Raw genomic sequence first — 115,343 nt, forward strand, 5'->3', positions numbered from 1 at the left:
CGCTGCACCTGGCGGTGAACGCGCTCCAGCGGGGCGACTGTTCGATGGCCGTGGCCGGCGGGGTGATGGTGATGGCCACCCCCGAGGTGTTCGTCGAGTTCAGCCGCCAGCAGGGCCTGTCGCGCGACGGCCGGTGCCGGGCCTTCGCGGGCGGCGCCGACGGCACCGGTCTCGCCGAGGGCGTCGGTGTCCTGCTGGTGGAGCGGCTGTCCGACGCGGTGCGCAACGGCCACCAGGTGCTGGCCGTGGTGCGCGGCTCGGCGGTCAACCAGGACGGCGCGTCCAACGGGCTCACCGCGCCCAACGGGCCCTCGCAGCAGCGGGTCATCCGGCAGGCCCTGGCCGACGCCGAACTGTCCCCGGTGCAGGTCGACGTCGTGGAGGCGCACGGCACGGGCACCACGCTTGGCGACCCGATCGAGGCGGACGCGCTGCTGGCGACGTACGGTCAGGACCGGCCCGCCGACCGCCCGCTGCTGCTCGGCTCGCTCAAGTCGAACCTCGGCCACACCCAGGCCGCGGCGGGCGTGGGCGGAATCATCAAGATGGTGATGGCGATGCGGCACGGCACCGTGCCCGCGACGCTGCACATCGACGAGCCGACCCCGCATGTGGACTGGGAGTCCGGCGCGGTGCGGCTGGTGACCGAGAACACCGACTGGCCCTCGACCGGGCAGCCGCGGCGCGCCGCCGTGTCCTCGTTCGGGGTGAGCGGCACCAACGCGCATGTGATCATCGAGCAGCCGCCGGCCGTCACGGCACCCGAGGCCGAGGAGGTCTCCGACGCGCCCGCCCCCTTCGCCCCCGCGGCGGCGGACGGTGCGCTGCCGTGGGCGGTGTCGGGCCGTTCCGCCGAGGGACTGCGCGCACAGGCCGCCCGGCTGCGCACCTTCGCCGCCGACTCCGGCGAGGCGGACCGGCGCCTGGGGTGGTCGCTGGCGTCGTCGCGCGCCGCGCTGGAGCACCGCGCGGTGGTGGTCGCCGGGGACCGGGACGCCTTCCTGACCGGTCTCGACGCCGTCGCCGCCGGGGAGCCCGCCGCCCACGTGGTGAGCGGTGCCGTCGGGGCACAGGCCCCCGACGGCGTGGTGTTCGTCTTCCCGGGCCAGGGCTCGCAGTGGGTGGGCATGGCCACCGAACTGCTCGAGTCCTCGCCCGCGTTCGCCGAGTCGGTCCAGCGGTGTGCCGAGGCCCTCGCGCCGCACATCGACTGGGATCTGCTCGAGGTGCTGCGGGGCGGCGGCTCGCTGGAGCGGGTGGACGTGGTGCAGCCCGTGCTGTGGGCGGTCATGGTGTCACTGGCCGCGCTGTGGCGTTCGATGGGCGTGGTGCCGTCGGCGGTGGTCGGACACTCCCAGGGCGAGATCGCGGCGGCGTGCGCGGCCGGGGTCCTCTCGCTGGAGGACGGGGCCCGGCTGGTGGCGCTGCGCAGCCGGGTGATCGCCGAGGACCTGGCCGGCCAGGGCGGGATGGTGTCCGTCGCCGCCTCCGCCGAGCGGGTGACGGAGCTGCTGGCCGACCGCGACGGGGTGTGGATCGCGGCCGTGAACGGCCCCGCCGCCACGGTGCTCGGCGGCACCCCGGACGTACTGGCCGAGGTGATGGCGGCGGCCGAGGCCGAGGGGCTGCGGGCGCGGTCGATCGCGGTGGACTACGCCTCGCACACACCGCATGTCGAACAGGTCCGCGACGCCCTGCTGGAGCTGGCCGCCCCGATCACCCCACGGGCCGGGGACATCCCCATGTACTCCACCGTCACGGCCGCGCTCGCCGACGGCGAGGCGCTGGACGCGGAGTACTGGTACCGGAATCTGCGCGGACAGGTCCGCTTCCACGAGACCGTACGGACCCTCATCGGCGATGACAGCACGGTGTTCCTCGAGGTCAGCCCCCATCCGGTGCTGGCGGGCGCGATCGAGGAGGCCGGGCATGCCGCGGACACCGATGTGACGGCGGTGGCGACGCTGCGGCGCGGCGAGGGCGGTCCGGGGCGCGTGCTGACCTCCCTGGCAGAGCTGTGGGTGCGTGGCGTCGGGCCCGACTGGCGGGCCGTGTTCGGCGGCGACACCGAGCGGGTGGACCTGCCCACGTACGCGTTCGAGCACCGCCGCTACTGGCTGTCGGGGACCGGCTCCGGAGTGGGCGACCTGGCGGGCGCCGGTCTCTCGCCGCTGGGCCATCCGCTGCTGGCGGCCGGGATCGGCGTGGCCGAGGGCGGCGGGGCCCTGTTCACCGGCCGGCTGTCCACCGGCTCGCACCCCTGGCTCGCCGACCACACGGTGGCGGGCCGGGCCCTGGTGCCGGGCGCGGCCGTGCTGGAGCTGGTGCTGCGCGCCGGGGAGTACGCCGGCTGCGACCGGCTGGAGGAACTGGTCCTGCGGGCCCCGCTGCTGGTGCCGGACGACAGCACCGCGGTCGAGGTGCAGGTCGGCGTCGACCCGGCCGACGAGCAGGGGCGGCGCGCGGTACGGCTGCACTCCCGGCCGCACCGCCCCGGGCCGGACGAGGACGGCGCGGAGTGGGTCTGCCACGCGACGGGCACGGTGGCCGCCGGTGGCGCAGAGCAGCCCGCGGCGGCCCCGGAGACGGTGTGGCCGCCCGAGGGCGCGGCGCCGGTGCCGACCGAGGGGGTCTACGAGCGCCTCGCGGAGGCGGGCTACGCCTACGGGCCGGTGTTCCAGGGGCTGCGCGCGGTGTGGCGGCGCGGCGAGGAGGTGTTCGCCGAGGTCGCGCTGGACGAGCCCGCAGCGGGCGAGGCCGGGCGGTTCGGGGTGCATCCGGCCCTGGTGGACGCGGGGTTGCAGAGCAGCCTGGTGGTGCTGTTGGAGGACGGCGGGGAGCGCAAGCTGCCGTTCTCCTTCTCCGGCGCCCGGATCCACGCCACGGGCGCCACCTCGGCGCGGGTCCGGGTGGCCCCGGCCGGCCCCGACGCGGTCTCGGTGCTGATGACCGACCACGCCGGGCTCCCGGTCCTCACCGTCGACGCGCTCACCTCCCGACCGCTCACCGCGGCCGCGGTGGCGGGCCCGGCGGTGGACTCGATGTACGAGGTGGTCTGGGCGCCGCTGCCGGTGGCCTCCGACGAGGCGGCGGAGCGGGTCGCGGTCCTGGGCGAGGATGCCGTACCGGGCCTTGACGCCCCGTCGTACCCCGATGTCGCCTCGGTGGCCGCGGCGGCGCGCGGTGACGAGTCGCTGCCCGTGACGGTGCTGCTGCCCTGCCCCGCCGCAGCCCCGGGCGCGGACGCCCCGGCCGCGAGCCGGGCGCTCCTGGCCCAGGTGCTCGGCGTGGTACGGGAGTGGCTCGGCCACCCCGAACTGGAGGACACCCGGCTGGTCCTGGTGACCCGTGGGGGCATCGCGGCGGAGCCGGGCGAGCGGGTCGATGTCGTCCAGGCCGCCGTGCGGGGCCTGGTGCGCTCGGCGAGCTCCGAGCACCCCGGCCGGATTCTCCAGGTGGACATCGACGGTGCCGCGGAGTCGGCGGCGGCGCTGGCCGCCGTGGTGGCGGCCGCGGCCGCGGCCGGCGAGTCGGAGGCCGTGCTGCGCTCGGGCGTGGCCTCGGTGCCACGGCTCGGCCGGGTCTCCCCGACGGACGCGGGAGCCCTGGCGGTGCCCGACGGCGCGGAGGCGTGGAGCCTGGATCTGGACACCGGCGGCACCCTGGACGGGCTGCGCCTGGTGCCGTGCCCGGAGGCCGAGGCGCCGCTGGGCGCGGGCCGGGTGCGGGTGGCGGTGCGCGCGACCGGCGTCAACTTCCGGGACGTCCTGGTCGCGCTGGGCGTCGTTCCGCTGTCCGGCGCGGTGTTCGGGTGCGAGGGCGCCGGTGTGGTGGTCGAGGTCGGCCCGGAGGTGACCGGTCTCGCGGTGGGGGACCGGGTGATGGGGCTGCTGTCGGGCGCGTACGCGGGTCCGCTGGCGGTGGCGGACGCGCGGATGGTCGTGCGTATGCCGGGTGGCTGGTCGTTCGCCGAGGCGGCTTCGGTGCCCGCCGTGTTCCTGACCGCCTACTACGCGCTGGGGGACCTGGCCGGGGTGCGGGCGGGCGAGTCGCTGCTGGTGCACGCCGCCGCGGGTGGGGTGGGCATGGCGGCCGTCCAGTTGGCCCGCCACCTCGGTGTCGAGGTGTACGCGACGGCGAGCGAGCCGAAGTGGCCGGTGGTGCGCGGCATGGGTGTTCCGGCCGAGCGGCTGGCGTCCTCGCGCACCCTGGAGTTCGCCGACCGGTTCCGCGCCGTGGACGTGGTGCTGAACTCGCTGGCCCGGGAGTTCGTGGACGCTTCGCTCGGCCTGCTGGGGCCGGGGGGCCGGTTCCTCGAGATGGGCAAGACCGATATCCGTGACGCCGACGAGGTCGGCGCCGCGCGGCCCGGCGTGTCGTACCGGGCGTTCGACCTGGGGGAGGCCGGCCCCGACCGCGTGCAGGAGATGCTGGCGCACCTGGTGGAGCTGTTCGAGCAGGGGGTGCTCTCGCCGCTGCCGGTGACCGCGTGGGACACCCGGCAGGCGCCGGACGCCTTCCGCTACGTCAGCCAGGCCCGTCACACCGGCAAGGTGGTGCTGACCACCCCGCCGTCCGGCCCGCTCGACGGGACCGTGCTGATCACGGGGGGTACGGGGGTCATCGGGTCGGCCGTGGCCCGCCACCTGGCCACCGAACATCGCCTCACTGACCTGGTGTTGACCAGCCGTCGTGGTGCGGAGGCGCCGGGTGCCGCGGAGCTTGTCGCGGACCTCGCGGAGCTGGGGGCCATGGCGCGGGTGGTGGCGTGTGACGTCGCGGATCGTGAGGCGTTGGCGGGGCTGTTGGGTGAGTTGCCCGGGTTGTGTGGTGTGGTGCATGCGGCCGGGGCGCTGGACGACGGGGTGGTGTCGGCGCTGACCCCGGAGCGGTTGGATGTGGTGTTGCGGCCGAAGGTGGACGCGGCGTGGCATCTGCACGAGCTGACCCGGGACCGCGATCTGTCGCTGTTCGCGCTGTTCTCCTCCGCCGCGGGCGTGTTCGGCGCGCCCGGGCAGGGCAACTACGCGGCGGCCAACGCCTTCCTGGACGCGCTGGCGCAGGCCCGCCGCCGGGCCGGGCTCCCGGGGCAGTCGCTGGCCTGGGGCCTGTGGGCCGACCGCAGCGCGATGACGGGGCAGCTGGACCAGGTCGACCTGGACCGGATGGGCCGCACGGGTGTTCAGGCGCTCGCCACCGACGAGGGGCTCGCGCTGTTCGACGCGGCCGCCCGGATGCCGCGCCCGCAGGTGGTGCCGATCCGGCTCGACCTCTCCGCGCTGCGCAAGCAGGAGGCCGTGGCTCCGCTGTTCCGCGGTCTGGTCCGCGCCTCGGCGAAGCGCGTGGCCGCGAACGCCGCTGCCGGGCAGGGCGGTCTGCGCGAGCGTCTGGCCCTGTTGCCGGTGGCCGAGCGGGATCGGGTGTTGACGGAGTTGGTGCGGGCGCAGGCGGCGGTGGTGTTGGGGCATGGTGGTGCCGAGGCGGTGGGTGCGGATCGGGCGTTCAAGGATGTGGGGTTCGACTCGCTGACGGCGGTGGAGCTGCGGAACCGGCTGGGTGCGGCGACGGGGCTGCGGCTTCCGGTGACGGCGGTGTTCGACTACCCGACCCCCGTGGCGCTGGCGGCGGAGCTGGCGTTGCGGCTGGGGGCGGATGGCGAGGGCGTGTCCGCGCCTGCGGTTCCGGCTGCCGCGGCGGTGGCTGTGGTGGCTGACGAGCCGATCGCGATCGTGGGCATGAGCTGCCGGTTCCCCGGCGGGGTGCGCTCACCGGAGGACCTGTGGCAGCTGGTGGCCGAGGAGCGGGACGCCATGTCGCCGTTCCCCACGGACCGCGGCTGGGACCTCGACGCGCTGTTCGACCCGGACCCCGACCGGCCGGGCACCTCGCACACCCGCGTGGGCGGGTTCCTGCACGACATGGCCGACTTCGACCCCGAGTTCTTCGGCATCTCGCCCCGTGAGGCGCTGGCCATGGACCCGCAGCAGCGGCTGCTGCTGGAGACCACCTGGGAGGCGTTCGAGCGCGCGGGCATCGACCCGGGCGGCCTGCACGGCTCCCCGACCGGTGTCTTCCTCGGCGGCTCGGTGTCCGGCTACGGGGTGAATCTGTTCACCGCCTCCGACGGCCTGGACGGACACCTGCTGACCGGCAACGCGAGCAGCGTGGCGTCCGGCCGGGTGGCTTACACCTTCGGCCTGGAGGGCCCGGCGATCACGGTGGACACCGCCTGCTCGTCGTCGCTCGTGGCCCTGCACCTGGCCGTCCAGGCGCTGCGGCAGGGCGAGTGCACCCTGGCCGTCGCCGGTGGCGTCACGGTCATGCCGAGCCCGGCGCTGATGGTGTCGTTCAGCAGGCAGCGCGGGCTGGCGCCGGACGGCCGCTGCAAGGCGTTCGCGGCGGACGCGGACGGCACCGGATTCGCCGAGGGCGTCGGCGTCCTGCTGGTCGAGCGGCTGTCGGACGCGGTGCGCAACGGCCATGACGTCCTGGCGGTCGTGCGGGGCTCGGCGGTGAACCAGGACGGTGCGTCGAACGGGCTGACGGCGCCGAACGGCCCGTCGCAGCAGCGGGTGATCCGTCAGGCGCTGGCCAACTCCGGGGTGTCCGCCGCCGCGGTGGACATGGTGGAGGCGCACGGCACCGGCACGGCCCTGGGCGACCCCATCGAGGCGCAGGCGCTGCTGGCCACCTACGGCCAGGACCGGCCGGAGGACCGGCCGCTGCTCCTCGGTTCGGTCAAGTCCAACCTCGGTCACACCCAGGCCGCGGCGGGCGTCGCCGGGGTCATCAAGGCCGTCATGGCCATCCGTCATGGCGTGGTGCCGCGTACGTTGCACGTGGATGAGCCGACCCCGCATGTGGACTGGTCGGCGGGTGCGGTGGAGCTGGTGACCGAGGGCCGTTCATGGCCCCAGGACGAGCGGCCGCGCCGCGCGGCGGTGTCCTCGTTCGGCATCAGCGGCACCAACGCCCATGTCGTACTGGAGCAGGCGCCCATGGCCGACGCGCCTCCCGCGCCGGAGCGGCAGGCGGCGCCCGCGGCAGGCGCGGCCGTCCCGTGGCTGGTGTCGGGCCGCACGGCGGCCGGGCTGCGCGGCCAGGCCGCCCAGCTGCGCGCGTTCGTGGCCGACCGAGCCCCTGAGACCGCGGACGTGGCCTGGTCGCTGGCGAGTTCGCGGGCCGCACTGGAGCACCGCGCCGTGGTGGTCGCGGCGGACCGCGAGGAGTTTCTGGCGGGGCTGGATGCGGTGGCCGCGGGGGAGTCCGCGAGCGGAGTGGCCAGCGGTGCCGTTCAGGACGGCCGGCGGGTGGCGTTCCTGTTCTCGGGTCAGGGTTCGCAGCGGCCGGGTATGGGGCGTGGTTTGTCGGCGCTGCCGGTGTTCGCCGAGGCGCTGGAGGAGGCGTGCCGGGCGTTCGACGGGCTGTTGGGTGTGCCGTTGGGCCGGGTGTTGTCCGCCGAGGCTGGTTCGGCGGAGGCGGAGTTGGTGGATCGGACGGATTACACGCAGGCGGGGCTGTTCGCGTTCGAGGTGGCGCTGTTCCGGATGCTTGAGGCGTGTGGGGTGGGTGCTGATTTCCTGATCGGGCATTCGGTGGGGGAGTTGGCGGCGGCTCATGTGTCGGGTGTGTGGTCGTTGGGGGATGCGGCGCGGGTGGTGGCGGCGCGGGGCCGGTTGATGGCGGGGCTGCCTTCGGGTGGCGCGATGGCTGCCGTGGAGGCTACGGAGGTTGAGGTCGTCGGGTGGATCGGCGGGGAGGCGGAGCGGTTGGCGGTGGCCGCGGTGAACGGTCCGCGGTCGGTCGTGGTGTCCGGCGCCGAGGACGCGGTGGAGCGGGTGGTCGGTCTCGCGCGTGAGGAGGGTCGGCGGACGCGGCGGTTGCGGGTGGAGCGGGCGTTCCATTCGCCGTTGGTGGAGCCGATGCTGGCGGAGTTCGCCGAGGTGCTGGGCGGTGTCGCGTGGGGTGAGCCGCGTATTCCGATCGTGTCCAATGTGACCGGTGAGGTGGTCACGGCCGAGGAGATCGGCAGTGTGGAGTACTGGCTGCGCCATGCCCGGCAGGCGGTGCGGTTCGCCGACGGTCTGAAGTGGCTGGGCGAGCAGGGTGTGACGGACTTCGTCGAGATCGGCCCCGACACCACGCTGAGCAGTCTGGCCGCCGACCAGGCTGCGGCAGACATGGCCGTCGCGGTGCCGACCACCCGGCCGGACCACGACGAGATCACCACGTTCACCCAGGCCCTGGCCAGGCTGCACACCCGGGGCACGGCCGTCGACTGGCCCACGCTGACCCCGGGCGCGCGGCTCGACCTGCCCACCTACGCCTTCCAGCGGCAGCGCTACTGGCCCGAGCGGACCGCTCCGGTGGGCGTGGACGCAGCCGTCGGCTCCGTCGGGCTCGAGGCCACCGACCATCCGCTGCTCGGCGCGCGCGTCGGCCTGGCCGACGGCGACGGCGTACTGCTCACGGGCAGGCTCTCGCTGGCCGAACAGCCCTGGCTGGCCGACCACGCGGTGCTGGACACCGTTCTGTTCCCCGGTGCCGCCTTCGTCGACATGGCGCTGCGCGCGGGCGACGAAGTGGGCTGCGACGTGGTCGAGGAACTGACCCTGCACGCACCCCTGATCCTGTCCGAGGACGCCACCGTGCGGGTCCAGCTGACCGTGGGCGGCGCCGACGACAGCGGCCGCCGGACCCTCGCGGTGTACGCGCGGCGCCAGGACACCGAGGAGTGGACCACCCACGCCACGGGTGTGCTCTCCGACGGTGCGCCGACGGGCCACGCCGAGCCCGGCGTATGGCCGCCCGAGGGCGCCGCGCCCGTCGCGCTCGACGGCGTCTACGACCGGCTGAACGACGGTGGGCTCGGCTACGGACCTGCGTTCCAGGGGCTCACCGCGGCCTGGCGGCGCGGCGCCGAGGTGTTCGCCGAGGTCCGCCTGCCCGAGGCGGCGGCCGCTGACGCCGACCGCTACTGCCTGCACCCGGCGGTGCTCGACGCGGCGCTGCACGGCATCTCCCTGCTGACCGCGACGGACGGCACCGACGCCCCGAGCGGTCTGCCCTTCTCCTGGCAGGGCGTGCGGCTGTACGCCACCGGGGCCACGGCGCTGCGCGTCCGTCTCTCCCCGACCAGCGCCGCCGGGATCGCGGTGACGGTGGCCGACGGCGAGGGGCTGCCGGTGGCGTCGATCGACGCGCTCGCGCTGCGTCCGGTCACCGGCGATCAGCTCCAGGCGGCGCGTGGCCACGGCGATTCGCTCTTCCGACCCGGCTGGGCCGAGGTGGCCCCGGTGGCCGGGCAGGACGGCACGGCCGCCCTCCGGTGGGCCGCCCTCGGGGCCGACGCGGACGCGCTGATCGGCGCGGCGGGGATCGACGCCGAGCGGTACGAGGACCTGGCCGCGCCGGCCGCCGTCGACCGCGAGGACACCCCCGCCCCGGACGCGGTGCTCGCGGTGTGCCCGGACTTCCCCGGGGACACGCCGGACGCGACCAGGGCGGCCACCGGCTGGGCACTGGAGACCGTACGCGCCTGGCTCGGCGACGACCGGCCCGACGGGGCCCGGCTGGTGTTGGTCACCCGTCACGCGGCCTCCGTCGACGGACGGGCCCCCGACCTGCCGCAGGCCGCGGTGCGGGGTCTGGTGCGCTCCGCCCAGTCGGAGCACCCGGACCGCATCGTGCAGCTCGACCTCGATGCCGAAGACCACCCCGACACCGAAGGCAATCCCGACGCGGCGGCGGCCGGGCTGATCCGCGCCGTACTGACCGCGCGGGCCGCGGACGAACCCGAACTGGCGCTCCGCGACGGCGTTCTGTACGCACCCCGGCTGACCCGGGCGGCGGCGCCCGGCGATGCTGCGGCGCCCGTCTGGGATCCGAGCGGCACCGTCCTGATCACCGGCGGCACTGGCACGCTGGGTGGCGCCGTGGCCCGCCACCTGGCCGCCGTCCACGGCGTGGCCCACCTGCTGCTGGTCGGCCGGCAGGGCGCCCGGGCCGCGGGCGCCGGGGAACTCGTGGCCGAACTGGCCGAGCTGGGCGCCGAGGCCACCGTGGTGGCCTGCGACGCCGCGGACCGCGACAGCCTGGCCGGCGCGCTGGCCGCCATCCCGGCCGACCGGCCGCTGCGCGGCGTGGTCCACGCCGCCGGTGTGGTCGACGACGGAATCGTGTCCTCCCTGACCCCCGAGCGGCTCCACGCCGTGCTGCGCCCCAAGGCGGACGCGGCCTGGAACCTGCACGAGCTCACCGCCGGAATGGACCTGACGGCTTTTGTGCTGTTCTCGTCGGCGGCGGGTGTGACGGGGGCCGCCGGCCAGGCCAACTACGCCGCGGCCAACACGTTCCTGGACGCGCTGGCGAGCCACCGCCACGCCCGGGGCCTGGCCGCCCGGTCGCTGGCCTGGGGCCTGTGGGAGCAGCGCTCCACCATGTCCGGCGCCATGAGCGAGCGCGACCTGGCGCGGGTGTCCCGCGGCGGGATCTCGGCCCTGTCGGTCGAGGACGGGCTCGCGCTGTTCGACGCCGCCCTCGCCGCCGACGAGCCGGTGCTCGTGCCGATGGCGCTCGACCTCGCCGCCGTACGCGGTGCTGGCTCGGCCGTCCCCGCGGCCCTGCGGGCGCTGGTGCGCACCCCGGCCCGGCGTGCCGCGCGGGTCGGCGCGAACACGGGGCTGCGGGAGCGGCTGCACACGATGTCCGAGGCCGAGCGCGACAAGGCCCTGCTCGAGCTGGTGCTGCGGCACGTCGGCGCCGTCCTGGGCCACGCGCCGGGCAGCGCTGTCGCGGACGACCGGCCGTTCTCCGAGCTCGGCTTCGACTCGCTGACCGCCGTGGAGCTGCGCAACCAGCTCGCCACCGCGACGGGCGTGCGGCTTCCGGCCACCTTGGTGTTCGACTACCCGACCCCCGCGGCGCTGGCCGCCCACCTGCGGTCCCAGCTGGTGACCGGCGAGACCGTCGCCGACGAGGCGCGCACGGTGGCCGCGGCCGACGAGCCGATAGCGATCATCGGGATGAGCTGCCGCTACCCGGGCGGGGTGCGGTCGCCCGAGGATCTGTGGCAGCTGGTCATGGACGGCCGGGACGCGATCTCCGGGTTCCCCGACGACCGCGGCTGGGACGTCGCGGAGCTGCACGGACCCGACGGCCCGGTGGGCGCGGGCGGCTTCCTCTACGACGCAGCCGAGTTCGACCCCTCCTTCTTCGGCATCTCGCCGCGCGAGGCCGTGGCCATGGACCCGCAGCAGCGGCTGCTGCTGGAGACGTCCTGGGAGGCGTTCGAGGACGCGGGCATCGACCCGGGCGCCGTACGGGGCAGCCGGGTCGGGGTGTTCGCCGGGCTGATGCACCACGACTACGCCACCCGGCTGCGGACCGTCCCGGAGGATGTCGCGGGCTTCCTCGGCAACGGCAACACCGGCAGCATCGCCACCGGCCGTCTGGCCTACACCTTCGGCTTCGAGGGCCCCGCCGTCACGGTGGACACCGCCTGCTCGTCCTCGCTGGTCGCCCTGCACCTGGCGGCGCAGGCGCTGCGTCAGGGCGAGTGCTCGCTCGCCCTGGCCGGCGGCGTGGCCGTGATGTCGACCCCGGCCGCCTTCGTGGAGTTCAGCAGGCAGCAGGGGCTGGCGCCGGACGGCCGCTGCAAGTCCTTCGCGGCCGGCGCGGACGGCACCACCTGGTCGGAGGGCGTGGGCCTGCTGCTGGTCGAGCGGCTGTCGGACGCCCGGCGCAACGGACACCGGATCCTCGGTGTGGTGCGGGGCACGGCGGTGAACCAGGACGGCGCGTCGAACGGGCTGACGGCGCCGAACGGCCCGTCGCAGCAGCGGGTCATCCGTCAGGCGCTCGCCAGTTCCGGGGTGTCCGCCGCCGAGGTGGACGTGGTCGAGGCGCACGGCACCGGCACCCCGCTCGGCGACCCCATCGAGGCACAGGCGGTGATCGCGACCTACGGACAGGAGCGGGCGGACGACCACCCGGTGCTGCTCGGCTCGCTGAAGTCGAACCTCGGCCACACCCAGGCCGCGGCGGGCGTCGCCGGGGTCATCAAGATGGTGCTGGCGATGCGCCATGGGCTGGTGCCGCGTACGTTGCACGTGGATGAGCCGACCCCGCATGTGGACTGGTCGGCGGGTGCGGTGGAGCTGGTGACCGAGGGCCGGCCGTGGCCCCAGGACGAGCGGCCGCGCCGTGCGGCGGTGTCCTCCTTCGGCATCAGCGGCACCAATGCACATGTGGTCATCGAGCAGGCGCCCGACGACCGGAACGAGGGTCGGAACGACGGCGGGGCGCCCATCGACGCGGCTCCGGTTTCCGGTCCCGTGCCGTGGGTGGTGTCGGGCCGCTCGGCGGCCGGACTGCGCGGCCAGGCCGCGCGGCTGCGCGAGTTCGCCATCGCGAGTGAGGCGGACTCCGCGCGGATCGGCTGGTCGCTGGAGGCCTCGCGCGCGGCGCTGGAACACCGCGCCGTGGTGATCGCCGGGAACCGCGAGGACCATCTGCGCGGCCTGGCCGCGGTGGTGTCAGGGGAGACCACGGAGCACGTGGTGTCGGGAGTGGCGACATCCGGCCGCTCGACCGCCTTCCTGTTCTCGGGTCAGGGTTCACAGCGGCCGGGGATGGGCCGTGGTCTGTCGGCGCTGCCGGTGTTCGCCGAGGCGCTCGAAGAGGTCTGCAAGGCGTTCGACGGACTGCTCGGCCTGCCGCTGGACCAGGTTCTCTCCGCCGAGGCCGGTTCGGCGGAGGCGGAGTTGGTGGATCGAACGGACTGCACGCAGGCGGGGCTGTTCGCGTTCGAGGTGGCGCTGTTCCGGATGCTTGAGGCGTGTGGGGTGGGTGCTGATTTCCTGATCGGGCATTCGGTGGGGGAGTTGGCGGCGGCTCATGTGTCGGGTGTGTGGTCGTTGGGGGATGCGGCGCGGGTGGTGGCCGCGCGGGGCCGGTTGATGGCGGGGCTGCCTTCGGGTGGCGCGATGGCTGCCGTGGAGGCCACGGAGGTTGAGGTCGTCGGGTGGATCGGCGGGGAGGCGGAGCGGTTGGCGGTGGCCGCCGTGAACGGCCCGCGGTCGGTCGTGGTGTCCGGCGCCGAGGACGCGGTGGAGCGGGTGGTGGGGTTGGCCCGGGAAGAGGGCCGGCGCACGCGCCGACTGCGGGTGGAGCGGGCGTTCCACTCGCCGTTGGTGGAGCCGATGCTGGCGGAGTTCGCCGAGGTGCTGGGCGGTGTCGCGTGGGGTGAGCCGCGTGTCCCGATCGTGTCCAACGTGACGGGAGAGGTGCTCGCGGCCGAGGAGATCGGCAGTGTCGACTACTGGCTGCGCCATGCCCGGCAGGCGGTGCGGTTCGCCGACGGTCTGAAGTGGCTGGGCGAGCAGAGTGTCACGGACTTCGTCGAGATCGGCCCCGACACCACGCTGACCGCTCTCGCCGCCGACCACCTCGCCTCGATCACCACGGAGATCCCCTCCCTCGCGGTGCCGACCACCCGGCCGGACCACGACGAGATCACCACGTTCACCCAGGCCCTGGCCCGGCTGCACACCCGTGGCACGGCCGTCGACTGGCCCACGCTGACCCCGGCCGCGCGGCTCGACCTGCCCACCTACGCCTTCCAACGCGAGCGCTACTGGCTGGACGCGCCCGCGCTCACCGCCGACGGCGGCCCCGCCACGGCGGCCGACCAGGCGTTCTGGTCCGCCGTGGAGAGCGGGGACGCGGACGCGCTGGCGCGCACGCTGGGCGTGGACGGAGAGGAGAAGGGACACTCTCCGCTGCGGGAGATGCTGCCCGTGCTGTCGGACTGGCGCCGCCGCTCCCAGGAGCGCTCGGCGCTCCAGGACCTGCGTTACGGCGTGACCTGGCGGCCGATCGCCGAACCGGCCGCCACGCTCACCGGCACCTGGCTGGTCGTCACCGCTGGCGGAGCGGCCGCCGACGAGTACCTCGAAGCCCTGGCCCGCCAGGGGGTCGATGTCGTCCGCGCCGACCTCACCGGCCACGCGCCCGAGGCCATCGCCGAGCGGCTGCGCGCCGCCCGGCCCGACGCGCCCGTGCGGGGGGTCCTGTCCCTGCTGGCGCTCTCCGGCACCGCGGACCCGTCGTGGACCCTGGGCTCGGGCTTCGCCCTCGTACGGGCGCTGGGCGAGCTCGAGATCGCGGCGCCCCTGTGGTGGGTGACGCGTGGCGCGGTGGCGGTCGCGGGCGACCAGGACGTCGACCCCGACCAGGCCCAGCTGTGGGGCCTCGGCCGGGTGGCCGCCCTCGAACACCCCGATCGCTGGGGCGGGCTGGTCGATCTGCCCGTCAACGCGGATCCGCGCGCCGCCGCCCGGCTGTGCGCCGTCCTGGCGGGCGCCACGGGCGAGGACCAGGTGGCCGTGCGGTCCGGCGGGCTGATGGCCCGGCGGCTGACGAGGGCGCCGCTGACCGCCCCGGACGCCGGACCCCGCTGGACGCCGCGCGGAGCCGTGCTGATCACCGGAGGCACCGGGGCGCTGGGCGCCCATGTGGCCCGTCGGCTGGCCCGCGCCGGAGCCGAACACCTGGTGCTCACCAGCCGCCGGGGCCCGGCCGCGCCCGAGGCCGCGGAGCTGGAGGCCGAACTCATCGAGCTGGGTGCCCGGGTGACGGTGGCCGCCTGCGATGTCGCTGACCGGGAGGCGCTGGCCGCCCTCCTCAGCGAACTCACGGCCGACGGCGTCAAGGTCGGTGCGGTGATGCACACCGCGGGCATCGCGTCGCCCACCGGTATCGCGGACACCGGCCCGGCGGAGCTGGCGGCCGTCTGCGGCGGCAAGGTCGACGGCGCGCGCAACCTCGACGAGCTGTTCGCCGACACCGACCTGGACGCCTTCGTGCTGTTCGCGTCGACCGCAGGGGTCTGGGGCGGCGCCGGCCAGGGCGCGTACGGCGCGGCCAACGCGTATCTCGACGCCCTGGCCCAGCGGCGCCGGGCCCGTGGCCGCACCGCCACCTCGATCGCCTGGGGACCCTGGGGCGGGGGCGGCATGGCCGCGCGGGACGACGCCGAGGCGCATCTGCGGCGGCGCGGCGTCCGCCCGCTCGCACCACAGGCGGCGCTCGATGTGCTCCAGCAGGCCATCGACCACGACGAGCCGCTGCTGACCGTGGCGGACGTCGACTGGGAGCGGTTCGCGGTGTCGTTCACCGCGGCGCGGCCGAGCACCCTGCTCGACGAGATCCCCGAGGCCCGGCGGGCCCAGGCCCCCGCCGAGCCCGCGCCGGACACCGCGGCGCGGCTGGACCAGCGGCTCGCCGGACTCTCCGGCCCCGAGCGGCAGCAGGCGCTGGTCGAGCTGATCCGCACCCAGGCGGCCCAGGTGCTCGGACACGCCACCATCGACGGGATCGAGCCGGGCAAACCCTTCCGGGACCTCGGCTTCGACTCCCTGGCGGCGGTCGAGTTCCGCAACCGGCTGAGCGAGGCCACCGGGCTGACCCTGCCCGCCACCTCGATCTTCGACTATCCGACACCCCGTGAACTCGCCGGACATCTGCGGGCCGCGCTGGGCGGGGACGAGGTCACCGAGGCCTCGGTGCTCGCGGAGATCGACCGGCTGGAGAGCAGCCTCGCGACGGTCGCGGCGGGCACGGGCTCCCACCCGGACATCGTGGCCCGGCTGGAGGCGCTGCTGGCGCGCTGGGGCGGTGACGCGGACGAGGCGGCCACGGAGACCACCACGGCCGAACACATCCGCTCCGCGACGCGGGACGAGGTCTTCGACTTCATCGACAACGAACTCGGCATCTGAGCGTGAGCGGCGAGCAGGAAACGTGAGCGGCGAGCAGGAAAAGGGGCGCAGGACACGGATGGGATCCACGATGGGTGACGACGACAAGACTCTCGACTACCTCAAGCGGGTGACCGCCGACCTGCACAAGGTCCGCGGGCGGCTGCGCGAGGTCGAGCAAGCCGAGCGGGAGCCGATCGCCATCGTCGGGATGAGCTGCCGGTTCCCCGGCGGCGTCGGCTCCCCGGAGGACCTGTGGCGGCTGCTGGCGGACGGCACCGACGCCATCGCGGAGTTTCCCGCCGACCGCGGCTGGGACCTGGGCGGGCTGTTCGGCGCCGACCAGGGCCAGGGCGGCACCTCGGCCACCCGGGCGGGCGGATTCCTCTACGAGGCCGCCGAGTTCGACGCCGAGTTCTTCGGGATCTCGCCCCGCGAGGCGCTGGCGATGGACCCGCAGCAGCGGCTGCTGCTGGAGACGTCCTGGGAGGTGCTCGAGCGGGCCCATATCGACCCGGGGTCGCTGCGCTCCAGCCGGACCGGTGTCTTCGTCGGCACCAACGGCCAGGACTACGCCACCCTGTTGCTCGGCGGGTCCCAGCAGGACGTGGCGGGCCACGTGGGCATCGGCAACGCGGCCAGCGTCGCCTCCGGCCGGATCTCCTACACCCTCGGCCTGGAGGGCCCGGCCCTCACCGTGGACACGGCCTGCTCGTCGTCGCTGGTGGCGCTGCACCTGGCCGCGCACTCGCTGCGCACCGGGGAGTGCACGATGGCGCTGGTCGGCGGGGTGACGGTGATGTCGACCCCCAGCATGTTCACCGAGTTCAGCAAGCAGCAGGGCCTGGCGCCCGACGGCCGGGTCAAGGCCTTCGCCGCCGGGGCGGACGGCACCGCGTGGGGCGAGGGCGTCGGCGTCCTGCTGGTGGAGCGGCTGTCCGACGCGCGCCGCAACGGCCACCAGGTGCTGGCCGTGATGCGCGGCAGCGCCGTCAACCAGGACGGCGCGTCCAACGGGCTGACCGCCCCCAACGGCCCGTCCCAGCAGCGGGTGATCCGCCAGGCGCTGGCCGGCGCCCGGCTGTCCGCGTCCGAGGTGGACGTGGTCGAGGCCCACGGCACGGGCACCTCGCTGGGCGACCCGATCGAGGCGCAGGCGCTGCTGGCCACCTACGGCCAGGACCGGCCGCAGGGCCGGCCGCTGCTGCTGGGCTCGGTGAAGTCCAACATCGGCCACACCGCGGCCGCCGCGGGCGTGGCGAGCATCATCAAGACCGTGATGGCGCTGCGCCACGGCGTCGTACCGCCCACCCTGCACGTGGACGAGCCCACCCCGCACGTCGACTGGAGCGCGGGCGCGGTGCGGCTGGTGACCGCCGCCACCGAGTGGCCCGACACCGGGCAGCCCCGCCGGGCCGGGGTCTCCTCGTTCGGCGTCAGCGGCACGAACGCGCACCTCATCCTGGAGCAGGCACCCGCGGACGACGAGCCGGCCCCGGAGACCGACCGGAGCACCCCGCTCGCCGAGGCGGGCGCGGCGCTGCCGTGGGTGGTGTCCGGGCACACCCCGGACGCGCTGCGCGCCCAGGCGGCGCGGCTGCGCGAATCCGCCGCCACCGCCGACCCGGTCGGCGTCGGCCGGTCCCTGGCGCTGACCCGGGCCGGTCTGCGGCACCGTGCCGTCGTGCTGTCCGGGGACCGGGACGGGCTCCTCGGCGGGCTGGACGCGGTCGTCGGCGACGAGCCGTCCGCACACGTGGTGACCGGCTCGGCCGCGGCCGACGCCTCCGGCGTGGTGTTCGTCTTCCCCGGCCAGGGCTCCCAGTGGGCCGGCATGGCCACCGAACTGCTCGACGCCGCCCCGGTGTTCGCCGACTCGATGGACAAGTGCGCCCAGGCGCTGGCGCCGCACCTCGACTGGGACCCGATCCAGGTGCTGCGGAACGGGGAGCCGCTGGAGCGGGACGACGTGGTCCAGCCCGTGCTGTGGGCGGTGATGGTGTCGCTGGCCGCGCTGTGGCGCTCCCTCGGCGTGGTCCCGTCCGCGGTGGTCGGCCACTCCCAGGGCGAGATCGCCGCAGCCTGCGCGGCCGGCGCGCTGTCGCTGGAGGACGGGGCGCGGCTGGTGGCGCTGCGCAGCCGGGTGTTCGCGGAGCATCTGTCCGGCAAGGGCGCGATGGTGTCCGTCGCGGCGTCGCCCGAGCGGGCCGGCGAGCTGATCGAGGGCCGGGACGGGGTGTGGATCGCGGCCGTCAACGGGCCGGAGTCCACCGTCGTCGCGGGCGACCTCGACGCGCTGGCCGAGGTGCGCGCCGCGGCGGAGGCCGCCGGGCTGCGGCCGCGCAAGGTCGGCATCGAGTACGCGTCGCACACGCCGCACACCGAGCGGGTGCGTGACCAACTGCTGGAGCTGGCCGCGCCCGTGACCCCCCGGGCCGGCGATGTGGCCATGTACTCGACCGTCACCGCCGCGCCGGTGCGGGGCGAGACGCTGGACGCCGAGTACTGGTATCGCAATCTGCGCGAGCCGATCCGCTTCCAGGACACCCTCGACGCCCTGCTCGCCGAGGGCAACACCGTCTTCGTGGAGGTCAGCCCGCACCCGGTGCTGCTGCCGCCGGTGCAGGACACCGCGCAGGCGAGCGGCCGGGACGCGGTCGTCACCGGGACCCTGCGGCGCGACGACGGCGGGGTCCGGCGGATGCTGACCTCGCTGGCGCAGCTGTGGGTGCACGGCGTGGACGTCGACTGGCGCGCGGTGTTCGGCGACGGCACACCGGTGGACCTGCCGACGTACGCCTTCGAGCGGCGGCGCTACTGGCTGGCCGGGCCGGGCCACGCGGTGGGCGATGTGTCCGGGGCCGGTCTCTCGCTCGTGGGACATCCGCTGCTGGCCGCCGGTGTGGAGGTGGCCGAGGACGACCGGTTCGTGTTCACGGGCCGGCTGTCCCGGGACACCCACCCGTGGCTGGCCGACCACGCGGTGCTCGGCCGGGTGCTGGTGCCGGGCACCGCGCTGGTGGAACTCGCCCTGCGCGCCGGGAGTTACGTCGGCTGCGAGCAGGTGGCGGAACTGGTGCTCCAGAGCCCGCTGGTGCTGCCCGCCGAGGGGGCCGTGGACGTCCAGGTGACCGTGGGCGGGCTCGACGAGCACGCACAGCGCCCGGTGCGCGTGTTCTCCCGCGCCACCGCCGGGGACGACGGCGTACCGGCCGAGTGGACCGGTCACGCCACCGGCACCCTGACAGTTGAACCGGCGGCCATGCCCCCGGAGGCCGGGGCGGGCACCTGGCCGCCGGACGGGGCCCAGCCGGTGAGCACCGACGGGCTGTACGAGCGCCTGCGGGAGTGGGGATACGCGTACGGCCCGGTGTTCCAGGGGCTGCGCGCCCTGTGGCGGCGCGGCGAGGAGCTGTTCGCGGAGGTCGCGCTGGGCGAGCCCGGCGCGGCGGAGGCCGGACGGTTCGGGGTGCACCCGGCGCTGGCGGACGCGGCCCTGCACAGCCAGGTGGCCTCGGCCCTCGACGGCGCCACCGAGGTGGAGCCCCGGCTGCCGTTCTCCTTCGGGGGGGTCCGCCTCCACGCCACCGGCGCCACCACCGCACGCGTTCGGCTGGCGCCGAACGGCGCCGACTCGGTGTCGGTGACCATGACCGACACCGCCGGGCTGCCCGTCCTGACCGTCGACGCCCTCGCCATGCGGCCCGTGTCGGCCGCCGGCCTGGAGGCGGGGCCCCGGCTGGACGCGCTGTACCAGCTGGACTGGACCGCCCTGCCCGCGGCCTCGGCCGACGAGCCGCGTCTGGCCCTGCTCGGCGGCGGTGACGGCCCGGCGATCGAGGGCGCAGAGTCCTTCGCCGACCTGGCCGCCCTGCGGGACGCCGTGCGGTCCGGCGACCCGGTGCCGGACGTGGTCGTCCTGCCCGTGCCGGACACCGGCCCGCGCGAGGTCCCCGACGCGGCCCGGTCCGCCGCGGGCACGGTGCTCGCCGCCGTCCAGGACTGGCTCACCACCGAGGAGACCATGTCGGCCTGCCTGATGGTGGTGACCCGCGGCGCGGTGTCCGCCGCGCCGGGCGACACGGTCGATGTCGCCCAGGCCGCTGTACGAGGCCTGGTGCGCTCGGCGTGTTCGGAGAACCCCGGCCGGATCGCGCAGCTGGACGTGGACGGCGACCCCCGGTCGGCCACCGCGCTGGCCGGCGTGGTGGCCGCCCAGATGGCGGCGGGCGAGCCCGAGGCCGCGGTGCGCTCGGGGGAGGCGCTGGTGCCGCGGCTGGGCCGGGTCGCGCGGCAGCCCGCGCTGACCGTGCCCGAGGGCGGGGCGTGGAGCCTGGACGTGGACGGCAGCGGCTCCCTGGAGGGTCTGGGCCTGGTGCCCTGCCCACAGTCCGAGGCGCCGCTCGCCGAGGGACAGGTGCGCCTCGCGGTGCGCGCCACCGGGGTGAACTTCCGGGATGTGCTGCTCGCCCTGGGCGTGGTCAAGATGGCCGAGTCCTTCATGGACGTGGCCTTCGGCTGCGAGGGCGCCGGCGTGGTGGTCGAGGTCGGCCCCGGCGTCACCCGCTTCGCTGTGGGCGACCGGGTGATGGGCCTGCTGTCGGGCTCGTACGCCGGGCCGCTGTCGGTGACCGACAGCCGGACGCTGGCGCCCATGCCGCGCGGCTGGTCGTTCGCTCAGGCGGCGGCCGTGCCCACGGTGTTCATGACCGCCTACTACGGGCTCCAGGACCTGGCCCGGATCCGCGAGGGCGAGTCGCTGCTGGTGCACGCGGCGGCCGGCGGCGTGGGCATGGCGGCCGTACAGCTGGCCCGCCACTGGGGCATCGAGGTGTACGCGACGGCCAGCGAGCCCAAGTGGCCGGTGGTCCGGGGGACCGGGGTGCCGTCCGAGCGGCTGGCCTCCTCCCGCACCCTGGAGTTCGGCGAGCGGTTCCGCACCGCGACCCAGGGCCGCGGCGTGGACGTCGTACTGAACTGCCTGGCCCGGGAGTTCACCGACGCCTCGCTCGACCTGCTGGCGCCGGGCGGCCGGTTCATCGAGATGGGCAAGACCGACATCCGGGAGGCGGACGCCGTCACCGCCGCGTGGCCCAACGCTGTGCTCTACCGCTCCTTCGACCTCGGCGACGCCGGCCCGGACCGGATCAACGAGATGCTGACGCACCTGGTGGAGCTGTTCGACCAGGGCGCGCTCTCGCCGCTGCCGGTGACCGCCTGGGAGACCCGGCAGGCCCCGGAGGCCTTCCGCTACTTCAGCCAGGCCCGCCACATCGGCAAGGTCGCGCTCACCACGCCGCCCGGCCCGCTCGACGGCACCGTGCTGATCACCGGAGGCACGGGCGTCATCGGCTCCTCGGTGGCCCGCCACCTCGCCACCGCCCACGGCGTACGGGACCTGGTGCTCACCAGCCGCCGGGGAGCGGACGCGCCCGGCGCGGCCGACCTGGTGGCCGAGCTCGCCGGACTCGGCGCCACCGCGCGGGTGGTGGCCTGCGACGCCGCCGACCGCGAGGCGCTGGCCGGGCTGCTGGCAGGGCTCCCCGAGCTGCGCGGGGTGGTGCACGCCGCGGGCGTCATCGACGACGGCGTGGTGTCCGCGCTGACCCCGGAGCGCCTCGACACCGTGATGCGGCCCAAGGTGGACGCCGCGTGGCATCTGCATGAGCTGACCCGCGACCGCGATCTGTCGCTGTTCGGGCTGTTCTCCTCCGCCGCGGGCGTGTTCGGCGCGCCCGGGCAGGGCAACTACGCGGCGGCCAACGCCTTCCTGGACGCGCTCGCGCAGGCCCGGCGCCGAGCCGGGCTCCCGGGGCAGTCGCTGGCCTGGGGCCTGTGGGCCGACCGCAGCGAGCTGACCGGGGACCTGGACCAAGCGGACCTGGACCGGATGGGCCGCACCGGTGTGCAACCGCTGTCCACCGAGACGGGGCTCGCCCTGCTCGACGCCGTCGTGGGGTTCAACCAGACCCACACCGTGCCGGTGCGGCTGGACGTCTCCCGGTTCACCGGGGCCGTCCCGCCGCTGCTGCGCGCACTGGTGCGCGGCACCGCCAAGCGGGCCGTGGCCGACACCCCGGCGGCGTCCGCGGCCGGCGGCGGGCTGGCCGAGCGCCTGGCGGGCCTGGCGCCCCTGGAGAGCGAGCAGCTGCTCACCGACGTGGTGCGCACCCAGGCCGCGGTGGTGCTGGGCCACGACGACCCGGGCGCCGTGGGCGCGGAGCGGCCGTTCAAGACGATGGGCTTCGACTCGCTGACCACCGTGGAGCTGCGCAACCGCCTCAACTCCGCCACCGGGCTGCGGTTGCCGGTCACGGTGGTGTTCGACCACCCGACGCCCGCCGCGCTGGCCGCCCATCTGCGGCAGCAACTGGTGCCCGAGATCGACCCGGTGGAGCTGGCCACCACCGAGATCGAGCGGCTGGAGGCCATCCTCGCCGAGGTCACGGGCGATGACCCCGGCCGGGCCGGCCTCACCACCCGGCTGCGCGCCCTGGTGACCAAGTGGACCGACGGCGAGGCCCGGGAGGAAGGCCCCGACCTCGACTCGGCCACGGACGCGGAGCTGTTCGACCTCATGGACAACAGGCCGTGGACCTGAACCGGCAGGCGGGCCGCCCCGCCCCCACCCGACGTGACCCGTTGATCGCCACAGATCGTTGAAGAAGGCCTGGATGTCGAACGAGCAGAAGCTCCGCGAATACCTCAAGCAGGCGATCACAGACGCCCGCGACGCCCACACCCGGCTGCGCGCGGTGGAGGACGCCGCCCGCGAGCCCATCGCCATCGTCGGGATGAGCTGCCGGTTTCCGGGCGGCGTGAGCTCGCCCGAGGAGCTGTGGGAGCTGGTCGCGGGCGGGCGTGTGGGCATCGCGGACTTCCCGGCGGACCGCGGCTGGGACCTGGGCGCCCTGTACGACCCCGAGGGCGCCCGCCCGCGCAGCTCCTACATTCACAAGGGCGGGTTCATCGACGGCGCCGCCGATTTCGACGCCGACTTCTTCGAGATCTCGCCCCGCGAGGCGCTGGCGATGGACCCGCAGCAGCGGGTGCTGCTCGAGACGTCCTGGGAGGCGTTCGAACGGGCCGGCATCGACCCCGGCGATCTGAGCGGCGAGAAGGCGGGCGTCTTCATCGGCGGTGTGCTGTCCGGATACGGGGCCGGCGGCGCGGGCGGCCAACAGGACAGCGAGGGCTATCTGCTGACCGGCAGCGCCTCGAGCATCCTGTCCGGGCGCATCTCCTACACCTACGGCTTCGAAGGGCCTGCGGTCACCGTCGACACCGCGTGTTCCTCGTCGCTGTCCGCCCTCCATCTGGCGATGCGCTCACTGCGCGCAGGCGAGAGCTCGCTCGCCCTGGCCGGCGGGGTCATGGTGATGGCCACCCCGGACGCGTTCACCGAGTTCAGCAAGCAGCGCGGGCTCGCCAAGGACGGCCACTGCAAGGCGTTCGCGGCGGCCGCGGACGGCACCGCATGGGGCGAGGGGGCCGGGCTGCTGGTGCTCCAGCGGCTGTCCGACGCCCGGCGCGAGGGCCGCCGGATCCTGGCCGTCGTCCGGGGCTCGGCGCTCAACCAGGACGGCGCCTCCAACGGGCTGACCGCCCCCAGCGGCCCCGCCCAGCAGCGGGTGATCCGTCAGGCGCTGGCCGGCGCCGGAGTGTCCGCGTCCGAGATCGACGTGGTGGAGGCGCACGGCACCGGCACCACTCTGGGCGACCCCATCGAGGCCCAGGCCCTGCTCGCCACCTACGGCCAGGACCGGCCCGAGGAGCGGCCGCTGCTGCTCGGCTCGGTGAAGTCCAACATCGGCCACACCCAGGCCGCGGCGGGCGTGGCCGGGGTCATCAAGATGGTGATGGCGCTGCACCACGGCGTCGTACCGCCGACCCTGCACGTGGACGAGCCCACCCCGCACGTCGAGTGGAGCACCGGCGCCGTCGAGTTGGCCACCGAGCGCGTCCCCTGGCCCGAGACCGGCAGGCCCCGGCGGGCCGCGGTGTCCTCGTTCGGGATCAGCGGCACCAACGCCCACGTCATCCTGGAGCAGGCGCCGGAACAGGACGAGGCCGACGGGACCGCCGAGGCCCCCCAACCGCTGATCAGCGGCGGCCCGCTGCCCTGGACGCTGTCCGCCAAGAGCGCCCCCGCGCTGCGCGGCCAGGCCGCCGCGCTCCGCGCCCATCTCGGCGGTGGCGGCGCGGACACCCTGCCGGACCCGGCCTTCGCCGCCGCGCTGGCCGGCACCCGGGCCGCCTTCGACCACCGCGCCGTCGTCCTCGCCGCCGACCGTGGCGCGTGTCTGTCCGAACTGGACGCGCTGGCCGGGGGCGCCGAGGAACTGCCGGACACGGTGCGCGGGCTGGCCCGGCCCGGGGCCAGGACGGCGCTCGTCTTCCCCGGCCAGGGGTCGCAGTGGGTCGGCATGGCCACCGGGCTGCTGGAGTCGTCCCCGGTGTTCGCCGAGTCCTTCCGGGCCTGCGCCGAGGCGCTCGCCCCCCATGTGGACTGGGATCTGCACCAGGTGGTGCGGGACGAGGCGGCGCTCACCCGCGTCGATGTGGTGCAGCCTGCGCTGTGGGCGGTGATGGTGTCCCTGGCCGCGCTGTGGCGCTCGCTCGGCGTGGTCCCCGCCGCGGTGGTCGGCCACTCCCAGGGAGAGATCGCCGCCGCGTGCGCCGCCGGTGTGCTGTCGCTGGCCGACGGGGCCCGGCTGAGCGCCCTGCGCAGCCGGGTCATCGCCGAGGACCTGGCCGGCCAGGGCGGGATGGTCTCGGTGGCCGCGTCCGTGGAGCGGACCACCGAACTCATCGCGGGGCGCGACGGCGTGTGGGTGGCCGTGGTCAACGGCTCGGCTGCCACCGTGATCGCCGGCGCCCCGGACGCGCTCGCCGAGGTGGTCGCCACCGCCGAGAGCGAGGGGGTGCGGACCCGCACCATCCCCGTGGACTACGCCTCCCACACCCCGCACGTCGAGCGGTTGCGCGAGCGGCTGCTGGAGCTGGCCGCCCCGATCACCCCGCGCGCCGGGACCGTCCCGATGTACTCCTCGGTGACAGCCGGACCGGCCGACCCCACGGCCTGCGACGCGCGGTACTGGTACCGCAACCTGCGGCAGCCGGTGCGGTTCGCCGAGACGGTGACCGCGCTGCTGGACGCGGGCGTGGACACCTTCGTCGAGGTCAGCCCGCACCCCGTGCTGACCGCCGCGATCGAGGACCTGGCCGCGGCCGGGGGCCGGCGCGATGTGGTGGTCGCCGGATCGCTCCGCCGCGACCAGGACGAGCGCGCCGCGCTGACCCGGTCGGCGGCCACGCTGTGGACCCGCGGGGTCGACGTCGACTGGCCGGCGCTCGTCCCGCCCGCCACGGCGCCGGTCGACCTGCCCACCTACGCGTTCCAGCGGCAGCGGTTCTGGTCGGCGGCCCCCGTGTTCTCCGGCGACGCCACAGGCCTGGGCCTCGACCCGGCCGACCACCCCCTGCTGACCGCCGCCACCCGGCCCGCCGACGCCGACTCGGCCGTCCTCACCGGCCGGCTGTCCCCGGCCACCCAGCCGTGGCTGGCCGACCACGCGGTGCTCGGCCAGGTGCTGCTGCCCGGCACCGCCTTCGTGGAGCTGGCCCTGGCGGCGGGCCGGGAGTTCGGCTGCGAACACCTCGTCGAGCTGACCCTTCAGACCCCACTGCCCCTGGACGGCACCGCCGGCACCCGAGGCGTCACCCTCCAGGTCCAGATCGCCGGGGCCGCCGAGTCCGGCGCGCGGACCGTGACCGTCCACTCCCGCCCCGACGCCACCGAAGGCGATGACCCGGCGGAGTGGACCCGGCACGCCACGGCCACCCTCACCCCCGACCCCGCACCGGCCCCCGCCGAGCCCGGCCCCCTGGCCGGAGCCTGGCCGCCGCCGGGAGCCTCGGCCGTCGAGGTGGGGGACTTCTACGACACGCTCTTCGAGCGCGGTTACGAGTACGGCCCGGCCTTCCAGGGGCTGCGGGCGGTGTGGCGGCGCGGCGACGAAGTGTTCGCCGAGGTGGCGCTGGCCGACGACACGGAGGTGGCGGGCTTCGTCGTCCACCCCGCGCTGCTGGACGCGGCGTTGCACGCGACCGGACTCGGCGGGCTCTTCGGGGACGAGGGAGCAGTGCGCCTGCCGTTCGCCTGGTCCGGCGTCCGGGCCTGGGCGACCGAGGCCCGGACGGCGCGCGTGTGGCTGACGGCTGCGGGCGAGGACGCCGTACGCCTGAGGGCCGCCGACGCGACCGGCGCCCCCGTCGCGGCCGTGGACGAGCTGGTGCTGCGGCCCATGGCGGCCGAGCAAGGGAGCGCGGCCTCGGCCCGGTCGCTGTATCTGCCCCGCTGGGACCGGTGGCAGCTACAGGCCCCCGCCGCGGTCGCGCGCGTGGCCGAGTGGGCCGACGGGATGTCCGTCGAGGACGTCCTGGCCGAGGGCCCGGACGTGGTGCTGCTCGACTGCGCCGCCGTGGCCGTGCCCGCCGACGACGTCCCCGGCGCGGTACGGGCCCTGAACCGTACGGTGCTTGAGCGGATCCAGGCGTGGCTGGCGTACGAGGGCGCCACGGCCGCGCGGCTGGCGGTGCTGACCCGCGACGCGGTGCCGGCCGAGGCCGACGACCGCGTGGACCCGGTCCACGCCTCGGTGCACGGGCTGGTGCGGTCCGCGCAGTCCGAACACCCGGACCGGTTGCTGCTGATCGACGGCAACGGCGACGGCGACGGCGACGGTGGCCGGATCCCGGCCGAGGCGCTGGGCGCGCTGGTGGCGGCGGGCGAGCCGGAGGCCGCCGTCCGCGCGGACCGGCTGTTCGTCCCCCTGCTGACCCGGCCCGGCCCGGCGGCCGCCGAGGCCACACCCCCGTGGTCCGGCGAGGGCGCCGTGCTGATCACCGGCGGCAGCGGAGTCGTCGGCTCGGCGGTGGCCCGGCACCTGGTGGCCGCACACGGCGTCACCGAACTGGTCCTCGTCAGCCGCCGGGGAGCCGACGCCCCCGGCGCGGCGCGGCTCGCCGCCGAACTGACCGAGGCGGGCGCCCAGGTGCGGCTGGCGGCCTGCGACGTGGCCGACCGCGCCGCCCTCGCGGCCCTGCTGGACGGCATCCCGAAGCTGCGGGGCGTCATCCACGCGGCCGGCGCCCTGGACGACGGCGTGGTCACCGACCTGACGCCCCAGCGGCTCGACACCGTGCTGCGGCCGAAGGCCGACGCCGCCTGGCACCTCCACGAACTCACCCGCGACGTCGCCACCTTCGTGCTGTTCTCCTCGGCCGCCGGCACGTTCGGCACCCCCGGACAGGCCAACTACGCCGCGGCCAACGCCTTCCTGGACGCGCTCGTGGTCCGCCGCCGGGCCGAGGGCCTGCCCGCCCACTCCCTGGCCTGGGGCCTGTGGGAGGAGACCAGCGAGCTGACGGCCGGTCTCGACGAGATGGACCGGCGCCGGCTGAGCCGGGCCGGGCTGCGCCCCCTCACCACCGGGGAAGGGCTCGCCCTCCTGGACCACGCCCTCGCCCTCGGCCACGCCCACACCCTGCCCGTCCGGCTGGACCTGCCGCGCGGCCAGGACGGCGGACGGGAGGCACCGCGGCTGCTGCGCGCCCTGGTGCGCACCCCCGCCCGCCGCGCGTCCGGCCCCGCCCCGGCGGGCGGCTGGCGGGAGCGGTACGACGCGACACCGGACGACGAGCGCGAGGCCCTGCTGGTCGCCCTGGTCCGCACGCAGGCCGCCACCGTGCTCGGCCACAGCACCGCCGACGCGATCGCCACGGACCGCGGCTTCAAGGACCTCGGCTTCGACTCGCTGACCGCCGTGGAGCTGCGCAACCGCCTGGACGAGACCACCGGTGTCCGGCTGCCCGCCACCTTGGTGTTCGACTACCCCAACGCGGCCGCGCTGGGCGCCTATCTGCACTCGCTGCTGGCCGGCCGGACCCCCGGGCACGACGAGGCGGTGCGCGTGGTCGCGCCGGAGGAGCCCATCGCCATCGTCGGGATGAGCTGCCGGTTCCCCGGCGGGGTGGACTCCCCGGAGGACCTGTGGGACCTGCTGGTCCAGGGCGGCGAGGGGCTGGGCGGATTCCCCGCCGACCGCGGCTGGGACCTGGAGACGCTGTACGACCCGACCGGCGAACGCCCCGGCAGCTCCATGGTGGACCGGGGCGGCTTCCTCGACGGCGTCGCCGACTTCGACGCCGCGTTCTTCGGCGTGGCGCCCCGCGAGGCGGTGGCCATGGACCCGCAGCACCGGGTGCTGCTCGAGCTGGCGTGGGAGGCGATCGAGCGGGCCGGTCTCGACCCGACGGGCCTGCGGGGCAGCCGTACGGGCGTGTTCTCGGGCCTGATGTACCACGACTACGCGGCGCGGCTGCGGTCCGTGCCCGAGGACGTCGCCGGCTTCCTGACCGGCGGGAACGCGGGCAGCGTGGCGACGGGCCGGGTGGCCTACACCTTCGGCTTCGAGGGCCCGGCCGTCACGGTGGACACCGCCTGCTCCTCGTCGCTGGTGGCGCTCGACATGGCGGTCAGCGCGCTCCAGCGCGGCGAGTGCGACCTCGCCCTCGCGGGCGGGGTGACCGTCCTGGCCACCCCCGTGGTGTTCGCCGAGTTCACCCGGCAGCGCGGACTGGCCCGGGACGGCCGCTCCAAGGCGTTCTCGACCGACGCCGACGGCATGGGGGTCGCCGAGGGCGCCGGCCTGGTGCTGGTGGAGCGGCTCTCGGACGCGCGGCGCAACGGACACCGCGTCCTGGCCGTCGTCCGGGGCTCCGCGGTCAACCAGGACGGGGCGTCCAACGGACTCACCGCGCCCAACGGCCCCTCGCAGCAGCGGGTCATCCGCCAGGCGCTGGCCAAGGCCGAGGTCACCGCGGCCGAGGTGGACGTGGTGGAGGCCCACGGCACCGGCACCTCGCTGGGCGACCCGATCGAGGCCCAGGCGCTGCTGGCCACCTACGGGCAGGACCGGCCGCAGGGCCGTCCGGTGCTGCTGGGCTCCGTGAAGTCGAACATCGGGCACACCCAGGCGGCCGCCGGGATCGCCGGGGTCATGAAGATGGTGCTGGCGATGCGCCACGGCACCGTGCCCGCCACCCTGCACGTGGCCGAGCCGAGCCGGCACGTCGACTGGACGGCGGGCGACGTCCAACTGGCCACCGAGCACATCCCCTGGCCCGAGACGGGCGGTCCGCGCCGCGCCGCGGTGTCCTCGTTCGGCATCAGCGGCACCAACGCCCACGTCGTCCTCGAACAGGCACCCGAGGCCGAGATGGCCGCCGAGCCCGCGCCCCCCGCCGTCGACACGCCGGCCGGCGCGGTGCTGCCCTGGACGCTCTCGGCCAAGTCGGTTGCGGCCCTCCGCGGCCAGGCCGGGCGGCTGCGCGATGCCGCCGCCGAGGGCATCGGCCTCGCGGCGGCCGCGGTCGCCCTGGCCGGCACCCGCGCGGTGCTCGACCACCGCGCGGTGGTCCTCGCCGCCGACCACGCCGGGTTCACCGGCGCCCTGGACACCCTGGCCGGCGGGGAGCCGGACGAGGAGCGGGTGGTGACCGGCACGGTACGCCCCGGCACCACCGTGGCGTTCGTCTTCCCCGGACAGGGCGCCCAGTGGACCGGCATGGCGCTCGGGCTGCTCGACTCCTCGCCCGTGTTCGCCCAGTGGCTGGAGCGCTGCGGCGAGGCGCTGTCCGCCCACGCCGACTGGAGTCTGATCGATGTGCTGCGCGGCGCGGACGGCGCCCCGTCGCTGGAGCGGGTCGATGTGGTGCAACCCGCGCTGTGGGCCGTGATGGTGTCGCTGGCGCAGCTGTGGCGCGCCGTCGGCGTGACCCCCTCGGTGGTCGTCGGCCACTCGCAGGGCGAGATCGCCGCGGCCTGTGTGGCGGGCGCGCTGTCGCTGTCCGAGGCGGCCCGGATCGTGGTCACCCGCAGCGCCGTCATCGCCGGTCAGCTGGCGGGCCGCGGCGGCATGGCGTCGCTGGCGGTGTCCGCCGACCGGGCGCGTGAACTCGTCGAGCGATACGCGGGCGATGTCGGCGCCGTCTCGGTGGCCGCCGTCAACGGCCCCGCCGCGGTCGTCGTCGCGGGCGACGAGGAGCCGCTGCGGCGGGTGCTCGACGGCTGCGCGGCGGACGGCGTCCGCGCCCGCCGGATCCCGGTGGACTACCCCTCCCACGCCCCGCAGGTCGAGCTGGTCCGGGACCGGCTGCTGGCGGAGCTGAGCGACATCACCGCGGGCCCCGCCGACATCCGATGGCACTCCACCGTGACCGGAGAGCCCATGGACGGCCCGGCGGCCGACGCCGAGTACTGGTTCCGCAACCTGCGCGAGCCCGTGCGGTTCGCCGATGTGGTGGCCACCCTGGTCGACCAGGGCGTGGACACCTTCGTCGAGGTCAGCCCGCACACCGTGGTCACCGCGGCCATCGAGGACATCGCTCTCGGGGCCGAGGGCCGCGAGGTGGTCGTGGCCGGCACGCTGCGGCGCGAGACGGACGAGCGCGCCGAACTGCTGCGCTCCGCGGCCACGCTGTGGACGCGCGGCGTCCCGGTGGACTGGCCCGCGCTGCTCCCGACCGCCAACGCCCCCGTGGACCTGCCGACGTACGCCTTCCAGCGCGAGCGGTTCTGGCTGGAGGCGCCGCAGGAGTCCGGCGACGCGAGCGGCGTCGGGCAGCGGCCCACCGGCCACCCCGTGCTGACCGCCGCGGTCACCCCGGCAGGCACCGACACGGTCCTGTTCACCGGGCGGCTCTCGGTCGCCGGACAGCCCTGGCTGGCCGAGCACACGGTCCAGGACACCGTGGTGGTGCCGGGCGGTGTGCTGCTCGACTGGGCACTCCACGCCGCACACCACCTCGGCGGGAGCGCTGTCGCACGCCTCGAACAGGACACGCCGCTGGTCCTGGAGGCCACGGGCGCCGTACGCGTCCAGCTGATGGCCGGAACGCCGGACGACGCGGGCCGCCGCGAGCTGACCGTCCACGCGCAGCCGGAAGAGCGGGGCGAGGAGCAGGGGGACGACCGGTGGACCCGCCACGCCACCGGAGCGCTGGAGCCGGGCGACCACACCGCGGACACCGGGTTCGCGGAACTGGCCGGCGTATGGCCGCCGTCGAAGGCCACGCCGCTGGACGTGACCGACCGCTACGACGAGCTGTTCCGGCGCGGCCACGGCTACGGCCCGGCTTACCAGGGGCTGCGCGCCGCCTGGCGGCGCGGCGACGAGGTGTTCGCCGAGGTGGTCCTCCCCGACGAGGCGGCGGGCGGCGCCGGAGCGCGGGCCGTGCTCCTCGACGCCGTGTGCCACGCCTGGCTGCCGGGCGACGCCGACCCGGCCGGGGCCGCTGGACCGCTGCTGCCCGCCGCCTGGTCCGGGGTGCGGCTGTGGGCGGACGGCGCCCGGTCGGTGCGGGTGGCGCTGTCACCCGCGGGCGAGGACGCCGTACACATCCGCGCCGTCGACGACCTCGGCGCGCCCGTCCTGAGCATGGACCGGATGACGCTGCGCCCGGTGGCTGCCGAGCGGCTGCGCCCGGCCGGGGCGGCCGCCGCGCGGTCGCTGTACACGGTGAACTGGCAGCCGTGGGACCCGGCGCGGGCCACCGGGCCCACGGTGCCCGCGGACGAGGTGCGCCCGAGGCTCTGGGCGGGCGGCGCGTCCATCGAGGAGATCGCGACCGCCGTCGCGGAGGGCGCGAACCCAGTGCTCTGGGACTGCTCGGACCTCCCGGCGGGCGACGGCGAGGTGCCCGGCCGGGTCCGCGATCTGCTGACCGCCGTACTGGAGCGGGTGCACGAGTGGCTGGCCAACGAAAAGCTCGCCGACACCCGGCTGGTCGTCGTGACCCGCGGCGGGGTCGAGGTGTCCGGCGCGGACACCGTGGACCTGGCGCAGGCCGCGGTGCACGGGCTGATGCGCTCGGCACAGACCGAACACCCCGACCGGTTCTGGCTGGTCGACAGCGACACCGGCGCCGAGGACATCCCCCTTGAGGTGCTGGCGGCCGCGACGGCCGGGCAGGAGCCGGAGATCGCGATCCGGCGCGGCGCGGTGTTCGTGCCCCGGCTGGCCCTGGCGGACGCGGACACCGAGGCCCGGAACACCGGCGCCCGGCCGCCCCGGGAGGGCACGGTGCTGATCACCGGCGGCACCGGGCTCATCGGCGCGGCCGTGGCTCGCCACCTGGTCTCCGTCCACGGCGTCACCGACCTGGTGCTGGTGGGCCGGCGCGGCATGGACGCCCCCGGCGCGGCCGAACTCGCCGGCGAACTGATGGAGTCGGGCGCCCGGGTGCGCATCGCGGCCTGCGATGTCGCGGACCGCGCCGCCGCCGCGCGACTGCTCGCGGACATCCCCGCGCTGCGCGGCGTCGTCCACGCGGCCGGTGTCCTGGACGACGGCGTGGTGACGGCGCTGACCCCGGAACGGCTGGCCACGGTCCTGCGGCCGAAGGTCGACGCGGCCTGGCATCTGCACGAGCTGACCGGAGACGACCTCGAGATGTTCGTGGTGTTCTCCTCCGCCGCCGGTGTGCTGGGCGCGCCGGGGCAGGCCAACTACGCGGCGGCCAACGTCTTCCTGGACGCCCTGGCGCTTCGGCGCCGGGCCGCGGGCCTGCCCGCGGCCTCGATGTCCTGGGGCCTGTGGGGCGAGGCAAGCGGGCTGACCGGCGCGCTCGACGAGACCGACCTGAGGCGCATGAGCGGCGGCGGCCTGTCCCCGATGACCACCGAGGAAGGGCTCGCGCTGTTCGACCACGCCCTCGCCTCCGGCCGTGCGCACACCGCGCCGATCCGGTTCGACCCCGCGCGCCTGCGCACCGAAGAGGCCCTGGTGCCGGCCCTGATGCGCGGGCTGGTGCGCACCCCGCTGCGCCGCGCCACCACCCTGGACGCCCAGGCGCTGCGCCGGCGGCTGGCCGAACTCGACCCCGGCGAGCGGCTGGAGACCCTGCTGAACCTGGTCCGCGAGCATGTCGCCGCGGTGCTGCGGTACGCGGAGCCGACCGGGATCGCCCCCGCCCAGTCCTTCACCACCCTGGGGTTCGACTCGCTCACCGCCGTGGAACTGCGCAACCGGCTCGCCCGGGTGGCCGGCACCCGGCTGCCCACCACGCTGGTCTTCGACTACCCCACCCCCGAGCTGCTCAGCGGCCATCTGCTCGGGCTGCTGCTGCCTGAGACGGACACCGGCGAGTGGGGCACCGAGACCTTCGAGCGCCTCGAGGCGATGCTCGCCGAGGAGCGGGACGAGACCGAGGTCAGGAAGGTGACGGCCCGGCTGGAGACGCTTCTCGCGCGCTGGCGGGAGCGCTCCGGCCCCCGGGACGCCACCGGGGAGCCCGACAGCGGTGTGGACGAGCTCGGCGCGGCGAGCGAGGACGACCTGCTGCGCTACATCGACGACGAACTCGGGCTGAGCTGATGCGCGCGATCGAGCGGGCGCGCGCCACGCCCACGCACGAGTGCCGTTCTATGAGGGGTTTGGAACATGGCTGAGAAAGAGCAGGTCGTCGAGTACCTGAAGCGGGTGACGGCCGATCTCAAGCGGACCCGGCAGCGGGTCCGGGATCTGGAGGAGGCCAACCGGGAGCCGATCGCCATCGTCGGGATGAGCTGCCGGTTCCCCGGGCACTCGAACACGCCCGAGGAGTTCTGGGAGTTCGTCCGGGACGGCGGCGACGCGATGGGCGGCTACCCGGACGACCGGGGCTGGCGGCCCGGCGGCGGGGACGGCGACCCCGACGGGCCGCCCGGCCGGGGCGGGTTCATCGACGCGGCCACCGACTTCGACGCGGGCTTCTTCGGCATCTCCCCGCGCGAGGCGTTGGAGATGGACCCCCAGCAGCGGGTGCTGCTCGAAGCGTCCTGGGAGGCGCTCGAGCGCGCGGGCATCGACCCGGCCACCCTCCAGGGCAGCCGGACCGGCGTGTTCATCGGCGTCAACGGCGCGGACTACCCTGGCCTGCTGAACCACGCCGGTCACGAGTCGCTCGGCTATCTGCTCACCGGTACCGCCTCCAGCGTCGTCTCCGGCCGCATCGCGTTCACCTACGGCTTCGAGGGTCCCGCCGTCACGGTGGACACGGCCTGCTCGGCGTCGCTGGTGGCCCTGCACCTGGCGGCCCAGGCCCTGCGCTCGGGCGACTGCCCGCTCGCGCTGGTGGGCGGGGTGACCGTGATGTCCACGCCCGGGGTCTTCGCGGAGTTCGGGAAGCAGCGCGGGCTGGCGGCGGACGGGCGGTGCAAGGCGTTCGCGGCGTCGGCCGACGGTACGGCGTGGGGCGAGGGCGTCGGTGTGCTGCTGGTGGAGCGGCTGAGCGACGCGCGGCGGCTGGGGCACCGGGTGTTGGCGGTGGTGCGGGGGTCGGCGGTCAACCAGGACGGCGCGTCGAATGGTCTGACGGCACCGAATGGTCCGTCGCAGCAGCGGGTGATTCGGGATGCGTTGGCGGGTGCGGGTGTGGTGGCGTCGGATGTGGATGTGGTGGAGGCGCATGGCACCGGCACCTCGCTGGGGGATCCGATCGAGGCTCAGGCGTTGTTGGCGACGTATGGGCGGGGGCGGTCGGGTGGTGGGTCGGTGTTGTTGGGGTCGGTGAAGTCGAATATCGGTCATACGCAGGCGGCGGCGGGTGTGGCCGGTGTGATCAAGATGGTGATGGCGATGCGGCATGGGGTGGTGCCGCCGACGTTGCATGTGGACGAGCCGACGCCCCACGTCGACTGGTCGTCGGGCGCGGTGGAGCTGGCCACCGAGCGCGTTGCCTGGCCCGAGACCGGCAGGCCCCGGCGGGCGGCGGTGTCCTCGTTCGGGATCAGCGGCACCAACGCCCATGTGATCCTGGAACAGAGTCCCCCGGACACCAACACGGACACCGCCACCGCCACCGACGCCCCGGCCGACTCGCGAGCGGACCACGGGGTGCTGCCCTGGGTGCTCTCGGCCAAGTCGGAGACCGCGCTGCGCGGGCAGGCCACCCGGCTGCGTGACTTCGCGAACGCCGCCGAGCCGGACGTCGCCGGGGCGGCCGTCGCGCTCGCGACCGCCCGTACGGCCTTCGAGCACCGGGCCGTCGTCCTCGCCGAGGACGCCGCCGGATTCGCGGAGGTGCTGGACACCCTCGCCGGGAAGGCCGCCACCGGCCGTCACCATGTGCGCGGCGCCGTGCGCCCCGGCGCCAGGGCCGCCTTCGTCTTCACGGGGCAGGGCGCGCAGTGGGCGGGCATGGGACGGGAGTGGTACGACGCCGTCCCACCCTTCGCCGAGGCGTTCGACGCCGTGTGCGCGGTGGCCGATCCGCAACTCGACATGCCACTCGCGGACATTGTCTTCGCCGCGCCGTCCTCCCCGCGGGCGGACCTGGTCCACCGGACCGAGTACACCCAGATCGCCATGTTCGCGATCGAGGTCGGGCTGTTCCGCACCCTGCGGGCCTGGGGGGTGACCCCCGACGCCGTGCTCGGACACTCGATCGGCGAGATCGCGGCGGCCCATGTGGCCGGGGTGCTCTCGCTGTCCGACGCGGCGACCCTGACCGTGGCCCGCGGCCGGCTCATGCAGCGGCTCCCCGACGGTGGCGCCATGCTCGCCGTCGACGCCGAAGAGGCCGAGGTCGCGCGGTGGCTGGCGGACGAGCCCGCGGACCGGGTGGCGATCGCCGCGGTCAACGGCCCGTCCGCCGTCGTGGTCTCCGGCGCCGAGGACGCGGTGCGGCGCGTCGCCGACACCGCCGAGGCGGCCGGGCGGCGCACCCGCGGGCTGCGGGTCAGCCACGCGTTCCACTCGCCGCTGATGGAGCCGATGCTCGAGGAGTTCCGTTCCGTTCTCACCCGGCTGACCTGGTCGCCGCCGACGCTCCGGATGGTGTCCACCGTCACGGGGGCCCAGGTCGCGGCCGAAGAGGTCATGTCGCCCGAGTACTGGATCCGCAACGCGCGCGACTCGGTCCGGTTCCAGGACGCCGTACGGGCCCTGGAGGGACAGGTCGACGTCTTCCTCGAGATCGGCCCGCACACCGCGCTGACCAGGCCGATCGAGGACAGCCTGCGGGACGGGGCGGCGGCCGTGACCGCGGTCGCCCACCGGGAGCGGCCGCAGCTGGCCGGCCTGCTGCGGGCCGTCGGCACGCTGTGGACCCACGGCGTCGAGGTGGACTGGCGCGCGGTGCTGCCCTCCGCGCCGGGCCGCGCGGACCTGCCCACCTACGCCTTCGACCGGCGCCGCTTCTGGCCCCGGATGTCCTCGCGCGGGTCGGCGGCCGATGTCGCGTCGGCCGGGCTGACCGGCGTCGACCACCCGTTGCTGGGGGCGGTGGTCAGCGTGGCGGACGGCGACACTGCCGTGCTCACCGGCCGGCTGTCCCTGGCCACCCACCCCTGGCTGGCCGACCACGCCGTGCTGGGCGCGGTGCTGCTGCCCGGCACGGCCTTCGTCGAACTGGCCCTGCGCGCCGGGCAGGACCTGGGGTGCGGCCAGGTGCGGGACCTGACCCTGGAGACCCCGCTGGTGCTCGACGCCGCAGGCGCGGCGCAGGTCCAGGTCGTGGTGGGCCGGGCCGACGCCGACGGACAGCGCTCGGTGTCCGTCCACTCGCGCCCCGAACCGGCCGACGAGGGCGCGGCACAGGGGCAGGGGCAGCCGGAGTGGACCTGCCACGCCCAGGCCGTGCTCGCGCCACTGCACGAGAGCCCCAACATCACCGACTTCGGGGCGCTGACCGGCCGGTCCTGGCCGCCCCGCGACGCCACCCCCGTCGACACCGGGGACTTCTACCCGGCGCTGGCCCGCCAGGGCTATGCGTACGGCCCCACCTTCCAGGGGCTGCGCGCGGCCTGGCGGCGCGGCGAGGACTTCTTCGCCGAGGTGGTCCTGCCCGACGACGCCACCGAGGAGGCCGAGGGGTTCGGAGTCCACCCCGCGCTGCTGGACGCCGCGCTGCACGGCATCGGGCTCGGCGTGTTCGCCGATGATACGGACGGTGCCGAGAGCACATCGCGGCTGCCCTTCGCCTGGTCCGGAGTGCGGCTGTGGGCGGGCGGCGCCCGGACGGTCCGGGTGTGGCTGCGGACCGTGGGCGCGGCCGCGGTACGGGTCCGGATCGCCGACGCCACCGGCGCCCCTGTCCTGGGGATCGACGAGCTGGTGCTGCGCCCGGTCACCCCCGCCCAGGTGCGTTCGGCGCGCTCGGCGGTGGCCGGGTCCCTGTTCGCCCACCGCTGGGAGCCCTGGGAGCCGCAGGCGGTGGCCACCGGCGGGCGCCCGCCGCTGTGGTGGGCCGAGGGAACGCCCGTCGGAGAACTCGCGGCCGCGGTGGCCGACGGGGCCGACACCGTACTGCTGGACGGCACGATCCCGGCCGCCGGCCCCGGCGCCGTCCCGGAGCGGGTACGGGACTCGGTGGCGCGCGTCCTGGAGCGGGTACGGGAGTGGCTGGCCCACGACGGACTCGGCGGCGCCCGGCTGGTGGTGACGGTGCGCCGTGGGGTCGAGGTGAACGCGGGGGACGGCATCGACCTCGCCGGGGCGGCCGTCCACGGCCTGGTGCGCTCGGCCCGCTCGGAACACCCGGACCGCTTCGCGCTCCTGGACACCGACACCGACACCGACACCGACGCCGACGTGCCTGTGGACCTGGTCCGCGCGGCGATCGCCGCGGGCGAGACCGAGATCGCCGTCCGCGGCGCCCGGTTGTTCGTGCCCCGCCTGACCCGTACGGCCGCCCCCGCCGCCGACGCGCCGCTGCCCTGGTCCGGCAGCCGGGGCACCGTGCTGATCACGGGAGGCACCGGGGTCATCGGCGCGGCCGTCGCCCGGCACCTGGTCACCGCACACCAGGTCACCGACCTGGTGCTGGCCGGCAGGAGCGGCCCAACCGCCCCCGGCGCCGCCGAGCTGGCGGACCGGCTGCGCGGCCTCGGCGCCACGGTACGGCTGGCGGCCTGTGACGTCGCGGACCGGGACGCCGTCGCCGAATTGCTCGCCTCCCTCCCCGAACTGCGCGGGGTGGTGCACGCGGCCGGTGTCCTCGACGACGGCATGGTAGCGGCGCAGACCCCGGAACGGCTCGCGGCGGTCTTCCGGCCGAAGGTGGACGCCGCGTGGCATCTGCACGAGCTGACCGGGGATCTGGACCTGGACTTCTTCGTGCTGTTCTCCTCCGCCGCCGGGATCTTCGGCTCCCCGGGGCAGGCCAACTACGCCGCGGCCAACACCTTCCTCGATGCCCTGGCCCGGCACCGGCACGCCGCGGGCCTGCCCGCGCAGTCGCTGGGCTGGGGGCTGTGGGCCGAACTGTCCACGATGACCGGGGCGTTGAGCGACACCGACGTCAAGCGGCTGAACCGCGGCGGCCTGCGGGCGCTCTCCGAGGAGGAGGGGTTGGCGCTCTTCGACGCCGCCGCGCGGCTGCCCGAGCCGGTGCTCGTCCCGATCCACCTGGACCTGCGCGGCCGCGGTGACGCGCCCCCGCTGCTGCGCGGGCTGGTCGCGGCCCCCCGGTGGCGGGCCGCCGCCGCGCACTCGGCCGCGGACTCGGGCTGGCGCGACCGGCTGCGGGGGCTGTCGGCGGGGGAGCGGTCGGCGCTTCTGGTCGACCTGGTGCGGGAGCATGTCGCCACCGTGCTGGGACACGCCGCGCCCGACGACATCGAGCCCGGGCAGTCCTTCGCCACCCTGGGCTTCGACTCGCTCACCGCGGTCGAGCTGCGCAACCGGCTGGCTGAGGACACCGGGGTGCGGCTGCCCACGACGCTGGTGTTCGACTACCCGAGCCCCGAGGCGCTCGCCGCGTTCCTCGGCTCGGCGCTGGTCGGCACGGCCGACGAGGGCGACCGGCCGCGGGCCACGCTCGCCGTGGCCGACGACCCGATCGCGATCGTCGGCATGAGCTGCCGCTATCCCGGTGAGGTGCGCTCCCCCGAGGACCTGTGGGACATGGTCCTGCACGGCCGCGAGGGCATCGGCGGCTTCCCCGACGACCGCGGCTGGGACCTGGACGCGCTGTACGACCCGGAGGGCGCGGGCGCGAACACGACATACGTGCGGGAGAGTGGCTTCCTCTACGACGCCGCCGACTTCGACGCCGCCTTCTTCGGCGTGGCGCCGCACGAGGCGGTGGCCATGGACCCGCAGCACCGGCTGCTGCTGGAGCTGTCGTGGGAGGCCGTCGAGCGGGCCGGTATCGACCCGGTCCGGCTGCGGGGCAGCCGAACCGGTGTGTTCACCGGGCTGATGCACCACGACTATGTGGCGCGGCTCCAGGAGGTGCCCGAGGAGATCGCGGGCTATCTGAGCAACGGGACCGCGGGCAGTGTGGCATCGGGCCGGATCGCGTACACCTTCGGCTTCGAGGGTCCCGCCGTCACGCTGGACACGGCCTGCTCGTCCTCGCTGGTGGCGCTGGACATGGCGGTCAGCGCGCTGCGGCGCGGAGCGTGCGACCTCGCCCTGGCGGGCGGTGTCGCGGTCGTTTCGACCCCCGCCGCGTTCACCGAGTTCGGCAAGCAGCGCGGGCTGGCGGCGGACGGGCGGTGCAAGGCGTTCGCGGCGTCGGCCGACGGCACGGCGTGGGGCGAGGGCATCGGTGTGCTGCTGGTGGAGCGGCTGAGCGACGCGCGGCGCAACGGACATCGCGTCCTCGCCCTCGTCCGGGGCTCCGCGGTCAACCAGGACGGCGCGTCCAACGGCATGACCGCTCCGAATGGTCCGTCGCAGCAGCGGGTGATTCGGGATGCGTTGGCGGGTGCGGGTGTGGTGGCGTCGGATGTGGATGTGGTGGAGGCGCATGGCACCGGGACGCCGCTGGGGGATCCGATCGAGGCTCAGGCGTTGTTGGCGACGTATGGGCGGGGGCGGTCGGGTGGTGGGTCGGTGTTGTTGGGGTCGGTGAAGTCGAATATCGGTCATACGCAGGCGGCGGCGGGTGTGGCCGGTGTGATCAAGATGGTGATGGCGATGCGGCATGGGGTGGTGCCGCCGACGTTGCATGTGGACGAGCCGACGCCGCATGTCGACTGGTCGTCCGGCGCGGTGGAGCTGGTGACGGAGGCGGTGGCCTGGCCCGAGACGGATCAGCCCCGGCGTGCGGCGGTGTCCTCGTTCGGGATCAGTGGCACCAACGCCCATGTGATCCTGGAACAGGCGCCCGACGACGCCGCGACGGAAACCACCGCCGAACCCACTGCCGACACCGCCGAGCGGCCCTCGGTGGTCGTCGAGCCCTCCCCGGCGGCGCCCCGGCCGTGGGTGCTGTCGGCCAGGTCGGCCGCCGCTCTGCGCGGCCAGGCCGAGCGGCTCAGGGAGTTTGCCACCGCTCCGGCGGGCGCCGGGGTGCCTGCTGGAGCGGTGGCCGCCGCGCTGGTCGAGTCCCGGACCGTCTTCGGCCACCGCGCGGTCGTACTCGCCGCCGACGGCGCCGGGTTCACTGCGGGCCTGGACGCCCTGGCGGGCCAGGGCACCGAGGAGGCGGACGTGGTACGCGGTGTGGCCCGCCACCGCACCAAGGCCGCCTTCGTGTTCCCGGGCGAGGCATCCGCCTGGGCGGGCATGGCGGCCGGACTGCTCGACTCCTCCCCGGTGTTCGCCAAGGCGATGGGGGAGTGTGCCGAGGCGCTGGCCCCGCACACCGGCTGGGATCTGCTCGAGGAGCTCCGGGGCGAGCCGGGCGCGCCGATGCGCCATGACGTCGCCGTTCCCGCGCTGTGGGCCGTGACGGTCTCGCTGGCCGAGCTGTGGCGCTCGGTCGGTGTCACGCCCGCCGCGGTGGTCGGCCGGGCGCACGGCGAGATCGCCGCCGCCTGCGTGGCCGGTGTGATGTCCCTGGCCGACGGGGCCGCGCTGGCGGCGTGGCAGGGCCGGGCGCCGGCGGCCGAGCCGTCGGAGGCGGCCCCGCCGGTCATCGTACGGAGCGGGCGCGTGCCGCTGTACTCGTCGGCCACGGGGCGGCCGTTCGACCCGGAGAGCGCGGACGCGGACCACTGGCACCGACGCCCCGGCGCGCCCGGCGGGTCCGACGGGTTCTCCGACGCGGTCGGGCTGCTGTTGCGGGACGGGGTGGACACCTTCGTCGAGCTGAGCCCCCATCCGGTGGCGACGGACACCGTGGCCGGCCTGGCGGCCGCCGCCGGACACGACGTGGTCGTCGTCGGGTCCCTGAAGCGCGAACACGACGACCGCGCCGCGCTGACCCGGTCGGCGGCGACGCTGTGGGTCCACGGCGACGGGGTGGACTGGTCCACCCTGGTGCCGCGCGCGACGCGCCAGGTCGACCTGCCGACCTACGCCTTCCAGCGGCAGCGGTTCTGGCTCGAGGCGCCCGCGCGTGCCGGGGACGCGAGTGGAGTGGGCCTCGACGCGGCCGACCACCCTCTGCTGGCCGGCGCGGTCATCCCCGCCGAGGGGGACACGGCCCTGTTCACCGGCAGGCTCTCGCAGGCGGCCCAGCCGTGGCTCGCCGATCACGCGGTGTCGGGCACGGCCCTGCTGCCCGCCGGTGTGCTCGTCGACTGGGCGCTGTACGCCGGACACCGGCTGGACTGCCCCGAGCTGCGTGAACTCACCCAGGAGGCGCCGCTCGTCCTCGGCCACGACACCGCCGCGCACATTCAGGTGCAGGTGGGCCCGGCCGACGAGGACGGCCACCGCGCCCTGACCGTCCACTCCCGCCCGGAGTCCCCCGGCGAGGGCGGGGCCGCGGACTGGACGTGCCACGCCCGCGCGGTCCTGGCCCCCCGGTCCGAGGGACCGGAGACCACGGAAGGCCAGGACGCGTCGGAGGACTTCGAGGAACTCGCGGGCGCCTGGCCGCCGCCCGGCGCGGTGGCGGCCGACGTGGCCGGCCTCTATGACGCGCTGGCCGGGCAGGGCTTCACCTACGGCCCCGCGTTCCAGAGCCTGCGCGCCGTGTGGCGGCGCGGCGCGGAGGTGTTCGCCGAGGTGGCCCTGGCGGAGGGGACCCCCGTCGGCGGCTTCCGCCTCCATCCGGCGCTGCTCGACGCCGCCCTGCACACCACGGGCCTGGGCGGGTTCCTCGCCCTCGACGACGCGCAGGTCACGATGGCGCGAGCGTGGTCCGGGGTACGGCTGCACACCGCGACCGCCGCCACCACCGCCGCCGTCGTCCGGATCCGGCTCTCCGGCGCGGGTGAGGGCGCGGTCGACGTCCGCCTCGCCGACGCCGCGGGCCGTCCGGTCGCCGGAGTCGACCGTCTGACGCTGCGCGCCGTGCCCACGGCCGAGTTCCAGCCCGCCCCCGGGTCGGCCGCCACGCGGCCCGCCCGGACGGGACGGCCGCCGCGGAAGCCGGGGGAGCAGCGGGAGAACACCCTGGCCCGGGTGCGGGAGGCCGCGCCGGACAAGCGTCGCCGACTGCTGGAGGACATCATCCGCGGCGAGCTGGCCGAAGTCCTGCGCCACGGCGTGGGCGTGGACATCGACCCTGCTGTGGAGTTCCTTGACCTCGGGGTGGACTCGCTGGCGGGCATCACTCTGCGCGACCGGCTCGGCGCGCTGCTCGAGCTCGAACTCCCGGCCACCACGATGTTCGAGTACTCCACCACGGCCCGGCTCGCCGGCCACCTGGCGGAACTCGTCACCGCCGGCACCGCGCCCGGCCGCCGGGCCGCGGACCGCGCGTCCTCGCCTTCTTCTCCGTTCGACAGCATCGAAGCGCTCTACCGCGAGTCGTACGCGCTCGGGCAGACGGGCACGGCGGGCATGGACCTCATCCAGGCCGCCGCGCGGCTCAGGCCGTCCTTCACCGTCGAGACCGCGGCGGACCACGTCCCGCGGGCCGTCCGGCTCGCCCGGGGCGACGGCGGCCGGGCGGCGGTGGTCTGTGTGCCCGCCATCACCGCCACCGCGGGTCCGGTGCAGTACGCGCGGCTCTCACAGCTCCTTCAGGGCGAGCGGGATGTGCTGTCCCTGGTCAACCCCGGTTTCGCCGAGGGGGAGTTGCTGCCCGACTCGTTCGGGACCTTCCTGGAGTCGCAGCTGGCCGCGTTGCGTTCGTCCGTCGCGGGTGGCTCGTATGTGCTCCTCGGACACTCGGCGGGCGGGCTGATCGCCTACGCTCTGGCGATGCGGGCCGAGCGGGCCGGGCTCGGGCCCGCCGCGGTCGTCCTCATCGACACCTTCCAGGCCGACAGCACGTTCTCGGCCGAGACGCTGGGCGCGATGAACGACGGCCTGTTCGCCCGCGAACACATCCTCGGTCCCGACGCGCTCAGCGGTGTGCGGCTGACCGCCATGGGCCGCTACCACACGCTGATGCACGAGTGCGAAGTGGCGCCCATCGAGCGCCCGACGCTCTTCCTCGGTGCCGAATCCCCGCTGCCCCACCAGGACAGCGGATTCGACGGCGACGACTGGCGGCCGTCCTGGCCGTTCCCGCACACGGCCGCCACCACGCCCGGCGACCACTTCACGGTCATGGAGGACAACATCGCCCTCACCACCGAGGCGATCGAGCGCTGGCTCACCGAACAGGGACTGTGACCCGGGCGCGCCACCGTCCCCTTACCCAAGCACGAGCCGCGGCCAAGGACGACCGCGGTCCGGAAAGGAAAAGACAGAAATGATCATTCTGGGATACAACGGCTTCTCGCAGATAGCGGAGCTGTTCGGCCGGCTGTACGGCTACACCGCCGACAGCGTCGACCGCCACAGCTTCCTCGGCCATGACGCCGCTGCCGCCCTCTTCGTCGACGGCGAGCTGGTGGCCGCCGTCGAGGAGGAGCGGATGAACCGGCAGAAGAAGACCACCGCCTTCCCCGCGAACGCCATGCGGTGGTGTCTGGAGCAGGCCGGTATCTCCTACGAGGACGTGGACTACTACGCCTTCGGCTGGAACTTCACCGCGGAGTTCGCCGACGCCGCCATCACGGGCCTCGCGAGCGCCCCGATCCCGCCCGAGTACAAGTTCCAGGCGATCGGCTCCTTCGGTGAACTGTGGAACGGGGCGCTGGGCAGGACCGCGCTGATCGAGGACTTCACCCGCCACACCGGCTACGCCCTGCCGGACGAGAAGCTGATCACCGTCCCGCACCACCGGGCCCACCTGGCCTGCGGCCGCACCTTCTCCGGCCTCGGCGACGCCGCCTTCCTCATCAACGACGGTCAGGCCGAGGCGGACAGCGCCATCATGGGCGAGGTGCGCGACGGCAAGGTCGAGGTCTTCGAGCGGTTCACCATCGACGCGAAGAACTCGCTCGCGCAGCTGTTCGCCAACATCACCCGCTACCTGGGCTTCACCCCGAACAACGACGAGTACAAGGTCATGGGCCTGGCCGGGTTCGGAAAGGCCCCGGACGAGCAGGACAACCCCCTGCTGACGAAGGTCGTCACCCTCGAGGAGGGCGGCCGGTACTCGCTGGCCCTGGCGAACGACCCGCGCGGCCCGCGCGCCTATGACCCCCTGTTCGACGAGCTGTTCGACGGCAACGACGACAACCGCCAGGAGTTCGACTTCCGGGTCCGCGTCGCCTGCGCTGCCCAGCAGGTGATCGAGGCGGTGACCGCGCACCAGCTGCGCGCCCTGGCCGAGGCGACCGAGCTGCGCGATCTGATCTTCGAGGGCGGCCTCGCCCTGAACTGCGTCAACAACACCAAGCTGCTGGAGGAGCTGCCCTTCACCCGGGTCGAGGTCAGCTTCGGGGCGAGCGACCCCGGCGTCTCCATCGGCGCCGCCGCCCATGTCGCGCGGGAGAAGTCGGTCGCGCTGACGCCGACCGAGTCGCCGTACCTCGGCCCGGAGTTCGGCGAGGACGAGATCCGCGCCACGCTCGAGGAGTACACCTCCTCGGTCACCTGGGAGCAGCTGCCCAGCGACGAGGTGGTGGGGAAGACCGCCGAGCTGCTGACCGGGAAGACCGTCATCGGCTGGTTCCAGGGCCGCACCGAGTACGGGCCGAGGGCGCTGGGCAACCGCAGCATCCTGGCCAACCCGTCCTACGCCGACATGAAGGACGTCATCAACAACCGCGTCAAGCACCGCGAGCCCTTCCGCCCGTTCGCGCCGATCGTGCTGGAGGAGAACGCGGCGCGGGTGTTCGAGATGGGCAGGAAGGAGCGCTCCCCGTATATGACCTTCGTCTTCCCGGTGCGCCCCGAGTACACCGAGAAGATCGCGGCGGCCACCCATGTCGACGCCACCTCGCGCATCCAGACCGTCACCGACGACAGCAACCCGCGACTCGCCGCGCTGCTGCGCGAGTTCACCTCCCGCACCGAGGTGCCGTGCCTGGTGAACACCTCCTTCAACGTGGCGGGCGAGCCCATCGTCTGCTCCCCGAAGGACGCGGTCGAGTGCTTCCTGGGCACCGACATCGACCACCTGGTCATCGGCGACTTCCTGGTCTCCAAGCGATGAGGGGCCCAAGAGCGGCGGTCGACACCTGGGGGACCGCACATGGCTGACCGACAGACCCCGGCCGCCACGGCGGCCGGGGGTGTCCAGTGGCGGGCCCGGGTGGCCTCACTCCTGGAGATCGCCGGTGCGGTGGCCACCGTCGGCTCGATGATCCTCGTCGTCGAGATCTGCCGGGAACTGCTCACCGCCGACCCCGACACGGGCCGCCTCGACGGGCTCGTCCTCACCACCGTCGCCACCGCGGTGCTCGCACTCGCCCTCCAGATCGCCGGACGGACGCTGAGCCGCCAGGCGGCCCAGCTCACCCAGGAGCTGTTCCACGCCGGGGTGGCCGCCAGGCTGCGCGCCCGCCCCGCCGCCCGGTCGCTCCACGCGGCGTGGCGGGCCCAGAGCACCACCCTGGGCGGCGACATCGCCTCGGCCGGGGTGATGGTCGGCCGCGCGGGCTCGGAACTCGTCTCCGCGGTGCTGGTGTTCGTCCTCTCGATCGGCTACCTGTTCTGGGTCGACTGGCTGATGGCCCTGGTGACGCTGGCGCCGATCCTCCTCGGGTTCGTCACCTTCGGCGTGATCTCCGCGCGCTTCTTCAAGGAGATGAAGGACGAGTACGTGGCGTCCATCGGCGCCGTCGACGCGGTGCGCCCCACCATCGGCCTGGACGCCCGGATCAACCGCGCCGGCGCGCGGGCGCGCACCGCGGCGGTGGCGCGCACCTCGGCCCGCCGGCTGACCGAGGCCACCGACGGGTTCAGCGACTTCTTCCAGGTCCGCATCGGCGCCCTGCTGGGCGGCAGGGCCATCGCCGAGATCGCCTTCTCGCCGCTGACCGTCCTGGTGTTCGTGCTGTGCGGGGGCGCGCTCATGGTCCGGGCCGACTCGCTGGCCCCGGGCGACCTCGTGCCGTTCCTGGTCGTGGGCGCCGGGCTGGCGGCCCCGCTGCTGGCCAGCACCTACTACATGGAGGAGGTCGGCGAGGGCAAGAAGGCCACGGCGCGGCTGACCGCGTTCGCCGCGGGCGCCCCGGCGCCCGCCGAGGGCGAAAAGGCCGCGCCCGCCGAGGACGACCAACAGGCCACCGACCTCGCCGAACAGAACGCGCCCGCCGACGACTTCGGGCTCGAACTGCCCGAGCGCGGGGTGCTGACCGTCATCGAGCCCACGCCCGAAGGCGCCGACCGGGTGGCCGACTGGATCAAGGCCGACACGCCCGCCGAGCGGTTCGCCGCGGTGGAGGCCGAGCCGGCCGTCGTGCTCGGGCCCGTCGGCGCGTACATCACCGCCGACCGGCCCGGCGGGACCGAGCGGGACGCCGAGCGGGCGGCGCGCACCGCCGGGGTCCACGACACCGTCACGGCGTTCCCCCGCGGATACGACTCGGTCGTGGGCACCGAGGTGTCCCTCTCTTATCCGGAGCTTCAGCGGCTCGCCCTGGCCAGGGTGGTCGCGGCGGAGGAACACGGGGTCGTCCTGCTCGACCAGCGGGCGTTCGGCGGCGACACCGGCGTGCTGCGGGCCGCGGTGGACGAGCTGCGGGAGCGGGCGGCCGTGGTCGTCCTCAGCCCCGGTCCTTCGACCGTCACCGACGGGCGGCTCGCGGTCATGGAGGCCGGGCGGGTCGTCGAGTCCGGCACACACGAGGAGTTGCTCCGCGAGGGCGGCCGGTACGCGGCCCTCCTCGGCGGACACCCGGACACCCCGCAGGCCCTCCCGGCCGCTTCCCGAACCGCTACGTCCCAGGAGGGCAGCCGATGAGGGCCGTTCTCGCCCGCTACCTCCAGGTGTCCGGCACCAAGGCGTTGGTGTCGCTGCTGATGTTCCTGGTTCTCGGCGCGATCACACAGGGCATCGCCTTCACCCTGGTGGTCCCGATCACCGACGACCTCCTCACGCCGGACACTCCGGTGCCGTGGTCGTGGATCGCCGTCCTGGTGGCGATCACGGTGGTGCACTCCGTACTGCACTACCGGAGCGTTCCGATGGGCAACCGCATCGGCGCCGACCTGGTCACCACCCTGCACCGGGCCGTGGCCGACCGCGCGTCGGCCCTGCCCACCAGGTCCCTCGGCCCGGTGCACGCCGACCGGCTCGCCTCGCTGGACGGCAGCGCGGTCGTGGTCCTGATGGGCCTGCCCGCGCATGTGCTGCGCCCGCTGGTGGCCGCGGTCGTCACCCCGCTGACCGTGATCGTGATCAGCCTGTTCGTGGAGCCGCTGCTGGCGGCCACGCTGGCGGGCGGCCTGCTGGTCGTGGTGGCGGCGTCCTTCGCCGCGGCCCGGCTGCTCACCCGGGACGAGGAGCCGGACGGGCCCGAGTGGCTGCGCCGGGCGTACGAGAGCCCCTCCGGGGCCTTCCCGCACGGTGGCCGGCCGGGCGTGCTGCTGCCCGCCGTGGGCCAGGTGCTGCTGTGGCGGGTCGTCGAACTCGCGGTGTGCGGTGCCGTGGCGGTGTGCGCGGTGCTGTCCACCGGGGACGACGTATCGGCCGCCCAGGGCGTCGCGCTCATCGTGCTCTCGGCGCTCACCTTCCGGCCGGTCATGGAGGCCGCCCTGCTGACCAGCACGGTCGTCAACTCGCGCGCGACGCTGAGCACGGTCGGCCGGCTGATCGGCGCCGGTGACCCGGAGCCGCCCACCGACACGTGGCCCGCGGCGTGTGACGTCGAGTTCGAGGACGTCGGTGTCGCGGTCGGCGGGGCGACGGTGCTGACCGGGGTGTCCTTCCGGCTTGCGGCGGGCACCACCGCGGCGCTCACGGGCACACCGGACGGGGTGCGCCTGACACTGGCGGATCTGCTGACGGGCGATCTCCGGCCCACGTCGGGGCGGGTGCTGATCGGCGGGGTGGACGTCGCGGCCATCGCCGCGTCCGAGGCCGAACGGCGGGTGTGCCGGGTTTCGCCGGTGGAGGGCGCGGGCTCAGCGGGTTCCGACGGCTCCGACGGGGTGGCGGGTTCCTCGCCCTCCCTGGCCGACCGCTGGCGGCTTGCCCTGGAAGGGGCGATCGCGGCCGATCCCGCCCTGGTGGTCGTGGACGCGACCGCCGGCGCGGAGGCGTTCGCCACCGCCCCGGACCTGGCCGAGCTGCTGTCCACGCTCGTGCGGGACCGCACCTGCCTGGTGATCCCGGGCGCCGGGCTCCCTCTGCCGCACTGCGACGAGGAGTTGGTGGTCGAGGGCGCTCGCGTGGCCGTCCGGGCGACCGAGGTGAGATGAGGCGGGCGGCCGCAGGCCAGGGCCGCCGCAACGGAGAACGCCGGGCCGGAGCCGTTTCCACGGCATCCGGCCCGGCGTCCCGGACCACAGGGGAGGCTCAGCCCTTGATCGGCTCCCACCAGTCGCGACGTTCGGTGTACCACTGGACGGTGGCGGCCATGCCCTCGTCCCATGATGTCGCGGGCCGGTAGCCCAGCTGGTCGGTGATCTTCGCGCAGTCCATGGCGTAGCGGCGGTCGTGCCCCTTGCGGTCGGCCACGTGCTCCACCATCGACCGGTCCATGCCGAGCCTTCCCAGCAGTCCGTCGGTGACCTCGCGGTTGGTCAGTTCCGTGCCGCCGCCGACGTTGTAGATCTCGCCCGGCTTTCCGCCCTCGGCCACCAGCGCTATGCCCTGGCAGTGGTCGTCCACATGCAGCCAATCCCGAACATTCTCGCCGTCGCCATAAAGCGGCACTTTTCTGCCGTCGAGCAGATTGGTGACGAAGAGGGGTATGAGCTTCTCGGGATATTGGTGCGGGCCGTAGGTGTTGGAGCCCCGGGTGACACAGACCGGCAATCCATGCGTGCGGTGCACGGCCAGGGCCAGAAGGTCGGACGACGCCTTGGAAGCGGAATACGGAGAATTGGGCCGGAGCGGCTCCTCCTCCGTCCAGGGAGCAGCTCCGTTCTCCAGCGACCCGTATACCTCGTCGGTGGAGACATGTACGAATTTCCGCACACCGGTCTCGGTCGCCGCATGGAGCAGGGTGTGGGTTCCCACGACATTGGTCCGCACGAATTCATCGGCCCCCGCGATGGACCGGTCGACATGCGACTCGGCCGCGAAATGCACCACGAGGTCCGTTCCCCGCAGCAATTCTCCGACCAGTCGGACGTCGCAGATGTCGCCCTCGACGAATCGCAGTCGGGGGCTGTCCGCGACGCTTGCGAGATTCGCCTTGTTTCCCGCGTAGGTGAGCTTGTCGAGTACCACTATGTCGGCCTCCGTGAAGGCCTCGTAGTGACCCTGCACCGCCTGCCGGACAAAGTGCGAGCCGATGAAACCCGCACCTCCGGTTACCACTATGCGCACTGGCTGCCCTTCAGTCCTTGCCGGCGATTTCCATCAGGTACCTGCCGTAGTCCGTCCGCGCTAACTGCCGGCCCAGTTCGTAGCATGCGGCGGCGTCGATAAATCCCTTGCGAAAGGCGATCTCCTCGAGACAGGCGATGCGTACGCCCTGGCGTTGTTCGAGCACCTGCACATACTGCGATGCCTGGAGCAGCGAGTCGTAGGTGCCGGTGTCCAGCCAGGCGAAGCCGCGCCCCAGGTTGATCAGCCTGGCCCTGCCCCGCTCCAGGTAGACGCGGTTGACGTCGGTGATCTCCAGCTCGCCCCGGGCGGACGGGCGGACGTTCTTCGCGATGTCCACCACATCGTTGTCGTACAGATAGAGGCCGGTGAGCGCCAGATTCGACCTGGGCCGGGACGGCTTCTCCTCCAGGGAAACGAGATTCCCCTGCTCGTCCACCTCGCCGATTCCATAGCGCTCCGGATCGCCGACCGGATAACCGAAGAGCACGCAGCCCTCCACATCGGCCATCTCCTTCTCCAGCAGCCGACCGAATCCCGGACCATGGAAGACATTGTCACCCAGGACCAGGGCCACCGAGTCGTCGCCGATGTAGTCGGCACCGATGAGGAAAGCCTCGGCGATTCCGTTGGCGCAGGGCTGCTCGGCGTACTCGATGTTCAGGCCGAGCCGGCCGCCGTCTCCCAGCAGATCCCGGAACATGCTGATATGGGAGGGCGTGGAAATAATCAGGATGTCCCGTATGCCGCCGATCATGAGCACGGAAAGTGGATAGTAGATCATCGGCTTGTTGTAAACGGGAAGCATCTGCTTCGAGACCGCGTGAGTCAGCGGATGCAGGCGCGTGCCGCTGCCTCCGGCCAGGATTATGCCCTTCATATGACCAACTCTCCATAACTGGCAAGGATTAGCGCGGACATCTCCAGTTGGGTGGCCCGTGACATATCTAATTCGCTTGCGAGAGCAGGGGGTGTCGGCCTGAGGCGAGGCACTATCAACGGGCGCTCTGCGGACGGGAAATCCGACCAGGGTGACGTCGAGACCTGGCGCTACGGGACTGATGCTTTGGTTCGGAGTCGACCGTACGGCTATCTGATCAGTTCTGTCAAATGTGACGGTGGATTCGTCCAGGGTAAAGCCTGGTTATCTTGCGGCTGTTGTGCCGCCCTTACCCGTTTCCGCCTCTCGATAACTCCCCGAGTCGGGTCGGCGAGGCCGTCCGAAAACATGCGCGGCCACCGCGCGCCCGCGCCATGTACTCCGCCGGGAGTACGCCCGGCCACCGCCACGGGGCGACGCCGTCGCGGCCCGAGCCGGTCTAGCGTTGCCGTATGCGTGAATTCCTCCGGGGACGGGACTCCAGGTCCGGGCGGGCGGCCGCCCGGACCTGGAGTCCGCCGTGGTGGGGCGCGGGCCCCGAGGCCCGTCCCGCCGCCCGCCTGCCGTGGCGCTCCTCGCTGGCCGTGGCGCTCATCCAGCTGCTCGGGACGCAGTTCGCCGCGCACACCCAGCCCGAGCGGGCCGGCCTCGGCCTCCTCGGCCGGGCCCTGCTGCTGGCCGGGCCCGCGCTGCTGGTGCTGCGCCACCGCCACCCGCGGCTCGCCGTCCTCGGCACCGCGGCCGTCACCGCGCTCTACCTCGGCGCCGGATACCCCTACGGCCCCGTCTTCCTCAGCGTGGTCGTCGCCTGCGTCGCCGCCGTGGCCGCCGGGCGGCGGGTGGCGGCCTGGAGCGCGCTGGGGGCGCTGTGGGCCGCCCATCTGCTCATCGCCCACTGGCTCTGCCGCTGGCTGCCGCCCCCGGGCGACGGCCCCGCCCCCTGGGGTCAGGAGGCGGTCGTGGCGGCCTGGGCGGTGGCGGTCGTCGCCGGGTCCGAACTCGTGCGCGTACGGCGGGAGCAGTGGGCCCGCGAGCGGGCCGAGCGGGCGGCGGTGGAGCGGCGCCGGGCCGACGAGGAGCGGCTGCGCATCGCCCGCGAGCTGCACGACGTCCTCGCACACAGCATCTCGGTCATCAATGTCCAGGCGGGCGTCGGCCTCGCCCTCCTCGACCAGGACCCCGAGCAGGCCCGCACCGCCCTGACCACCATCAAGGCGGCCAGCAAGGAGGCGCTGGGCGAGGTCCGCCAGGTCCTGGACACGCTCAGGACCCCCGGGGACGCGCCCCGCTCGCCCGCCCCCGGCCTCGACCGGCTGGACGAGCTGACCGAACAGGCCCGTGGAGTGGGCCTCGCGGTGAGCGTCGAGGTGGACGGCGTACGGACCGCGCTGCCGCCCGGGGCCGACCTCGCCGCCTTCCGTATCGTCCAGGAGGCCCTGACCAACGTCGTCCGCCACTCCGGCTCCCGCACCGCCCGCGTCCTGCTGCGCTACGGCCCGGCCGAGCTGGAGCTGCGGATTGACGACGACGGCCCGGCCGCCACCGACGGCATGGCCAGTGGCGTGAGCGGAGGCGGCAACGGCCTGGTCGGCATGCGCGAGCGCGCCGCCGCGCTCGGCGGCACGGTGGCGGCCGGGCCGCGCCCGGACGGCGGCTTCCGGGTCCGGGCCCGGCTCCCGCTGACCGCCGCTACGGTGTCCCCGACACCGCGGCGGGAGACCTCTACGGGAGAACCGACGATGGAGGCCCCTTGAACCCGCCCCGCCCCTTGAGCCCCTTGATTCGAGTAGTGCTCGCCGACGACCAGATGCTGGTCCGCGCCGGGTTCCGCGCCCTGCTGGACGCCCAGCCGGACATCGAGGTGGTCGGCGAGGCAGCCGACGGCGAGCGGGCCGTGGCCCAGGTCCGCGAACTGCGCCCGGACGTCGTCCTGATGGACATCCGCATGCCGGTGCTCGACGGCCTCGCCGCCACCCGCCGGATCACCGAGGACCCCACCCTCGGCGAGGTGAAGGTGGTCATGCTGACCACCTTCGAGCTGGACGAGTACGTCTTCGAGGCGATCCGCGCGGGCGCCTCCGGCTTCCTGGTCAAGGACACCGAGCCCGAGGAACTGCTGCGCGCCGTGCGGGCGGTCGTGGCGGGCGACGCGCTGCTCTCGCCCGGCGTCACGCGCCGGCTCATCGCCGAGTTCGCGGCCCGGTCCAAGGAGCCCGCGCCCGCCGCCGCGCTCGTGGAGCTGACCGAGCGCGAGCGGGAGGTCATGGCGCTCGTGGGCATCGGGCTGTCCAACGAGGAGATCGCCCGGCGGCTGGTCGTCAGCCCGCTCACCGCCAAGACCCACGTCAGCCGCACGATGATCAAACTGGGCGCGCGCGACCGCGCCCAACTCGTCGTTCTCGCCTACGAGTCGGGCCTGGTCCGCCCGGGCTGGCTCGGCTGATTCTCCGGGACGGATTTCAGAACACGGGTCAGAACAGCCCCTCGGGCTCCGCCGCCTCCCGCGCCGGCGCGGCCACCTCCGCCGTGGTGGCGGCGTCCGCGGGGGCCGCGGCCAGCGGCCAGCCCGCCAGCTGCCGGGTGTCGAGCAGCAGGGCGCGGCCGGCCGTGTCGGTCAGATGGACGTCCGGCCCGGCCACGGCGTCCACTTGTCCCGCCACCGTGCGGCCGGGGGCGAGCCGGACGACGCCGTCGAGCGGGCGCACCCGGTCCAGGTGGAAGACGGCGTCATGGTGGACGGGCGCACACGGACAGAGGGCGAGGAAGTCCGGGAGGCCGTTCAGCGCCCGGGCCCGGGCATGGAGCGCGGCCAGCTGGGCCGCGCGCTCCCGCTGGGGCGGCGGATTCTCGCGCGCGGCGCGCTTGGCGGCGTACGGAAAGCGGTCCGGGACGCCGAGCGCGGCGCCCAGCACGGCCTCCGCCCGGCGGGTGGCCATCAGGGGGCCGCGTCCGAGCAGGGTGTAGGAGAGCGCGGCCTGTTCGAGCAGCCGCGCGCCCTCGCGCTCGGTCGCGGTGATCCCCACCTTGATCAGATCCGGGCCGAACCAGGCGAGATAGACGTCGTACGGGCGCGGGTCGTCGGTGCGGGTGTCGGCGGCGACGGAGTACGAGCGGTCCAGCCGTGCGCAGTCCGGGCACTGGGCGGAGACGGCGGTCGCGGACACCTCGGCGCCCACCGGGCACGGCGTGTGCCGGGCGCCTCGGCGCACGCCGACGCAGACGCGGGCAGACGCAGGCGCGGGCATCGCCACCGTCCGCGGCCCGGCGGCCGCGTGCGCTTCGCCCACGATGGTGAAGGCCAGCGGCCGGCCGGGCGACAGCGGGGAGACGCGGTCGCCGTGGACGGGGTGGTGCCAGGCCAGCGCGGGACCCGAGCGGTCCCAGCGCAGCCCCGCGCACTGCCACTGGCTCATCCGGTCCCCTTCCCGCACCCGGGGGCGTCAGCCGCGCCGCTTGCGCGGCAGCCACCACAGGACCTGGAGGACCCGGGCGGCGAACCCGGCCGTGGCCGTGGTGGCGGCGGTCGTCAGCCAGGCCTTCTCAGCCGCCCCGCCCAGGTCGGAGACGAGTGCCGGGCTGGCACAGACGAAGAACAGCAGGGCCGCCAGCAGGGCGCCGGTGACGACCGCGAACATGATCTCCACGGTGGCGGCGTCGCGCTCGGCCTGGGTACGGGGTCCGGTCATGGGGTGGGTGCCTCTCCTGCCGTCGGCCTATGGCCTCCAGCGTATGGCCTCGCCGACCGTCAACACGCCTGCGGCGCATGTGCGGTGGCGGCGCGGTGAAGAGCGCGCGGGGCGCACGCCGGTGGCCCCGCTGTCCGCCCCGGTCGTCTCAGATGGCCGAGCGCTCCCGCCACAGCTCGGCCAGCGAAGCGTCGCCCGTGGTCCGCAGCTCGGTGATCGGCAGGCGGTTCCACAGCGCCAGATAGAGCTCCTCGGCCGATCCGGACAGCTCGCAGTCGGCGTCTCCGGCGTCGCCGGACTCGACGCGCGGGACGTCGTCGGACAGCCGCACCGTCCAGACGGCCTCGGCGTCCGTGGCCCGCAGCCGCAGGGTGCGCGGTGCCTCCGTCCGCACCCGGCTCCGCTCGAGGGTGTGGAATCCGGTCAGCAGCTCGTCGAGGCCGTCGGCTGCGAAGGCCGGGGTGACGGGGGAGAGGCCCTTGCCGCGTGCCGACTCCGCGTCGACCCGGTGGATCGCCGTCTCGTGCGCCTGCCGCCGCGCCCAGAACGCGAGCGGTGTGCGGGAGGTGGGCAGGATGGTGAAGTACCGCCCCTCGGGGTCGGCCTCGGTGACCGCCTTGACCAGCGCGCCGTGGCCCTCGCGGAACCAGGGCGTCAGATCCGCGTCCCCGGGCTCCTGGCCGGGCTGGGGCCGCGCCGGTTCGGTCATCCCCTCGGTGAGCGTGCGGGTCACCCAGCGGTGCACCATTCCGGTGTGCGCAAGCAGGTCCCGTACGCGCCACTCGGGGCACGTCGGCACCTGGGCGTCCGGCCCGGTCTGCTCCGCGGCGTCGGCCATCAGCCGGCCTTCCCGGTCCAGAGCGTCGATCAACTCGGCAGTGTCCATGGCGGAATTCTGCCACTCGTGATCGACATCCCGGGCCCGGTCGGGGGAGAGGGGCTCAGACCGGCTCGTCGGCCGGCCGCCCGGCCCGGCGCGTGCCGTACGCGACGGCCGCCGCCACCGCCGCCAGCAGGGCTACGGTGGTCAGGGCGATCGGCAGGGAGAGCCCGTCGGCCAGGAAGCCGATGGCCGGCGGGCCGAGCAGCATCCCGCCGTAGCCGATGGTGGAGGCCGCGGCGACCCCGCTCGGCCCGGTCAGGGCGCCCGCCCGCGCGATCGCGACCGGGAAGAGGTTGGCCAGGCCGAGACCGGTGACGGCGAAGCCGAGGAGGGCGAGCCAGACGGAGGGGGCGAGCGAGCCCAGCAGCATGCCGGCCGCGGCCGTGGTGCCGCCCGCGACCAGCGTGCGGGTCTGGCCGAGCCGCTCCAGGAGCGTGGTGCCGCTCAGCCTGCCGACGGCCATCATCAGGGCGAAGACCGAGTAGCCCGCCGCGGCGACCCCCGGGGACGCGTCCAGGTCCTGGTCCAGATGGAGCGCGGCCCAGTCGGCCATCGCCCCCTCGCCGTACGCCGTGCACAGCGCGATCAGCCCGAACACGGCGACGAGCCGGCGCGCCGCGCTCCGGGAGCCGGCCGCCGACGTCCGCCCGTCCGGTGCGGCGTGCGCCGCCGGTGCCGTGCTCTCCTCGGGCGGCGCCGGTACGGGGACCGGCAGGCGGACCAGCGCCCGGCCCGCGACCGCGGCGAGCAGCAGCCCGACCGCGGCGAGCAGCGAGAGATGGGCGGTGGGGCTCAGCCGCCCCGCGATCAGCCCGCCGAGAGCGGCCCCGGCCATCCCGCCCAGGCTGAACGCGGCGTGGAAGCCGGGCATGACGGGGCGGCGCAGCGCGGCGATCAGATCGACGGCCGCGCTGTTCACGGCGACGTTGAGCCCGCCGAATCCGGCCCCGAAGACCAGCAGGACCAGCCCGAGGGCGAGCGCGGAGCCGGTCAGTGGCGGCAGCGCGACGCTGAGTGAGAGCAGGACTGCCGCGGCCACCGCCGTGGGGTGGCTGCCGAAGCGGCGGCAGAGCCGGCCGGTGACCATCATGGTGGCGACCGCGCCCGCCGACACGCCGAGCAGAGCGAGCCCGAGATCGCCCTCCGAGGCGCCGGTCCGCTCCTTGATCGCGGGGATCCGGGTCACCCATCCGGCGAACACGAATCCGTCGAGAGCGAAGAACGCGGTGATGGCGGTACGCAGTTGGGAGAGCGAACCGTCGGCGGGTACGGAGCGCCGCCGCCCCGAAATGACCATCCATGTTTTGTTTCGTGTCGGCACAAAGTGAGAATAGGGGCGTGACCCAGACACGGACAAGGCTCGAGCGGGGCCGAAGCGCTCTCGGCCCGGCGCTGGAGCTCGTACATACCGGCCGGGCGCCCACGCGAGCGGTGCTCACGGCCGAACTCGGCGTGACCCGCGCGACAGCGGGGGCCGTCGCCGCAGAACTCGAAGCGCTCGGCCTGATCCAGGTCGATTCCCGCCCGCCCGGGGCCGCCGGGGCGCAGGGCCGCCCCTCGCACCGCCTCTCGGTCGCCCCCGGTGGCCCGGTGGCCCTGGCCGCCCAGGTGCACGCCGACGGCTTCCGCGCGGCGCTGGTCGGGCTCGGCGGCCGGATCGTCGCCACCGACCCCGGCTGCATGACCGTGCCCGCCGATCCGGCGCATGTCATCGACGCCGTCGTCGAGGCCGGGGCCCGGCTGCTGCGGGCGAGCGGCCGCCGCTGCGTGGGCGCCGGGCTCGCGGTGCCCTCGGCGGTCGCCGAACCGGAGGGCACCGCCCTCAACCCGCTGCACATCGCCTGGCCCGCGGGCGCGCCCGTCGGCGAGCTGTTCACCCGGAGCCTCGCGGCGGCGGGCGTCCACGGCCCCTCGGGGGCGCCCCTCACCGGCCTTCCCGGCAACGACGTCAACCTCGCGGCGCTGGCCGAGCACCGCCACGGCGCGGGCCGCGGTGCCCAGCACCTGCTCTGCGTGGCCACCGGCCACCGAGGGGTGGGCGGGGCGCTGGTCCTCGACGGGCGGCTGCACACCGGCAGCGCGGGCCTGGCCCTCGAGGTCGGCCATCTCACCGTCAACCCCGAGGGGCCGCCCTGCCACTGCGGCAGCCGCGGCTGTCTGGACATCGAGGCCGACCCGCTGGCCTTCCTCCTTGCGGCCGGGCGCGAACCGGGACCCGAGGTGTCCCTGCTCCAGCAGGCGCGCGACCTGCTGCGCGAGGAGTACGCCGAGTCGTCCGTGCGGGCCGCCGCCGACCTGCTCATCGACCGGCTCGGCCTCGGCCTCGCCGGGCTCGTCAACATCCTCAACCCCGACCGCATCATCCTCGGCGGGCTGCACCGCGAGCTCCTGGAGGCCGACCCGGAGCGGCTGCGGGCGGTCGTGGCCGAGCGCAGCCTGTGGGGGCGCAGCGGGGGCGTGCCCGTCCTGCCCTGCACGCTGGACCACAACAGCCTGGTGGGCGCGGCGGAGTTGGCCTGGCAGGCGGTGCTCGACGACCCGCTCGAGGTGCTCGGCGCGGCCTGACCCGCCCGGGGCGGTCCTTGGCCGGTCGTCCGGCCTCCGCCCCCCTGGTCGACCAGGGGGTGTCCGGCGGATCTTGACGTCTGCGGCGGGCCCTTCCCTCCCCTCCCCGCCCGTTCCCGGCCCCTGTCGATGTGCGGCTCCGCCGCGTGGGGGGCTTTGCCCCTGGACTCCTGGGGGTCTGGGGCGGAGCCCCAGTTTCGGGAAGGGGCGGGGTGGGGGGCAGCATCGATGTGCGGCTCCGCCGCGTGGCCACCGGACACGGCCCAGACGCTGCCGCAGCGCGGCTTCGCGCCCCGCGGCCCTCAGGCGCACGGCCGCGGTGGCGCGGCCGCGAGCGGTACCACCCGCCGCCCCGGGCCCGGCCTCAGCCCGCCCGCCAGGCAGCAGCCAGGGCGCGGGCCGGGTTGGTGGTGAGCATGTGGCTCACCACCTCGGCCTCCAGGGACAGTTCGAGCCGGGGACGCAGCCGGCGGAGCAGATACGGCATGCCGGGGCCGCCGTTCGCCGACCGGGCCGCGGCCGTGGTCGTGTCACCGCCCAGCAGCAGCTGACCGGCGTACCCGGCGTCCACGAGCGCGGCCAGCACCTCGGGCAGCCGCCAGTCCGTGGCGTGGTTGGCGCGGGACGGCCCGTCGAAGGCGAGGAACGCCCCGGCCCGGGCCGCCTGCCGGTGCACGACCGGGTCCGGCGAGCGATTCAGATGGCCGAGGATCACGCTCCGCGGTGCCACCTCGTGCTCGCCGCACAGCAGCTCCAGTACGTCCAGGGCGCCCGTCCCCAGCTCCAGATGGACGGCGATGGGCGCGCCGGTGCGGTGATGGGCTCGGGCGGCCGCGGCCATGGTGCTGCGGGCGTGGGCGTCGAGGCCGTGGAAGCCGCCGGCGACCTTGATCAGCCCGGCGCGCGGGCCGGTGCCTCCGATGCCGCGCGTCAGCTCGTCGACGAAGAGCTCGGCGAGCCCCTCGAGCACCGCCTCGACAGTGCCCGGTGCGTAGTGCTGTGCCTGGTGCAGGCCCGTCGCGGCCACCAGATGGACGCCGGTGGCCCGGGAGAGCCCGGCCAGCTCGTCCGCCGCCCGCCCCAGGCCGTAGGGCGTCCACTGCACCACCGCGCTTCCGCCGAGCCGGCGGAAGGCCCGCAGCTCGGCGTCTGCCGCGGCCACGTCGGCCAGCTCCTGCCCGGGCAGGAGCCGGCTTTGGAGGAACAGGTGGTCGTGCGCGTCACAGATGCCCAGGGCCTCACCGGGCACATCGCCGAGCACGGTCCGTACGGCGGCTTGCTCCGTCCGCTCGGCCGCGCTCACCACTGGCGTCCGCGCGGCAGCCGCGCCAGGTCCGGCGTGGACAGATGGAGCACCTGGTAGCGGTCACCGGGGGCGTCGGGCGGGGCGGCGTCCTCCCAGAGGGTGAAGTGCAGCAGCTCCCAGCCGCGCGGGTCGATCACGAGGGCCGTCGAGTGCACGCCGTCCGCGCGGGCCGTCCGCCGCACCTCCTCCAGCGCGCCCTCGACCGCGCCCGCGGGACCGCCACCTGACGGGTCGGCGCCCGCCGGGACGGCCGTGGCGTGGCGGGTGGCGGTGCGCGGTACCGTGCCCTGCGCCGGGCCGGGCTCGAAGGCCAGACCCTGCCAGGTCTCGACCGAGGGGCGGCCGAAGTCCCGGACGATGCCCTGGAATCCGGGGCCCCACAGGAAGCGGTTCATGGCCTCCGGGTCGGCCCACAGGTAGAACGGCGCGTACTGGTTGACCGGGGAGCCGTCGACCCCGCGCTCGCGGATGCCGTAGGCCTTCAGCCCGAGCCCCGGGAAGTCGTCCAGCAGTGGGCCCTTCGACTCCACCCGATGCCGGATGATCTTCATGTCGTATTCGGCGGGCAGGGTGATCCGGTACTGCATGGCGTGCACGGGGAACTCCTGTCGTATCGGCGCGGAAGCGCGCGTGACGCACTGAGGGGCATCAAGGCCCAAGAGGCCCCAAGATCCCCTACGAGGCCGACCGCCGGGGCCGCGGCGCGCGGGCGGCGAGCAGGTCCAGCAGGCCCTGGACGGCGCTGTCGAAAGGCGCCGGCGAACCCGCGGCGCGGGCCAGCACATAGCCGCCCTGGACGGTCGCGACGACCGAGGCGGCGATCCGCTCCGGGTCGAGCCCCGCGTCGAACTCCCCGCGCTCCACCCCCTCGGAGACGACCCCGGCCAGCCGCGCGCGCAGCCAGTCGAGCGTCTCCTCCACCGGCTCGCGCAGCGCGGCGTCGCCGATGACGTCCGGATCCATCGTCAGCCGACCGATCGGGCAGCCGCGCAACACCTCCCGCTCCCGCAGCAGATACGCCCGCACGCGGTCATGCGCGGTGCCGGGGCCGGAGAGGCACGCCTCGGCGGTGGCGCGCAGCTGCTCCGCGCTGCGGCGGATGGCGGCGAGCGCGAGGTCGGGCTTGCCGCTGAAGTGGTGGTACATGCTGCCCTGGCCCGCGCCCGCGCGCTGCTGGATGGCCTTGGGGCTGGTGCCCACGTAGCCGCGCTCCCACAGCAGGTCCTGAGTGCTCTCGATCAACCGGTCCGCAGTGCTCATGAACCCACTGTACATACTAGTAAGTACAGATGGGGGCGGCTCCACCCGGCTCCACCGGCCGCCGCCGGGCGGTGCCCCCGGCCCGACCGGGGGCGCGCGGCTCAGTGGGGCACTGCGGAACGGGCGGCGGGGGCCCGCTCCCGGACCCCGGCCGGCGGTGCGGGGCGGGAGAGATCGGTGCGGTCGGGCGGGGCGGTGCGGGCCGCGCCGTGCGCCGCGAAGGGGGACTTGGCGGGGGTGGCGGGCTGCGGCACGGCCAGGGAGAACCAGACGACCTTCCCGCTGCCGTCGTCCCGGGCGTGCATGCCCCAGCTCTGGCTGACCGCCGCGACCAGGGCGAGCCCCCGGCCATGGGTGGCCATCAGGTCGCACTCGGGGACATGGGGCAGCCGCGGATCGTGGTCGCGGACCGAGACCGTCAAGCGGTCCAGCATGAGAACGATCTCCACCGTGCACTGCTTGTCCGGCTGGGCGTGCCGGTGGACGTTGGCGAGCAGCTCGGTGACGGCGAGCGCGGCGGGATCGATGAGCGGATCCAGGTGCCAGTAGCGCAATTGCGCGGACACGATTCTGCGGACCTGCCCGATCCGCGACGGCAGGGCCTGAAGCTCCACCGTGCAATGTCTGCTTGGACGACTGATCACGGCTGCGACTCCCTGAAGAAGTTGGGGCTAGCCTGATTCAGATGCGGGCGTCGAACGCGCGCAGCGGCCACCGTCACCAGTGGTGGCTGCCGGGCGCGACCGGGAGAGGCCGGTTCTCAGCGTCACCGCCCGTTGACCCTCAGTGATACTGGTGTGCGTCCAGGGTCGACCCCCGCGCCCATGTGCGCAACTCAGGGGGTACGTCCCGGCGATGGCCGGGGGCGTCAGCCCTTGGAGGTGTGGCCTCGCGCGCTGCGGATCACGTCGAGGAAGCGGCTGGCGGCGCCGGGCGCGGCGGCCTTGGCCGCGGCGTCCCGCTCGCCCAGGGTGAGGCGATAGCGGGTGCCGTTGACCGTCGCGAGGGCCTGGTCGCCGTCCGCGAACCACGGCTTGCTCGCCTGGACCGACTGCACGGGGGCGCTGTCGATCTCCCGGCCGTAGCTGGTCAGCAAGTGCAGCCTGCCGTCCTTGATCAGGACCTGTCCGGCATGCGTGACCGAGCGCAGAAACCGCTCGATCCGCACCCCGCGGGCGTTGAACTCCGTATCGGCCATGGTGACCGCCTCCCCGGTGACTCTCGCCGGCATGTGCGCCGCTCTCCCAGCCATCTTTCACATTCTCCCTGCTGCGCAGTGTGCCCGGGACTGGCCCGGGATGCCAGGGCGCACAGGTGCCCACTTATGATCCGAAAAGGCCCGAGTGCGCTACTGGGGCCTCAGGATAGGCAAGGAGCGGCGCGTGGAGAGCACAGCGCGAGCGGGCGGCCGGACCGTCAACACCGACACCGACATCCGTCAAAACGTCGACACCTTCGAGACCGTCGATGCGGCCGGGACCGTCGATACCGCCGATGTCGACCGCAGTGACCAAGGCTACCGGGACTGGCTCAAGGAGGCCGTCCGCAAGGTCCAGGCCGACGCCAACCGCTCCGCGGACACCCACCTGCTGCGCTTCCCGCTGCCGGAGCGGTGGGGGATCGACCTGTACCTCAAGGACGAGTCCACCCACCCCACCGGCAGCCTCAAGCACCGGCTCGCCCGCTCGCTGTTCCTCTACGGGCTGTGCAACGGCTGGATCCGCCCGGACAGGCCCGTCATCGAGGCGTCCAGCGGCTCCACCGCCGTCTCCGAGGCGTACTTCGCGCGGCTGATCGGCGTGCCCTTCATCGCGGTGATGCCGCGCACGACCAGCCCGGAGAAGTGCCGCCTGATCGAATTCCACGGCGGCCGGTGCCATTTCGTGGACGACCCGCGGACGATGTACGAGGAGGCTGTCGCGCTCGCCGCCAAGTCCGGCGGCCACTACATGGACCAGTTCACCTACGCCGAACGGGCCACCGACTGGCGCGGCAACAACAACATCGCCGAGTCCATCTACCAGCAGCTGCGCCTGGAGCGCTATCCCGAGCCGGCCTGGGTGGTGGCCACCGCGGGCACCGGCGGCACCTCCGCGACCATCGCCCGCTACATCCACTACATGCAGTACGACACCCGGGTGTGCGTCGCCGATCCGGAGAACTCCTGCTTCTTCGACGGCTGGGTCCACGAGGACGCGGCGGCCTCCAGCGAGCACGGCTCGCGCATCGAGGGCATCGGCCGGCCCCGGATGGAACCCAGCTTCGTGCCCGGCGCGATCGACCGGATGATGAAGATCCCGGACGCGGCGAGCGTCGCGGCCGTACGCGCCCTGGAGCGGGCCATCGGGCGCAAGGCGGGCGGCTCCACGGGCACCGGACTGTGGAGCGCGCTGAAGATCGTCGCGGAAATGGTCGCCGGGGGGCGCACGGGGAGCGTGGTCACGCTTCTGTGCGACCCCGGCGACCGTTATCTCGACAAGTACTACTCGGACGCCTGGCTCGGGGAGCAGGGGCTGGACATCGCGCCCTACGCCGAGACGATCGACGCCTTCCTCACGACAGGCCGCTGGCCGCGATAGCCGCTTCGAACGACCGACCCCTCAGGAGGGCGCCGCGGCGGCCAGTTGGCGGTCCAGCGCGCGCACCGCGTCGCGGAAGGCGCGCCGCAGGCCCGGGCGCAGCAGTCGCAGGGCGCCCCGCAGCGGCGCCACCCCGTCCACCGCGAAGGTGTACCGCACCAGGGAGCCGGTGCCGTAGGGGGAGGGCACCAGCCGCCACTCCTCCAGCAGGGCGCGCAGCCCCGGGATATTGGTCCGGTCCACGCGGTAGGCATAGCGCTCCGCGGGGTCCGCCGCCATGACCGTCTCGGTGAAGCGGGTGCCGCCCTTCAGCCGGATCTCGCGGCCCCTGCCGTCGTCGGTGGAGCGGGCCGCGGCGACCTGGCGGTACCACCGAGGCCAGCCCTCGACGTCGGCCAGCGCCGTGAACACCGCCTCGGGCGGGGCGGCGGCCTCGGCGACGAAGACCAGCCGCAGCGGGGCCGTGCGGACATAGCCGAGACCCACGGGACGCAGACGATGTCTCATGCCGCCCACGGTAACTGGCGCCCCGTCAGATGTCTGCGGCGCCCGACGGCTCGACGGCCCCTCCGCCCGCGCCCCGAGACACGCGCTCCTTTTCCCGCTCAGTCTCGGGGCGCTTCTACGCGCGGGCTTCCCTCGTCGCTGCTCGCTCCTCCGTCGCTGCGCGGCTCCTCAGTCCAGCCCGCACAGCGCCCCGAGACACGCTCACATGGCGGGCTCGCCCGCCACCACCAGCTCCCCGGGCAGATGCTCCAGTATCTCCGCCCGGGCCTTCTCGGGCAGCCCCGGGTCCGTCACCAGCGCGTCCACCTCGTCCAGTGACGCGAAGGAACTCAGGCCCACCGTGCCCCACTTGGTGTGGTCCGCGACCACCACCACCCGCCGCGCCGACCGGACGAAGTGCCGGTTGGTCTCCGCCTCGGCCAGGTTCGGGGTGGACAGACCGGCCTCCACCGATATCCCGTGCACCCCCAGGAACAGCACGTCGAAGTGGAGCGAGCGGACCGCGGCGTCCGCGACCGGACCCACCAGCGTGTCCGAGGGGGTGCGGACCCCGCCCGTGAGTACCACCGTCGCCGCCCCCGGACGCGGCCCCGCCCCGCCGCCCGCGGCCGACCGCTGGGCGTTGTAGAAGACGTCCGCCACCCGCACCGAATTCGTCACCACGGTCAGGTCGGGGACGTCCAGCAGCTGCTGCGCCAGCGCGAAGGCCGTGGTCCCGCCGGCCAGCGCGATCGCCGTGCCGGGCGCCGCCATCGCCGCCGCGGCCTTCGCGATGTCTTCCTTGGCGCTCAGTTCGAGACCCGACTTGGCCTCGAACCCCGGCTCGTAGGTGCTCGCCTCGGCGACCGGTACCGCGCCGCCGTGCACCTTCTCCACCATGCCCAGCCGGGCCAGGGCGTCCAGATCGCGACGGACCGTCATGTCCGACACGTTCAGCTTGCGGGTCAGCTCGTTGACCCGTACCCCGCCGCGCCGTCTCACCTCGTCGAGGATCAGGGCACGCCGCTGCTCCGCGAGGAGATTCTGGTTGTCGCTCACGCGGCCCGTCCCTTCGCGTTCCCATCGGCTTTCATCTGTCTTCATCCGTCCGCGGCTCATCTTCGCATGCCGCGGGGCCACACGATCTCTCCCGAACCCCGGGATCACGATTTCGCCACGCCCGGCGCTGCGGCGTCGGGCCCGCGCCCCGGGGGCACGATCCTGGACGGGACGACCACACCGGGATCGGGGGGACGCGGTGGCAGCGGCGACGCATACGAGTACCGACGCGGCGGCGGAGAACGACGACCGGCCGCCGCCCGACCTGGAGCTGCTGGTCCACGGTGTTGGCGGGGCCACCTCGCAGGAGATGCTCACCGACCCGCGGACCGTGCTGGTCACCGGCGACGAGACCGCGGGGATCTACCGGCGCATCGAGGACACCGACGCCGAGAACCGCCCCCAGGACTACCGCGAGTCACCGGTCCGCGAGGCCTACTGCTGGTCCAACCTCACCTCCGGCAACGGCGCCCGCGCGCTGTGGCTGCTCCTGCTGCCCTTCATGGTCGCCAACCTCGCCCACTGGATGCGGCCCGCCGCCGACCGGCGCGAGCGCACCGTGCGCGCCTACGGCCTCCTGGTGCGGCTGATCGCGCTGAGCCTCACCGTCCTGCTGATCGCCGGGGCCTGTGAGGTGGCGCTTGACCTGGTGGCGTGGCAGTGCGCGGGCTCGCAGCCCTGCGCGGACGACAGGTCCTGGCTGGGCTTCATGTCGCCGCGGGACCACGGCTGGTGGAGCCAGCCCGGCCGCCGCCTCGCCCTGGCCTCGCTCGTGCCCACCGCGCTCGGCGGGCTGTTGTGGTACCTGTCCAACCGCACCTGGAGCGCGTACGAGTCACAGCCCCCGCTGCGCCGGCCGGTGGACGAGTCGGACCCCGCGTCCGGGAACCGCGCCGCGCTGTGCCTGCCCGGCTTCTGGTACGGCCGCCGGATAGTGGCCCGGCTGCGCGCCGCGCACACCGCGGCGAGCTTTCTGACCATCGCCGCCGGCCTCACCGCGGCCACCGCCTCCTACGACCGCGAGCCGGGCGGCAGCGCCCTCCTCGACGCCCTCGGGTGGCTGCTGCTCGCCCTGCTCACCGCGGGCGCCCTGCTCGTGGTGTACGTGGTGTGCCGCCGGGGCCGCAGCGAGACCAGGCTCGACGACGAGCTGGACCGGATCACCACCACCGCCCTGCCCGGCGCCGCGCTCGGCGTGCTCGCCCTGGCCATGCTGTACGCCGGCTGGTCCCGGCCCGGCTGGACCTCCCGGGGGCGGCTGCCGGGCGACGCCGCCTTCGGCGTCCTCGCGCTCGCCCAAGGCACCCTCGTCGTCGCCCTGGCCCTGTGCGCACTGGCGCTGTACCGGGCGGCGCCCGCCGGACGAACCCCGCTGCGCGGCCTCGCCGGGCCGGCCGTGGCGATGCTGGCCTGCGGTCTCGGCGCGGTGCTCTGCGGCGGCGTCGCCCAGCGCGTGGCCGACTGGCTGGACGGCGACGCCACGCCCGGCATGGCCGGGGGCCCCATCGCCGGCCCTCCGGCCCTGCTGTCCTGGCAGGCGGCGGTCGTCCCCGCCGTGCTGTTCGTGGTGCTGCTGGTGGCCCTGTTATTCGCCGTGCGGGTGTGGCGGGTGCGGCGGCGGCTCGTACGCACCGTGCCCGACGGCTACCCCGGGGAGCAGCCCGACGCGGTGCGCACCCGAAAGATCGCCGGGGTGATCGCCCGCGCCGGACTGACCGACTCCGCCCCGGCCATCATCGGCCCCGTCGCCCTGTTCACCCTGCTCCTCGGCGCGGCCGCGGTCACCGGGGCCTGGGCCACCCACCAGGTGCCCGGACGGGCCGCCGAGGGCGGCCCCGCGGCCGTCGAGGCCACGGCCCGGACCGCGCAGGCGCTCGGCTCCTGGCTGATGGGCCTGGCCTTCCTGCTGCTCGTCACCTGGGCCCGCCGCGCCTACCGCAGCCCCTCCGCCCGCCGCACCATCGGCATCCTGTGGGACGTCGGCACCTTCTGGCCGCGTGCCGCCCACCCCTTCGCGCCCCCCTGCTACGCGGAGCGGGCCGTCCCCGACCTGACCTGGCGGATGGAGACCTGGACCCGGCGCCACGGCGGCCGGCTGGTGATCTCCGGCCACTCCCAGGGCAGCGTGCTGGCCGCCGCCGCGGTCTGGCAGGTCGACCGGCGCACCCGCGGCCGGGTCGCGCTGCTGACCTACGGCTCACCGCTGGAGCGGCTCTACGGGCGCTGGTTCCCCGCCTACTTCGGCATGGCCGAGCTGTGCTCCCTGCACGACGAGGTCCGCTGCTGGCGCAATCTGTGGCGGTACACCGACCCGATTGGCGGCCCCATCAGGCTGCCCGACGGCACCGGTCCTGAGGTGGACCACGAGGGGCTCAAGGACCCGCTCGCCTACGGCCGCACCGCCGATCACCCGCTGCCCGCCCCGATCCTCGGCCACTCCGACTACCAGGCCGACCCGGCCTTCGACCAGGAGCGGGCCGGGCTGCTGGCCCGCCTCCCGGGCCAGTCCCCACCGCGTCACAAGAGCTCCGGCAGATCCTCCGGGTAGAGCAGCGTCAGGTCGTCCGTGCTCGGATCGGTCAGCTGTGCCACCCGGCCCGCGTGCCGCTCCACCATGGCCTCGAAGGTCTGCCGGGCGGTGCGGCCGTTGCCGAACGCCGGGCCCTTGGGGATCGCCGTGAAGTACTTCAGCAGCGCCTCTGCCGCGCCCTCGCCGATCCGGTACTCGTGCTCCTCCGCCTGCTGCTCCACGATCCGCAGCAGCTCCTCCGGGGCGTAGTCGCCGAAGGTGATGGTGCGCGAGAAGCGGGACGCCACGCCCGGGTTGACGGTCAGGAAGCGCTGCATCTCCGCGGTGTAGCCGGCCACGATGACCACCACCGCCTCCCGGTGGTCCTCCATCAGCTTCACCAGCGTGTCGATCGCCTCGCGGCCGAAGTCCCGGCCCGAGTCCTCCGGCGACAGCGCGTACGCCTCGTCGATGAACAGCACACCGCCGCGCGCCCGGTCGAAGGCCTCCTGGGTGCGGATCGCCGTCGAGCCGATGTGCTCGCCGACCAGGTCCACCCGGGAGACCTCCACCAGATGGCCGCGCTCCAGCACCCCGAGCGAGGCCAGGATCTCCCCGTACAGCCGGGCCACCGTGGTCTTGCCGGTGCCGGGGGAGCCGGTGAAGACCAGATGGCGGCGCACCGACGCGGCCTTGAGGCCGGCCTGCTGCCGACGCCGGCCCACCTCGATCATGTCGGTGAGGGCACGCACCTCGCGCTTGACGCTCTCCAGGCCCACCAGCGTGTCCAGTTCGCCCAGCACGGCCTCGGACGCGCGCACCTCCACCGGGGCGGCCGGCGCGGCCGCGGCGGCGGGGGCGGCGCCGTCGGAGGTGCGCTGCGCCGGAATGCTGCCCAGCAGCCCGCCCGTCGACGTGGCCGTCTCCACCGCGGGCTTCCCGGCCGCCGCCGCGACCGACCGCGCGGCGGGCGTGGCCGCGCTCTCGTCGCTCGTGCAGTCCTCCACGATCGGACCGGTCTCGGAGAACTCGTAACCGCCGCGCGCGCACCGCTCCGTACGGCACCGGGTCAGGGTGGACCGGCAGCCGTCGATGATGTGGAAGCCGTAGCCCCCGCTGCCGGACACCCGGCAGTTGTCGAAGGTGCCCCGGCCCTCGGCGGACACATAGAAACCGGCCTCGGTGGGGGAGGTGACCGTGGTGCGCTCGACCTTGGGGTCGGCGCCCTTGGTGACGATCACACCCGTCGCCGTCCCGTCGATGGTGCAGCCCGCCAGCGTGCCGCCGCTGCCGTGGTCACGGAACCAGGCGCCGGTGGCCGCCTCCCGGATCCGGCAGTCGTCCAGCTGCGCGGTCGCCCCGTCGCTCACCGACACCGCGGTGTTGCGCACCTGCGACAGATCGCTGTCGACGACGTCCACCCGCGAGCCCCGGTCCAGCACGAACAGCGCGTCGGGCACATCGTGTACCCGGCACGAGTCGAGGACGGCCGTCGCGCCGTCGCTCACCCACACCGCGGGGTAGTCGCCCGTACTCTCGTGCAGCTCACACTGGTTGGCGTCCACGCGGGTGCCCGGGTCCCACACCGACAGGCCGTTGCGCCCGAACCGGCGCACCTTGGAGCGGGTGAGCGTGAGCACCGAACGGGACCGCAGGTCGATCGCGTTCTCCGGGATGTCGTGGATGTCGCAGTCCGCGAGCGTGAGCACCGCGTCCGTGTCGAGGTTGACCCCGTCGGCGGTCGTGCGGTGCACCCGGCAGTCGGTCAGATGCCCCGTGGCGCGCGCCGAGACCTGCACGCCGGCGCCCCTGATCTCGTACACCTCACAGCCGACCGCCTCCAGCGCGCTGCCCTCGCCGGTCAGCGACAGCCCCGCGCCCGAGGCGTGGTGGACGCGGCAGCGCTCGAGCCGCGGATGCCCGCCGCCGCGCACATCGACGCCCGACTGGCCCGCCGCCACCACCTCGCAGTCCTCGAACACCCCGCCCGCCCCGTCCAGCACGCTGAACCCCACGCCCGCCGGATTGTCCACGGTGCAGCGCCGCACGGTGGGCCGGGCGCCGCCGCGCACCTCGATCCCCACCGCCGAGCGGGTCGCCACCCGCACATCCGCGAGCTCCGGGGTGCCGTCCTCGACGAGCAGCGCGGGCGAGGCCGAGTCCTGGCCCTCGATATGCAGATCCTGGATCACCGCGGACGCGCGTATGGTCAGGGCGACGCCGTCGGCCGGGGCGATCCGTACCGAGCCGCGCCCCGAGCCCTCGGGGCCGCGCAGGGTGACGGCCCGGCCCACCACCAGATTCTCGCGATAGGTGCCGGGCGAGATGGAGAGCACATCACCGTCCCCCGCGGCCTCCAGGGCCGCCGAGAGGGAGCCGTACTCACCTGTGCGGCGCCGCCACCGCGACGTTCCGCTGTGCGTCACCTGGACGACCGAGCCCTGTGCCATGGTGCTGTTGTGCCCCCACCTCGTGCGTATGCCGGCTGCGTGCGACTGTGCCGCTGTGCTGTGAAAGCCCCACCGTAGCGTGCGCGGAGGGCGGTGCGTTGACGCGGCCGTGGCCGGAACGCTCGGCTCCGCTCCGCCGTTTCAGCGCGGTGCCACGCCGTGGCACACGGCCGTCAGCTTCCGGCCCCCGCCCGGCCCCAGTCCTGGCCGGCCCGTTCCCAGGCGATGTCCCACTCGGCGTACCGACGGCGCATCAGCCGCCATACGACCAGCCGCCGGGTGCCCTCGAACAGCCCCGCCACTCCCGCCCCCGCGGCCGTCCCGGCCAGCACGGCGTGGGTGGCTGCGGTCGCCTCGTCCAGCGGGCGGCTCGCCGGCCGGCCCTGGCCGTCCGTCCAGAGCCGGAACTGTTCGCCGGGGTCGGCGCCCGGGTGGGTGCCCAGCGCCCCGGAGTGCTTGCTGCCGTCCGGCCCGGTCCAGCGGGCGAACACCCGGCGGTGCGCGTCACGCGACGAGGCGGTCTCCGGATCGGAGTCGATACGAGGGTGCGGCAGGACCTTCACCACGGTCGCCGTGACCAACTGCCGCTGCTCCCGCTGCTCCCGCACCGTCTCGCGCAGCGCCCCGTGCGTGAGCGAGCCCGTCACCCAGCCGACCGCAGGGGCCACGAGGACGATGAGCACCACGGCAAGCAGCGCCGCCCAGGCCTCGGCGAGGTCCGTCCCGCGGCGCAGCGGGTTGCGCCGCCAGCGCCACAGTCCACGGATCGTCCGCATGCTCACGCACCCCCTTCCCCATTCGTGGATACCGCATGACGGGCCGGAAATACGTGGATTCGTCGAAGAGAGAGCAATATCACGAGGTCGGGCCCTCCGTCGCGTAAGCTCAGCCGGTTGCCAGGGGTACCCGCCACACCAGCCGCGTACCTCCCGCCTCGGGCGCCTCGATGTCCAGCGTGCCGTCGTGGAGCCCGGCCCTGGAGCGCATGTTGACCAGGCCGCCGCTGGGCGCGCTGCCGCCCATGCCCACGCCGTCGTCGGCGACCACCAGGGTGAGCCCCACCCCGACGCTCAGCCGTACGTCCACCCGCCGCGCCCGCGCGTGCCGGGCGGTGTTGCTGAGCGCCTCGGCGAGCACCGCCAGCACCTGGTCGGCCACTTCGTCCGGCACATCGGTGTCGACCGGGCCCTCCACCACCAGCGCCGGGGTGAAGCCGAGCACATCGGACGCCGACCGGATGGCCTTGGCCAGGCGCCGCCGCAGACCGCCGGCCTCCGCGTCGCCGTCCCCGACCACCCGAAGCGCGAAGATCGTGGAACGGATGATCTTGATGGTCTCGTCCAGGTCGTCCACCGCCCGCCCCACCCGCTCCACCGCCTCGGGGTGCTCGATCAGCCGCCCCGCGCTCTGGAGCGTCAGCCCCGTCGCGAACAGCCGCTGGATCGCCAGGTCGTGCAGATCGCGGGCGATCCGGTCACGGTCGTGACGCAGCGCCAGCCGCTCGGACTCGGCCCGGTGCCGGGCCAGTTCCAGGGCCAGCGCCGCCTGCGCCGCGAAGCCGGAGAGCAGTTCCACCTCGTGGTGGTCGAACGGCGGGCGCCCGGCGAGCCGGCACAGCCGCAGCGCCCCCGAACTCCGCTCGCCCGCGACCAGCGGAACGGCCACCAGCGGGCCGAACTCCCCCTCCCGGGCCGGGATCGGCCAGGCCCGCGGATCGCCCCGTACGTCGCCGCTGGCAGCCGGCCGGCCCGTGCGCGCGGCCAGCCCGGCCAGCGACCCCTCCGACGGCACCACCTGCCCGCCGAGCCGCTCCGCGTCATGGCCCTCGGCCACCTCCACCAGCAGGCTGCCGGTCCCCTCGACCGGCAGCAGCACCGCCGCCGAGTCGGCCAGGGACACCTGGAGGGCGAGGCGGGCGATCAGGCTCAGCGCCTCGCCCGAGGGGGTCCCGGCCAGCAGCGTCCGGGTGATCACACCCGACGCCTCCAGCCACTGCTCGCGGCGCCTGCTCTCGTGGTACAGCCGCGCGTTGTCGATGGCCACGCCCGCCGCCACCGACAAGGTGGTCAGCACCGCCTCGTCCTCGGGGTCGAAATCGGCGCCGCCGCGCTTCTCGGTCAGATACAGGATCCCGAAGACCTCGTCGCGGACCCGGATCGGCACCCCCAGGAACGAGTGCATGGGCGGATGGTGCTCCGGGAAGCCCCGGCTGGACGGATGGGCCGCCAGATCGGTCAGCCGCAGCGGCTGCGGACGGCGGATCAACTCGCCGAGCAGACCGTGGCCACCGGGCAGCGGCCCTATCCGCCGCGCCAGCTCCTCGGATATCCCCACCGGCAGAAACTCCGACAGCCGGTGCTGGTCGACCACGCCCAGCGCGCCGTACTCGGCGTCGGCCAGCACCACCGCGGCCTCCACGATCCGCCGCAGCACCTGCTCCAGATCCAGCTCGCGGCCGACGTTGAGCACCGCCTCGAGGAGGTTGTGCGTACGGCCCTGCGTGGCGCGCGCCGCGTCGAGCCGCGCCTGAAGCTCGTCGATGAGCTGGTCCAGACGCAGTTGGGGCAGTGCCGGATGGCGCCCCTGATCCCCAGTGCCCGACACCTGGCCTCCGTCGTGCCCGTCAGCCGCTTCAGGGCAGCCTAGCGCCTGCCGTCGAAGGGGGCGCAGGGTCGCCGGGGCCGGTCAGGTCTGCGGGACCACCGCCACCGGGCAGTGCGCATGGTGCAGCACCGCGTGGTTGACCAGGCCCAACTGCATGCCGAAGTGGCCATGGCGCCGCCGCGCCCCCACCACCAGCAGGTCGGAGTGCGCCGACGCGTCCAGCAGCGCCTTGCGCGGCGAGGCCTCGACCACGCGGTGCGCCACCGGCACGGGCGGCAGCGCCGCCGCCGAAAAGCCGCCCAGCGCCTCGTCGAGCAGCTCACCGGCGCGCCGCGCCCGCTCCTCGGGGTTCCCGGGCTCCCCGGCCGCCTCGGCGGCCGCGTAGCGCCAGGCGTGCACCGCCTCCAGCTCACAGCCGCGCAGCCGCGCCTCGCGGAGCGCGAAGGCGTTCGCCGCCGCGCCCGAGGCGTACTCGGGCCCGCCGGGGCGCTCGCGCTCGGCGATGCCCACCGTCACCCGGTTCAGCCGACCCTGCACATTCTCCGGGCGGCCGCGGACCACCACCACCGGGCAGTGCGCACGGGCCGCGATCCCCAGCCCCACCGAGCCCAGCAGCAGCGACGCGAACTCCCCGCGCCCCCGCGAACCCACGACCACCGCGTCCGCGCTCTGCGCGGCGCGCAGCAGGGCCGTCACCGCGTCGTCGGCCGCCACATCCGTCATCACCTTGAGCGTCGAGGAGCGCCGCCCCGCCCGCTCGGCGGCCATGGCCAGCACGGTCTCGCTGCGGATGCGCTCGGCCGGGCGGTCCGGCGAGCCGGCGGGGATGTACCCCTCGTAGCGCTCCCACAGGGACGCGTGCACGATGCGCAGCGGCACTTGGCGCCGCGCGGCCATGTCGGCCGCCCAGTCCAGCGCGTCGAAGGCGGCGTCCGAACCGTCCACCCCCACCACGACGGGAAGCTCCACCGCGCCCACCGCCTCTCATGTCAGCACATGGATACGTTCCTTCCCATTGTCCCGCTGGAAGCCGGTCGGGCGAGGCGGGGCAGGCCGGCGTGCGTGGCGGGAGGTGGCGGGGGTGCCGCGGGAGACAGCGGGGGAGTGCTCAGCGCAGCCGCATCGCGAGCGTCACCACGGCCCCGACGGCGCCCGCGCTGACCGCGAGCCGGTCGGTGACCAGGCGGGTCAGCCACAGCCCGCGTCCGCTGGTCGCCCCGTCCAGGCCCGGCAGGATCCGGGGGATGACGTCTTCGGAGAAGCCGGGGCCCGAGTCGCTGATCCGGCACTCCAGCTCGTCACCGACCCGCCGCAGCAGCAGGCTTCCCTCCCCGCCGGCGTGCTCCACCGCGTTGGTGGCGATCGCGTCCACGGCCAGGACGAAGTCGCCCCGGCGCGCCTCGGCCAGCCCGGCCCAGGCGGCGCACTCCTCGATCTGCACGCGCAGCAGCGGCAACTCGCGTGCGGTGAAACGGCGCTGGAGCAGACGTTCCATGGCTCGATCGGCGGACCACAGGCGGGTTTGCGCCGGCACCGGTGCCTCCTGTTGACGAGTGCGAGTGACAGCAGGGTCGATGAAGCAGCCGAGGGTACGGGCCTTGGGCCGCCCGCGCACGCCGAGACCGAGATTGACGATTCGGGCATCGAACACTTACCGGAAGTGGACGATCGGTGCCCGCAATCTGCTCACCCGCATTCTGCTTGGGGTCAGCCGGGCCAGCTCCATTCCGCCACCTCCGGCATGTCCTCACCGTGCTGCCGGATCCAGGCGTGGTGCCGGTGGCGCATGTCCTCCATGGACTGGCGCAGCCCCGCGGCACGGACCGCGAGCCCCGGCACCCGGTCCAACACGTCCATGACCAGCCGGTAGCGGTCGAGGTCATTGCGCACGACCATGTCGAACGGCGTGGTCGTGGTGCCCATCTCCCGGTAGCCGCGCACATGGATCCGCGGATGGACGGCCCGCCGGTAGGTGAGCCGGTGGATCAGCCACGGATAGCCGTGGTACGCGAAGATCACCGGCCGGTCGCGGGTGAACACCGCGTCGAACTCGTGGTCCGTCAGACCGTGCGGATGCTCCTGACGCGGCAGCAGCTTGGCCATGTCGACGATGTTGACGACCCGGACCGCCAGCTCCGGCAGACGGGTGCGCAGCACGGACGCCGCCGCCAGCGCCTCCTGGGTGGGCACGTCCCCCGCGCAGGCCAGCACCACCTCCGGCTCGCCGTCCGGTCGCTCCGTCCCCGCCCACTCCCAGATGCCGAGGCCTCGCGCGCAGTGGTCGCGGGCCTGCTCCAGGCCGAGCCAGTCGAAGCAGGGCTGCTTGCCCGCCACGACCACATTGACGGCGTCCCGGGTGCGCAGCACATGGTCGGCGACGCACAGCAGGGTGTTGGCGTCGGGCGGGAGGTAGACGCGCACCGTCTGCGGGTCCTTGTTGAGGATGTGGTCGACGAACCCGGGGTTCTGGTGCGAGAAGCCGTTGTGGTCCTGCCGCCACACATGCGAGGTCAGCAGGTAGTTCAGGGCGGCGATCGGCGCCCGCCAGGGGACGGTACGGGCGGTCTGGACCCACTTGACGTGCTGGGACGCCATGCTGGCGACGATGTCGGCGAACGCCTCGTACGAGGAGAACAGGCCGTGCCGCCCGGTCAGCAGATAGCCCTCGAGCCAGCCCTGGCACAGATGCTCGGACAGCACCTCCATGACGCGGCCGTGCGGCCCCAGATGCTCGTCCGTCTCCACCGTCTCGGCCTGCCAGGCCTTGTCCGTCACGGCGTACACGTCCTGAAGCCGGTTGGACGCCGTCTCGTCCGGCCCGACCAGGCGGAAGTCGCGGCGCTCGGCCGTGTCGGCCATCACCTGGCGCAGCATCCCGCCGAGCACTCGCGTCGGCTCGTGCAACCGGGTGCCCGGCTTGTCCACGGCGACGGCGAGGCCGGCCAGGTCGGGCAGCGGCAGCTCGCGCAGCAGCCGGCCGCCGTTGGCGTGCGGATTGGCGCCGAGCCTGCGGTCGCCCGCCGGCACACAGGCCAGCACCTCGGGGCGCGGGCGGCCGTCGGCGCCGAAGAGCTCGTCCGGGCGGTACGAGCGCAGCCACCGCTCCAGCTGTCGCAGCCGCCCGGGATCCTCCCTGACCCTCGCGAGCGGCACCTGATGGGCCCGCCAGGTGCCCTCCACGGGCACCCCGGCCACCTCGGCCGGGCCGGTCCAGCCCTTGGGCGTGCGCAGCACGAGCAACGGCCAGTGCGGCCGCCGCCGCGCCCCGCCGCCCTCCCGCGCGGCCTGCTGGAAGGCCGCGATCCGGTCCAGCGCGACGTCCAGCGCCGCCGCCATGTCGTGGTGCGTCCGCTCCGGGTCCTCGCCGGCGGCTGCGGTGACGTACAGCGGCTCGTGGCCGTAGCCGCGCAGCAGCTCGTCCAGCTCGCCCTCGGGCAGCCTGGCCAGGACGGCCGGATTGGCGATCTTGTAGCCGTTGAGGTGCAGCACCGGCAGGACGGCGCCGTCGTACACCGGATCCAGGAACTTGTCGGCGTGCCAGGACGCGGCGAGGGCCCCCGTCTCGGCCTCCCCGTCGCCGACCACGCAGACGACCACCAGACCGGGATTGTCCAGCGCCGCGCCATAGGCGTGCGCGAGGGAGTAGCCGAGCTCCCCGCCCTCGTGGAACGAGCCGGGCAGCTGCGGCGCGGCGTGGCTCGGCACCCCGCCGGGCGTGGAGAACTGGCGGAAGAGACGGGCCATCCCGGCCAGGTCCCGCCCCACGTCGGGATACAGCTCCCCGTACGTGCCCTCGAGCCAGGCCCCGGCGAACACGGCCGGCCCGCCGTGGCCCGGGCCCCAGACGCACACCGCGTCCAGGTCGCGCGCCGAGATCACCCGGTTCAGATGCGTGTAGACGAGGTTCAGACCGGGACAGGTGCCCCAGTGGCCCAGCAGCCGCGGCTTGATGTGCTCCGGGCGCAGCGGCTCCGCCAGCAGCGGATTGGCGGTCAGATAGATCTGGCCCGCCGCCAGGTAGTTCAGCGCGCGCCAGTGGGCGTCCAGGCTGTGCAGCTCGCGGTCGGTGAGCGTGGCTTGCGGTCCCATGCGTGCCTCCGCGTGGTACCCGGCCCGGGCCGTTCGCGCGGCACCGGACCTCAAGGACCCACCTACGACGATGCCACAAGCGGCGCCCGGCCGCCCTTCGGCCCGTCCGCGCGGTCCGCGCCGAAGGGCGGCCGAGGGGCGCCGAGCAGCGGGAGACGGCACAGTGAGGTCATGATGGGACTTCTCAGCCCGCTGAAGACGGAGCACCGCGACCGGCTGATGGCGCTCGCCCGCGAGGTGTCCTTCCCCTCGGGCGGCCGCATCTTCGAGGAGGGCCGCACGGCCGACCGCTTCTGGATCATCCGCACCGGAGCGGTCACCCTCGACCTGCACGTCCCCGGGCGGCGCGCCGCCGTGATCGAGACCCTCGGCCCCGGCGAGCTGATCGGCTGGTCCTGGCTCTTCCCGCCGGACACCTGGCACCTCGGCGCGGAGGCCCTCAGCCCGGTGCGCGCATACGAATTCGACGCGGAGGCGGTGCGCAGGCTGTGCGACGAGGACACCGAGCTCGGTTACGCGCTCGCCCTCGCCTGCGCCCAGGTGATCGGGCGCCGGCTGCAGTCCGCCCGCACCCGGCTGCTGGACCTGTACGGACCGTATGCCGGCGGCATGTCGCCCTGAACGGACCGGGGACCCGCGCGCCGAGGCGCACCCGCGACCTGCGAAGCTGACCACATGAACACCCGTCATCTCGCCTCCGGTTCGGCCGCCGTACTGGCCGCCGCCCTCTTCCTGTCGGCCTGCGGGACAGGAACGGGCTCCTCCGGGGACGACACCTCGAAGTCGGGTGGCGGCAACGAGGTGATCAGCAGCTACGCGCCGGGCGAGCGCGAGCAGGTGCACGGGATCTCCGGCAAGACGCTCGACGGCAAGCCGCTGGACCTCGCGGACTACAAGGGCCACGTCGTCGTGGTCAACCTCTGGGGATCCAATTGCGGGCCGTGCCGGGGCGAGGCGCCCAATCTGGTGAAGGTGGCCAAGGAGACCGAGGCCGAGGGCGTACGGTTCGTCGGCATCAACACCCGGGACCCGAGCCGGGAGGCGGCCATCAGGTTCGAGGAGGAGTACGGCGTCCCGTACCCCAGCCTCTACGACCAGATGGGCAGGATCGTGCTCAAGCTCCCCAGGGGCAGCGTCAACCCGCAGGCGATCCCCTCGACCATCGTCCTCGACCCCGACGGACGGCTCGCCGCCCGCGCGCTGGCGCCGCTCAGCGAGCGGGATCTGCGCAGGGTGCTGCGGCCGCTGATCGCGGAGAACAAGCGGGCCTGAAGCGGCCCGCGAGCGGGCGTTCGCGGCGGCCGGAGGGCCGAACGGCCCTTACCCCGCGCGGCGTCGGGGCATAAAGCTGGGCGGCGGATCACGGCCGGCGCGCCCCGCGCGCCACTGAGGGAACGGAAGGAGAAGCGGTGGCTTCGACAGCCGACCCCGTGGGGCCCGCCGAGCGCATCGGGGTCTTCCTGCTCGACGACCACGAAGTGGTGCGCCGCGGGCTGCGCGACCTGCTCGACTCGGAGCCCGATCTGTGCGTGGTGGGGGAGGCGGCCAATGCGCGCGAGGCCATCGCCCGCGCCCCCGCCGTCCGGCCCCGGGTCGCGGTGCTCGACGTACGGCTCGGCTCCTCGGCCGACGGAGGCGACCACGAGGGGATCGAGGTGTGCCGCGAGCTGCGGGCCCGGCTGCCCGGACTGGCCTGTCTGATGCTCACCTCCTTCGACGACGACGAGGCGCTCTTCGACGCGATCATGGCGGGCGCGGCGGGCTATGTGCTCAAGCAGATCAACGGCTCCGACCTGGTGTCCGCCGTCCGCACCGTGGCGGGCGGCCGGTCCATGCTCGACCCGGGCGCGACCGCGCGGGTGATGGCCCGGCTGCGCGGGCCACAGCCCAGCGTGCCGGTCGAGCTGGAGCGGCTGTCGCCGCGCGAGCGGGAGATCCTGGAACTCATCGGCGAGGGGCTGACCAACCGCCAGATCGCCGAGCGGCTGTTCCTCGCCGAGAAGACGGTCAAGAACCGCATCTCGGCGATTCTGTCGAAGCTCGGCGTGGGACGGCGCATCCAGGCCGCGGTCATCGCCGAGCGCATCAGGGACCGCCGCGCCGCCGAATGACGTCGCGTGGGGCGCGAGGCCGACTCCCCTTCCGGCTCCGCGCCCCACGCCGCACGGGGCCGCGCCCGTCCGGGTGGCTCCTCACCGCAGTGGAGTGAGAGCCGGCGCGGCCCCCGTGGCGAAGGTGGTTCCCAGGCGCTGGTGATGAGCATCGGCGAGCGGTGTGCACACCAGGAAGGGGCCGAACGGCCCTGATGGCCGGGCCGGACGGGGCCATCGCTACTCGAGGATCTCCACCGCGTCGCCCACCCGCAGCGTTCCGATGCCGCGGCCCTCCCCCAAGAGCGCGGCCCGGCCGGGGAGTTCGGGGAGCTCCGGGACCAGATTCTGACCGAAGAAGAGCTCATCACCGAAGCGCCGGTGGCGGGCCAGCGTACGCAGCGGCTCCTTGCCGCGCTGGGCGGTCTCCTGGTCGGTGGTGGTGATCACACACCGGGCACAGGGCTTGGGGACCCGGAAGACAACCTCGCCGATCCGTATCCGCCGCCACGTGTCCTCGGCCCACGGCGCGGTGCCCTCGACGACCACGTTCGGCCGGAAGCGGTTCATCGGCAGCGGACCCTCGTCAGGGTGATCCCCCTGGGCGATGAGCGAGTTGAGCGCGTCCAGCGACGCGGTGGTGGTGAGCAGCAGGGGAAACTCGTCGGCCAGGCTCACGGTCTCGCCCCCGTGCGCGAACTCGGGCGTGAGCGGCCTACGGCGCGACGGATCGTCCAGATGGACCAGGCGGACCGGAGTGCCCAGAAAGCCGCTCAGCCACTCGTCGGCCGCCGCGCCCGCCGGGACCACGTCGACCGCCTCCTTGTGCAGCCACACGGTCGACACCGCCCCCGTGGCGCCCCCGGGCCCGGGCACGGCGACGGTCAGCGGCTCATGCGCGGGCGCGCCGAGCCGGATCCCGCCACCCGGCAGCGGTTCGGCCGAAACCAGTGCCATCCTCGCCTGCTGACGCTGAGTCACATACTTGCCGCCGGGCTCGACGACCATCCACCGCCGGTCTCCGGCGAGCCCCCACGGCTCGACGACCGCCTCATGAGGAGCCGTCCCCGCGACCGACTTGACGGGGTACACATGGACGGCGCTCAGCACTGGGTTGACCATGAGGACATCTTGCCAGCGAGGTCCGACAGCGCCCAGCCCGAGCCACGACACGGACCCGGCCGCCGTGCCCGGGCCCCGCCGCGTCGGGCGCTCAGTGGCTCAGTAGCCGGGCCCCGGCTGCTGCGGCCGCCCCGGGTACTGCTGGCGGCCGTAGGGGTCCTCGTACGGCGAGGGAGCGGGAGCCGCCGGCCGGGGTGCCGCGGGGCGCGGCATGGCCGGGCGCATCGCCTCGTAGCCCGAGGGCGCCGCCGGACGCTGCTGCTGCGGAGGCTGCTGCTGCCCTCCCGGGTAGCCGCGCGGACCCGCCGCCTGCGGCGGGATGTACGGCGAAGGCGCCTGCTGGAGCCCGGCGGGCTGCGGCTGACCGCCACCCCCCTGGTACCCCTGCGAGGGGTTGTACTGGGAGGGCGCGGCCGGCAGTGCCGGCAGCGCGGAGGGGAGCGCCGGGAGGTGGCTGCCGGTGTCGTACGGCGGGGCCACCCGGATGGGCGCGATCTGCGGTGTCCCCCGCTCGGCGACGAGGCTGTCGTAGATCGGGGTGTCCGGGAAGGACGACGAGGAGTAGTAGCCGCTGCCGTAGCTACCGCGGGGGGAGGTCATAGCCCATAAGTTAAGCCCACGATGTGCCGATTGGGGAGTCCGGTAAGAAGGTTGTTTTACCCGCTGGGAGCGGCTTGGGTTCCCCAACCCGAGCGAACCAGGGAAAAACGGTCGCAGGGTACGTTGAGATCCTGTAAAGAGCGCGTTTTCGGCGGGTTACCGGCCGCGGTCCGCCGATCGGGTGGACCTCGGGCCCGGTGGCCCGGCCGGGGGCCCTGATGAACGAATGAAGAAAGGCAGGGGGACAGCATGGCGATGCGCAAAGGCAGCAATGTTCCGGTTCCGGCGTCGGCGGTGCGGGTCGAACTGGGCTGGCGCACCGGCCCGGGGGTGCCGGATGTCGACGCCTCGGCGCTGCTGCTGGCATCCGGAAAGGTCCGCTCCGACGCGGACTTCGTCTTCTACAACCAGCCGGCACACTCCTCGGGCGCCGTGCGCCACGAGGGCAAGCGGACCGCCGGTGACACCGTGACCGACACGCTCGCGGTGGACCTCGACCGGGTCGAGCCCGCCATTGAGACCGTGGTGCTCGCCGCGTCTTCGGACGGCGGACACTTCGGCCGGGTCCCGGGCCTGTTCATCCGGGTGCTGAACGCCTCGGGTGGCGCGGAGATCGCGCGTTTCGACAGCGAGGACGCCACCGTCGAGACCGCCTTCGTGTTCGGCGAGCTCTACCGCCGGCAGGGCGCGTGGAAATTCCGGGCCGTCGGCCAGGGTTACAGCAGTGGACTCGAGGGCCTGGCCACGGACTTCGGCATCAGCGTCGACGAGCCACAGCACACCCCCGCCGCCCCGGCCGCGGCCCCCGCGCCCGTACCGCAGTCCGCGCCACTTCCGCCCATGCCGCCCGCGCCGCCCGTCGGGGCCGCCGTGCCGCTTCCGCCGCCGACGGCGCCCGCCTACCCGGCCGCCGCGCCCCCGGCCCCCGCCGCCCCGGTGAGCCTGTCCAAGATCACCCTGACCAAGGAGGCCCCCTCCGTCTCGCTCACCAAGCAGGGGGGCACCTCCGGTGCCATGCGGGTGAACCTCAACTGGCAGGTGCGCAAACAGTTCAAGGGCTGGGGCCAGAAACTCGGCAAGGCCATCGCCATGCACGGGGACCTCGACCTCGACCTGGGCGCGCTGTTCGAGCTCGCCGACGGCAGCAAGGGCGTGGTGCAGTCGCTCGGAAACTCCTTCGGCTCGCTGCACCAGCCACCGTTCATCCACCTCGACGGCGACGACCGTACCGGCGCCCAGGCGTCCGGCGAGAACCTCACCATCAACCTCGACCACAAGAACGCGTTCCGCCGCATCCTCGTCTTCGTCACGATCTACGAGGGCGCCCGCAGCTTCGCCAATCTCAATGCCACGGTCACCCTCCAGCCGCAGCACGGCGCGCCCATCGACTTCTCGCTCGACGAGTGCACCGTCCCCTCCCCGGTCTGCGCCCTCGCGCTGATCACCAACAACGGGGGCGACCTCGTGGTCCAGCGCGAGGCCCGCTACCTGGTGCCCGAACGTGGCGTCAGCCCCCAGCGCACCCTCGACTACGCCTACGGCTGGGGCATGAACTGGACACCCGGCCGCAAGTGAGCGAGTGAGACGTGCCGTCAGGGCGCGGCGCCGGGGCGGGCGTAGGTCCGCCCCTTCCACGCCGCGCCGCGCCCCTGATAGTGCCGCACCGCCGAATCCAGGGTCATCAGCAGATACAGCAGCGCCGTCACCGGCAGCAGCGGGGCCAGCCACAGCGTCTGCCGGTAGTAGCGCAGCATGGGGACGTATGTCGCCGCCATCAGCGCCCACGCGGCGGCCCCCGCCGCCCACAGCGCCGGCCGGTCCGCCACCAGCCCCGCGCACAGCGCCACCGGGGGCACCAGGTACACCAGCGCGAGCCCGGCCACCGTGGCCACCAGCAGCGGCGGGCTGTGCCGCAGCTGTGCGTAGGCGCTGCGCGAGACCATCCGCCACAGCTCGGCGAGCCGCGGATAGGGCCGCACACTGTCCACCCGGTCCGCGAGCCCCAGCCAGATCCTTCCGCCACCGCGCTTCACCGCCCGGGCCAGCGCCACGTCGTCGATGACCGCGTGCCGGACCGCCTCCGGGACCCGGGCGCGCTCGGCCGCCTCCCGCCGCAGCAGCACACACCCGCCCGCGGCCGCCGCCGTCCGCGCCCCCGCCCGGTTGACCCACCGGAACGGATACAGCTGCGCGAAGAAGTACACGAACGCCGGGACGATCAGCCGCTCCCAGACCGTCGCCACGCGCAGCCGCGCCATCTGCGACACCAGGTCGAGCCCGGAGCCACGGGCCGCCCGCACCAACTCGCGCAGGGAGTCCGGCTCATGCGCGATGTCCGCGTCGGTCAGCAGCAGATACTCGGTGTCCGGGCGGGCCCCGGCGAGCGTCATGCCGTGGCGCACCGCCCACAGCTTGCCCGTCCAGCCCGGCGGCGGCTCGCCCGGCGAGTCCACGGTCAGCGGCAGCCCGCCGTGTTCATCGGCGAGTTCACGGGCCAGCTTGCCCGTGTCGTCCGTACTGCCGTCGTCGACGAGGAAGATCTCCACCGGCCCCGGATAGTCCTGCGCCAGCAACGACGGCAGGCTCACGGGGAGGACGGCGGCCTCGTCCCGGGCGGGGACGACGACGGCCACCGCCGGCCAGCACTCCTCGTCGTCGAGGTTCGCCCCCGGTTCGCCACCGGGGTCCGCCGGTTGGCCGCCGCTGGGCAGCCGGATGTCCGTACGCCAGAAGAAGCCCTGGCCCAGCAGCAGCCAGACCCAGACGACAAGTGACCCGACGGCGATCCACGTCAGCGCGTTCACCGTGGCAGTCTGCCCGACCGGGTGCCCGGCCGCCGGGCGCTCCGGGGCGATCCATTAAGGTGACCGGGTGAAGATCGCGCTCATGGACTCCGGAATCGGCCTGCTCCCGGCAGCGGCCGCGGTGCATCGGCTCAGGCCGGACGCCGATCTCGTCGTCTCCTCGGACCCCGACGGCATGCCCTGGGGACCCCGTACCCCCGAGGACGTCACCCAGCGCGCGCTGGCCTGCGTCCGCGCCGCGGCCGCGCACCGCCCCGACGCGGTGATCATCGCCTGCAACACCGCCTCCGTGCACGCCCTGCCCGCGCTGCGGGCCGAGCTGGAGCCCGCGCTGCCGGTCATCGGGACCGTACCCGCGATCAAGCCCGCGGCGGCGGGCGGCGGACCCGTCGCGATCTGGGCCACCCCCGCTACCACGGGCAGCCCCTACCAGCGCGGGCTCATCCGTGACTTCGCGGACGGGGTCGGCGTGACGGAGGTGGCCTGCCCGGGGCTCGCCGAGGCCGTACAGCACGCCGACTCCGCGGCGATCGACGCGGCGGTGGCCGACGCCGCGGCCCGCACCCCGCGCGACATCCGGGCCCTCGTCCTGGGCTGCACGCACTACGAGCTGGTCGCCGACCGCATCCGGGCCGCCGTCCAGCCGGCCGACGCACCGCCGATCGCCCTGCACGGGTCCGCCGGGGCCGTCGTCGCCCAGGCCCTGCGCCGGATCGGCGCCGCTGCCGCGCCCGCGGCGGGGGAGGCCCCGTCGGCCCTCTCCCGGGGACGGCTCACCGTCATCCTCAGCGGCCGCGAGGCCGTCCTGCCGGACGTCGCCCTGGCCTACACCGAGGGCCGTCTACTGGCGCCCGAACCGCTGGCCCGGGGCTGACACCGGCCCGATCGTTCCGAGGCTGTCCTTCCCGGCGTCCTTGCGGCCATCCTCTGCCGGGGTAGCGGAACGTGAGTACCCTGCCAGCTATGGGGCACCACGGCGAGGGCGACGAGCGCGACGAGCGGGCGGCGACCGGGCAGCCGCCCGAGGTCTGGACGGGACGTGCGCACAACCGCGCCCAATGGGTGCTGGCCGCCGGCGGCGCCGCCTGTGTGGCGCTCGGTATCGACCTGGCCGTCGACTCTCCCTGGACCTCGGGTCTTGCCCCCCTCCTGATGTCCGTGATCGGCTGCCTCGCGGCCGGGCTGTTGATGCTCTTCGGCACCCTGGCCTTCGTCCATGTGGCCGTACGGGTCGACGAGGAGGCCCTGGAGGTGCGCTGCGGCCACATCGGGCTGCCGCGCCGCCGCATCCCGCTCAACGACGTGGTCCACGCGGACTTCGCCCCCCGGGTCACCCCGTGCCAGTGGGGCGGCTGGGGCTACCGCTGGCGCCCCGAGAAGGGCACCGCCGTGGTCGTGCGCCGCGGTGAGGGCCTGGTGCTCAGGCTCGGCGACGGCCGGATCTTCACCGTCACCGTGGACGACGCCGAGGCCGCGGTGCGCGTGATCCGCCACCGTCTGCGCGGCATCGCGGCCGGGGCCTCGCGGGCCTAGGCCCCGTCCGGCGGATCTTGACGCCTGTGGCGGGCCCACGCGGCCGAGCCGCACATGGGCAGGGGCTCGACACTGCGGGAAGGGGCGGGGTGGGGGAAGAATCGCCTGTCGCCAAAGGGGACGCCCACCCGCGTGCTCAGCGCGTCGCCGGGAGCGGGTCCAGGGGCGGGGGTACGCCCGCGAAAGGGCCCGGGTCCGCGTCCGGGAGCCGCGCCGTGGCCAGCCCCGCGATCAGGCCGGCCCCGGCGGTCACCTCCGGGAAGCTGAGCGCGTTGCCGAGCACCGACTCGACGGCCAGGGCCGTCAGCGTGGCGGCCGCGGTGAGGACGGCCGGTGTCCGGCGGGGCGAGCGCCACAGCGCGTACAGCAGCCAGCCGAAGGCCGCGCCCAGCAGGGCCGCCCCCGGCAGCCCCTGCCCGGCGGCCTGCTGGAGCGGGGCCGAGGACGGGGTGTCGTCCGAGGCGGTGACCGAGCGCTGGACGGTGGGGCTCAGCTCGCCGAACCGGTCGGGCCCCGCTCCGCGCAGCGGGCCGTGTCCGGCGATCCGTACGGCGTCCTGCCACAGCCGTACGCGGTGCTCGCCCAGCCGGTCGCGCAACGGCGCCGAGAGCCTGTCCGGGAGGGTGTCCTCGGCGATGGCCCAGCAGCCGCCGACGGCCACCGCCGCGACCAGCGCCAGCCCGGCCAGCCCCGGCAGCCGGCGCCGGGCCCGGGCGGCGGCGAGCGAGCACAGCAGCACCAGCGCCCCGGCCGCACAGCCGGCCGGCGACCCGGCCACCAGGGCCGTGGCCGCGATCGCCACGGCCAGCAGGCGCAGGGCCAGCCGGAGCACGGCCGACCGGGCGGCCCAGGCGGCGCCGCAGGCCGCCCCGACGGCGAGCGTGAACAGCGCCGCGTGGGCCGCCCCGTCGTGGCCGCCCGCCCCGTCCGGGACGGTGCAGGCCAGGCCCAGGCCCGCGAGCGCCGCGGCCGTGGCCGAGGCCACCGGCAGCAGCGATCCGGCGATCCGCCCGCACGCGTACCCGGCGGCCACGGCCAGCACGGCGAGCAGTACGCCTTCGGGACGGGCGGTGCGGCCCGCGGCGCACACCAGGGCCCAGGCGGCGCAGCAGCCGAGGACCGCGGAGCCCACGATGTCGGGCGCGCTGCTGTGTTTCCGTACGACAGGCCGTGCCGCTGAAGACGCCATCCCGTTCGACCCCCCGAGTCGTGACGGGCACCGCGTGTCGGACCGGCCGTGCGGCGGCGGGCCCGGGAGGACCCGCCGGAGGCGGCCAAAGGCCGCATGCGGGCCAGGACGGATACCGTAGCGACTGTGGCCGGATATGTGTATATGGTGCGCAGAAGTGATGCGGTAGATGTGTGGCAGGTGTGCGGAAGGCATCCGGCTGTGACGGAAATGGCATCCGGTGCCGCTCACCCGGACCGATAGCCTCAGCGCATGCCTACTCCCGACTTCATCCTCGAGCTGCGGGCGACCGCGGGCCACCAACTGCTGTTCCTGCCGGGTGCCAGCGCCGTCGTCCTCGACGACGAGGACAGAGTGCTGCTCGGGCGCCGAGCGGACAACGGCCGCTGGGCGCTCCCCTCCGGCATCCCCGAACCCGGCGAGCAGCCCGCGATGGCGGTGGTGCGGGAGGTGTACGAGGAGACGGCGGTGCGCTGTGTCCCCGAGCGCATCGTGCTCGTCCACACCGCGGAGCCGGTGACCTATCCCAATAACGACGTATGCCAGTTCGTCGACATCTGCTTCCGCTGCCGCGCGGTGGGCGGCGAGGCGCGGGTGAACGACGAGGAGTCCCTGGAAGTGGGCTGGTTCCCGCTCGACTCGCTGCCGGAGCTGGACGAGTACGCGCTGACCCGGATCAAGCGGGCTCTCGAGGACGGCCCGACGTGGTTCGATCCCACTGTCCCGGAGTGAAGTATGTGCCGGGCGCACATCGGTCGGGCCCCGGCCGCCGCCTAGCCTGCCCCTCATGAGCGAGTCCACCACACCGGGCCCCGCCGCCGGGTCCGACCCCGGCCTCGGCGGCCGTACCGCACTCGTCACCGGGGCCGCCGGCGGCATCGGCCGGGCCTGCACCCTCCGGCTGGCCGCCGCCGGGGCCACGGTCCTGGCGGTGGACCAGGACGAGAAGGGGCTCGCGGGGCTCGCCGCGCTGGCGGCCCGGACCGACGGGCGGGGGTCCGGGCCGCCCGGGAGAGTGGAGCCGCGCGCGCTCGACCTGACCGACCTCGACGCCGCCGAGCGGGCCGCCGAGGGCGTCGACATCCTGGTCAACAACGCCGGGCTGCAACTCGTCCGGCCCATCGAGGACTTCCCGCCCGAGGTCTTCTCCCGGGTGCTCACCGTGATGCTGGAGGCCCCCTTCCGGCTGGTGCGGGGGGCGCTGCCGCACATGTACGCCCAGGGCTGGGGCCGGATCGTCAACATCTCCTCCGTCCACGGCCTGCGCGCCTCGGCCTACAAGTCGGCGTACGTCGCGGCCAAACACGGGCTGGAAGGGCTGTCCAAGGTCGCGGCCCTGGAGGGCGCCCCCCACGGGGTCACCTCCAACTGCGTCAACCCCGGCTATGTGCGCACCCCGCTGGTCGAGCGGCAGATCGCCGACCAGGCAGCCGCCCACGGCATCTCCCCGGAGCGGGTCGTCTCCGAGGTCATGCTGGCCGACTCCGCGGTCAAGCGGCTCATAGAGCCGGAGGAGGTCGCCGAGGCCGTCGCCTATCTCTGCGGCCCGCACGCCTCGTTCGTGACCGGCGCCTCGCTCGCCATGGACGGCGGATGGACCGCTCACTGAGCGACCGGCCCTCGGACCGGCTGCCCGGCCGCCCGGCGGCCTCCCGACCGGCACGGCCCACGGCGGAGCGGGCGCCGGATCGGGAGCCGGGGTTCGGCCCGGCCACTGGCGAGTTCGAGCCCGGCGGGAGTATCCCTGTGACCATGTCCCATGATCAACCGGAGACCCCGTACCTGGAACTGCTCGCGCGCGGCGCGCCCGCCGAGGCCTACGAGCGGCCGGTGCTGCGCGCCCGCGCCGAGGGGGCGCCGGCCGCCCGGCTCGCGGTCCTGGAGCGCGCCAAGCTGCTGGCCCTGCGCGTCCGCGGCGAGCTGGAGGGGCGCAGACGGCGCGAGGCCGAGCTGTCCGCGCTCTTCGAGACCGCGCACGACCTCGCGGGGCTGCGCGACCTGGACGCGGTGCTCCAGGCCATCGTGCAGCGCGCCCGCTCGCTGCTCGGCACCGAGATCGCGTATCTCACGCTCAACGACCCCCAGGCCGGCGACACCTATATGAGGGTCACCGACGGTTCGGTCTCGGCTCGCTTCCAGCAGCTGCGGCTGGGCATGGGGGAGGGGCTCGGCGGGCTGGTCGCCCAGAGCGCCCGCCCGTATGTGACCGAGAGCTACTTCGACGACGAGCGGTTCCAGCACACCCGGACCATCGACGCGGGCGTCCACGACGAGGGTCTCGTGGCCATCCTCGGCGTGCCGCTGATGCTGGGCAGCGGGGTCATCGGCGTGCTGTTCGCCGCGGACCGCCGCGCCCGTGTCTTCGAGCGCGAACAGATAGCCCTGCTCGGCTCCTTCGCCGCCCACGCGGCCGTCGCGATCGACACGGCCAACCTGCTGGCCGAGACGCGCTCGGCACTCGCCGAGCTGGAGGCCGCCAACGAGATCATCGGGGATCGCAGCGAGGTCATCGAGCGCGCCTCGGAGGTCCACGACCGGCTGACCGAGCTGGTGCTGCGCGGCGGCGGGGTGCACGACGTGGCGGCCGCCGTGGCCGAGGTGCTGAGCGGAACGGTGGAGTTCGCCGAGGCACACAGGGCCCCGGCCACGGCCGTGGACCGCTCCCGGGCCGACGGACACGCGGTACGGCACGGCGAGGACTGGATCGCCGCGGTCTCCGCGAGCGGCGAGCTGTTCGGCGCGCTCGTGCTGCGCGGCCACCCCCGCCTGGACCCCATGGACCAGCGCACCCTCGAACGGGCCGCCCTGGTGACCTCGCTGCTCCAGCTGGCCCGGCGCACGGCCGACGAGGCGGAACAGCGCGTACGGGGCGAGCTGCTGGACGACCTCCTCGACGCCCCCGACCGCGAGCCGCGGCTGCTGCGCGAGCGCGCCGCCCGGCTGCGCGCGGACCTGGACGCGCCCCATGTCGTCCTCGCCGCCGGAATCGACGCGCCGGACGAGGCGGCCGGGCGGCAGCGCCTGTGGTCCGCGGCCTCCCATCTTGCGGCCACCCGCCACGGCCTGGCCGCCGCCCGCGACGGCGGCACCGTCCTGCTGCTGCCCCTGGCCGAGGGCGAGGGCGGCGCCGATGCCCTGGCCCGCCGCACCGCCCGGGAGCTCGGCACCGCCGTGCACGCGGCGGTCACCGTCGGCGCCTCCGCGCCGGTGGCCGCGCCCGCCGCCGGCCCCGGCGAGGTGGCCTCGGCGTACGCGGAGGCGCAGCGCTGTCTGGAGGCGTTGCGGGTGCTGGGGCGCGGCGGTGAGGGCGCCGCGGCCGAGGACTTCGGCTTCCTCGGCCTGCTGCTGGCCGGCGCCGGCGACGGTGCGGGGGACGCCGCCCGCGTGGCGGGGTTCGTCGCGCGCACCATCGGCGCGGTGGTCGACTACGACACACGGCGCGGTACGGATCTGGTGCGCACCCTCGACGCGTACTTCGCGAGCGGCATGAGCCCGGCCCGCACCAAGGACGAACTGCACGTCCACGTCAACACGGTGGCGCAGCGGCTGGAGCGGGTGGGGCGGCTGCTCGGCCCCGACTGGCAGTCGCCGTCCCGCGCCCTGGAGGTGCAGCTCGCGCTGCGGCTGCACCGCCTGGCCACGGCCGTCGCCCGCTGAACACCGAGGCCCGCCTCGAAGCTTGCCGAAGCGTGCTGAGGGCGGCGGGGGAGGGGCAAGGGCTGCGGAGCCCCTCCCACCGGCCCTCAGGCCGAGCCCGACCGCGACGCCGTGCTCGGCTCGCCCGCGTCCCGCACCGCCCCGGTCGGCGCCGGAGCCGACGTGGGCTCGATCCCGGCCAGGTCGCGGTCCCGGGTCTCCTTGGCGACGCCGACCGCCACCAGGGTGAGCAGCGCCGCCGCGATGACGTACAGCGAGATCGGCGTGGAGCTGTCGTAGTCGGCCAGCAGCGCCGTGGCGATCAGCGGCGCGGGCGCGCCGGCCGCGACCGACGCGAACTGGGCGCCGATCGAGGCGCCCGAGTAGCGCATCCGGGTCGCGAACATCTCGGAGAAGAAGGCGGCCTGAGGGGCGTACATCGCGCCGTGGAAGACGAGTCCGACCGTGACCGCGAGCAGCAGCGCCCCGAAGTCCCCGGTGTCGATGAGGGCGAAGAAGGGGAACGCCCACGCGCCCACCCCGGCGGCCCCCAGCAGATACACCGGGCGGCGTCCGATACGGTCGGACAGCGCGCCCCAGGCGGGGATCACTGCGAAGTGCACCGCGGAGGCGATCAGCACGGCGTTGAGCGCGGTCTGCTTGCCGAGGCCCGCGTGGTCGGAGGTCGCGTAGACCAGGACGAAGGCCGTGATGACGTAGTAGCTGATGTTCTCCGCCATCCGGGCGCCCATCGCGACCAGCACATCCCGCCAGTGGTGGCGCAGGACGGCCACCAGCGGCAGCTTCTCGGCCAGGTCGCCCGTCCGGTCCGCCTCCGCCTTGCGGGTCTCGGCCCGCGCCAGGGCCTCCTTGAAGACGGGCGATTCATCGACAGAGAGACGAATCCACAGGCCGACCAGCACCAGCACGCCCGAGAGCAGGAACGGCACGCGCCAGCCCCAGGACTCGAAGGCGTCCTCGGACAGCAGGGCGGTCAGCGCCGAGAGCACACCGGTGGCCAGCAGCTGTCCGGCCGGTGCGCCGGTCTGCGGCCACGATGCCCAGAAGCCGCGCCGCCGCGCGTCCCCGTGCTCGGACACCAGCAGCACCGCTCCGCCCCACTCGCCGCCGAGCGCGAAGCCCTGGACCAGGCGCAGCGTGGTCAGCAGCACGGGCGCCAGGGAGCCGACCGTGGCGTGGGTCGGCAGCAGGCCGATCGCACAGGTCGCGCCACCCATCAGCAGCAGGCTCAGGACCAGCAGCTTCTTCCGGCCGAGCCGGTCGCCGTAGTGCCCGAAGACCAGGGCGCCGATGGGGCGGGCGGCGAAGCCCACCGCGTAGGTCAGGAAGGACAGCAGCGTGCCGACCAGCGGATCGGAGTCGGGGAAGAAGAGCTTGTTGAAGACGAGCGCGGCGGCGGAGCCGTACAGGAAGAAGTCGTACCACTCGATGGTGGTGCCGATGAGGCTCGCGGCGACGATGCGGGGGAGCTTCGCGGGTGCTGCGGTCGTCGGGGGAGCGGATCCTGCGGAGGCCATGTGCACCACTTCCAGGTGTTCGGTGGGGACGTGTTCGTGTCCGCACAAGGTAGGAACACACAGGTGAGTGGCACATGTGGCGGGACACCATACTTCGGCGGCGGAGTGTGCGTGCCGCCGCCGGTCCCCGCGCGTACGGGCGGGCCGACGGGCCGTTCCGGGGGTCACCCGCCGGCCCGCCGTACGCGGTATGACCTCGGCTCACAGGGAGTCGGCGGTCACCTCGTCGGAGTCGAGTATGTGATCTCCGTACAGATCCTGTAGCCAGGCGGTCTGGTAGATGGTGTCGAGATAGCGCTCGCCGAGGTCCGGGGCGATGGCCACCGCGGTGAGGCCGGGCGTTCGATGCCGGTCCAGCCAGTCCATCGCGCCGCTGACCACCGTCCCGGTGGAGCCGCCGAACAGGAACCCGCGTCTGGCCAGACGGTGGCAGGCGCGGATGGTGTCCGCCTCCTCGACCCGGATCACCTCGTCCACGTAGGACTCGTCGAGCAGCGGTGGGCGGATGCTCATGCCCAGGCCGGGAATCATCCGGCGGCCCGGCTTGCCACCGAAGGTCACCGAGCCGGCGCTGTCCACCGCGACGATCCGCACCGACCGGTGCCACTCCCGGAAGTAGCGCGCGCAGCCCATCAGGGTTCCGGTGGTGCCCGCGCCGATGAACAGCACGTCCAGGCGGGGGAACTGACGGGCGATCTCCGGGCCGGTCCTGCGGTAGTGCGCCCGCCAGTTGCCCGGGTTGGTGTACTGGCTGAGCCACACGTACCGGTCGTCGGAGTCGCACAGCGCGCGTACGTAGTCGATCCGGGCGCCGAGGAAGCCGCGGGTGGGGTCCAGATCGGAGATGATGTGCACCTGGCTGCCCAGCGCCTCCATCAGCAGTCTGGCCGACAGGTTGCAGCGGGAGTCCGTCACACACAGAAACCGGTAACCCTTGCTGGCGGCGATCATGCTGAGCGCCACGCCCAGGTTTCCGGACGAGGACTCGACCAGGATCGAATCCGGCGTCAGGACACCGCGCCGCTCGGCGGTCTCCACCATTTCGATCGCGGCCTTCAGCTTGATCGAGCCGGCGAAGTTGAAGCCCTCGCACTTCAGATAGAGGGAGCGCCCGAAGATCGACCGGAGGTCGACATAGAGCCGGCTCTCGTTGAAGGCATGGGGTGTGGAGATGACGGGCACGCTGGCCTCCTGATGCCAGAGCTGGGAGAGGGGACTCTCAGCCGTACCGGCGCAGGTCGTGGAAGAAGTCGTCGATGAGGTGCAGGTGTCCGGCCCGGGCCACTTCGTCGTAGACGTGCTTGCCGACGGCGAGGTCGAGGACGCCGAGCCCGAAGGGCGAGAAGATCACTGGCCGGTCGGCCGGCGGGGTCGCCCGTCCGGTCATGACGTCGTCGAGGGTGCCGTCCAGGAAGTCGCGGTTGCCGGTGAGCTGTTCGGCCAGGTGAGGGGAGGTGTCGGCCTTCAGGCAGTGTTCGATGTCGTCGACGACGTTGGCCGAGGCGAGCAGGATCTCGGGGGCGAGGTCGCGCAGGGACACATGCAGGACGAGCGGGTTGTGGCCGAACCAGCCCGGGTCGGTGAGGTGCGGCCGGCCGGCGATGGTGGCGAAGACCACCAGGTCGCTGGAGCGCACCAGTTCCTCGGCGCTGTCGTGGACGGTGATCTGTCCGGATGCGTCGGCCCGGCGCAGACAGCCACGGAAGCCCTCGGCGCTGTCGGCGGACACGTCGTGCACGCCGATGGCGTCGAACGTCCAGCCGGTGCCGGTCAGGAAGGTGTGGATGTAGCGGGCGATCAGGCCCGTGCCGAAGAAGCCGATACGGGTGGGGCGGGGCCTGGTGCGGCTGAGCCAGTCGGCCGCCAGCGCGGCGGACGCCGCCGTTCTGGTGGCGCTGATGATCGAGCTCTCCAGACAGGCGAAGGGGTAGCCGGTGTCGGGGTCGTTGAGGATGAGGACCGCCGAGGCCCGGGGCAGGCCGGATGCCACATTGTCCGGGAAACTGGAGATCCATTTCAGCCCGTCCACATGGACCGGGCCGCCGACGGAGGCCGGCAGCGCGATGATCCGGGCCGTGGGGCGGTCGGGGAAGCGCAGGAAGTACGACGGGGGGTTGACCGAGTCCCCGGCGCCGTGCAGCCGGTAGGTGGCCTCGACCAGCTCCACGATCTGTTTCTCGCGCCCTTCGAGCGCCTGCTGTACCTGCCCGCCGGAGATCACCGCGAAGGACGGCGCCGGGACCTGACGGGAGGTGGCGGGGGACGGCGAGGGGTTCATGACCGGCCCACCTTCCCGGCCGGGCAGTGGTCGGCCAGGCGCCGGGGCTCGGCCATGGCGACCAGTACCCGGCGCTCTCCGGTGAACGGCTCTCTGCTGTGCGCCGTGCGGATGTTGTCGACCAGCATCAGGTCGCCGTCCTGCCAGGGTTCGCGTCCGGTGTGGTCCTCGTAGGTGGAGTTGAGCAGCTGGATGACGTCCTCGCCGATCGGGGAGCCGTCGGCGAAGCGGGTGTTGAACGGCAGTCCGTCCGCCCCGTAGACATCCACCAGGTACTCGCGCACCTCGGGGGCCAGCGTCCACTCGTTGAGGAAGGCGATCTGGTTGAACCAGCAGCGCCGGCCGGTGAGCGGGTGCCGTACCACGGCGGCGCGGAGCTGCCGGGTGTGCAGCGAACCGTCGGGCCGCCAGTCGAAGTCGATGGCGTGAGCGCGGCAGTAGCGCTCGATCGCGGCGCGGTCGTCGGTGCCGAACGACTCCTCCACCGACGCCCCGATCTCGTCGTTATAGCTGCGGGTGAGCAGCCAGCCCTCCCACTCGAACCGCTCGCTCAGCGCGGCGGGCAGCGCCTGGAGCACACGTTCGGCGTCGGCCACCGCGGTCGCCCCGCCCTCGGCGGGCGCCTGGAGACACGCGAACAGCATCAGGCCGGGGCACTCCGCCGCGTAGCTCAGCTCATGGTGCATACACATGGGCTGGTTGGCCGGCCAGGCGGTGGAGGAGTACAGCCCCGGGCCGTGGCTCTCCCGGGGAGCGAAGGCCTCCCTCTCCGCCATCAGATCATCGGCCAGTCCCGCGAAGACGGCACCGACCTGATCCACCTCCCGCAGCCCCAGGCCGCGGACGAGAAGCACACCGTGCTCGGCGACCTGCTCGCGCAGCGCGGCGCGGTGCTCGGCCGCCCAACTCGGCGCGTCATCCGGGGACTCGACGTGCAGGATGGGGGGTCTGCCCGGGTGCGGGGTCACCGCGGACAGCGGTTGCAGGGATGTGGACGACATCTCGGTTTCCTTTCAATCGCCACTCGGAAGCTCGGGGATGAGCCTCAGGAGGGGGCCAGAGAATCCGCGGAGGCCGACGATTCGGCGGCAGCCAGGACGGCCTGTGCCGTCGCGGCCGGGCGGGTGCGCGGGAAGTAGTGGCCGCCCTCGGCGAGTTCGTGCAGGTCCACCCGCTCGGCCAGGAGCAGCCAGTCGCGGTACCGGTCGCGATATCCCGCCGTGCTCGGGTCGTCGGCGGCGACGACCACGGTGACCGGCGCGGACAGCTTCGCCTCCGGCGGGGTTTCCAGGGCGTCGGCGAAGTAGCGGTGCGCGGCCAGGCAGTCGTGACGGTAGGCGGCGCCGACGTGCTCGGCGTGTCGCGCGTTCAGCTCGCCGAGCTCGGTGTACCCGCCGTGCGCGCTCAGTTTCGCCGCGATCTCGGCGTCGGTGCGCCCCGTCAGCTCGGTGATGGCGGCGATACGACCGGCGGCGGTGCCGAGCAGCTGCGCGCCGAGGAACACGCGGGGGACGTCCACCCCGCGCTCCCGCAGCCTCCTCGCCGTCTCCACGGCCGGCGCGGCGCCCGAGGAGTGGCCCCACAGCATGACCCTGCGCAGGCCATGCCCGGTGAGTTCCCCGATGACCTGGTCCACCACCCGTGCCATCGGCGCGAACGGCTCGCCCTGGGCGGTCGTCAGGTCGTGCCCTGGCAGGTCGACGGCGTAGACCGCGGGCCCGCCGCCCGCCAGGGCATCGGCCATCGGCCTGAAGTTCACCGCGTTGCCGCCCGCGTGGGGGAAGCACACCAGGGCGCACTCCGGCGCGCCGTCCGAGGGTGACAGTGCCCGGCCCGACAGCGGCTGGAGCAGCCCTGGGCGCCGCTGGGCCGTGCCGTCGAGGAGCGCGGCGAGGTCGGCGAGTACCGGGTGGCGCGTGATGTCCTTGAGGGACACCGCCCGGTTCAGGGCGATGGTGAGTTTCACGGCCGACAGCGAGGTGCCGCCGGAGTCGAAGAAGTGGTCCTGCCGGCCGATGCGGTGACGGGGAACGCCCAGCACCTCGGCCCAGGCGGCCGCCAGCTTCCGCTCGGTCGGGGTGCCCGGGGCGCCGTGCTCCCCGGAGGCGGCCTCGCCGTCCCCGGCCGGTGCGAGCCGTTCGGCCGGCGGGGTCTGCTCGGCCAGCGCGGTCAGGGCCTTCCGGTCGATCTTGCCGTTGGCCGTCAGCGGCAGGCCGTGCTGCCAGTGAAAGGCCGAGGGGACCATATAGGCGGGCAGCGCGGCGCCCAGCGCCTCGCGCAGCACGTCCGTCTCCTGGCGCCGGCCGCTGTAGAAGGCGATCAGGTGCGTGCTGTGGCCGGGCCGCTCGGCGACGACCACCGCGCCGTCCCGCACCCCGGGCACCCGCAGCAGAGTGTTCTCGATCTCGCCGATCTCGATGCGGAAACCACGGATCTTGACCTGGCTGTCCCGGCGGCCGAGGAACTCCAGCTTGCCGCCGGGCTGCCAGCGCCCCCAGTCACCCCCCAGATAAAGCCGCTCACCCGGCCGGTACGGATCGTCCCGATAGGCCTCACGGGTCCGCTGGGGGTCGTTGACGTACCCCCGCCCCACGCACACCCCGGAGAACGCGATCAGCCCCGGGGCGCCCATCGGCACCAGCGACAGACGCTCGTCGACGACATAGACCCGCACATTGTTGACCGCACGGCCCAGCAGCACCCGCTCCGGCACCCCGTCCATGACCTCGTGGTTGGTGTCGTCCGAGGTCTCGGTCAGGCCATAGGCGTTGACCAGCTTGATCCTCAGCTGGACGGCGAACCAGCGCTGGACCAGCTCCCGCTTCAACGCCTCGCCGGTCACCGACACACACCTCAGGTCGGGCAGATCGCGGGGGTAGCGCTCCAGGTACGACACCACCACCTCCAGATAGGAGGGCACGAGCTGCACCACGGTGGCCCGGCCGCGGACCAGCGTGTCGACGAACCGCTCCGCGTCGACGATCACCTCCTGGCCGATCAGCAGTGTCCGCCCGCCCACGACCAACGCGGCCAGCAACTGCCACAGCGAGATGTCGAAACACTGCGGGGCCGTCTGCGCCACCACCCGCCCCTGGCCGATCCCCAGGTCATCGATCTTGGCGTAGAGATGGTTGAGCATGCCCGCGTGCTCACACATCGCCCCCTTCGGCTCGCCCGTGGAGCCGGAGGTGAAGTAGATGTAGGCCAGCTGACCGGCCGAGACCGCCACCCCGACGTCGGTGTCCGCGTGCTGCTCCGCATACGCCGCCTCGACCAGCACCTTCTTCACTTCCGGCAGCGTGGTCAGGGCCTGGTCGAGGGCGTCGGCGCTGCCGGATTCGGTCAGCACCACCCGGCACTCGGCGCGCGACAGCATCGCCGCGATCCGGCCGGCGGGGAAGTGCGGCTCGACCGGCAGATACACGCCCCCGGCCTTGAACACCGCCAACACCGCGGCCAGCCAGTCGAGGCCGCGTTCGGTGACGACCGCCACCACCCCTTCCCGGCCGAGACCCCGCGCCAGCAGCGCCCGCGCCAGCCGGTTCGCGCGCGCGTTCAGCTCCCCGTACGTCCACCGGCGGTCGCCGTGCACCGCCGCCACCGCCTCCGGATGCGCCCGCGCCCGCCGCTCGAACAGCTCGTGCACACGCCCGCGCGGCAGCATCCGGCGCGGCCCGGCCAGCCCCTCGAGCTGGTGGCGCGCCTCCTCGGTCGACAGCAGACTCTGCCGCGCGTGCCCGGCGTCCACATCCGCCGCCATCAAACGCAGCGCGGCCAGGTGGTAGCCGCCGATCCGGGCCGCGCACCCGGCATCCATCACCTCGGTGCGATACCGCAGCCGCGCCGTCAGGCCGCCGTTTTGAGCACACCAGCCCACGCTCAGCACCACGCCGTCGCCCAGCCCGCCCCCGGCGCCCGCCGGGTCGAACACGACCTCGTACGAACGCCCGGCCGCCTCCGGCTCCCGGTGCGCCGGCAACTCCGCCTCGACGCGATGAGCGCTCGACACCAGCGCGCGCCACGACTCGGGTGCGACGGTCAGCCGGCAGGGCAGGGGAGTGTCCGTAGCGCCGGTGGCATACCCCGTCGCCACCTCCTGCTCACCCGACAGCGCGGACACCACCTTGGCGTGCGCGGCCAGCAGCACCGCGCTGAGCGGCACCCCCAGCTCGTCCGCCAGTCCGCGGACCCCCTTCACCACGTCGCCCGGCACCGCCGTCTCGCACTCGGCCACACCCGCCACCGGCTCCCGTGCCCACCGCGGGATGACGGGGAATCCACCAGCGGTCGGCACGGCACACTCCAGGTCCGCTTCCACGCGTGCTCCCATCGAATGGCCCCTTCCTCAACTCGCCGTCGATCCGGCGTGGTTCGCCGAAGCCGTTGCCGTTGCCGCCGCCGGGCCGGCGCGGCCGGGCAGGGCAGGGGTATCCGGCAGCTCCGTGGCCGGGTTTCCTCCCCATTGCGCGTTCGGGGGGACCTCCTCGCCCTTCATGAGGAAGGAGTCGGGCGCCATCACGGCACCGTCGCCCATCGTCACGCCGTAGTGCACATGGGTGCCGACACCGAGGGTGCAGCGGTCGCCGAGCGTGGTGCGGTCCGATTTGAAGGTGCCGTCCTCCTGCGAGTGGCACTGGATCTTGCTTCCGGCGTTGAGGGTGCAGTCGTCCCCGACGGTGGTGAGCGTCCGCTCGGTCATATAGCAGCCGTCGTCGAACACCCTGCTGCCGATGCGCACCCCCAGCAGCCGCCAGATCACGTTCTTGAAGGGGGTTCCGTTGAAAACGTCCAGGTATTCGTCCGGCACCTTCCAGAGCCGCTCGTGCCACCAGAAGTACGGATCGTAGATGGAGCACAGCCGGGGGCGCAGTGCGCGGAACGACGCGACACAGCGCTCCACCAGGACGAAATAGAGGGCGGTGAACCCGAGCGTGAGAGCCAGATACGCGGCGATCACGGCATGCCCGAGCAGACCGTACAGACCGATCGAGGCGAGACCGAGCGTCGTGAGCACAAAGGCGTGCAGCCACCGCACGAGCAGGAAGAAAACCATGGAGCGGAGGTTGTAGCGGTTTTTCGCGGCGAGGCTGCGGCGCAGCTCGTCCCCGGTCCTGAGGTGGTCGAACCGGGAGTCGCGCTCCACCGACCGGGGAATCTCGAAACTGGGCGAGCCGAGCAGACCCACTCCCTCGCGGATCTCACCGTCGAGGGGAATCATCACCTTCGTCGCGAGCAGGCAGTTGTCGCCCGTCCTGGCCCCGGCGGGATAGGCGATGTTGTTGCCGAGGAAGTTCTGGGTCCCGATCGAGGCCCGGGACACCCGGAAGGACGTGCTCGAGAAGTCCGCGTTGACGATGGAAAGGCCGTCGGCCACCATCGTGCCCCTGCCCACGGTCACCAGATACGGGTTCTCGTGCCGCACCTCCGTGCCGAAGTTGGACCCCGTCTGCTCGACCCGGGACAAGTCGTATCCGAGGCCGCGGAGATAGTGGACAATGTAGGAGCTGTCGCCGAAAAGCCAGGTGAAGAACTTCAGATTCGTCATGCCTGCTATCGCCCGGTGCACCGCGTAGTGGAAGCCGTAGAGCGGATACACCTCGTCGGGCTTGACGGCCAGGCTCAGCAGGCGTGGAACGGTGCACACCACGGCGAGGCCCACGACGACGAAGCCGAAGAACAGCACGGCGGACACCAGCAGCGCGTCGGTGAGGAGAGCCGACGAGGTGAGTCCGGCCGTGCCCGCATCGGATCGCTCGCCGAGCGCCGGAACCTCGCGGAACAGCATGTACATACCGCCGACGGTCAGCGGCAGGTACAGGAGGAACAGCTGGAGCAGGGTGGCGAGGCCGAAGCGGAACCGGCGCGATGTGTCGCACCGGGCGGGCCCGACCCGCACATAGTCGATCTCCGTCGGCTGTGCCGGCGACCCGTGCCGGCGCTCGCCGTCCGGGACCACCTGGCCGCGGTACAGCGCGGACGCGTGGCCGAGCTGCGCTCCGTCGCCCATCGAGGTGTCGATGTCGAGCACGGTCTTCTCGCCGATGAACACGTTCCGGCCGAGGGTGATCCGGCCGGTCTGGATGCGCCCGGCGTGGGCCCGGTAGCAGAGGAGGAACGAGTCCTTGCGGATCACCGTGCCGGCCCCGATCGTGAGCAGATCGGTGCAGACGGGGATGGAGTGGGAGAGGATCGTGACTCCCTTGCCGATCCGCGCACCGAGCGCCCGCAGATACAGCACATACAGCGGATTGCCGTTGAAGAAGCGCACCGGATTGGCGTGGAGCAGCGCCTTGACGATCCAGAAGCGCACATACGTCAGGCTCCACACCGGGAACTCGCGGGGCTTCCAGCGGCCGATGAGAATCCATTTGGCCGCGATCGGGAAGGCGCACACGACGACAAAGCCGATGCCGCCGAACAGGACCGACCGCAGATAGATGTCGGCCAGGTCCGTTCCGGTGGCGACCCATTCGTAGCCTCGGGCGGCGACGAGCCCGGTGACGAACGAATAGGCCAGGAAAACCAGGAGCTGAAGTGTTCCGCACAGGACGTAATCCCGTGTGCGCGACGATGCCTTCCGCGTCGGCGACGCCACCCGCGTCGGTTCCTGCGCGGGGGGCGGTGAATCGACGGCGGGGGGAGCGGTGTCCGCGAGCGCCGCCGCCAGGCTCTGGATCGTGGGGTGCCGATAGATGTCCTTCATCGACACGGACGGCAGATCCGGCCGCTTTCTGACCCGCGCGCAGAACTGGGCCATGACCAGGGAGTTCGCGCCGAGATCGGTGAAGAAGTGGCTGGTGGCCGAGACGCCTTCTGCCGGTACCACCTCGGCCAGTACCTCGGCGAGTCTCCTCTCGATGTCGGTCGCCGCCGGGGCGGTGCCGCCGCGCCCGGCCATCGCGGGTTCGTCCGGCTCGGAAATCAAGACTTCGGCGGACTTGTCAACCATTCGAGCTCCTTGAGGAAAGTTCGGTGACCACCGGTCACTGGTTACCGCTCGGACTCGATCGCGATGACACGACAGTAATGTTCGACGAGCCGGTGTTCCTCGATTTCCTGCACCGTCCGGGTGAGCGGGAGGTCACCCACGGCGAGAAAGGCTTGGAGCCCTTGGCCTCCGGGGCCGCCCGTTACCCCTCGGCCCGGTGGTGCCCGGCCAGCGTGGCCGTGAAGCTCCGTCCGTAGGCGTGGCGGGTGTTGACGCGGATCCGGGTGCCACCCCGCACCCGGTCGACGCGCACGCCGTCGTCCGCCGTGACGGCCCGCAGGGCGCGGCCCCCGATGACGACCGAGACCGTGTCGCGCTCGGTGGTCGGGTCGGCCACCGCCACCGACACGGTGCCGCGGCGCCCCTCACGGAGGATCACCGACGCCGGGCCGTCGATCGACAGCGGTCCGGCCCGGTGGGAGCCGTGGACGAAGGCGTTGGCGGCGACCAGGCCGAGCCCCCTGTGCCGCACCGCCTGCACACGGGCGGTGTTGACCAGGACGGACACCGGCCCGCGGGCGTACGACATCAGCTGTCGCTCGGACGCGTTCGGGACGAGGGCGTAGGCCATCGCGGCGGGCGGCGCGCCGGCCGGCTGCGCGAAGGACACGGAGAAGACCTGTTTGGTCACCATGGTGTCGGCGTTCGACAGGCGGACGGCGCGGCGGCTGCGGGTGACCACATCGAGTGCCACGGTGGGCCGCCGCCCCTCCAGGAACGCATATCCGACGGCGGTGCCGTGGCCGGCGTCGGCGTAGCGCAGCCAGGCCAGCGGGGCGGTACCGGTGCCGGACCAGGGGGTGCCGTCGCGCAGCCGCCCCGTGAGGGCGATGGCGTCCGACGGCAGGGCGACGCGGGTGTCGACGGTCGTTGTCACCGCGCGTCCGGCCGGATCGCCCACCCCCGCGGCGAGGACGACGATCTCGTCGTCGAGCATGAACCACGACTTGGTGGCGCGGGCGTTGCGGTAGGCGACGAAGTCGTCCGGGAGGGTTCCGGCCTGCTGGGCGGCGTACGCGACATCGTCGGCCTGGACGAGCCCGGCCGCGCCGTACGCGCCGAGGCAGGCGCCGCCGGAGAGCCCGCCCGCGCCGCGCGGGAAGTAGACATAGGTGTTCTGCGACTCGGAGGAGGAGGTGAATCCGCGCTCCGGGTTGTCGTACCACAGCCCGCCGTAGAGCTCGGGGACGGTGCGGCGGGTCTCCACGGGCGCGGTGACGCCGGCCAGCCGGTAGGGCGAGACGGTGGTGAAGTAGTCGACACCGTAGGCCTGGGTCTGGTCCTGGCCGGAGAGATAGAGGTAGTGGGCGCCGTCGCCCTGGAACCACGGCATGAGGTTCTCGCCGTTCATGTACTCGTACTTGCTGATCCGCGGCGAGCTCCTGGCCAGGGCGAACGCATAGCCGGGGCGCCGGTGGACGGTCTTGTCCATCGCGTTGAACGCGACGTTCCGCTCCGCCGGGTTGAGGTCCTTCGCCGTGATCCCCGGGTCGGCGAGGATGTCGGCGTAGCGGGCGACGCTGACCGGGGAGACGAAGCGCGCCGGGTCGAGGGCGGCCCTGGAGGCCTGCCGGACGTACTTGACGTAGCCCTTGAGGGCGGTGGCGTCGGGTTCGGCCGCGTAGGCGGAGAGGTCGACGACGGCCTCGACGACCTCCGCGACATCGGTGTAGCCCGTGGTGGTCCGGGACACCCCGCGGCCCTTGACGATCTCCATCATCCAGCCCTCGAAGACGAGCGGCGCGAAGCCGCGCACCACCCAGTCGCGCACGGTGCCGACGAGGTCCTCGCCCTCGGCGTAGCCGGTGCCCTCGAGGATCTTGATGGTCTGGACGACTCGGGTGAGCAGGCCCTTGCCGTAGGAGCCGGTGTAGGCGACGGAGGCGTGCTGGAGGAACGACCCGTCGGCGTAGAAGCCGTCGGTGACGTCGTGCCTGAGCTGGTAGGGGTCGATGGTGGCCAGGACCGTCAGCTGGTCGGCCACGGCCTTCTCGATACGGGCGTCGTCGCCGAGCACGGCGCCCTGGAGGATCCGGTTCGTGGTGATGTCGGCGAGGTTGGCTCCGGTGTGGAAGCGGGAGTCGAGGTCGACGTCGCCGCCCTTGCCGTTGCGGAGGTAGGCGTCCATCGAGGCGACGCAGGTGGCGGTCAGATCGGGGCGGTACGCGGCGAGCTTGTCCCTGAGCAGCACGAGGGTCCGGGTCAGCTGGGAGGAGATGCCGATCTCCCAGTTGAACCAGTTGCCGTAGTAGCCCTTCGACTGGTCACCGTAGTAGTCGTCGTGGAGCCGGGCCAGGCCGTCGATGACCCGCCGCTGGACCGCGGTGTCGTCACCCGGGCCCGGGGCCTCGCCGCCGGGGAGGCGGGTGGCGAGGGCGATCTCGTACAGGTACTGGAACGACGTCGTCAGATTGGTGTCGCTGGTCCCGAGGGGGAGGCCGCGGAACAGTTCGCCCGGACCCGCGCCGTCCAGGGCGGTCAGCCGGGCGCGGGCGGTCGAGCCGATGGCCGCGAGCTTGGCGGCGACCTCGGGCCGGGCGTTGGAGTCGGCGGTGCCGGCGAGGACGGCGACGGCGTTGTCCAGCACCTCTGCGTGGCCCGCGGCCCGGGCGTGCCGGGGCCGCGCCACCGCCGAGGGCGCCACCGCCGACAGGGTCGCGGCCGGGACCAGCGACAGCAGGGCACGACGCGAGATCTGCACAGGGACGCTCCAGGGGTCGGCCGGAAAGCGCTCGGCGCATTCAACCAACCGGGACCGCCCCTGTCACTACGCCGGACAAGGCCCGCAGGGACGGCCTCAGACCTTGCGGTAGTCGTACGCCTCCTCCGCCGCCCGCGTGACCGCGTCCACGTTCGCCCCGGCCGAGGCGGCGACGACCGCCGCCACCGCGCCCTCCACCAGCGGCGCGTCCACCAGCCGGGAGTCCTTGGGCAGTTCGTCGCCCTCGGCCAGCAGCGCCTTCACGGTCAGCACCGCGCTGCCCAGGTCGACGAGGATCGCCACCCCCGCGCCCTGGTCGACCGCGTGCGCGGCCTCGGTGACCAGCTCCGGGCTGGTGCCGAGGCCGCCGTCGGGGTTGCCGCCCGCGGCGATGACCGGGGCGGTGCCGCCGCCCCCGGCCAGCCCGATGGCCAGTTGGGCAACGGACTCGGCCACCGCGGCGCTGTGCGACACCAGCACCACCCCGACCAGCTTCTCCGCACCCGAGCCGCTCATGCCCCTCCCTCCCGCTCAGTCTCGGCGCGCTTCAACGCGCGGGCTTCCCTCGTCACTGCTCGCTCCTTCGTCGCTGCGCGGCTCCTCAGTCCAGCCCGCGCAGCGCGCCAAGACACGCACCCCTCCGCCCGCTCAGTCCCGGCGCGCTCCAACGCACGGGCTTCCCTCGTCACTGCTCGCTCCTCCGTCGCTGCGCGGCTCCTCAGTCCAGCCCGCGCAGCGCGCCAAGACACGCGCCCCTCCTCCCGCTCAGTCTCGGCGCGCTCCGACGCGCGGGCTTCCTTCGTCACTGCTCGCTCCTTCGTCGCTGCGCGGCTCCTCAGTCCAGCCCGCGCAGCGCGCCAAGACACGCTCATCGGGCCACCTCCTCGAAGGCCGCGAACAGCAGTGCCGAGGACGTGGCGCCGGGGTCCTGATGGCCGATGCTGCGCTCACCCAGATAGCTGGCCCGGCCCTTGCGCGCGAGCATCGGTACGGTCGCCAGCGCGCCCTTGTCCGCGGCCTCGCTCGCCGCCTCGAAGGATCCGCCGTCCGTGGCCAGCGCCTCCACCGCGGGGACGAGCGCGTCCAGCATCGTCTTGTCGCCGGGCGCGGAGCCGCCGAGCTGGGCCACCGCCTCCACGCCGGTCCGCAGCGCGCCGGCCAGCTCCTGAAGGGTGACCTGCTCCGCGTCGCCGAGCGCCTTGCCCGCCCGCCGCAGCAGCGTCCCGTACAGCGGGCCCGAGGCGCCGCCCACCTTGGAGATCAGCTGACGTCCGGCCAGGATGAGCGCCGCGCCCGGAGAGTCCGGTGGCTCCTTCTCCAGCGCGGCGGTCACGGCCGTGAAGCCGCGCTGCATGTTGCTGCCGTGGTCGGCGTCGCCGATGGCCGAGTCAAGGTCGGTCAGTCTGGCGGCCTCGCGGCTCATGGCGGCGGCGGCCGCGGTGAGCCAGCGGTGGACGAAGTCGGTGTCGAGCACCGGTTCGCCGGCGGTTTCCCTGTCGGACACGGAGTTGGGCACAGACGCCTCCTCAGTCGATGGGCCCGGCGCCAGCGTACGGATCGATGGCGGGGCCGGTCCCGGTCAGCAGCCCCAGCGCAGCCCGGCGGTCCGTACCGGTGCGTCCCACAGCCGCAGCAGTTCCTCGTCGACCTGGCACAGGGTCACCGAAGCGCCCGCCATGTCGAGCGAGGTGACGTAGTTGCCGACGAGCGTACGTGCCACCGCCACCTGGCGCTCGCCGAGCACCCGGTGCACCTCGGCGGCGAATCCGTACAGCTCCAGCAGCGGTGTCGCCCCCATGCCGTTGACGAGGACGAGGACCGGGTTGTCGGGTCGCAGGTCCTCCAGCACCGCGTCCACCGCGAAGTCGGCGATCTCGCTCGAGGTCATCATGGCCCGCCGCTCGCGCCCGGGCTCGCCGTGGATGCCCACGCCCAACTCCAGCTCCCCGGCGGGGAGGTCGAAGGTCGGGCTGCCCTTGGCGGGGGTGGTGCAGGCGCTGAGGGCGACGCCGAAGCTCCGCGACGACTCGTTGACCTGCCGGGCGAGGGCGGCCACCCGGTCCAGCGGGGCGCCCTCCTCGGCCGCCGCGCCGGCGATCTTCTCGACGAACAGCGTGGCCCCGGTGCCGCGCCGCCCGGCGGTGTAGAGGCTGTCGGTCACCGCCACGTCATCGTTGACCAGGACCTTGGCGATCTGGACGCCCTCGTCCTCGGCGAGCTCGGCCGCCATGTCGAAGTTGAGCACGTCGCCGGTGTAGTTCTTGACGATGAACAGGACGCCGTTGCCGCTGTCCACGGCGGCCGCCGCCCGCACCATCTGATCGGGCACGGGGGAGGTGAAGACCTCGCCGGGGCAGGCCGCGTCCAGCATCCCGGGCCCGACGAACCCCCCGTGCAGCGGCTCGTGCCCCGATCCGCCGCCGGAGACGAGCCCCACCTTGCGCTCGACGGGGGCGTCCCGCCGGACGATCACCCGGTTCTCGATGTCCACCGTCAACTCGGGGTGAGCGGCCGCCAGTCCGCGCAGGGCATCGGTGACCACGGTCTCGGCGACGTTGATCAGCATCTTCATATGCGTGTCCGTTCTCCGCCGGAGTGGAGCTGTCTGCGGGATGAAAATCCTACGGATCTCAGGCGCGCATGGCACCCCCGTGTGTGCTGAGCTGAATGGATCAATGCGGAGAAAAAGGTACAAAATCATCATATGGTTCGCGCATGGAGAACACTGCCGCACCGGCGGCCGCTACCCCGCGCCCGCGCCCGCAGCCCTTCGAGCCGGCGCGCCGTCGGCGCTCCGCGCCCTGGCTCGCGCTGGTGGCCGCCGGTTACGCCCTCGTCCAGCTCCTCGTGGTCGTCCCGCACATCGGGCACGCGCTGGGCTGGGACGAGTCCGTGTATGTCTCCCAGGTCGACCCGCGCAACCCCGCCGCGTACTTCAGCGCCCCGCGCTCCCGCGGCATCAGCATGCTGGTCGCCCCGGTCGTCGCGGTGACGTCCTCCATTCCGGTGTTGCGAGTACTCCTCGCGGTGTTGTCCGCCGTCGCCCTGTACGCCGCCTTCCGGGTGTGGCGCCGGTTGCTCGGCCCGGGCACGGTCGCCCTGGCCGCACTCCTGTTCGCCGGGCTGTGGATCACCCAGATCAGCGGACCGGCGGTGATGCCGAACCTGTGGGTGGCGCTCGGCGCCGTGGCCGCGGTCGGCTGGTTTCTGCGCCTCCCCGCAGAGCGGAACGCGCGCTGGTGGCTGGCCGCCGTCATCGCGGGCGTCACCCTCGTACGGACCCCCGACGGAGGCTGGCTGGCGCTGCCGCTGCTGGGCGCGGCCGTGGTCGTCAGGGCCTGGCGGCCGGCGCTGCCCGCGCTGCTCGGCGGGCTCGCGCTGGGCGCCATGCAGTGGGTGGGCGAGGCGTACGCCCGCTTCGGCGGCATCATGGACCGGCTGAAGGTCTCCAGCGACGTCGAAGGCGGCATGGGGCTCCACTTCAACGTGGGGGCCGCGCTGCGCAGCCTCAACGGGCCGCAGCTGTGCCGCCCGTGCGAGGTCCCGCTGCGCCACCCGGAGCTGACCGCCTGGTGGCTGGCGCTGCCGCTGCTGACCGCCGCCGCGATCGTCATGGCCGTGCGGGACCGCCGCGACCGCCGGGAGCGCGTTTCCCGCCCGGGCGCCCCGCACCTCGGCCATTCGCTCGCGCTGAGCATCCTGCCGATCGTCTGCGCCACCGCGCTCGCCCTTCCCTATCTGCTGCTGATCGGCTACTTCGCCCCGCGCTTCCTGATGCCCTCCTACGCGCTGCTCGCGCTCCCCATCGCCGAGCTGGCGCTGCGCACCGTCAAGGCCGCGCGCTCCCCGCAGCCGGTGGCGGTCGCGGTGGGCGTGGTCATCACCCTCCAACTGGCTTCCCAGTACGTGGTGCTCGGCCGCTCGGCGGCGCAGTCCGAGAGGGTCAACGGCAGCTACCGTACGGCCGCGGCCGCGCTGCACCGGCTGGGGCTGCGGCCGCCGTGCCTGGTCGCCGGCGACCGCGCGCTGCCCATCGCGTACCACGCGGGCTGCGCCTCCGCCCAGACCAGCGGGAACAACCGGTCCATCGCCCCGGCGGCGCTGGTGCTGCGGTCCGCCCGGGAACCCACCGCCCTGCTCACCCACCGCTCCCGGCCGCGCCCCCCGGCCTACGCCCAGACCTGGGTGGCCTACCCGCTGCCGGGGACGGGCTGGATCGCCCATCTGCCCCCGGACCAGGCGCGCGAGGTGCGATCACGACAGAAGGAGTCCGGCAATCCCGGGAGCATGGGCCCCATGATGACTGCGACGACGACCAGTTGGGGCGGGTTCGAGGCGGCGGAGCCCGAGTTCTCCGCCGTGGTGCGGGAGCGTTTCCAGCGCTACCGCCACCATGTCCTGGCCACCCTGCGCCAGGACGGCAGCCCGCGGGTGACCGGCCTGGAGGCGGACTTCCGCTTCGGTGAGATGTGGCTCGGCATGATGCCGGACTCGCGCAAGGCCCTGGACCTGCGGCGCGACGCGCGTTTCGCGATCCATGCCAACCCCGGGCCGGACACCGGGATGGACGGCGGCGATGTGCGGGTCAGCGGGCGCGCCGTGGAGGTGACCGACCCGGAGATGCTCGCCCGCTTCGCCGGGGAGGTCCACCCACCGGAGCCCTTCCACCTCTTCCGTGTGGAGGTGACCGAGGTGGTGCGCACCGCCGTGGAGGGCTCCGATCCGGTGCTCCAGACCTGGCGCCCCGGCGAGCCCGTACGGACCACCCGGCGCGGCGCGGACGACAGCGCGCCGCAAGGGGAGGGCGGGAGTTGAGGCCCGGGCTCCGGACTTGAGGCCCGGACTCCTGACGGCCTGTTCACGGGAGAAGTGCGAAATATCAAGCCGGGCATGTGAAGTAGGCCAAGTTGTAACACGACAAGGTGTTTCCTTCTCATCAACTCTGTTGGTATCCCTTGGGGCTGTTACCAGCACGTTCCCTCGGGGGTACCTCCCAGCGGTAGCTGGGGGCCCCTCGGGGCGCAGTTCGGAAGGATCAACTCCCCCTTGTCTGCCATCGACGACGCCGGCCGCCGTCTGCGCGCCAGGCGCAGACGGCGCGACTATCTGCTCTTCGCCGCGTTCGCCGCCCCGAACTTCCTGTTCCTGCTTCTCTTCGCCTACTGGCCGGTGGTCTACAACGCCTATCTCAGCCTGACCGACTGGGACATGATCTCCCCGGCCAAGGACTTCGTCGGTCTCGGCAACTACGCCGACCTGCTGACCGACCCGGACTTCCGCGCCACCTTGTGGATCACCGTCCTCTTCGTCGTCGGCATCGTGGCCGGAGGCATCGTCCTGGGGCTGGCCACCGCGCTGCTCCTCAACCAGAAGCTGCGCGGCCGGAACGTGGTGCGGACGCTGACCTTCGCCCCGTATGTGCTCTCCGGGGCCGCCGTCGGCACCCTGTGGCTGTTCGTGTTCGACCCCAACTACGGACTGATACGCCCGCTGATGGACCCGCTCGGGCTCACCGCCCCGGCGATGATGACCGACTCGAAGTGGGCGCTGACCGGCCTGATCCTGGTCTACCTCTGGAAGAACACCGGATTCGTCGCCGTGGTCTATCTCGCCGGGCTCCAGGGCCTGCCCAGGGAGGTGTACGAGGCGGCCGCCCTGGATGGCGCCGGGCCGTGGACGCGGCTGCGCCGGATCACCCTCCCGCTGCTCTCACCCGTCACCTTCTTCCTCCTGGTGACCTGCACCATCAGCACCTTCCAGGCGTTCGACGTGCTGGCCATGATGACCAGCGGCGGACCGGGCACCTCCACCTCCACCCTCAGCTGGTTCATCTACGACCAGGGATTCCGCGCCTTCGACGCGGGGCGCGCCGCCGCCGGCGCGATGATCATGTTCGCGGTGCTGCTGCTGATCACCGCCGGGCAGGCCCGCTACCTCGAGCGAAAGGTGCACTACCAGTGACCGCCCTCGACCCGGCGGCGCCCTCCCGCCGCCCCGGCGGCCGGGCCCGGCGCCTGGGCCTGTACGCGCTCCTCGTCCTGGTCGCCTTCATCGCGGCCGGCCCGCTGTACTGGCTGGCCTCCTCGGCGCTGAAGACCAACCCCCAGATCTACGCCTATCCGCCCCACTGGGTCCCCACCGACCTGCGCTGGAGCAACTTCTCCGACGCCTGGAACGCCGCCCCCTTCGACCGGTTCTTCCTCAACTCCCTCGTGGTCTCGGTCGTCGGCACCGCCATCGAGCTGTGCTCCGCGCTGCTGTGCGCGTACGCCTTCGTCTTCCTGCCCTTCCCCGGCAAGAAGTGGCTGTTCCTCTTTCTGCTGGGCGCCATGATGGTCCCCGGCCATGTCACCCTGCTGCCGAACTTCCTGACCGTCGCCCAGCTGGGCTGGGTCAACACCTGGGCGGGCCTGATCGCCCCGGGCCTCGGGTCGGTCTTCGGCACCTTCCTGCTGCGCCAGCACATGCTGACGCTCCCCAAGGAGGTCATGGACGCGGCCCGGATCGACGGTGCGGGCCATCTGCGCACGCTCTTCCGCGTCGTGCTGCCCATGTCACGGCCCATGGTGATCACCGTCGCGATCGTGGTCATGGTGACCAAGTGGAACGACTTCATCTGGCCGCTGATCGTGACCAGCAGCGCCGATATGCGCACCCTCCCCGTCGGCCTCCTCTTCCTGCGGGACCAGGAGACGTACGCCAACTGGGGCGCCATCCTGGCCGGCACGGTGATGGTGATCCTGCCGGTGCTCGTCGTCTTCTTCATCGCCCAGCGCTACATCATCGCCGGGCTGACCCAGGGAGCCGGGAAGTGAGCCAGAGCCTCCCCAGCCGCCGGCGCTTCCTCACCCTCGCGGCCGGGGCGCCCACGGCCGCCGCGCTGCTGAGCGCCTGCTCCACCACCACCGGGCCGGTGGACCAGCCGGGCGGATCGGTCCCCGACCGCTACTCCGGGCGCACCCGCGTCGTCCTGTGGTCCACCTTCGCGGACGTGCCCGGCCGCGCCCTCCAGGAGCTCGCCGACACGTTCAACCGCGACCAGCGCGACATCTATGTGGAGGTCCAGTTCCAGGGCACGTACGACGAGTGCGCCCAGAAGGCGGTCGTCGGGCTGCTCGCCGGCCAGGCGCCCGACCTGTGCGTGCTGTCCGATGTGAAGTGGTACCGCTTCTACTTCGGGGACGCGCTCGAGCCCTGGGACGACTACATCGACCCCGGCGAGCTGCGCGCCACCTACAACGCCAAGCTGCTGGGGGAGGGGCGCGTCAAGGGCCACCACTGGTGGCTTCCGCTGGCCCGCTCCACCCCGCTCTTCTATTTCAACCGCACCCTCTTCAAGAAGGCCGGGGTGCCCGACCGGGCGCCCGAGACCTGGGAGGAGATGTACGGCTGGGCCAAGGAGATCACCCAACTGAAGACCCAGGGCAAGCGGGTCGCCCTGGAGGCGTACCAGAAGATCGACGGGGACTGGCAGTTCCAGTGCACCGCCTGGCAGTGGGGCGGCGCCTACTCCAACGGCCTGGACGTGGCCATCGACCAGGAGGCCACCGTCGCGGCGGGGGAGTGGCAGCGCAGGCTGGTCCACCGGGACCGCATCGCCTATATGTCCACCGACCCGGCGGGCGACATGGGCAACCAGCTGATCGCCACCCTGATCACCTCCACCGGCGGGCTGCGGAAGATCTCCGAGATGGCCAAGGCGGGCGGCTGGGAGCTGGGCACCGGATTCCTGCCTCGCCACAAGGAGTTCGGGGTGACCACGGGCGGCGGCGGGCTCGGCATGTTCAAGCGGGTGCCCAAGGAGCGCAAACAGGCGGCGGCGGAGTTCGTACGCTTCCTGGCGCGGCCTGAGAACGCGGCCCAGTGGACCGTCCAGACCGGCTATATGCCGGTGGTCCCGGCCGCCACCGAGTCCCCCGCGCTGGCCAAGCTGCTCACGGAGGACCCCAACTTCTCCACCGCGGTGAAGCAACTGCCCCACACCCGCAAGGGCGACCAGGTGCGGATGATGGTGCCCAACGCCAATGTCCAGATCTACACCGGGCTACAGAAGATCTGGACCGGTAACACCCCCGCGCACCAGGCGTTCTCCGATGTCGCCACGCGGCTGCGCAAGGGAGTGGACCGGCACCGTGAGTCCATCGAGGAGCACCTGTGACACCGTCCCAAGCCGCCACGCCACGCCCCTTGGTCTACGGACACCGGGGCGCCAGGGCCGATGAGCCGGAGAACACCCTGCGATCCTTCCGCCACGCGCACCGGGTCGGCGCCGAGGGCGTCGAGCTGGATGTGCGGGTGTCCCGTGACGGCCACCTCGTGGTGATCCACGACGCCACGGTGGATCGCACCACCGACGGCACGGGCGAGGTCGCCGCGCTCTTCCTGGCCGAGCTGCGGGAGCTCGACGCCGGAGGGGGCGAGCGGATCCCCACGCTCGGCGAGGCCCTGGACGCCTTCCCCGGACTGGTGCAGGTGGAGATCAAGGCCCCCGAGGCGGTGGCCGCGCTGGCCGAGTCCGACCGGCGCGACCCCCTGCCCCCGCGCGTGGTGCTGACCTCCTTCCACGCCGAGATACTCGACCACGCCGCGCGGCTGCTGCCCCGGGTGGAACGGGGGCTGATCACCGCCCACCCCACGGAGGAACTGCCCGCGCGGGCCGCGGAGGTGAAGGCCACCTGGGTCTGCCCGGAGCTGCGGCCCGAGCTGACGGTCGGCCTGGTCGAGCGCTGCCACGCCCAGGGGCTGCGGGTCGACGCCTGGCCGGCCGCCGACCCGGAGCGGCTGGCGCGCTGCGTGGCCCTGGGCGCCGACGCGGTCACCACCGACCATCCCGCGCTGATCGACGATTGGCTACGGGCGGTCTGACCGCCCGCAGCCGTCGGCCGATTGGCCGGGATGCCAAGCGACCCCGGCGAAGTAGAGGCACGTCCCTGCGCCGCCTGGCACGGCACCTCGCTGCGTTGTCGGACTCGCCCGAGTAGGCCCACTACGAGGGCGATCCTCCGCCTTGCGATGCACCGCGCCAGACAACGCAGGTACCCACCCCTACTTCCCCGGGGCCGCTTAGGCCCGGACGCCGCCTCGGCGGATGCGGCGTCCGGGCCCACGGCCCTTCCGTATTGTTGGAACACGTTCTACCGTGCCCCTCGATTCCAGCGCCGTCGCGGCGGACGCGAGACTCCAGGAGGGGCCGTGCACCTCGACTACACCCCCGAGCAGCGGCAACTGCGCACCGAACTGCGCGCGTACTTCACCGAGCTGGTCCCGGACAACGCCTACGCCCGCTACGCCGACCCCGCCGGACAGAAGCGGTTCTACCGCGAGACCATCCGCCGCCTCGGCGCGGACGGCTGGCTGGGCGTGGGCTGGCCGCGGGAGTACGGCGGGCGCGGCCTGGGCCCTGTGGAGCAGTTCATCTTCTTCGACGAGGCCGCCCAGGCGGGCGTACCGCTGCCCCTCATGGCGCTCAACACCGTCGGGCCCACCCTGATGCGCCACGGCACCGGTGAGCAGAAAGAGTACTTCCTGCCGAAGATCCTCTCCGGTGAGATCGACTTCGCCATCGGCTACAGCGAGCCAGACGCGGGCACCGACCTCGCCTCGCTCAAGACCCGCGCGGTGCGCGAGGGCGATCCCCACACCGGCCACTACACGGTCAACGGCCAGAAGACCTGGACCACCAACGGCGACACCGCCGACTGGGTCTGGCTCGCGGTGCGCACCGACCCCGACGCCAAGCCCCACAAGGGCATCAGCATCCTGCTCGTGCCGACCAGCGACCCCGGCTACTCCTGCACCGTCATCAACACCCTCGCCTCCCACGACACCACGGCCAGCTACTACGAGAACATCCGGGTGCCGGCCACCCGCCGGGTCGGCGCGGAGAACGAGGGCTGGCGGCTGATCACCACCCAGCTCAACTACGAGCGCGTCACCCTCGCCGCCCACGGCACGATGGCCATCCGCGCCCTGCGCGGCGTCCAGCAGTGGGCCGCCGACACCAAGCTCGCGGACGGCCGCCGCGTCATCGACCTGGGCTGGGTGCGCGGGCGGCTGGCCCGCACCCACGCCAGGCTGGACGCCATGAAGCTGCTCAACTGGCAGATGGTGGACGCCCTCCAGCGCGAGGCGCTCACCCCCCAGGACGCCTCCGCGGTCAAGGTGTACGGCTCCGAGGCGCGCCGCGACGCCTACGCCTGGCTGATGGAGGTCGTCGGCGCGGCAGGCCCGCTCAAGGAGGGCTCGACGGGCGCGGTGCTCCACGGCGAGCTGGAGCGCGGCTACCGCAGCAGCGTGGTGTTCACCTTCGGCGGCGGCAACAACGAGGTGCAGCGGGAGATCATCTCCTGGATCGGCCTGGGGATGCCGAGGGTGCGCCGTTAGCTCCTCATCCGTGTTCCCGGGCCCCTTCCGCCCGCGGCCCACCCGCACCGGAGCCCTGCTGCTCCGGCGGCAGCGCCGAGCGGGCCGGATCTGAACGGTGGGCCACCCGCGGAGGCGCTGCACCCGCGCGCGGTGCGCGGCGTCACCCGGAACTCCGACTTCCGTAAGGACGTCTGAGGCCGGCCGCTGCGCATCGCCCGCCTCATCGCCTTTCTGTGCAGACCTCCCGTTCACCCCCTGCTGGTGCCGGCGCGCGCGGTGCTGTGGGGGCGCGTCGCGGCGCTCGCCTGCGCGAGTCTGCCCCCGTACGCCCATGAGCTGTACGGCCGCCCGGCGCCCACGCCCGCCGGGCGGGTGCTGCGCCGCATTCCGCCCCCCTCCGGTGGCAGCTGCCGCCCCAGCACATCCTGCGGGCCGTCGAGCGTCGGTCTACAAGTTGCGCCAAAACGCCGCCATACTGGACAACGGGGATGCGCCGGGGGCTCGCTGACGAGCCGTCGGCTTTCACGGGGGCGGCGGGGCGGCACTCCCGCCGGAGTCAGGGGGACCATGGCGGAAACCAGACTGATCCAGGGCCGGTACAGATTGCTCGATCTCATCGGGCGCGGGGGCATGGGCGAGGTGTGGCGGGCGCTCGACGAGTCGCTCGGGCGGCGCGTCGCCGTCAAGTGCCTCAAGCCGATGGGGCAGCAGCGGGACCCGTCCTTCATGGACGTGCTGCGTGAGCGGTTCCGCCGCGAGGCGCGGGTCGCGGCGTCGCTACAGCACCGCGGGGTGACCGTGGTGCACGACTTCGGGGAGCACGAGGGCGTTCTGTATCTGGTGATGGAGCTGCTGGAGGGGCGCAACCTCAGCCAGCTGCTGGAGGACAACGAGCGGCGACCGCTGCCCGTCCCTGATGTCCTGGACATGGCCGGCCAGCTCGCCGTCGCCCTCGCGTACACCCACGATCAGGGGATCGTCCACCGCGACCTGAAGCCCGCCAACATCATGCGGCTGGCCGACGGCTCGGTGAAGATCTGCGATTTCGGCATCGCCCGGCTCGGCCATGACATCGACTTCACGGCCCGGCTGACCGGGACGGGCATCGCCATGGGCACCCCGCACTACATGTCGCCCGAGCAGATCGCGGATGGGTCCGTCGACCACCGCAGTGATCTGTACTCCCTGGGCTGTGTGCTGTACGAACTGGCCACCGGCGCGCCGCCGTTCCATCTCGACGACGCCTGGGCGGTGCTCGTCGGCCACCGCGACACCCCGCCCGAGCCGCCGCGCCGGCACCGGCCCGAGATCCCTGAGCTCTTTGAGCGGGCGATCCTCGACCTGCTCGCCAAGGACCCCGAGGACCGCCCGCGCGACGCCTCCGACCTGGCCAAGCGGATCGCCCTGGCCCGCGCGACCTGGGGCGCCGGGCAGCCCCTCGTCCCGGAGTGGACCCTGCCAGGCCCCGGCGCGGGGCTCCCCGCGGAGCTCCCCGCGCGGCGGCCGCCGCAGCTGCCCGACTGGGCCCGGCACATGACCGCCGGCACCGCGGCGGACCCGGCCGGCCGGGCCGGGGCGCGGCCGGGCCCCCCGGGCGAGGCCGCCGCGCTCACCGGGGCGTGGACCGGCGGGGGAGTGGGGGCGGGCGGGCTCACCGGGGCGTGGGCCGGCGGCCCGGCGCCGCCGCTCGCCGCGCCGCCGCTCGCGCCCGCCGGTGAGCCCCCGCCGCCGAGCCTGCTCGCCGCGCTCGCCGTCCGGCACACCGTCGGGATGAGCCTGGCCTTACAGGGCCGCTGGGAGGAGGCGGGCCGGACGCACCGGGAGGTCGCCGCCGAGCGGGAGCGCGTGCTCGGCCCCGACCACCCCGACACCCTGATCAGCCGTTACGAGGCGGCCTTCGCCCTCGGGCGGCTGGGCCGCCACGGCGACGCGCTGGGCGAGTACGGGCAGGTGGCGGCGGGCCGCGAGCGGGTGCTCGGGCCCGAGCACCCGGACACGCTGGCCGCCCGGCAGGAGACCGCGTTCGCGCTGAGCCGCCTCGGCCGTCACTTCGAGGCCCACCAGGTCTACGCCGCCGTGCTCGCGACCCGCGAGCGGACGATGGGCGCCGAGCACCCCGACACCCTGCGCTGCCGCCACAACCTGGCCTTCAACCTCGGCCGCCTGGGGCGGCTCGAGGACTGCCACCGGGTGGCCCGCGAGGTGGCCGCCGCCCGAGCCCGGGTGCTGGGCCCCGACCACCCCGACACCCTGGTCACCCGCTACGAGGTCGCGTACGCCCTCGGCCGGCTGGGCCGCTGGAGCGAGGCGCTGCACATCTACCAGGAGGTGGCCGACGCCCGCGGCAGGACCCTCGGCCGCGAGCACCCGGACGCCCTCGCGGCCCGCTACGAGGTCGGTATCAGCCTGGGCCGGCTCGGCCGCAGCGCGGAGGCCCTGGCCCTCTACCGCGCCCTCGTCGACGACCGCACCCGCGCCCAGGGCCCCACCGACCCCGAGACCCTGCGCGCCCGGCACGGCCTCGGTGTCAATCTGGGCCGCCTCGGCCACTGGGAGGAGGCCCTGGCCGAGGCTCGCGACGTCTCCACCCTCCGGGAGCGGACGCTGGGTCCGGACCACCCCGACACCCTGGTCAGCTGCCGGGAGGTGGCGGTGGCCCTCGGCTGGCTCGGCAACTGGACCGACGCCCTGGAGCTCTACCGCCGGGTCG

At 73.9% G+C, this 115,343-nt stretch carries 60 protein-coding genes and 1 pseudogene (2 of these 61 running past the window's edge); 28 read left to right on the forward strand and 33 right to left on the reverse strand.

Features of this window, described 5'->3' with window-relative positions; translation table 11 throughout:
* From ACH4S9_RS33495 to ACH4S9_RS33525, 7 genes and pseudogenes are all read left to right on the forward strand, one after another.
* On the forward strand, positions 1–15,782 hold the 3' portion of the coding sequence (locus ACH4S9_RS33495; RefSeq protein WP_398375332.1) for a type I polyketide synthase. 634 nt of this gene lie to the left of the window's left edge; the window shows 15,782 of its 16,416 coding nt (coding positions 635–16,416); its start codon lies beyond the left edge, outside the window; it ends in the stop codon at positions 15,780–15,782.
* A 109-nt stretch (positions 15,783–15,891) separates the two neighbouring features.
* Positions 15,892–22,362 carry a type I polyketide synthase gene (locus ACH4S9_RS33500; protein WP_398375423.1) on the forward strand — a complete coding sequence of 2,157 codons (6,471 nt, stop codon included), beginning with the start codon at positions 15,892–15,894 and terminating at the stop codon, positions 22,360–22,362.
* 91 nt (positions 22,363–22,453) lie between these two features.
* Positions 22,454–33,202, forward strand: a pseudogene (locus tag ACH4S9_RS33505) (SDR family NAD(P)-dependent oxidoreductase); the annotation flags it as partial.
* Positions 33,203–33,268: 66 nt separating this feature from the next.
* On the forward strand, positions 33,269–43,273 hold the full coding sequence (locus tag ACH4S9_RS33510; RefSeq protein ID WP_398375334.1) for an SDR family NAD(P)-dependent oxidoreductase: 10,005 nt from the start codon (positions 33,269–33,271) through the stop codon (positions 43,271–43,273).
* A gap of 79 nt (positions 43,274–43,352) precedes the next feature.
* Positions 43,353–45,146: a carbamoyltransferase gene (locus ACH4S9_RS33515; RefSeq protein WP_385351417.1), complete on the forward strand. Its 1,794-nt coding sequence runs from the start codon at positions 43,353–43,355 to the stop codon at positions 45,144–45,146.
* A gap of 39 nt (positions 45,147–45,185) precedes the next feature.
* The gene (locus tag ACH4S9_RS33520; protein ID WP_398375336.1) at positions 45,186–46,898 is read left to right on the forward strand and encodes a hypothetical protein; all 1,713 of its coding nucleotides are present in this window, start codon (positions 45,186–45,188) and stop codon (positions 46,896–46,898) included.
* A complete protein-coding gene (locus tag ACH4S9_RS33525) occupies positions 46,895–48,358 on the forward strand; it encodes a hypothetical protein (RefSeq protein WP_398375338.1) in 1,464 nt (487 codons plus the stop codon). Before ACH4S9_RS33520 ends, ACH4S9_RS33525 begins: the two co-directional genes overlap by 4 nt.
* Before the next feature lie 97 nt (positions 48,359–48,455).
* On the opposite strand, the gene rfbB is transcribed toward ACH4S9_RS33525, so the two are convergent.
* Together rfbB and rfbA are read right to left on the reverse strand one after the other, a co-directional pair.
* A complete protein-coding gene (rfbB, locus tag ACH4S9_RS33530) occupies positions 48,456–49,433 on the reverse strand; it encodes a dTDP-glucose 4,6-dehydratase (protein WP_398375340.1) in 978 nt (325 codons plus the stop codon).
* A gap of 10 nt (positions 49,434–49,443) precedes the next feature.
* A complete protein-coding gene (gene rfbA, locus ACH4S9_RS33535; protein WP_398375342.1) occupies positions 49,444–50,313 on the reverse strand; it encodes a glucose-1-phosphate thymidylyltransferase RfbA in 870 nt (289 codons plus the stop codon).
* A 452-nt stretch (positions 50,314–50,765) separates the two neighbouring features.
* Here rfbA and ACH4S9_RS33540 point away from each other — a divergent pair, with 452 nt between their 5' ends.
* Complete coding sequence (locus ACH4S9_RS33540; protein WP_398375344.1) at positions 50,766–52,067, forward strand: sensor histidine kinase; 1,302 nt, start codon at positions 50,766–50,768, stop codon at positions 52,065–52,067.
* A 23-nt stretch (positions 52,068–52,090) separates the two neighbouring features.
* Positions 52,091–52,756 (forward strand): response regulator transcription factor, encoded by a 666-nt coding sequence (locus ACH4S9_RS33545; protein WP_311723357.1) that lies wholly within the window; start codon positions 52,091–52,093, stop codon positions 52,754–52,756.
* Positions 52,757–52,784: 28 nt separating this feature from the next.
* Here the strand turns inward: ACH4S9_RS33545 and ACH4S9_RS33550 are convergent, their stop codons facing one another.
* The 4 genes from ACH4S9_RS33550 to ACH4S9_RS33565 all read right to left on the reverse strand — a co-directional run bounded on the left by ACH4S9_RS33550 (position 52,785) and on the right by ACH4S9_RS33565 (position 56,179).
* Complete coding sequence (locus ACH4S9_RS33550; RefSeq protein WP_398375347.1) at positions 52,785–53,726, reverse strand: DUF2797 domain-containing protein; 942 nt, start codon at positions 53,724–53,726, stop codon at positions 52,785–52,787.
* A 27-nt stretch (positions 53,727–53,753) separates the two neighbouring features.
* Positions 53,754–53,999, reverse strand: a complete 246-nt coding sequence (locus tag ACH4S9_RS33555) for a DUF6332 family protein (RefSeq protein WP_361188893.1) — start codon at positions 53,997–53,999, stop codon at positions 53,754–53,756.
* Positions 54,000–54,147: 148 nt separating this feature from the next.
* A complete protein-coding gene (locus tag ACH4S9_RS33560; protein ID WP_385351434.1) occupies positions 54,148–54,885 on the reverse strand; it encodes a maleylpyruvate isomerase family mycothiol-dependent enzyme in 738 nt (245 codons plus the stop codon).
* Positions 54,886–54,940: 55 nt separating this feature from the next.
* Positions 54,941–56,179: an MFS transporter gene (locus ACH4S9_RS33565; RefSeq protein WP_311723145.1), complete on the reverse strand. Its 1,239-nt coding sequence runs from the start codon at positions 56,177–56,179 to the stop codon at positions 54,941–54,943.
* Positions 56,180–56,220: 41 nt separating this feature from the next.
* Here ACH4S9_RS33565 and ACH4S9_RS33570 point away from each other — a divergent pair, with 41 nt between their 5' ends.
* Positions 56,221–57,447, forward strand: a complete 1,227-nt coding sequence (locus ACH4S9_RS33570) for an ROK family protein (RefSeq protein WP_358843574.1) — start codon at positions 56,221–56,223, stop codon at positions 57,445–57,447.
* Between the two features lie 364 nt (positions 57,448–57,811).
* Here ACH4S9_RS33570 and ACH4S9_RS33575 read toward each other — a convergent pair whose 3' ends face one another.
* From ACH4S9_RS33575 to ACH4S9_RS33595, 5 genes are all read right to left on the reverse strand, one after another.
* A complete protein-coding gene (locus ACH4S9_RS33575) occupies positions 57,812–58,750 on the reverse strand; it encodes a phosphotriesterase (protein ID WP_398375351.1) in 939 nt (312 codons plus the stop codon).
* Positions 58,747–59,349, reverse strand: coding sequence for a DUF4865 family protein (locus tag ACH4S9_RS33580; RefSeq protein WP_398375353.1), 603 nt, complete (start codon positions 59,347–59,349; stop codon positions 58,747–58,749). Before ACH4S9_RS33580 ends, ACH4S9_RS33575 begins: the two co-directional genes overlap by 4 nt.
* Positions 59,350–59,428: 79 nt before the next feature.
* The gene (locus tag ACH4S9_RS33585) at positions 59,429–60,013 is read right to left on the reverse strand and encodes a TetR/AcrR family transcriptional regulator (RefSeq protein ID WP_398375355.1); all 585 of its coding nucleotides are present in this window, start codon (positions 60,011–60,013) and stop codon (positions 59,429–59,431) included.
* A 101-nt stretch (positions 60,014–60,114) separates the two neighbouring features.
* Entirely contained in the window at positions 60,115–60,657 is a 543-nt protein-coding gene (locus ACH4S9_RS33590; RefSeq protein WP_398375357.1) for an ATP-binding protein, read from the reverse strand.
* A 224-nt stretch (positions 60,658–60,881) separates the two neighbouring features.
* Positions 60,882–61,211 carry a hypothetical protein gene (locus ACH4S9_RS33595; protein ID WP_311723356.1) on the reverse strand — a complete coding sequence of 110 codons (330 nt, stop codon included), beginning with the start codon at positions 61,209–61,211 and terminating at the stop codon, positions 60,882–60,884.
* A gap of 235 nt (positions 61,212–61,446) precedes the next feature.
* Between ACH4S9_RS33595 and ACH4S9_RS33600 the strand changes: the two genes are divergently transcribed.
* Complete coding sequence (locus tag ACH4S9_RS33600; protein ID WP_385343616.1) at positions 61,447–62,592, forward strand: PLP-dependent cysteine synthase family protein; 1,146 nt, start codon at positions 61,447–61,449, stop codon at positions 62,590–62,592.
* A 21-nt stretch (positions 62,593–62,613) separates the two neighbouring features.
* Here ACH4S9_RS33600 and ACH4S9_RS33605 read toward each other — a convergent pair whose 3' ends face one another.
* The gene (locus ACH4S9_RS33605) at positions 62,614–63,099 is read right to left on the reverse strand and encodes an SRPBCC family protein (RefSeq protein ID WP_311723139.1); all 486 of its coding nucleotides are present in this window, start codon (positions 63,097–63,099) and stop codon (positions 62,614–62,616) included.
* 201 nt (positions 63,100–63,300) lie between these two features.
* Positions 63,301–64,137 (reverse strand): DeoR/GlpR family DNA-binding transcription regulator, encoded by an 837-nt coding sequence (locus ACH4S9_RS33610; RefSeq protein ID WP_311723138.1) that lies wholly within the window; start codon positions 64,135–64,137, stop codon positions 63,301–63,303.
* Between the two features lie 199 nt (positions 64,138–64,336).
* On the opposite strand from ACH4S9_RS33610, the gene ACH4S9_RS33615 reads away from it, so the two are divergent.
* Complete coding sequence (locus ACH4S9_RS33615; RefSeq protein ID WP_398375358.1) at positions 64,337–66,685, forward strand: hypothetical protein; 2,349 nt, start codon at positions 64,337–64,339, stop codon at positions 66,683–66,685.
* Here the strand turns inward: ACH4S9_RS33615 and ACH4S9_RS33620 are convergent.
* The 6 genes from ACH4S9_RS33620 to ACH4S9_RS33645 form a co-directional block, all read right to left on the reverse strand.
* The gene (locus tag ACH4S9_RS33620) at positions 66,655–69,096 is read right to left on the reverse strand and encodes a right-handed parallel beta-helix repeat-containing protein (protein WP_385343432.1); all 2,442 of its coding nucleotides are present in this window, start codon (positions 69,094–69,096) and stop codon (positions 66,655–66,657) included. The two genes, ACH4S9_RS33615 and ACH4S9_RS33620, sit on opposite strands and share 31 nt — an antisense overlap.
* Positions 69,097–69,269: 173 nt before the next feature.
* A complete protein-coding gene (locus ACH4S9_RS33625; RefSeq protein ID WP_311723136.1) occupies positions 69,270–69,872 on the reverse strand; it encodes a hypothetical protein in 603 nt (200 codons plus the stop codon).
* 109 nt (positions 69,873–69,981) lie between these two features.
* Positions 69,982–71,700, reverse strand: coding sequence for a GAF domain-containing protein (locus ACH4S9_RS33630; RefSeq protein WP_385343436.1), 1,719 nt, complete (start codon positions 71,698–71,700; stop codon positions 69,982–69,984).
* A gap of 81 nt (positions 71,701–71,781) precedes the next feature.
* Positions 71,782–72,678, reverse strand: coding sequence for a universal stress protein (locus ACH4S9_RS33635; RefSeq protein ID WP_385343439.1), 897 nt, complete (start codon positions 72,676–72,678; stop codon positions 71,782–71,784).
* A gap of 130 nt (positions 72,679–72,808) precedes the next feature.
* Entirely contained in the window at positions 72,809–73,195 is a 387-nt protein-coding gene (locus ACH4S9_RS33640) for an ATP-binding protein (protein ID WP_311723353.1), read from the reverse strand.
* Positions 73,196–73,407: 212 nt separating this feature from the next.
* Positions 73,408–75,789, reverse strand: coding sequence for a phosphoketolase (locus tag ACH4S9_RS33645; protein ID WP_398375361.1), 2,382 nt, complete (start codon positions 75,787–75,789; stop codon positions 73,408–73,410).
* 171 nt (positions 75,790–75,960) lie between these two features.
* On the opposite strand from ACH4S9_RS33645, the gene ACH4S9_RS33650 reads away from it, so the two are divergent.
* The 3 genes from ACH4S9_RS33650 (at position 75,961) to ACH4S9_RS33660 (ending at position 77,900) form a co-directional block, all read left to right on the forward strand.
* Entirely contained in the window at positions 75,961–76,410 is a 450-nt protein-coding gene (locus ACH4S9_RS33650) for a cyclic nucleotide-binding domain-containing protein (protein WP_311723132.1), read from the forward strand.
* 54 nt (positions 76,411–76,464) lie between these two features.
* Positions 76,465–77,061: a TlpA family protein disulfide reductase gene (locus tag ACH4S9_RS33655; RefSeq protein ID WP_398375363.1), complete on the forward strand. Its 597-nt coding sequence runs from the start codon at positions 76,465–76,467 to the stop codon at positions 77,059–77,061.
* 137 nt (positions 77,062–77,198) lie between these two features.
* Positions 77,199–77,900 (forward strand): response regulator transcription factor, encoded by a 702-nt coding sequence (locus ACH4S9_RS33660; protein WP_311723130.1) that lies wholly within the window; start codon positions 77,199–77,201, stop codon positions 77,898–77,900.
* A 219-nt stretch (positions 77,901–78,119) separates the two neighbouring features.
* On the opposite strand, the gene ACH4S9_RS33665 is transcribed toward ACH4S9_RS33660, so the two are convergent.
* Positions 78,120–79,001, reverse strand: coding sequence for an MOSC domain-containing protein (locus tag ACH4S9_RS33665; protein WP_398375366.1), 882 nt, complete (start codon positions 78,999–79,001; stop codon positions 78,120–78,122).
* Between the two features lie 99 nt (positions 79,002–79,100).
* Entirely contained in the window at positions 79,101–79,601 is a 501-nt protein-coding gene (locus ACH4S9_RS33670) for a DUF6643 family protein (protein ID WP_311723128.1), read from the reverse strand.
* A gap of 249 nt (positions 79,602–79,850) precedes the next feature.
* Between ACH4S9_RS33670 and ACH4S9_RS33675 the strand changes: the two genes are divergently transcribed.
* Positions 79,851–81,176 carry a TerD family protein gene (locus ACH4S9_RS33675; protein WP_398375368.1) on the forward strand — a complete coding sequence of 442 codons (1,326 nt, stop codon included), beginning with the start codon at positions 79,851–79,853 and terminating at the stop codon, positions 81,174–81,176.
* 17 nt (positions 81,177–81,193) lie between these two features.
* Here ACH4S9_RS33675 and ACH4S9_RS33680 read toward each other — a convergent pair whose 3' ends face one another.
* Positions 81,194–82,396 (reverse strand): glycosyltransferase, encoded by a 1,203-nt coding sequence (locus tag ACH4S9_RS33680; RefSeq protein ID WP_394816723.1) that lies wholly within the window; start codon positions 82,394–82,396, stop codon positions 81,194–81,196.
* Between the two features lie 76 nt (positions 82,397–82,472).
* On the opposite strand from ACH4S9_RS33680, the gene ACH4S9_RS33685 reads away from it, so the two are divergent.
* Together ACH4S9_RS33685 and ACH4S9_RS33690 are read left to right on the forward strand one after the other, a co-directional pair.
* Positions 82,473–83,279: a glutamate racemase gene (locus ACH4S9_RS33685; protein ID WP_398375369.1), complete on the forward strand. Its 807-nt coding sequence runs from the start codon at positions 82,473–82,475 to the stop codon at positions 83,277–83,279.
* Between the two features lie 89 nt (positions 83,280–83,368).
* Positions 83,369–83,938: a hypothetical protein gene (locus tag ACH4S9_RS33690; protein WP_311723124.1), complete on the forward strand. Its 570-nt coding sequence runs from the start codon at positions 83,369–83,371 to the stop codon at positions 83,936–83,938.
* A 136-nt stretch (positions 83,939–84,074) separates the two neighbouring features.
* On the opposite strand, the gene ACH4S9_RS33695 is transcribed toward ACH4S9_RS33690, so the two are convergent.
* On the reverse strand, positions 84,075–85,127 hold the full coding sequence (locus ACH4S9_RS33695) for an O-antigen ligase family protein (RefSeq protein WP_398375371.1): 1,053 nt from the start codon (positions 85,125–85,127) through the stop codon (positions 84,075–84,077).
* Positions 85,128–85,379: 252 nt separating this feature from the next.
* Here ACH4S9_RS33695 and ACH4S9_RS33700 point away from each other — a divergent pair, with 252 nt between their 5' ends.
* The 3 genes from ACH4S9_RS33700 to ACH4S9_RS33710 all read left to right on the forward strand — a co-directional run bounded on the left by ACH4S9_RS33700 (position 85,380) and on the right by ACH4S9_RS33710 (position 88,784).
* Positions 85,380–85,859, forward strand: a complete 480-nt coding sequence (locus tag ACH4S9_RS33700) for an NUDIX domain-containing protein (protein WP_311723122.1) — start codon at positions 85,380–85,382, stop codon at positions 85,857–85,859.
* Positions 85,860–85,914: 55 nt separating this feature from the next.
* On the forward strand, positions 85,915–86,736 hold the full coding sequence (locus ACH4S9_RS33705; protein WP_398375373.1) for a 3-hydroxybutyrate dehydrogenase: 822 nt from the start codon (positions 85,915–85,917) through the stop codon (positions 86,734–86,736).
* Between the two features lie 143 nt (positions 86,737–86,879).
* A complete protein-coding gene (locus ACH4S9_RS33710; RefSeq protein ID WP_398375375.1) occupies positions 86,880–88,784 on the forward strand; it encodes a helix-turn-helix domain-containing protein in 1,905 nt (634 codons plus the stop codon).
* An 86-nt stretch (positions 88,785–88,870) separates the two neighbouring features.
* Here the strand turns inward: ACH4S9_RS33710 and ACH4S9_RS33715 are convergent, their stop codons facing one another.
* From ACH4S9_RS33715 to dhaK, 10 genes are all read right to left on the reverse strand, one after another.
* On the reverse strand, positions 88,871–90,301 hold the full coding sequence (locus ACH4S9_RS33715; RefSeq protein WP_311723119.1) for an MFS transporter: 1,431 nt from the start codon (positions 90,299–90,301) through the stop codon (positions 88,871–88,873).
* Positions 90,302–90,502: 201 nt separating this feature from the next.
* Positions 90,503–91,483, reverse strand: a complete 981-nt coding sequence (gene sbnA / locus ACH4S9_RS33720) for a 2,3-diaminopropionate biosynthesis protein SbnA (protein WP_398375378.1) — start codon at positions 91,481–91,483, stop codon at positions 90,503–90,505.
* 37 nt (positions 91,484–91,520) lie between these two features.
* Entirely contained in the window at positions 91,521–92,579 is a 1,059-nt protein-coding gene (gene sbnB / locus ACH4S9_RS33725) for a 2,3-diaminopropionate biosynthesis protein SbnB (RefSeq protein WP_385343471.1), read from the reverse strand.
* On the reverse strand, positions 92,576–93,580 hold the full coding sequence (locus tag ACH4S9_RS33730) for a TauD/TfdA family dioxygenase (RefSeq protein WP_398375380.1): 1,005 nt from the start codon (positions 93,578–93,580) through the stop codon (positions 92,576–92,578). Before ACH4S9_RS33730 ends, sbnB begins: the two co-directional genes overlap by 4 nt.
* Before the next feature lie 44 nt (positions 93,581–93,624).
* Entirely contained in the window at positions 93,625–96,909 is a 3,285-nt protein-coding gene (locus ACH4S9_RS33735; protein ID WP_398375382.1) for an amino acid adenylation domain-containing protein, read from the reverse strand.
* A gap of 15 nt (positions 96,910–96,924) precedes the next feature.
* The gene (locus ACH4S9_RS33740; RefSeq protein WP_398375383.1) at positions 96,925–99,528 is read right to left on the reverse strand and encodes a Pls/PosA family non-ribosomal peptide synthetase; all 2,604 of its coding nucleotides are present in this window, start codon (positions 99,526–99,528) and stop codon (positions 96,925–96,927) included.
* 181 nt (positions 99,529–99,709) lie between these two features.
* Positions 99,710–102,268: a polysaccharide lyase family 8 super-sandwich domain-containing protein gene (locus ACH4S9_RS33745; protein WP_398375385.1), complete on the reverse strand. Its 2,559-nt coding sequence runs from the start codon at positions 102,266–102,268 to the stop codon at positions 99,710–99,712.
* A 96-nt stretch (positions 102,269–102,364) separates the two neighbouring features.
* Entirely contained in the window at positions 102,365–102,784 is a 420-nt protein-coding gene (locus tag ACH4S9_RS33750; protein ID WP_311723112.1) for a PTS fructose transporter subunit IIA, read from the reverse strand.
* 352 nt (positions 102,785–103,136) lie between these two features.
* The gene (dhaL, locus tag ACH4S9_RS33755; RefSeq protein WP_398375387.1) at positions 103,137–103,784 is read right to left on the reverse strand and encodes a dihydroxyacetone kinase subunit DhaL; all 648 of its coding nucleotides are present in this window, start codon (positions 103,782–103,784) and stop codon (positions 103,137–103,139) included.
* Between the two features lie 63 nt (positions 103,785–103,847).
* Positions 103,848–104,840 carry a dihydroxyacetone kinase subunit DhaK gene (gene dhaK / locus ACH4S9_RS33760; protein ID WP_398375388.1) on the reverse strand — a complete coding sequence of 331 codons (993 nt, stop codon included), beginning with the start codon at positions 104,838–104,840 and terminating at the stop codon, positions 103,848–103,850.
* Positions 104,841–104,983: 143 nt separating this feature from the next.
* On the opposite strand from dhaK, the gene ACH4S9_RS33765 reads away from it, so the two are divergent.
* The 7 genes from ACH4S9_RS33765 to ACH4S9_RS33795 all read left to right on the forward strand — a co-directional run.
* Positions 104,984–107,083, forward strand: a complete 2,100-nt coding sequence (locus tag ACH4S9_RS33765) for a pyridoxamine 5'-phosphate oxidase family protein (protein WP_385343490.1) — start codon at positions 104,984–104,986, stop codon at positions 107,081–107,083.
* Between the two features lie 231 nt (positions 107,084–107,314).
* Positions 107,315–108,229, forward strand: a complete 915-nt coding sequence (locus ACH4S9_RS33770; RefSeq protein ID WP_311723108.1) for a sugar ABC transporter permease — start codon at positions 107,315–107,317, stop codon at positions 108,227–108,229.
* Positions 108,226–109,083 carry a carbohydrate ABC transporter permease gene (locus tag ACH4S9_RS33775; RefSeq protein WP_311723107.1) on the forward strand — a complete coding sequence of 286 codons (858 nt, stop codon included), beginning with the start codon at positions 108,226–108,228 and terminating at the stop codon, positions 109,081–109,083. The genes ACH4S9_RS33770 and ACH4S9_RS33775 overlap by 4 nt, the downstream gene beginning before the upstream one ends.
* Positions 109,080–110,426: an ABC transporter substrate-binding protein gene (locus ACH4S9_RS33780; protein ID WP_398375390.1), complete on the forward strand. Its 1,347-nt coding sequence runs from the start codon at positions 109,080–109,082 to the stop codon at positions 110,424–110,426. Before ACH4S9_RS33775 ends, ACH4S9_RS33780 begins: the two co-directional genes overlap by 4 nt.
* On the forward strand, positions 110,423–111,133 hold the full coding sequence (locus ACH4S9_RS33785) for a glycerophosphodiester phosphodiesterase family protein (RefSeq protein ID WP_311723105.1): 711 nt from the start codon (positions 110,423–110,425) through the stop codon (positions 111,131–111,133). The genes ACH4S9_RS33780 and ACH4S9_RS33785 overlap by 4 nt, the downstream gene beginning before the upstream one ends.
* A 327-nt stretch (positions 111,134–111,460) precedes the next feature.
* Complete coding sequence (locus tag ACH4S9_RS33790; protein ID WP_398375391.1) at positions 111,461–112,651, forward strand: acyl-CoA dehydrogenase family protein; 1,191 nt, start codon at positions 111,461–111,463, stop codon at positions 112,649–112,651.
* A 549-nt stretch (positions 112,652–113,200) separates the two neighbouring features.
* Positions 113,201–115,343 carry the 5' portion of a tetratricopeptide repeat protein gene (locus tag ACH4S9_RS33795; RefSeq protein ID WP_398375393.1) on the forward strand. It continues 152 nt past the right edge of the window, so 2,143 of the gene's 2,295 nt are visible here — the first part of the coding sequence; its start codon is at positions 113,201–113,203; its stop codon lies off the right edge, out of view.

Source organism: Streptomyces sp. NPDC021225 (assembly GCF_044332865.1).
Classification (GTDB): domain Bacteria; phylum Actinomycetota; class Actinomycetes; order Streptomycetales; family Streptomycetaceae; genus Streptomyces.

What these genes read in the sequence shown, in the direction of transcription:
- ACH4S9_RS33510 (WP_398375334.1), top strand. Translation starts at nt 33,269, where the DNA reads ATGGCTGAGAAAGAGCAGGTCGTCGAGTACCTGAAGCGGGTGACGGCC.
- ACH4S9_RS33515 (WP_385351417.1), top strand. Translation starts at nt 43,353, where the DNA reads ATGATCATTCTGGGATACAACGGCTTCTCGCAGATAGCGGAGCTGTTC.
- ACH4S9_RS33520 (WP_398375336.1), top strand. Translation starts at nt 45,186, where the DNA reads ATGGCTGACCGACAGACCCCGGCCGCCACGGCGGCCGGGGGTGTCCAG.
- ACH4S9_RS33525 (WP_398375338.1), top strand. Translation starts at nt 46,895, where the DNA reads ATGAGGGCCGTTCTCGCCCGCTACCTCCAGGTGTCCGGCACCAAGGCG.
- rfbA (WP_398375342.1), bottom strand. Translation starts at nt 50,313, where the DNA reads ATGAAGGGCATAATCCTGGCCGGAGGCAGCGGCACGCGCCTGCATCCG.
- ACH4S9_RS33540 (WP_398375344.1), top strand. Translation starts at nt 50,766, where the DNA reads ATGCGTGAATTCCTCCGGGGACGGGACTCCAGGTCCGGGCGGGCGGCC.
- ACH4S9_RS33550 (WP_398375347.1), bottom strand. Translation starts at nt 53,726, where the DNA reads ATGAGCCAGTGGCAGTGCGCGGGGCTGCGCTGGGACCGCTCGGGTCCC.
- ACH4S9_RS33555 (WP_361188893.1), bottom strand. Translation starts at nt 53,999, where the DNA reads ATGACCGGACCCCGTACCCAGGCCGAGCGCGACGCCGCCACCGTGGAG.
- ACH4S9_RS33560 (WP_385351434.1), bottom strand. Translation starts at nt 54,885, where the DNA reads ATGGACACTGCCGAGTTGATCGACGCTCTGGACCGGGAAGGCCGGCTG.
- ACH4S9_RS33565 (WP_311723145.1), bottom strand. Translation starts at nt 56,179, where the DNA reads ATGGTCATTTCGGGGCGGCGGCGCTCCGTACCCGCCGACGGTTCGCTC.
- ACH4S9_RS33585 (WP_398375355.1), bottom strand. Translation starts at nt 60,013, where the DNA reads ATGAGCACTGCGGACCGGTTGATCGAGAGCACTCAGGACCTGCTGTGG.
- ACH4S9_RS33595 (WP_311723356.1), bottom strand. Translation starts at nt 61,211, where the DNA reads ATGGCCGATACGGAGTTCAACGCCCGCGGGGTGCGGATCGAGCGGTTT.
- ACH4S9_RS33605 (WP_311723139.1), bottom strand. Translation starts at nt 63,099, where the DNA reads ATGAGACATCGTCTGCGTCCCGTGGGTCTCGGCTATGTCCGCACGGCC.
- ACH4S9_RS33620 (WP_385343432.1), bottom strand. Translation starts at nt 69,096, where the DNA reads ATGGCACAGGGCTCGGTCGTCCAGGTGACGCACAGCGGAACGTCGCGG.
- ACH4S9_RS33625 (WP_311723136.1), bottom strand. Translation starts at nt 69,872, where the DNA reads ATGCGGACGATCCGTGGACTGTGGCGCTGGCGGCGCAACCCGCTGCGC.
- ACH4S9_RS33640 (WP_311723353.1), bottom strand. Translation starts at nt 73,195, where the DNA reads ATGGAACGTCTGCTCCAGCGCCGTTTCACCGCACGCGAGTTGCCGCTG.
- ACH4S9_RS33645 (WP_398375361.1), bottom strand. Translation starts at nt 75,789, where the DNA reads ATGGGACCGCAAGCCACGCTCACCGACCGCGAGCTGCACAGCCTGGAC.
- ACH4S9_RS33650 (WP_311723132.1), top strand. Translation starts at nt 75,961, where the DNA reads ATGATGGGACTTCTCAGCCCGCTGAAGACGGAGCACCGCGACCGGCTG.
- ACH4S9_RS33655 (WP_398375363.1), top strand. Translation starts at nt 76,465, where the DNA reads ATGAACACCCGTCATCTCGCCTCCGGTTCGGCCGCCGTACTGGCCGCC.
- ACH4S9_RS33665 (WP_398375366.1), bottom strand. Translation starts at nt 79,001, where the DNA reads ATGGTCAACCCAGTGCTGAGCGCCGTCCATGTGTACCCCGTCAAGTCG.
- ACH4S9_RS33670 (WP_311723128.1), bottom strand. Translation starts at nt 79,601, where the DNA reads ATGACCTCCCCCCGCGGTAGCTACGGCAGCGGCTACTACTCCTCGTCG.
- ACH4S9_RS33675 (WP_398375368.1), top strand. Translation starts at nt 79,851, where the DNA reads ATGGCGATGCGCAAAGGCAGCAATGTTCCGGTTCCGGCGTCGGCGGTG.
- ACH4S9_RS33690 (WP_311723124.1), top strand. Translation starts at nt 83,369, where the DNA reads ATGGGGCACCACGGCGAGGGCGACGAGCGCGACGAGCGGGCGGCGACC.
- ACH4S9_RS33695 (WP_398375371.1), bottom strand. Translation starts at nt 85,127, where the DNA reads ATGGCGTCTTCAGCGGCACGGCCTGTCGTACGGAAACACAGCAGCGCG.
- ACH4S9_RS33700 (WP_311723122.1), top strand. Translation starts at nt 85,380, where the DNA reads ATGCCTACTCCCGACTTCATCCTCGAGCTGCGGGCGACCGCGGGCCAC.
- ACH4S9_RS33705 (WP_398375373.1), top strand. Translation starts at nt 85,915, where the DNA reads ATGAGCGAGTCCACCACACCGGGCCCCGCCGCCGGGTCCGACCCCGGC.
- ACH4S9_RS33710 (WP_398375375.1), top strand. Translation starts at nt 86,880, where the DNA reads ATGTCCCATGATCAACCGGAGACCCCGTACCTGGAACTGCTCGCGCGC.
- ACH4S9_RS33715 (WP_311723119.1), bottom strand. Translation starts at nt 90,301, where the DNA reads ATGGCCTCCGCAGGATCCGCTCCCCCGACGACCGCAGCACCCGCGAAG.
- sbnB (WP_385343471.1), bottom strand. Translation starts at nt 92,579, where the DNA reads ATGAACCCCTCGCCGTCCCCCGCCACCTCCCGTCAGGTCCCGGCGCCG.
- ACH4S9_RS33730 (WP_398375380.1), bottom strand. Translation starts at nt 93,580, where the DNA reads ATGTCGTCCACATCCCTGCAACCGCTGTCCGCGGTGACCCCGCACCCG.
- ACH4S9_RS33735 (WP_398375382.1), bottom strand. Translation starts at nt 96,909, where the DNA reads ATGGGAGCACGCGTGGAAGCGGACCTGGAGTGTGCCGTGCCGACCGCT.
- ACH4S9_RS33740 (WP_398375383.1), bottom strand. Translation starts at nt 99,528, where the DNA reads ATGGTTGACAAGTCCGCCGAAGTCTTGATTTCCGAGCCGGACGAACCC.
- ACH4S9_RS33750 (WP_311723112.1), bottom strand. Translation starts at nt 102,784, where the DNA reads ATGAGCGGCTCGGGTGCGGAGAAGCTGGTCGGGGTGGTGCTGGTGTCG.
- dhaK (WP_398375388.1), bottom strand. Translation starts at nt 104,840, where the DNA reads ATGAAGATGCTGATCAACGTCGCCGAGACCGTGGTCACCGATGCCCTG.
- ACH4S9_RS33765 (WP_385343490.1), top strand. Translation starts at nt 104,984, where the DNA reads ATGGAGAACACTGCCGCACCGGCGGCCGCTACCCCGCGCCCGCGCCCG.